At 71.2% G+C, this 115343-nt stretch carries 93 protein-coding genes, 2 tRNA genes, 1 pseudogene and 1 riboswitch (2 of these 97 cut by a window edge); of the genes and pseudogenes, 41 read left to right on the top strand and 55 right to left on the bottom strand.

Annotated elements, in window-relative coordinates:
- Nucleotides 1-44, bottom strand: partial view of an aromatic amino acid ammonia-lyase gene (locus AB0C62_RS17870; protein ID WP_362974111.1) — the beginning only. 1498 nt of this gene lie to the left of the window's left edge; 44 of the gene's 1542 nt are visible here — the first part of the coding sequence; its start codon is at nt 42-44; its stop codon lies beyond the left edge, outside the window.
- 213 nt (nt 45-257) lie between these two features.
- Here AB0C62_RS17870 and AB0C62_RS17865 point away from each other — a divergent pair, with 213 nt between their 5' ends.
- A complete protein-coding gene (locus tag AB0C62_RS17865; RefSeq protein ID WP_266614315.1) occupies nt 258-698 on the top strand; it encodes a hypothetical protein in 441 nt (146 codons plus the stop codon).
- A 468-nt stretch (nt 699-1166) separates the two neighbouring features.
- Here the strand turns inward: AB0C62_RS17865 and AB0C62_RS17860 are convergent, their stop codons facing one another.
- Entirely contained in the window at nt 1167-2561 is a 1395-nt protein-coding gene (locus tag AB0C62_RS17860) for a cystathionine beta-synthase (RefSeq protein ID WP_362974108.1), read from the bottom strand.
- Between the two features lie 144 nt (nt 2562-2705).
- Between AB0C62_RS17860 and AB0C62_RS17855 the strand changes: the two genes are divergently transcribed.
- The 3 genes from AB0C62_RS17855 to AB0C62_RS17845 all read left to right on the top strand — a co-directional run bounded on the left by AB0C62_RS17855 (nt 2706) and on the right by AB0C62_RS17845 (nt 6549).
- Nucleotides 2706-3734: an SGNH/GDSL hydrolase family protein gene (locus AB0C62_RS17855; RefSeq protein ID WP_362974106.1), complete on the top strand. Its 1029-nt coding sequence runs from the start codon at nt 2706-2708 to the stop codon at nt 3732-3734.
- Nucleotides 3735-4227: 493 nt separating this feature from the next.
- Complete coding sequence (locus AB0C62_RS17850) at nt 4228-5448, top strand: acetyl-CoA C-acetyltransferase (RefSeq protein ID WP_164370906.1); 1221 nt, start codon at nt 4228-4230, stop codon at nt 5446-5448.
- A 303-nt stretch (nt 5449-5751) separates the two neighbouring features.
- On the top strand, nt 5752-6549 hold the full coding sequence (locus tag AB0C62_RS17845) for a hypothetical protein (RefSeq protein WP_362974104.1): 798 nt from the start codon (nt 5752-5754) through the stop codon (nt 6547-6549).
- 60 nt (nt 6550-6609) lie between these two features.
- Here AB0C62_RS17845 and AB0C62_RS17840 read toward each other — a convergent pair whose 3' ends face one another.
- The gene (locus AB0C62_RS17840; RefSeq protein WP_355872286.1) at nt 6610-6921 is read right to left on the bottom strand and encodes a hypothetical protein; all 312 of its coding nucleotides are present in this window, start codon (nt 6919-6921) and stop codon (nt 6610-6612) included.
- Between the two features lie 104 nt (nt 6922-7025).
- Here AB0C62_RS17840 and AB0C62_RS17835 point away from each other — a divergent pair, with 104 nt between their 5' ends.
- Nucleotides 7026-7256 (top strand): DUF4287 domain-containing protein, encoded by a 231-nt coding sequence (locus tag AB0C62_RS17835; RefSeq protein ID WP_355872289.1) that lies wholly within the window; start codon nt 7026-7028, stop codon nt 7254-7256.
- A 107-nt stretch (nt 7257-7363) separates the two neighbouring features.
- On the opposite strand, the gene AB0C62_RS17830 is transcribed toward AB0C62_RS17835, so the two are convergent.
- Both AB0C62_RS17830 and AB0C62_RS17825 read right to left on the bottom strand, forming a co-directional pair.
- On the bottom strand, nt 7364-8245 hold the full coding sequence (locus AB0C62_RS17830; RefSeq protein ID WP_362974102.1) for a Bax inhibitor-1/YccA family protein: 882 nt from the start codon (nt 8243-8245) through the stop codon (nt 7364-7366).
- A 214-nt stretch (nt 8246-8459) separates the two neighbouring features.
- Entirely contained in the window at nt 8460-9665 is a 1206-nt protein-coding gene (locus tag AB0C62_RS17825; protein ID WP_362974100.1) for a 4-hydroxybenzoate 3-monooxygenase, read from the bottom strand.
- 635 nt (nt 9666-10300) lie between these two features.
- Between AB0C62_RS17825 and AB0C62_RS17820 the strand changes: the two are divergent.
- Nucleotides 10301-10835 (top strand): annotated as a pseudogene (locus AB0C62_RS17820) (transposase).
- 19 nt (nt 10836-10854) lie between these two features.
- Here the strand turns inward: AB0C62_RS17820 and AB0C62_RS17815 are convergent.
- Nucleotides 10855-11256: a hypothetical protein gene (locus tag AB0C62_RS17815; RefSeq protein ID WP_362974098.1), complete on the bottom strand. Its 402-nt coding sequence runs from the start codon at nt 11254-11256 to the stop codon at nt 10855-10857.
- Nucleotides 11257-12097: 841 nt separating this feature from the next.
- On the opposite strand from AB0C62_RS17815, the gene AB0C62_RS17810 reads away from it, so the two are divergent.
- Both AB0C62_RS17810 and AB0C62_RS17805 read left to right on the top strand, forming a co-directional pair.
- A complete protein-coding gene (locus AB0C62_RS17810; protein ID WP_362974096.1) occupies nt 12098-13045 on the top strand; it encodes a hypothetical protein in 948 nt (315 codons plus the stop codon).
- 98 nt (nt 13046-13143) lie between these two features.
- Nucleotides 13144-13779: a DUF6461 domain-containing protein gene (locus AB0C62_RS17805; RefSeq protein WP_362974094.1), complete on the top strand. Its 636-nt coding sequence runs from the start codon at nt 13144-13146 to the stop codon at nt 13777-13779.
- On the opposite strand, the gene AB0C62_RS17800 is transcribed toward AB0C62_RS17805, so the two are convergent.
- A complete protein-coding gene (locus AB0C62_RS17800; protein WP_362974092.1) occupies nt 13753-14082 on the bottom strand; it encodes a hypothetical protein in 330 nt (109 codons plus the stop codon). The genes AB0C62_RS17805 and AB0C62_RS17800 overlap by 27 nt on opposite strands.
- A gap of 263 nt (nt 14083-14345) precedes the next feature.
- Nucleotides 14346-14428 (bottom strand) — tRNA-Leu (locus AB0C62_RS17795).
- 415 nt (nt 14429-14843) lie between these two features.
- Here AB0C62_RS17795 and AB0C62_RS17790 point away from each other — a divergent pair.
- Entirely contained in the window at nt 14844-15614 is a 771-nt protein-coding gene (locus tag AB0C62_RS17790) for an ABC transporter ATP-binding protein (protein ID WP_164370910.1), read from the top strand.
- 157 nt (nt 15615-15771) lie between these two features.
- A complete protein-coding gene (locus AB0C62_RS17785) occupies nt 15772-18300 on the top strand; it encodes an FtsX-like permease family protein (protein ID WP_362974090.1) in 2529 nt (842 codons plus the stop codon).
- Between the two features lie 126 nt (nt 18301-18426).
- Here AB0C62_RS17785 and AB0C62_RS17780 read toward each other — a convergent pair whose 3' ends face one another.
- The 9 genes from AB0C62_RS17780 to AB0C62_RS17740 form a co-directional block, all read right to left on the bottom strand.
- Nucleotides 18427-19716, bottom strand: a complete 1290-nt coding sequence (locus AB0C62_RS17780; RefSeq protein WP_362974088.1) for a cyclopropane-fatty-acyl-phospholipid synthase family protein — start codon at nt 19714-19716, stop codon at nt 18427-18429.
- Between the two features lie 248 nt (nt 19717-19964).
- Nucleotides 19965-21359 carry an NAD(P)/FAD-dependent oxidoreductase gene (locus tag AB0C62_RS17775; protein WP_164370913.1) on the bottom strand — a complete coding sequence of 465 codons (1395 nt, stop codon included), beginning with the start codon at nt 21357-21359 and terminating at the stop codon, nt 19965-19967.
- A 468-nt stretch (nt 21360-21827) separates the two neighbouring features.
- Nucleotides 21828-22769: a Ppx/GppA phosphatase family protein gene (locus AB0C62_RS17770; protein ID WP_362974086.1), complete on the bottom strand. Its 942-nt coding sequence runs from the start codon at nt 22767-22769 to the stop codon at nt 21828-21830.
- Nucleotides 22766-23326: a DUF501 domain-containing protein gene (locus AB0C62_RS17765; RefSeq protein WP_362974084.1), complete on the bottom strand. Its 561-nt coding sequence runs from the start codon at nt 23324-23326 to the stop codon at nt 22766-22768. The genes AB0C62_RS17770 and AB0C62_RS17765 overlap by 4 nt, the downstream gene beginning before the upstream one ends.
- A gap of 40 nt (nt 23327-23366) precedes the next feature.
- Nucleotides 23367-23843: a septum formation initiator family protein gene (locus tag AB0C62_RS17760; RefSeq protein WP_362974082.1), complete on the bottom strand. Its 477-nt coding sequence runs from the start codon at nt 23841-23843 to the stop codon at nt 23367-23369.
- Nucleotides 23844-23964: 121 nt separating this feature from the next.
- Nucleotides 23965-25251 (bottom strand): phosphopyruvate hydratase, encoded by a 1287-nt coding sequence (eno, locus tag AB0C62_RS17755; RefSeq protein ID WP_362974080.1) that lies wholly within the window; start codon nt 25249-25251, stop codon nt 23965-23967.
- 362 nt (nt 25252-25613) lie between these two features.
- Nucleotides 25614-26315, bottom strand: a complete 702-nt coding sequence (locus AB0C62_RS17750; RefSeq protein ID WP_362974078.1) for a transglycosylase family protein — start codon at nt 26313-26315, stop codon at nt 25614-25616.
- Nucleotides 26316-26319: 4 nt separating this feature from the next.
- Nucleotides 26320-26510: riboswitch (cyclic di-AMP (ydaO/yuaA leader) on the bottom strand.
- 182 nt (nt 26511-26692) lie between these two features.
- The gene (locus tag AB0C62_RS17745; protein WP_362974076.1) at nt 26693-27664 is read right to left on the bottom strand and encodes a transglycosylase family protein; all 972 of its coding nucleotides are present in this window, start codon (nt 27662-27664) and stop codon (nt 26693-26695) included.
- A 260-nt stretch (nt 27665-27924) separates the two neighbouring features.
- Nucleotides 27925-29196, bottom strand: coding sequence for a cytochrome P450 (locus AB0C62_RS17740; protein ID WP_362974074.1), 1272 nt, complete (start codon nt 29194-29196; stop codon nt 27925-27927).
- Between the two features lie 157 nt (nt 29197-29353).
- Here AB0C62_RS17740 and AB0C62_RS17735 point away from each other — a divergent pair, with 157 nt between their 5' ends.
- Nucleotides 29354-30559 carry a globin domain-containing protein gene (locus AB0C62_RS17735; protein WP_362974072.1) on the top strand — a complete coding sequence of 402 codons (1206 nt, stop codon included), beginning with the start codon at nt 29354-29356 and terminating at the stop codon, nt 30557-30559.
- A gap of 13 nt (nt 30560-30572) precedes the next feature.
- Here AB0C62_RS17735 and AB0C62_RS17730 read toward each other — a convergent pair whose 3' ends face one another.
- From AB0C62_RS17730 to AB0C62_RS17705, 6 genes are all read right to left on the bottom strand, one after another.
- Complete coding sequence (locus AB0C62_RS17730) at nt 30573-31610, bottom strand: nucleoside triphosphate pyrophosphohydrolase (protein WP_362974070.1); 1038 nt, start codon at nt 31608-31610, stop codon at nt 30573-30575.
- Nucleotides 31611-31692: 82 nt separating this feature from the next.
- Nucleotides 31693-32352, bottom strand: a complete 660-nt coding sequence (locus AB0C62_RS17725; protein ID WP_362974068.1) for a SurA N-terminal domain-containing protein — start codon at nt 32350-32352, stop codon at nt 31693-31695.
- A gap of 137 nt (nt 32353-32489) precedes the next feature.
- On the bottom strand, nt 32490-33317 hold the full coding sequence (locus tag AB0C62_RS17720) for a glycoside hydrolase domain-containing protein (RefSeq protein ID WP_362974066.1): 828 nt from the start codon (nt 33315-33317) through the stop codon (nt 32490-32492).
- A 264-nt stretch (nt 33318-33581) separates the two neighbouring features.
- Nucleotides 33582-35063 carry a serine/threonine-protein kinase gene (locus tag AB0C62_RS17715; protein WP_362974149.1) on the bottom strand — a complete coding sequence of 494 codons (1482 nt, stop codon included), beginning with the start codon at nt 35061-35063 and terminating at the stop codon, nt 33582-33584.
- A 38-nt stretch (nt 35064-35101) separates the two neighbouring features.
- A complete protein-coding gene (locus AB0C62_RS17710; RefSeq protein WP_362974064.1) occupies nt 35102-35722 on the bottom strand; it encodes a hypothetical protein in 621 nt (206 codons plus the stop codon).
- A 198-nt stretch (nt 35723-35920) separates the two neighbouring features.
- Entirely contained in the window at nt 35921-37948 is a 2028-nt protein-coding gene (locus AB0C62_RS17705; protein WP_362974062.1) for an N-6 DNA methylase, read from the bottom strand.
- A gap of 297 nt (nt 37949-38245) precedes the next feature.
- Here AB0C62_RS17705 and AB0C62_RS17700 point away from each other — a divergent pair, with 297 nt between their 5' ends.
- Nucleotides 38246-38995: a hypothetical protein gene (locus tag AB0C62_RS17700; RefSeq protein WP_362974060.1), complete on the top strand. Its 750-nt coding sequence runs from the start codon at nt 38246-38248 to the stop codon at nt 38993-38995.
- A 96-nt stretch (nt 38996-39091) separates the two neighbouring features.
- On the opposite strand, the gene AB0C62_RS17695 is transcribed toward AB0C62_RS17700, so the two are convergent.
- Complete coding sequence (locus tag AB0C62_RS17695) at nt 39092-39826, bottom strand: HNH endonuclease family protein (protein ID WP_362974147.1); 735 nt, start codon at nt 39824-39826, stop codon at nt 39092-39094.
- Between the two features lie 170 nt (nt 39827-39996).
- On the opposite strand from AB0C62_RS17695, the gene AB0C62_RS17690 reads away from it, so the two are divergent.
- Nucleotides 39997-40179, top strand: a complete 183-nt coding sequence (locus AB0C62_RS17690; RefSeq protein ID WP_081217712.1) for an Rv0909 family putative TA system antitoxin — start codon at nt 39997-39999, stop codon at nt 40177-40179.
- A 263-nt stretch (nt 40180-40442) separates the two neighbouring features.
- Here the strand turns inward: AB0C62_RS17690 and AB0C62_RS17685 are convergent, their stop codons facing one another.
- Nucleotides 40443-41405 (bottom strand): hypothetical protein, encoded by a 963-nt coding sequence (locus AB0C62_RS17685; RefSeq protein ID WP_362974058.1) that lies wholly within the window; start codon nt 41403-41405, stop codon nt 40443-40445.
- 108 nt (nt 41406-41513) lie between these two features.
- Here AB0C62_RS17685 and AB0C62_RS17680 point away from each other — a divergent pair, with 108 nt between their 5' ends.
- A complete protein-coding gene (locus AB0C62_RS17680) occupies nt 41514-42104 on the top strand; it encodes a TetR/AcrR family transcriptional regulator (protein WP_362974056.1) in 591 nt (196 codons plus the stop codon).
- A gap of 157 nt (nt 42105-42261) precedes the next feature.
- Here the strand turns inward: AB0C62_RS17680 and mfd are convergent, their stop codons facing one another.
- The 3 genes from mfd to AB0C62_RS17665 form a co-directional block, all read right to left on the bottom strand.
- On the bottom strand, nt 42262-45813 hold the full coding sequence (gene mfd, locus AB0C62_RS17675) for a transcription-repair coupling factor (RefSeq protein WP_362974054.1): 3552 nt from the start codon (nt 45811-45813) through the stop codon (nt 42262-42264).
- A gap of 403 nt (nt 45814-46216) precedes the next feature.
- Nucleotides 46217-48781, bottom strand: a complete 2565-nt coding sequence (locus AB0C62_RS17670; protein ID WP_362974052.1) for an FtsX-like permease family protein — start codon at nt 48779-48781, stop codon at nt 46217-46219.
- Nucleotides 48778-49566: an ABC transporter ATP-binding protein gene (locus AB0C62_RS17665; RefSeq protein ID WP_362974050.1), complete on the bottom strand. Its 789-nt coding sequence runs from the start codon at nt 49564-49566 to the stop codon at nt 48778-48780. The genes AB0C62_RS17670 and AB0C62_RS17665 overlap by 4 nt, the downstream gene beginning before the upstream one ends.
- A 470-nt stretch (nt 49567-50036) precedes the next feature.
- Between AB0C62_RS17665 and AB0C62_RS17660 the strand changes: the two genes are divergently transcribed.
- The 3 genes from AB0C62_RS17660 (at nt 50037) to AB0C62_RS17650 (ending at nt 54044) form a co-directional block, all read left to right on the top strand.
- Nucleotides 50037-51539 (top strand): MFS transporter, encoded by a 1503-nt coding sequence (locus tag AB0C62_RS17660; protein ID WP_362974145.1) that lies wholly within the window; start codon nt 50037-50039, stop codon nt 51537-51539.
- A 496-nt stretch (nt 51540-52035) separates the two neighbouring features.
- A complete protein-coding gene (locus AB0C62_RS17655) occupies nt 52036-52410 on the top strand; it encodes a DUF485 domain-containing protein (protein WP_362974143.1) in 375 nt (124 codons plus the stop codon).
- A complete protein-coding gene (locus AB0C62_RS17650) occupies nt 52407-54044 on the top strand; it encodes a cation acetate symporter (protein ID WP_362974048.1) in 1638 nt (545 codons plus the stop codon). The genes AB0C62_RS17655 and AB0C62_RS17650 overlap by 4 nt, the downstream gene beginning before the upstream one ends.
- A 21-nt stretch (nt 54045-54065) precedes the next feature.
- Here AB0C62_RS17650 and AB0C62_RS17645 read toward each other — a convergent pair whose 3' ends face one another.
- The 3 genes from AB0C62_RS17645 to AB0C62_RS17635 form a co-directional block, all read right to left on the bottom strand.
- Nucleotides 54066-54953: a cellulose-binding protein gene (locus AB0C62_RS17645; RefSeq protein WP_362974046.1), complete on the bottom strand. Its 888-nt coding sequence runs from the start codon at nt 54951-54953 to the stop codon at nt 54066-54068.
- A 376-nt stretch (nt 54954-55329) separates the two neighbouring features.
- Nucleotides 55330-58191: an SUKH-4 family immunity protein gene (locus AB0C62_RS17640; protein ID WP_362974044.1), complete on the bottom strand. Its 2862-nt coding sequence runs from the start codon at nt 58189-58191 to the stop codon at nt 55330-55332.
- 7 nt (nt 58192-58198) lie between these two features.
- Nucleotides 58199-59260: an SMI1/KNR4 family protein gene (locus AB0C62_RS17635; RefSeq protein ID WP_362974042.1), complete on the bottom strand. Its 1062-nt coding sequence runs from the start codon at nt 59258-59260 to the stop codon at nt 58199-58201.
- Nucleotides 59261-59487: 227 nt separating this feature from the next.
- Between AB0C62_RS17635 and AB0C62_RS17630 the strand changes: the two genes are divergently transcribed.
- Both AB0C62_RS17630 and AB0C62_RS17625 read left to right on the top strand, forming a co-directional pair.
- Nucleotides 59488-59991: a YwqJ-related putative deaminase gene (locus AB0C62_RS17630; RefSeq protein WP_362974040.1), complete on the top strand. Its 504-nt coding sequence runs from the start codon at nt 59488-59490 to the stop codon at nt 59989-59991.
- Between the two features lie 80 nt (nt 59992-60071).
- The gene (locus tag AB0C62_RS17625) at nt 60072-60602 is read left to right on the top strand and encodes an SUKH-3 domain-containing protein (RefSeq protein WP_362974038.1); all 531 of its coding nucleotides are present in this window, start codon (nt 60072-60074) and stop codon (nt 60600-60602) included.
- Between the two features lie 427 nt (nt 60603-61029).
- Here AB0C62_RS17625 and AB0C62_RS17620 read toward each other — a convergent pair whose 3' ends face one another.
- Nucleotides 61030-62445 carry a histidine kinase gene (locus AB0C62_RS17620; RefSeq protein WP_362974036.1) on the bottom strand — a complete coding sequence of 472 codons (1416 nt, stop codon included), beginning with the start codon at nt 62443-62445 and terminating at the stop codon, nt 61030-61032.
- Between the two features lie 166 nt (nt 62446-62611).
- Between AB0C62_RS17620 and AB0C62_RS17615 the strand changes: the two genes are divergently transcribed.
- The 7 genes from AB0C62_RS17615 (at nt 62612) to AB0C62_RS17585 (ending at nt 68316) form a co-directional block, all read left to right on the top strand.
- A complete protein-coding gene (locus AB0C62_RS17615; RefSeq protein WP_362974034.1) occupies nt 62612-63487 on the top strand; it encodes a hypothetical protein in 876 nt (291 codons plus the stop codon).
- 11 nt (nt 63488-63498) lie between these two features.
- A tRNA-Gln gene (locus tag AB0C62_RS17610) sits at nt 63499-63569 on the top strand.
- A 117-nt stretch (nt 63570-63686) separates the two neighbouring features.
- The gene (glmU, locus tag AB0C62_RS17605; RefSeq protein WP_362974032.1) at nt 63687-65135 is read left to right on the top strand and encodes a bifunctional UDP-N-acetylglucosamine diphosphorylase/glucosamine-1-phosphate N-acetyltransferase GlmU; all 1449 of its coding nucleotides are present in this window, start codon (nt 63687-63689) and stop codon (nt 65133-65135) included.
- Nucleotides 65136-65260: 125 nt separating this feature from the next.
- Nucleotides 65261-66235, top strand: a complete 975-nt coding sequence (locus AB0C62_RS17600; RefSeq protein WP_362974030.1) for a ribose-phosphate diphosphokinase — start codon at nt 65261-65263, stop codon at nt 66233-66235.
- A gap of 202 nt (nt 66236-66437) precedes the next feature.
- Nucleotides 66438-67034, top strand: a complete 597-nt coding sequence (locus AB0C62_RS17595) for a 50S ribosomal protein L25/general stress protein Ctc (RefSeq protein ID WP_362974028.1) — start codon at nt 66438-66440, stop codon at nt 67032-67034.
- A 71-nt stretch (nt 67035-67105) separates the two neighbouring features.
- On the top strand, nt 67106-67717 hold the full coding sequence (gene pth / locus AB0C62_RS17590; RefSeq protein WP_362974026.1) for an aminoacyl-tRNA hydrolase: 612 nt from the start codon (nt 67106-67108) through the stop codon (nt 67715-67717).
- 113 nt (nt 67718-67830) lie between these two features.
- Nucleotides 67831-68316 carry a hypothetical protein gene (locus AB0C62_RS17585; RefSeq protein WP_362974024.1) on the top strand — a complete coding sequence of 162 codons (486 nt, stop codon included), beginning with the start codon at nt 67831-67833 and terminating at the stop codon, nt 68314-68316.
- A 135-nt stretch (nt 68317-68451) separates the two neighbouring features.
- Here the strand turns inward: AB0C62_RS17585 and ppc are convergent, their stop codons facing one another.
- Nucleotides 68452-71184: a phosphoenolpyruvate carboxylase gene (gene ppc / locus AB0C62_RS17580; protein WP_362974022.1), complete on the bottom strand. Its 2733-nt coding sequence runs from the start codon at nt 71182-71184 to the stop codon at nt 68452-68454.
- A 350-nt stretch (nt 71185-71534) separates the two neighbouring features.
- Between ppc and AB0C62_RS17575 the strand changes: the two genes are divergently transcribed.
- The gene (locus AB0C62_RS17575) at nt 71535-72548 is read left to right on the top strand and encodes a fatty acid desaturase (RefSeq protein WP_362974020.1); all 1014 of its coding nucleotides are present in this window, start codon (nt 71535-71537) and stop codon (nt 72546-72548) included.
- On the top strand, nt 72545-73225 hold the full coding sequence (locus tag AB0C62_RS17570) for a TetR/AcrR family transcriptional regulator (protein ID WP_164373993.1): 681 nt from the start codon (nt 72545-72547) through the stop codon (nt 73223-73225). Before AB0C62_RS17575 ends, AB0C62_RS17570 begins: the two co-directional genes overlap by 4 nt.
- Before the next feature lie 10 nt (nt 73226-73235).
- Here the strand turns inward: AB0C62_RS17570 and AB0C62_RS17565 are convergent, their stop codons facing one another.
- Both AB0C62_RS17565 and AB0C62_RS17560 read right to left on the bottom strand, forming a co-directional pair.
- Entirely contained in the window at nt 73236-73655 is a 420-nt protein-coding gene (locus tag AB0C62_RS17565; RefSeq protein WP_362974018.1) for a VOC family protein, read from the bottom strand.
- Nucleotides 73655-74467: a trans-aconitate 2-methyltransferase gene (locus AB0C62_RS17560; RefSeq protein ID WP_362974016.1), complete on the bottom strand. Its 813-nt coding sequence runs from the start codon at nt 74465-74467 to the stop codon at nt 73655-73657. The genes AB0C62_RS17565 and AB0C62_RS17560 overlap by 1 nt, the downstream gene beginning before the upstream one ends.
- Nucleotides 74468-74625: 158 nt before the next feature.
- On the opposite strand from AB0C62_RS17560, the gene tamR reads away from it, so the two are divergent.
- Nucleotides 74626-75123, top strand: a complete 498-nt coding sequence (gene tamR, locus AB0C62_RS17555) for a MarR family transcriptional regulator TamR (RefSeq protein ID WP_362974014.1) — start codon at nt 74626-74628, stop codon at nt 75121-75123.
- On the opposite strand, the gene AB0C62_RS17550 is transcribed toward tamR, so the two are convergent.
- Nucleotides 75082-75849, bottom strand: coding sequence for a response regulator transcription factor (locus tag AB0C62_RS17550; RefSeq protein WP_362974012.1), 768 nt, complete (start codon nt 75847-75849; stop codon nt 75082-75084). The two genes, tamR and AB0C62_RS17550, sit on opposite strands and share 42 nt — an antisense overlap.
- Before the next feature lie 255 nt (nt 75850-76104).
- Between AB0C62_RS17550 and AB0C62_RS17545 the strand changes: the two genes are divergently transcribed.
- Nucleotides 76105-76578 (top strand): N-acetyltransferase, encoded by a 474-nt coding sequence (locus AB0C62_RS17545; protein ID WP_362974010.1) that lies wholly within the window; start codon nt 76105-76107, stop codon nt 76576-76578.
- 111 nt (nt 76579-76689) lie between these two features.
- Here AB0C62_RS17545 and galK read toward each other — a convergent pair whose 3' ends face one another.
- From galK to galT, 3 genes are read right to left on the bottom strand one after another with little or no spacing between them, the layout of a single operon-like run.
- Nucleotides 76690-77832, bottom strand: coding sequence for a galactokinase (gene galK / locus AB0C62_RS17540; protein WP_362974008.1), 1143 nt, complete (start codon nt 77830-77832; stop codon nt 76690-76692).
- A gap of 12 nt (nt 77833-77844) precedes the next feature.
- Complete coding sequence (gene galE, locus AB0C62_RS17535) at nt 77845-78810, bottom strand: UDP-glucose 4-epimerase GalE (protein WP_362974006.1); 966 nt, start codon at nt 78808-78810, stop codon at nt 77845-77847.
- Nucleotides 78807-79895 carry a galactose-1-phosphate uridylyltransferase gene (galT, locus tag AB0C62_RS17530; RefSeq protein ID WP_362974004.1) on the bottom strand — a complete coding sequence of 363 codons (1089 nt, stop codon included), beginning with the start codon at nt 79893-79895 and terminating at the stop codon, nt 78807-78809. Before galT ends, galE begins: the two co-directional genes overlap by 4 nt.
- Before the next feature lie 179 nt (nt 79896-80074).
- Here galT and AB0C62_RS17525 point away from each other — a divergent pair, with 179 nt between their 5' ends.
- The 4 genes from AB0C62_RS17525 (at nt 80075) to AB0C62_RS17510 (ending at nt 84575) form a co-directional block, all read left to right on the top strand.
- Entirely contained in the window at nt 80075-81775 is a 1701-nt protein-coding gene (locus AB0C62_RS17525) for a sodium:solute symporter family protein (RefSeq protein ID WP_362974002.1), read from the top strand.
- Between the two features lie 40 nt (nt 81776-81815).
- Nucleotides 81816-82133 carry a hypothetical protein gene (locus tag AB0C62_RS17520; RefSeq protein WP_362974000.1) on the top strand — a complete coding sequence of 106 codons (318 nt, stop codon included), beginning with the start codon at nt 81816-81818 and terminating at the stop codon, nt 82131-82133.
- Nucleotides 82134-82337: 204 nt separating this feature from the next.
- Entirely contained in the window at nt 82338-83621 is a 1284-nt protein-coding gene (locus tag AB0C62_RS17515) for a M48 family metallopeptidase (protein ID WP_362973998.1), read from the top strand.
- 57 nt (nt 83622-83678) lie between these two features.
- Entirely contained in the window at nt 83679-84575 is an 897-nt protein-coding gene (locus AB0C62_RS17510; protein ID WP_362973996.1) for an NAD(P)-dependent oxidoreductase, read from the top strand.
- Between the two features lie 55 nt (nt 84576-84630).
- Here AB0C62_RS17510 and AB0C62_RS17505 read toward each other — a convergent pair whose 3' ends face one another.
- The 10 genes from AB0C62_RS17505 to rsmI all read right to left on the bottom strand — a co-directional run bounded on the left by AB0C62_RS17505 (nt 84631) and on the right by rsmI (nt 98545).
- On the bottom strand, nt 84631-85341 hold the full coding sequence (locus AB0C62_RS17505; protein ID WP_362973994.1) for a LuxR C-terminal-related transcriptional regulator: 711 nt from the start codon (nt 85339-85341) through the stop codon (nt 84631-84633).
- A 248-nt stretch (nt 85342-85589) separates the two neighbouring features.
- Complete coding sequence (locus AB0C62_RS17500) at nt 85590-87542, bottom strand: PQQ-binding-like beta-propeller repeat protein (RefSeq protein ID WP_362973992.1); 1953 nt, start codon at nt 87540-87542, stop codon at nt 85590-85592.
- Between the two features lie 79 nt (nt 87543-87621).
- Nucleotides 87622-89493 carry a PQQ-binding-like beta-propeller repeat protein gene (locus tag AB0C62_RS17495; RefSeq protein WP_362973990.1) on the bottom strand — a complete coding sequence of 624 codons (1872 nt, stop codon included), beginning with the start codon at nt 89491-89493 and terminating at the stop codon, nt 87622-87624.
- Nucleotides 89494-89849: 356 nt separating this feature from the next.
- Complete coding sequence (locus AB0C62_RS17490; protein ID WP_362973988.1) at nt 89850-91655, bottom strand: ABC-F family ATP-binding cassette domain-containing protein; 1806 nt, start codon at nt 91653-91655, stop codon at nt 89850-89852.
- A 124-nt stretch (nt 91656-91779) separates the two neighbouring features.
- Nucleotides 91780-92682, bottom strand: a complete 903-nt coding sequence (locus AB0C62_RS17485; protein WP_362973986.1) for a 4-(cytidine 5'-diphospho)-2-C-methyl-D-erythritol kinase — start codon at nt 92680-92682, stop codon at nt 91780-91782.
- Entirely contained in the window at nt 92679-93677 is a 999-nt protein-coding gene (rsmA, locus tag AB0C62_RS17480) for a 16S rRNA (adenine(1518)-N(6)/adenine(1519)-N(6))-dimethyltransferase RsmA (RefSeq protein ID WP_362973984.1), read from the bottom strand. The genes AB0C62_RS17485 and rsmA overlap by 4 nt, the downstream gene beginning before the upstream one ends.
- Before the next feature lie 361 nt (nt 93678-94038).
- Entirely contained in the window at nt 94039-95355 is a 1317-nt protein-coding gene (locus AB0C62_RS17475) for a ubiquitin-like domain-containing protein (RefSeq protein ID WP_362974141.1), read from the bottom strand.
- A gap of 661 nt (nt 95356-96016) precedes the next feature.
- Nucleotides 96017-96907, bottom strand: a complete 891-nt coding sequence (locus AB0C62_RS17470) for a TatD family hydrolase (protein WP_362973982.1) — start codon at nt 96905-96907, stop codon at nt 96017-96019.
- Between the two features lie 67 nt (nt 96908-96974).
- Nucleotides 96975-97448 (bottom strand): hypothetical protein, encoded by a 474-nt coding sequence (locus tag AB0C62_RS17465; RefSeq protein WP_362973980.1) that lies wholly within the window; start codon nt 97446-97448, stop codon nt 96975-96977.
- 239 nt (nt 97449-97687) lie between these two features.
- Nucleotides 97688-98545, bottom strand: coding sequence for a 16S rRNA (cytidine(1402)-2'-O)-methyltransferase (rsmI, locus tag AB0C62_RS17460; RefSeq protein WP_362973978.1), 858 nt, complete (start codon nt 98543-98545; stop codon nt 97688-97690).
- 95 nt (nt 98546-98640) lie between these two features.
- On the opposite strand from rsmI, the gene AB0C62_RS17455 reads away from it, so the two are divergent.
- The 5 genes from AB0C62_RS17455 (at nt 98641) to AB0C62_RS17435 (ending at nt 105497) form a co-directional block, all read left to right on the top strand.
- Entirely contained in the window at nt 98641-100380 is a 1740-nt protein-coding gene (locus tag AB0C62_RS17455) for a phospholipid carrier-dependent glycosyltransferase (RefSeq protein ID WP_362973976.1), read from the top strand.
- A gap of 241 nt (nt 100381-100621) precedes the next feature.
- Nucleotides 100622-102244, top strand: a complete 1623-nt coding sequence (locus tag AB0C62_RS17450; RefSeq protein WP_362973974.1) for a penicillin-binding transpeptidase domain-containing protein — start codon at nt 100622-100624, stop codon at nt 102242-102244.
- A gap of 104 nt (nt 102245-102348) precedes the next feature.
- The gene (locus tag AB0C62_RS17445) at nt 102349-104019 is read left to right on the top strand and encodes a penicillin-binding transpeptidase domain-containing protein (RefSeq protein WP_362973972.1); all 1671 of its coding nucleotides are present in this window, start codon (nt 102349-102351) and stop codon (nt 104017-104019) included.
- A gap of 105 nt (nt 104020-104124) precedes the next feature.
- Nucleotides 104125-104655 carry a YbaK/EbsC family protein gene (locus AB0C62_RS17440; RefSeq protein WP_362973970.1) on the top strand — a complete coding sequence of 177 codons (531 nt, stop codon included), beginning with the start codon at nt 104125-104127 and terminating at the stop codon, nt 104653-104655.
- A complete protein-coding gene (locus AB0C62_RS17435) occupies nt 104652-105497 on the top strand; it encodes a DMT family transporter (RefSeq protein WP_362973968.1) in 846 nt (281 codons plus the stop codon). The genes AB0C62_RS17440 and AB0C62_RS17435 overlap by 4 nt, the downstream gene beginning before the upstream one ends.
- Nucleotides 105498-105683: 186 nt before the next feature.
- Here AB0C62_RS17435 and AB0C62_RS17430 read toward each other — a convergent pair whose 3' ends face one another.
- From AB0C62_RS17430 to AB0C62_RS17415, 4 genes are all read right to left on the bottom strand, one after another.
- Nucleotides 105684-106844 (bottom strand): serine hydrolase domain-containing protein, encoded by a 1161-nt coding sequence (locus tag AB0C62_RS17430; protein WP_362974139.1) that lies wholly within the window; start codon nt 106842-106844, stop codon nt 105684-105686.
- Between the two features lie 74 nt (nt 106845-106918).
- Entirely contained in the window at nt 106919-107710 is a 792-nt protein-coding gene (locus AB0C62_RS17425) for an ABC transporter ATP-binding protein (protein WP_362973966.1), read from the bottom strand.
- Nucleotides 107710-108471: a cobalt ECF transporter T component CbiQ gene (gene cbiQ / locus AB0C62_RS17420; RefSeq protein WP_362973964.1), complete on the bottom strand. Its 762-nt coding sequence runs from the start codon at nt 108469-108471 to the stop codon at nt 107710-107712. The genes AB0C62_RS17425 and cbiQ overlap by 1 nt, the downstream gene beginning before the upstream one ends.
- 1 nt (nt 108472) lies before the next feature.
- Nucleotides 108473-109534 (bottom strand): energy-coupling factor ABC transporter permease, encoded by a 1062-nt coding sequence (locus AB0C62_RS17415; protein WP_362973962.1) that lies wholly within the window; start codon nt 109532-109534, stop codon nt 108473-108475.
- 305 nt (nt 109535-109839) lie between these two features.
- Here AB0C62_RS17415 and AB0C62_RS17410 point away from each other — a divergent pair, with 305 nt between their 5' ends.
- Nucleotides 109840-110196, top strand: a complete 357-nt coding sequence (locus AB0C62_RS17410) for an SsgA family sporulation/cell division regulator (RefSeq protein ID WP_164374020.1) — start codon at nt 109840-109842, stop codon at nt 110194-110196.
- 4 nt (nt 110197-110200) lie between these two features.
- On the opposite strand, the gene AB0C62_RS17405 is transcribed toward AB0C62_RS17410, so the two are convergent.
- Together AB0C62_RS17405 and AB0C62_RS17400 are read right to left on the bottom strand one after the other, a co-directional pair.
- The gene (locus AB0C62_RS17405) at nt 110201-112417 is read right to left on the bottom strand and encodes an MMPL family transporter (RefSeq protein WP_362973960.1); all 2217 of its coding nucleotides are present in this window, start codon (nt 112415-112417) and stop codon (nt 110201-110203) included.
- 159 nt (nt 112418-112576) lie between these two features.
- Nucleotides 112577-113167, bottom strand: a complete 591-nt coding sequence (locus AB0C62_RS17400; RefSeq protein ID WP_326842997.1) for a TetR/AcrR family transcriptional regulator — start codon at nt 113165-113167, stop codon at nt 112577-112579.
- A 219-nt stretch (nt 113168-113386) separates the two neighbouring features.
- Here AB0C62_RS17400 and AB0C62_RS17395 point away from each other — a divergent pair, with 219 nt between their 5' ends.
- Nucleotides 113387-115343 carry the 5' portion of a S41 family peptidase gene (locus AB0C62_RS17395; RefSeq protein WP_362973958.1) on the top strand. Its footprint extends 1316 nt past the window's final position, so 1957 of the gene's 3273 nt are visible here — the first part of the coding sequence; it begins with the start codon at nt 113387-113389; its stop codon lies beyond the right edge, outside the window.

Here is a 115343-nt window from a genome sequence, read left to right as displayed (position 1 = left end):
GGGCGGGCCACCGCACTCGACGTGTCCACAGTCTGCGACGACATCACGCGCACACCCTCCTCGGTCCGGACGTCGGATCCTGCCCGGCGGCCTTCGGCGGCCGACACTCGGCGCCGATCCGTTGCCAACCTATTCAGACAGGGAGAACTCTGCATGACGGTATGCAGGGCGGGCAAGGGACCCGGGGGGTCAGCCCCGCCGTAACAGGGGGGCTAACCCCAGTGCCACGGGGCCCGCGGCTGCCTAACGTGAAGGGCATGACCGGTATGGATGCCCGCCACGACGACGCCGAACTGAAGAAGGAACTCGACGCCACCCTGCACGCGCGCAGGGAGCTCGGCGACGAGTACGAGTCCGCCCTCGTCGACTCGTTCCTGGAGAAGGTCGAGCAGCGCCTCGACGGAGCGGTCGACCGCCGGGTGCGGCGCCAGCTCGCCGAGCAGCAGATGGTGGCGGCGCGCGGTGCGCGTTCGCCCCAGTCGTCCGACTCCTGGGGCGAGCGGTTCGGCTTCGGGATCGTCTCCCTCGTACTCGCCGTCCCGCTGTCCGGGATCGGCGGCGGGGTCGCGGGCCTGAAGGGACTGCTCGTCGCCTGGGTCGGGATCGTCGGGGTGAACGTGGTGCAGGCGGCGCGCCTGTCCCCGGACTTCTTCGGCCGCCGCAGGTCCGGCCGGGGCGGCTCGGACTGGGAGGACTAGGACCGCACGCCGCACGGGACTCTCTGGGGCTCTGGACGACGGACACACGTGAGGGCCCGGTACTCGGTCGATCCGGGTACCGGGCCCTCGTGACGTATAGCGCGGGGACCGCCGCACCCCCGTTACCGGGGGGCGGGACGACGGCGGTCCCCGCGAGGGACGCGTGCCGGGTCAGGGCCGGGCGTGCGCGTCCTTGGCGTCCATGGAGGTCCGGGAGCCGCTCCGGAGGTCCTTGGCGCCGTTTTGGCGTCGGCCGGGGCGGGGAGCCGCTCCCGCCCTGCCGACATCCACCAATGTGCCGGACGCGTGTTAAGCGGGTGCTGCGCGGACGTGACGTGCTCGTACCACTTCCGCGAAGTTCGCTCCGGACGGGACGGGAAGATCCATCCGGTGATCCACCAAGGGCCGGCCGATCGAACAGACGCACGGCACCGAGGCGGTGCCGTGCGTCTGAACAGCCGGTCCGGGTTACTGCCGGACGCCGCCCTTGGCCAGGAAGGACAGCAGGTCCTGGCGGCTGACGACGCCGGTGGGCTTGCCCTCGACCAGCACGATCGCGGCGTCGGCGGTGCCGAGCACGGTCATCAGGTCGCCGACCGGCTCACCGGACCCGACCTGCGGCAGCGGCGCCGACATGTGCTTCTCCAGCGGGTCGTTCAGCGAGGCCCGCTGGGTGAACAGCGCGTCGAGCAGCTCGCGCTCCACGACCGACCCGATGACCTCGGCGGCCATCACGTCCGGGTGGCCGGCGCCCGGCTTCACGATGGGCATCTGCGAGACGCCGTACTCGCGCAGCACCTCGATGGCCTCGCCGACGCTCTCCTCCGGGTGCATGTGGACGAGGGAGGGGATGGAGCCGTGCGCCTTGTCCTTCAGGACGTCGGCGACGCGCGCGTTCGGGCCGGTGTCCTCCAGGAAGCCGTAGTCGGCCATCCACTCGTCGTTGAAGATCTTGCTGAGGTAGCCGCGCCCGCTGTCGGGGAGCAGCACCACGACGACGTCGTCCGGGCCGAGGCGCTCGGCGACGCGCAGCGCGGCGACCACGGCCATGCCGCAGGAGCCGCCGACGAGCAGGCCCTCCTCCTTGGCGAGGCGGCGCGTCATCTGGAAGGAGTCCTTGTCGGACACGGCGACGATCTCGTCGGCGACCGTACGGTCGTACGCGGTCGGCCAGAAGTCCTCACCGACGCCCTCGACCAGGTACGGGCGGCCCGAGCCGCCGGAGTAGACGGACCCCTCGGGGTCGGCGCCGACGACCTGGACCCCGCCGTCGCTGGCGTCCTTCAGGTACCGGCCGGTGCCGGAGATGGTGCCGCCGGTGCCCACACCCGCGACGAAGTGGGTGATCTTCCCCTCCGTCTGCGCCCACAGCTCGGGGCCGGTCGAGTGATAGTGCGAGAGGGGGTTGTTCGGGTTGGAGTACTGGTCGGGCTTCCAGGCTCCGGGCGTCTCACGGACCAGCCGGTCGGAGACGTTGTAGTACGAGTCCGGGTGCTCCGGGTCGACGGCGGTGGGGCAGACCACGACCTCCGCCCCGTACGCGCGCAGCACGTTGATCTTGTCGGTGGAGACCTTGTCGGGGCACACGAAGATGCACTTGTACCCCTTCTGCTGCGCCACGATGGCGAGGCCGACACCGGTGTTCCCACTGGTCGGCTCGACGATCGTGCCGCCCGGCTTGAGGGCGCCGCTCTCCTCGGCGGCCTCGATCATGCGCAGGGCGATGCGGTCCTTCACGGAACCGCCGGGGTTGAAGTACTCGACCTTCGCCAGGACGGTCGCCTGGATGCCCGCGGTCACGTTGTTGAGCCTCAGCAGCGGGGTGTTGCCGACGAGGCTGATCATCGAGTCGTGGAATTGCACCGTTGTCTCCGGAGCTGCGTTTTTTACAGGAATGGTCCCGTCAGCCTACGGCCCTGGACAGTCGTTCACGCCCCGTTGAGATTGGCCGACCTCCTCTACGGGGCAAGCAGTGGTTGTACGGCTACAAGGAGGTGGCGGCGACGGATGTCGAGCTTGTCGAGGGCGAGGGTGGCCCGGCGGATCGCTGCGGGAGCGGCGTACGGCGGTGGCGGGGTCGGGCTGGTGGGCGCGGCGGCCGTCGGTCTGGTGCTGGCGGAGGTGCAGCTGGCGAAACGGCACGTGGGCAACGGACACGCTCCGTACGCCCCGCGCGCGGACGGTCTCTACGGGTACGACTACGCGGGCGCCTCCCCTGACGAGCCGCCGCTGCGTCTGATGATGCTCGGCGACTCGACGGCCGCGGGCCAAGGGGTGCGGCGGGCCCGCCAGACGCCGGGAGCGCTGCTGGCGTCGGGGCTCGCGGCGGTGGCGGAGCGGCCGGTGGAGCTGTGCAACGTGGCGCTGCCCGGGGCCCAGTCAGACGACCTGGACCGGCAGGTCGCGCTGGCCCTGACGGACAGCTCCCAGGTGCCGGACATCTGCGTGATCATGGTCGGCGCGAACGACGTGACACACCGGATGCCGCCGACGCGGTCCGTACGCCACCTCTCGGCCGCGGTACGGCGACTGCGCACAGCGGGTGCGGAGGTGGTCGTCGGGACGTGTCCCGACCTGGGCACGGTCGAGCAGGTCCAGCAGCCGCTGCGGTGGCTCGCCCGGCGGGCGTCCCGTCAGCTGGCCGCGGCGCAGACGATCGGCACGGTCGAGCAGGGCGGGCGGACGGTGTCGCTGGGCGACCTGCTGGGGCCCGAGTTCGAGGCGAACCCGCGGGAGCTGTTCGGCCCCGACCACTACCACCCCTCGGCCGAGGGGTACGCGACGGCGGCCATGGCGCTGCTGCCCACGGTGTGTGCGGCGCTGAACCTGTGGCCGGCCGACGAGGAGCGGCCGGACGTCTCGCGCAACGAGGGGTTCCTGCCGGTTGCCCGGGCCGCCGCGGAGGCGGCGTCCGAGCCCGGCACGGAGGTGGCTGCCGCCATGCCCACGGGGCCGCGCGGCCCCTGGGCCCTCCTCAAGCGCCGGCGCCGGCGCCGCCTCCCCGCCACGGACCCGACCCCGGCCCCGTCCACCTGACCCCGGCCGGGGTCAGGTGGCCGCCCTGCCGACTGGGGCCCACTCCCGACTGCGGGCGCGCGGGGGCTGATCGCGCAGTTCCCCGCGCCCCTAGGCATCTCACCCCGGCCGACGCCAAGAACCGAACCGGGAGACCCGCACCGTCCGCGCAGTTCCCCGCGCCCCTAGGCATCTCACCCCGGCCGACGCCAAGATCCGCGCCGGGGGGCCGCGGTCCTGGGTGTCTCACCGGGGAGGAGGATTCAGCCCCTCCGGCGTTTGAGGAGCGGGGTCTGGGGCGGAGCCCCAGGTGGAGGGGGGACACCAGCGCCGGGCGGCCGATGAAACCCGGCGGGAGAAACGGACCCCCTCCCCCAAGGCGCCCCCGCCAGAGAAAAGCAAGCGCTTGGAAAGTGCGGCCCGTGTCACACGTCGAGACCGGTGACCCGGGCGGTACGTGCGGGTAACTTCCCAAGCAGCCCTGCACACATCCCAGAGCGCCAATGGAGCCGTGATGCCCGAAGCCGTGATCGTCTCAGCCGCCCGCTCCCCGATCGGCCGCGCCTTCAAGGGCTCCCTGAAGGACGTGCGTCCCGACGACCTGACCGCCACGATCATCGAGGCCGCCCTGGCCAAGGTCCCCGGGCTCGACCCGAGGGACATCGACGACCTGATGCTCGGCTGCGGCCTCCCCGGCGGCGAGCAGGGCCACAACCTCGCCCGGATCGTGGCCGTGCAGATGGGGATGGACCACCTCCCCGGCTGCACGATCACCCGCTACTGTTCCTCCTCGCTCCAGACCTCCCGCATGGCCCTGCACGCCATCAAGGCCGGCGAGGGCGACGTCTTCATCTCGGCGGGCGTCGAGATGGTGTCGCGGTCGGTCAAGGGCACCTCCGACGGCATGCCGGACACCCACAACCCGCTCTTCGCCGACGCCGAGGCCCGCACGGTCGAGGTGGCGCAGTCGGAGGGCTCGTCCTGGCACGACCCGCGCGAGGACGGCCTGATCCCGGACGCGTACATCGCGATGGGCCAGACCGCCGAGAACCTGGCCCGCCTCAAGGGCGTCACCCGCCAGGACATGGACGAGTTCGGCGTTCGCTCGCAGAACCTCGCCGAGGAAGCCGTCAAGAACGGCTTCTGGGAGCGGGAGATCACCCCGATCACCACCCCGGACGGCACGGTCGTCAGCAAGGACGACGGTCCGCGCGCGGGGGTCACGCTGGAGGGCGTCCAGGGCCTCAAGCCCGTCTTCCGCCCCGACGGCATGGTCACCGCCGCCAACTGCTGCCCGCTGAACGACGGCGCCGCCGCCCTCGTGATCATGTCCGACACGAAGGCCCGCGAGCTCGGCCTGACCCCGCTCGCCCGCATCGTCTCGACCGGCGTCACCGGCCTCTCGCCCGAGATCATGGGCCTCGGCCCGGTGGAGGCGAGCAAGCAGGCGCTGCGCCGTGCCGGTCTCACCGTGGGCGACATCGACCTGTTCGAGATCAACGAGGCCTTCGCCGCCCAGGTGATCCCGAGCTACCGCGACCTGGAGATCCCGCTGGACAAGCTGAACGTGAACGGCGGCGCCATCGCCGTCGGCCACCCCTTCGGCATGACCGGCGCCCGCATCACCGGCACGCTCATCAACAGCCTCCAGTTCCACGACAAGCAGTTCGGGCTGGAGACCATGTGCGTCGGCGGCGGCCAGGGCATGGCGATGGTCATCGAGCGCCTCAGCTAGGACACCCGTGAACTCCCGTTGCCCTGTGGGTGACGGGAGTTGGACGCACGGTGACCGAATCGGCCCAGAACCCCGTAACCACCGGGGCTCTGGGCCGATTTGTGATCCAATCCCATCCAAGATGTGACCTACGTCCCTCCCGACCGGCGTTCGCGCAGGTCACAGTGGTTACGTGGCTAAACCCCGGCCCCAAAGTCCTGTCCCATTTGTGACGTTACGCACTGACAGTTTGATGGTTCGCCCTTCAAGCTGATGTAGGAAGTCGGGGGCCGACTTTGAACCGGGAGTACGTCAGTGAGCGCCATGCCGATTGCTTTGCTGCTCACCACCGCCGCCACCGCGGCCGTGGGCGTCGCCGCTCTGCGCACCCTGCGGGGTCTGCGCCGGCAGGTCGCGGCCCTGCACAACGAACTTGTCGAGAGCCGCGCCGGTGACGCGCGCGGCCTCGTGCCCGCGGCGCGTGGAGCGGCCGACGCGGACGAGATACGCACGGCCGTGGCCGAGGCGCTCGCCGAGGAGCGGGAGCGCGAGCTCGCCGAGGCGCGGGCCTTCTGGGCCGCCCAGGAGGCGCGGGACGCCTCCGACGCGCCCTCGCTGCTCGGACTGCCCGACAGCGAGCTGTTCCTGCCGCGTCACTCGGACTTCGCGGGCCTGGAGCCCCTGGAGCCGGTGACCGAGGCCGGTCCCGACGTCGAGGACTTCCTCCAGGGCGGCGCCTCCGGCGACTCGCCCGAACTGGCCGCGGCCCGCCGCCGGCATCCCTCGCACCCGGACTTCGTCCCGGTCCAGTCACCCGTGGTCAACGACCACGAACGCACGGTGGCCTGCCTGGAGGAGCTCGCCGAGTCCCGTACGGAGCTGGCGGACGTCCGTCCCGGCCCGCTCGGCACGCTCGACGTCTACGTCTTCGCCGACGGCACCACCCTGTGCATGACCCCGGGCCACCGCGAGACCGCCGAGCAGCTCGCCGCCGCGCTGGACGCCGGTGAGACCCCGGTCCTGCTGGGCGGCTCCGGCGTCTCGGGCGCGTACGCCCTGACCTTCGCCTTCGGCGAGGAGAACGTGTACATCCTGGCGGACCGCGTCATAGCGTCGTTGTGACGTCCGCGCCGGGAGCGCGCCACCGAGCGGCACACCGCGCGCCGGAGTCGATCCAGTGGATCAGACCCCGGCGCGTTTCTGTGCCTCCGCGACGAGCGTGACCGCTTCGGCCAGTTCGTCCTCGTCCTTCAGCACGAGCGCCAAGTCGTGCGCGGCGACGGTGATTTGGTCGGCGGCGGCGAACATCCCGGCGTCGGGCATCTCCCGCGGCTCCCCCGAGGGGTCCTCGACCCGCTGGGTGCGCAGCGCGAACTCCCTGGCCAGGCCCAGGGCCTCGGCCGCGGCGCCGCGTTGCAGGCGGCTCTGCGGCGCGGCGCGCAGCCGGTCGGCGAAGTGGTCCACGGCTCGGGTCAACGGCGTCGTATCCAGCACGCCGCGAGACTACGCGCAGCGACGGGACTGTTGCCAACGACCCAACGCTCAGGCACGGTGGCGTGAAGGACCGGCTCACATCCCCTTTGCGTCCGGAGGCGCCGATGTCCCACGTCTTCTCCGAGGAGACCCATCGCAATCTGCTCGCCCGCATTCCCCATTGCACCGGTCGTGAGATCTCCGACTGGATCCGCACCGTCGACGAAGGCCCCTCCCTCTTCCGCTTCGAGGAGAAGGTCAGCTGGCTCCGTGCCGAGCACGACCTCGCGTACGGCCACGCGAAGGCGATCATTCACGAGTACGACCTGAGGAGGGCCGCGCGCAAGCTCCTGTGAGCGCGCGCACCACCGAGACGACCGGCACCCACGACGAAGGGCCCGCGAACCGGTGAGGTCCGCGGGCCCTTCGTGTCGGTCGACGGCCGCCCGGGCCGCCGGCTCCGCTAGTCGTCGCCGCTGAAGATGGCGACCAGCCGCAGCATCTCGACGTAGATCCACACGAGCGTCAGCGTCAGGCCGAACGCGGCCAGCCATGCCTCGTCCTTCGGCGCGCCGTAGGCGATGCCGTCCTCGATCTGCTTGAAGTCGAGGGTGAGGAAGAAGGCGCCGATCAGGATCGCCAGGATGCCGACGATCGCGCCGAGCGGGCCGTTGCTGCGCAGACCGCCGTCCGGGGCGACACCGAAGGCGACCAGCAGCAGGTTCACCGCCAGGACGACGACGAACGCGATGGCGATGGTCATGCCGATGCGCGCGTACCGCGCGGTGACCCGGATCCAGCCCGCCTTGTAGACGAGGAGGGTGGCGCCGGTGACCGCCATGGTGCCGAGCACGGCCTGGAAGGGCGCGCCGGACCACTGCGAGTTGTACATCTCGCTGAGGACCCCGAGGAAGACACCCTCGAAGGCGGCGTAGCCGATGATCAGGGCCGGTGTGGCCTTGCGCTTGAAGGACTGCACCATCGCCAGCACGAACGCGACGAGCGCCGAGCCGATGGCCAGGCCGTAGCTGGTGCTGGAGACCGGCAGCAGCGCCCAGGCGAGGACGGCACCCACGACGACGGTGCCGAGGGTCATGGCCGAGCGCAGGACGACGTCGTCCATCGTCATACGGCCGGCGGAGACCGGGGCCTGCGGCGGAGCGCCGTACTGAAGGTCCTGCTGTGCGTACGGGTTCTGCGCGTAGGGGTTGCCGCCCTGCTGGGCGTACGGGTTCCCCTGCGTGCCGACAGCGGGTCCCCCGGCCTGCGGCGCCGCGTTGAAGCCCGCGTAGCCGTTGTCGCGGCTGAACCCCCGTCGCGAGAAGACCGGGTTGCTGCTCCTCATTTCACGCCTCCATGGCCACCCTGCGTGGCCTTGGCTCAAGAGTAATAGGTAGGCAAAGGACTGACCCTAGTGCTTGGGGAGGATCTTTCCCTTGTGGTGCCACCGTACGCGTGTGCCCCCACGCACGCCCGTACTGGTACGAAGCCGTGACCACCGGCTCCGCGAGCACTCGTGCCCTGTCAAGCGACCTTGATCCCTTCTTATTCCGCTTTGCCTACGACCTGGGCGTCCCGCCCGGTGCCGCGGCCTCGAAGGGGAAGCCCGTGTAGCCCTCCGCGAGGTCCGCCGCGGCCGACCGGGAGGTGGCGAACCGCTCCAGGCGGGCGAGCTGGAGGCGGTCCTCGAACGGGCTCGCGGCGGGGTCGCGGTGCAGCAGGCTCGTCATGTCGTACGAGAACCGCTCCGCCTGCCAGACCCGGCTCAGACAGGTCTCGGCGTAGGAGTCGAGCAGGGCGGCCGATCCGGTGTCCCGGAGGTGGACGAGGGCGCGGGCGAAGGTCACGACGTCGCCGACGGCGAGGTTGAGGCCCTTGGCACCGGTCGGCGGCACGATGTGGGCGGCGTCCCCGGCGAGGAAGAGCCGGCCGTGCCGCATCGGCTCGTGGACGTGGCTCCGCATGGGGGTGACGGACTTCGCCGTGATGGTCCCCCGGCGCAGCCGCCAGCCGTCGGTGGTCTCCAGGCGCCGCTCCAGCTCGTCCCAGATCTCCTCGTCGCCCCAGGCCGCGGGGTCGGTGCCCTCGGGCACCTGGAGGTAGAGCCGGGAGACGGTCGGCGAGCGCATACTGAGCAGGGCGAAGCCGCGGTCGTGGCGGGCGTAGACGAGTTCGTCGTGCGAGGGCGGCACGTCGGCGAGGATGCCGAGCCAGGCGAAGGGGTAGGCCCGCTCGAAGACGCGGGTCAGCTCGGCGGGCACGGCCTTGCGGGCGACGCCCCAGAAGCCGTCACAGCCGACGACGTAGTCGCAGTCCAGGACGTCCTCGCGTCCCTCGTACCGGAACCGCACGCGGGGCCGGTCGCCCTCGGCACCCTCCACGGCCAGCGCCTCGGCCCCGAAGAGCAGGGGACCGCCCTCCTTGAGCTGGAGGGCGATGAGGTCCTTGCACACCTCGGTCTGCGCGTACACCATCACGGACCGTCCGCCGGTGAGGGCCGGGAAGTCGACGCGGTGCCGCCGACCGGCGTACCGCAGCTCGATCCCGTCGTGGCGCAGCCCCTCCCGGTCCATCCGCTCCCCGGCGCCGGCGGCCCGGAGCACGTCGACCGTCCCCTGCTCCAGGATCCCGGCCCGCTGCCGCTGCTCCACATAGGTGCGGTCCCGGCTCTCCAGGACCACGGAGTCGATCCCGGCGCGGTGCAGCAACCGGGCGAGCAGCAGCCCGGCCGGACCGGCCCCGACGATCCCCACGGTGGTACGCATCGGCACGCCCCTTCGCTCCCTTTGTTCGCCTGGTGAAATTTCCTTCACCTTTCACCGAGGGGAGTCTCCGTCGCCGCACGACCGCTGTCAACGGTCGGCCGGCAGGCACGGGGAGGTACGGGTGGGAGCAGGGGGAAGATCGGAGGTGCCCGGAGCCGGACTTGAACCGGCTTTGCTTCGGCTCTCCGAAATGCCTTTGACCTGCTAAAACGTCCTGACCTGCGTGTACCCGGATCGTGGACGCTTCCAATTCCTGCCGATTCCCTCCCCTGAGCGTCGATCTCGACACCCCATTGCGTGCGCGGCCGTGAAGTGCGGCGTGCGCGGCCGAAAGTCGTCGGCCCCCGCCGGACGGCGGGGCCTGCGGCACTGGAGGCCGTAGTTCAAGTCGACGGAAGCAGCGACGTCGACGTCGTACCAGCGCGCTTCGTCGGTCGCCAGGTCGCTGTATGGCTCGTCGCCGAGCATTTCGGCGGTCAGCGCGGGGCAGACGGAGGCATCGGCGCTGTCGAGCGGGGAGTCGACCGAGCTTACGAACTCGTAACACGATCTTGTCGAAGTGCCCTGGTCCGGCGTGACCGATGTGACGATTCGGCCGTTCGGGATGATGTAAGTACCCCGCCGCGGATCGTGACTTGTGGGAGTTGATCGAACCGCTGCTGCCGCCCTGGCCAGAGAAGTCGCCGGGCCAGCAGCCGGTGGCGGACCGGCTGTGTCTGCAAGGCATCCTGTACGTCGTCCACAACGACATAGCCTGGCAACTCCTGCTGCTGGAGTTGCGGTTCGGCTCGGGACAGACCTGCTGGCGGCGTCTGGATCGCTGACGGCAGGCGGGCACCTTCGACCAGCTGCACCGCATTCTGTTTGGCGTCTCGGCCGGCCACGCCGCCGCCCCAATTCGCTGCTCGGCGACAAGGGCTACGACTCCAACCCCCACCGCGAGGAGCTCCGCAAGCGCCGGATCCTGCCGGTCATCTCGCGCAAGGGGCGCCCCGAACATCAAGGGCCTGGGCAAGCTCCGCTACGCCGTGGAGCAGACCTTCAGCCCTGCTCCATCAGTTCAAGCGTCTCGCCGTCCGCTGGGAACGCCGAACCGAACTCCACGACGCCTTCGCCTCATTGGCCTACGGCCTCATCTGCTGGAGGCGACTGAAGAAGCACCGATCATGATCGCCTCACGAGCTTTTGGCTACAACTCACACCACTCACCCAGAGGGCAGGTCGCCCGCGTCTGGGTGAAGTCATGCACTACGTGCCACGCCCGATCGGTATCCAGGACAAAGTCGCCCGTGAACGCGGCGAGGTCGTCCATGATCGGGACTTCGACCTCGGCACCCGAGGGCACGGTGCCGTCTCCTACGAGGAGAGACATCCGCTCGGTGCCACTCATCAGATGGACGACCGCGTGATCATCTCGGAAGGCCAGGATCAGCACCGGGAACTCACTGGTCGGCAACCGAACCTCGATGTACCCCTGACCCCGGGAACGCAGGTCGCTGAAGCGATCTGACAGATCCTTCACCGCTGAACGTCTCTCAACCGGATGGAACAGTCCCGATTCCGGCGACGTCGCCGCCCACACCACACTCATACAGCCCCACTTTCCCACCCAGGCCATCGCCCACGATCCAGGGCCACGCTCCCACGCTCCACCACGACACGACTACGGGGATTGGGTCGCATGGCCCTGTTACGAGCTCTAAGTGGGCGGCAAGCCGCTGGTGGTTGGCAATCGCCACGCCCCAGAGCGAGGTAATCCAGCAGAGCCACGACAACCGCCTCCGTGAAGGTATCGGTGGCCCGACCCGCAACCAGCAGCACACACACAAGTATAGGTCCGCTCAAGCCGATATTCTCGCCAGAATTACCCCCTGCTGCGCGAACGTCTAAAAGATGTCACTGCTGTCTCATTTTGGTCGTTGACGCAATGATCTTGCCGTGATTGCGTTACTGGGTCGCGCTGACCAACGACAATATGGGGGGGACCCTTGAGCGGCAAAATTCACAGAGTGCTTATAATAGTCGGCGCTCTAATCCTGGCATTATTTTCTCCGAGCATCGCTCAGGCCGAGAATTCACGAGCCGATCAAATAGCGAGTTTGACACAAACCGCCGAACGCTCGCACGAACCACGAGCACTCCAAAACAGGCCGAAACACTTCCAGGCCCTCTCCACAACCAGCGAAATACGAGCGAACAACGACTGCGCTGACATCAAGCGCAACCTCAAGTCACTCAGGGACGCAGGCCAGAAGCACGCAGTCTGTGTCGAGTGGCAGACACCCAGGGAGACGGCGAGGACTCAGGGTAAATCTCTGGCAGCCGCCGCAGGAACAGTCGTTTGGTGCAACATTCAGCTGCCGAACCAGGTGTACGTGTCCCGCTATTCGATCTGCTCCGTGCGTGGAGTTGTCGTTGTCCTTGTGGACACTGTGAGCGGCATCGTCCTGGGCAAGGCCTACGGCACTGTGGAACAAGAGATCGACACTCAGAATGCCATCCCAGAATACTTCGAGTACGTGAACTTCACGCTGACGTCAGCCGACGTAGCAACGGAGGGGATGACCGTCCAGATCGACTCGACATGCTCGCTCGACTCCAGCTGTAAGCAGACTTCCGGGCCCTGGACCTCTCCTCGTCCGATCACGGCCGGTGGGTCGATCGACGGCACCATCACGCGCCAATGGACAGGCGCTCAGACCAAGGGTGCCGAAAAAGCCTTCCTCATCAGCTACCAACTGACCGTCAACGTCGGTGGTCTGAGCGGTTCCACGCGATGGGGTGGCAACAACGAGCCTGGCGACGGGCAGTACTGGGTACGCTGCGACTTCAAGGTCAGCGCCCACGCCGGTTGCGTCGCATCTGCATTCACTCCCACATTCGAGGTTGACAAGAAGTATTTGGAGGCTCGCCAGTACATCGGCATGGTCCAGGCCAGCATGTCCACTCACCCTGGCTGGGAGGGGCGAGGACAGCCACTGCATCGGGAATCAAATGACGCGGAAGCGGCGAAGAACCGCGCCGTCGTCTGCGACAGCACGTTCAAAGCCAGTGCAAGCACCCCGGCGCCAGCACAGTGCGACGAGTGGCCGTTCGCCAAGTCGAAGGAGAGCGGACGCCAGCTCGGCGTCAAGTCCGGGGCGGACTGCCAGCAGTACTACGTCACATCTCTGACAATCGACGGCAAGGTTCACCTGTCTCTCGGGTGGGTTGGCCTGAGGGAAGGAAAGTCTCCTCCAGCAACAGCAAAGTGTGCGCGCGCCAGCATGCCGAAGAATCAGAACGAGGGCGTCGGAGGCGACCTCGGTCGCTTTACGACGGAGCAGCGACTTCTCGAAAAGGACCCCTACTGGGTTAACGCCGGGCAGCCCGTCTCTTAAGTCCTGACCCACCTTAGACGCAGTCGGTCATTGCGCGACTCGATCCGTCAGGGCGGATCGAGTCGCGCAATCCCCTATCACCCTGAGCGAGGTAAATGATGAGCGCAGAAATCTTTCCGAACTCCAACCTGTACGAGACGGGATATTGCGCCATTCTCGTTCGCGACATCTCCCCGGAGGAGGCGCTTTCCCGGATCCCTCACAGCAAGTCAGGGCCAATAGGGCTCGACAGAAGCGACTTCGACGCGATCAAGGCACTGGGGAGCGATGTCGACCAGGACGACGTACCCCAGGTGAATATCAACGATCTGGAAAGCAGCGGAATTCTAGATTCAAATGGACCACTGCTGCGCGCGGGCTCCTATGCATCCTGGGCCTTCATAATCGAACCTGAAGGCCCCTTTCTCGCAAAGGAAGAGGTTTTGAAGGCCGTTTCTCGCGAGACCACTGCACTCTCTGTTCAGCTGAGCGAGACTGCCGCAGCGTGGATTTCGTACGCAGAAGACGGTGAGATCCTCTCATCCTTCGATCCACTATTTCCGGACAGCGACTACGGAACACGGCCGACGGCGCTCGAAAACCTGACCGGATACCGGGCAGCTATCGACGCTGGCGAACGTGCCGACGCATACGAAAACGTGCTTCGCCAAATCCAGGAGTCGCTGCAGTGCGCCCTACCTGCAACCGTAGATGCCGGTCGGCTGCCGTCAGTTCGTGTCGATGACGAGTACTAGTTCTTTCGCCTTCGTAAACTCCCAGCCATTGCGAGCCGGTTGACGACTCGGTGCGCGGTCGCACCCGTCGCCCGCCTCGGTGATGTGGAAGGTGTTCTGTACGACCCGGCCCGCGCCCGCCTCTTCGCAGCCCGTCGACTTCTCGGCGAGGCTCTTGAGGGCGTCAGCCATGATCGACGACGACTCGGCGCCCTGCCGCCGGCCCTGAGCCCGGGTCAGCGGGATGACGTTGTCCCGGCTCCCGGACCTCCCCATCGAGCCCACCCCGCGCATCCTGGCGAACTCCGAGGACACGGAAGTCACGACACCCTTCGCTGCCCGCCGCTCGGCGTCCTGAAGGGCGCCGAGCTGGCCGAGGAGGCCGACGTGCAGCCCCGAGACGGTCAGGTGGCCAATCCGCTCTGCCGCCGTCGCACTCTGAAGCTGACGTCGGCGCCGTTCTCTACCCTGCCAACAGATGCCATACCGGGACACTAAGGACTTGTGTGCCAGCGGTGTGCCAGTGCCACGAAGTCCCTACCGTGACACTCGGTCGCTTCCGCAGGTCAGCGGGTCAGGGGGAAAGGTGCCCGGAGCCGGACTTGAACCGGCACGCCCGCGAGGGGCAGCGAGGTTTAAGCTCGCCGTGTCTGCATTCCACCATCCGGGCAGGCCATGAGCCCCGCATCGAGACTCCGAGCCTATCGGGGCCCGCCCCCCGAACAGCGGCCGGGCGAACCGATGTTGTCTTATTTTATTGACGTCTGAGGGTGCATCAGCACCGGGTACGGGCCATCAGCACTTGCCAACAGCGTTTCCGACGGCCGCGGCCCCCGTATACGGAATGACGGAATTTCACCGTCCGGGCGGAGCCCGCCCCGGCGGCCCGGCCGGTCCCCCGGAGGACCGCGACCCGGAGGACCCTCAGGGCAGACCCGTCATCCCCAGGTATGACACAACGGCTCCCGGTGCGACCGGAGTCTGCCCCCGGAACCGGAACAGCGGCTGACTCCGGGGCGCGGATCGGCACGGACGATGGAATCCGTCCCTCGCACATCTCGTCGTCCCGACAGGAGCACCCTCCCGTGACCACCACTCCCCTCGCCGGCACAAGCACCGCGGTCGCAGCCCGCGCCACGGAACTGTCGAAGGTCTACGGGCAGGGCGAGACCCAGGTGGTCGCCCTCGACCAGGTCTCCGTCAGCTTCCGCCAGGCCGAGTTCACCGCGATCATGGGCCCCTCCGGCTCGGGCAAGTCCACGCTGATGCACTGCGTGGCCGGCCTGGACACCTTCTCCTCGGGCTCGGTGCGCATCGGCGACACCGAACTGGGCTCCCTCAAGGACAAGCAGCTCACGAAGTTGCGCCGGGACAAGATCGGCTTCATCTTCCAGGCGTTCAACCTGCTGCCCACGCTGACCGCCCTGGAGAACATCACGCTCCCGATGGACATCGCGGGCCGCAAGCCCGACAAGCAGTGGCTGGACACGGTGATCCGGATGATCGGCCTCGCCGACCGGCTGGGCCACCGGCCCTCGCAGCTCTCCGGCGGCCAGCAGCAGCGCGTCGCGGTGGCCCGCGCCCTCGCCTCCCGGCCCGACATCATCTTCGGCGACGAGCCGACCGGAAACCTCGACTCGCGCTCCGGCGCCGAGGTCCTCGGCTTCCTGCGCAACTCCGTACGGGAGTTGGGGCAGACCGTGGTGATGGTGACGCACGACCCGGTGGCCGCCGCCTACGCGGACCGGGTCGTCTTCCTCGCCGACGGCCGGATCGTCGACGAGGTGTACGAGCCGACCGCCGACTCCGTCCTCGACCGTATGAAGCAGTTCGACGGCAAGGTCCGCACGAGCTGACCCCGGGCCGGGCCGCCCGACCCGGCACCCGACACCCGACACCCGACACCCGGACCCTCCCGCTCCCGGCACCCCGCTCCTCCCCGGCGGCCCGCACCCTTCCGCGCCCGCTCGCGGATTCCCGCGCCCTCCTGCGACTCCTGGACTGAGAAGACCCATGTTCCGTACCGCCTTGCGCACCGTGCTCGCGCACAAGGCCAGGCTCCTGATGACCGTGCTCGCCGTACTGCTCGGCGTGGCGTTCGTGTCCGGGACCCTGGTCTTCACCAACACCATCTCGGACGCCTACCAGAAGAGCTCCGCCAAGGGCTTCGACCAGGTCGACGTCGCCATCCGCCCGGAGAGCGCCGAGGACAAGGGCGACACCGTCGGCGCGACCCACAAGCTGACCCGGCCGCTGCTCGACAAGGTGGCCGCGGCACCGGGCGCCGCCTCCGCGATCGGCGTGGTCGACGGCTTCACCGCCATCGCCGACAAGGACGGCAAGCTCATCGGCGGCGGCTTCCAGTCGCAGGGCGGCAACTACTGGGGCGACAAGGACCCCCGCTACCCGCTGACGACCGGTCACGCGCCGCACGGCACCGGCGAGGTCGCGATCGACGCCGAGACCGCGAAGCGCGCCGGCTACCACGTCGGCGACACCGTCCGGCTGTCGGTCGACGGTCCCGTCCTCGAACCCGTCGTCACCGGCATCTTCACCACCGACGACGGCAACGTCGCCGCGGGCGGCAGCCTCGCCCTGTTCGACACGGAGACCGCCCAGAAACTGTTCCACTCCGTCGGCTCGTACGACGAGATCGACGTGAAGGCCGCCGCCGGCACCAGCCAGACGGCACTGCGCGACGCGCTCGACGAGGTCGTGCCCAAGGAGGTCGCGTCCACGACCACCGGTCGGCAACTCGCCGACGACCAGGCCGAGATGATCTCCTCGTCGATGAGCGGCATGAAGACGGGCCTGCTGGTCTTCGCCGGGATCGCGCTGTTCGTCGGCACGTTCATCATCGCGAACACGTTCACCATGCTGGTCGCGCAGCGCACCAAGGAGCTGGCCCTGCTGCGCGCGGTCGGCGCCTCCCGCCGCCAGGTCACCCGGTCCGTGCTGCTGGAGGCCTTCGTGGTCGGCGCGGTCGCCGCCGTCACCGGACTCGCCGCGGGCATCGGCATCGGCGCGGGCATGCGCTCCCTGATGGGCACCCTCGGCGCCACCGTCCCGGACGGCCCGCTCGTCGTGTCCCCCGGCACGGTCGCCACCGCGCTGCTCGTCGGCGTCCTCATCACGATGCTCGCCGCCTGGCTGCCCGGCCGCCGTGCCGCGAAGATCCCGCCCGTCGCCGCGATGAGCAGCGTGCACGCGAAGGCGACGACGAAGTCCCTGGTGCTGCGGAACACGATCGGCGCCCTGTTCGCGGCTGCCGGTGTCGCCGTCGTCCTCGCCGCGACGACGATGGACGGCTCGGACGGCCAGGCCCCGATGGGCCTCGGCGCGGTCCTGCTCATCATCGGCGTCTTCGTCCTCACCCCGCTGCTGTCCCGCCCGCTGATCGCCGCGGCGGCCCCCGTCCTGCGGATCTTCGGCATCTCGGGGAAGCTGGCCCGGCAGAACTCGGTGCGCAACCCGCGCCGTACGGCGGCCACCGCCTCGGCGCTGATGATCGGCCTCACCCTGATCACCGGCATGACGGTGATGGCGGGCAGCCTGCAGAAGTCGATCGACAAGATGGCCAGTTCGGCGATCAGCGCGGACTACGTCGTCTCGATGGCGAACGGCAACACGCTCTCCCCGGACGTCGAGAAGAAGCTCACCGGCGTCGACGGGGTCACCGGCGTCAGCCCGCTGCGCAACGCGCCCTCCCGCATCGACCGGCAGACCGAGTACCTGACCGGCGTCAACGGCGCGGCCATCGGCAAGCTCACCGACCTCACCGTCAAGGACGGTTCGTTCACGGTCGGCGGCCCGCGTGTGGTGGTCGACGCGGACACCGCCGCGTCGCACGGCTGGAAGGCCGGCTCCGCCTTCCGCGTCTCCTACGAGGACGGCAAGCGGCAGAACCTGACCGTCGCCGGGGTCTACGAGGGCAACGAGCTGATCCAGGGGATCATCCTGGACAACGCCACGCTCGCCCCGCACCAGAGCCGTGTCTCCGACATGCAGGTCATGGTGAAGACGGCGGGCGGCGCCTCGGACGCGGCCAAGAACCGGCTGGAGAAGGCCCTCGGCGACAACCCGGCGATCCAGGTCCAGAGCAAGAAGGACCTCTCCGACAGCATCGCCAAGATGTTCACGCTGATGCTCAACATGCTCTACGGGCTGCTCGCGATGGCGGTGATCGTCGCCGTCCTCGGGGTCATCAACACCCTCGCGATGTCGGTCTTCGAGCGCTCGCAGGAGATCGGGATGCTCCGCGCGATCGGCCTGGACCGCAAGGGCATCAAGCGGATGGTCCGCCTGGAGTCCCTGGTCATCTCGCTCTTCGGCGGTGTCCTCGGGATCGGTCTCGGCGTGTTCTTCGGCTGGGCGGCCGGGCAGTTGATCGGCAGCAAGATGCCGACGTACGAACTGGTGCTGCCCTGGGGCCGGATGGCGGTCTTCCTCCTCCTCGCGGCGGCGGTCGGCGTCCTCGCGGCGCTGTGGCCGGCCCGCCGTGCGGCCCGCCTGAACATGCTGACGGCCATCAAGTCGGAGTAGCGGCCCGGGGTGCCGCGGAAGAAGTGCGCCGCGCGGCCACCCCGGACACCACGAAGGGTGGGGGCCCCGTTCCTGACACGGAACGGGGCCCCCACCCTTAGGTGCCACCCGTTGGCTGCCCGGGGTTCAGTTCCAGGTTCTCGCCCGCAGCGGCATCCCGGACGCTCCCGATCCCTCCGGTGTCTTCACCGCCAGGACCTGGTTGACGCCGATGTTGTTGCTCTCGAAGGCCAGGGCGCTGGCCGCCATGTACAGCCGCCAGACCCGGGCCCGGCCGGGGCTCGTGAGCCGGACGGCGCGGGTCCAGTCCGCCTCCAGGTTGGCGACCCAGCGCCGCAGGGTGAGCGCGTAGTGCTCACGGATGGACTCCACGTCGCGCACCTCGAAACCGGCCCGCTCCAGCTGGGTCACGGTCGTCCCGACGGGCGCGAGTTCCCCGTCGGGGAAGACGTAGGCGTCGATGAACTCGTCGACGGCGTACGCCGACTCGTCGCGCCGGGGCCGCCGGCCGATCTGGTGGTTCAGGAGCCGCCCGCCGGGCCTGAGCAGCCGGTTCAGCACCTCGGCGTACTCCAGGTAGCGCTCGGCGCCCACGTGTTCGGCCATCCCGATGGAGGAGATCGCGTCGAAGGGCCCGTCGGTGACGTCCCGGTAGTCCTGCACCCGGATCTCCACCCTGTCGGTCAGGCCCTCCTCCGCGACCCGCTTGCGGGCGTAGGCGGCCTGCTCCTGCGACAGCGTCACCCCGACCACGGTCACGCCGTGCTCGCGGGCGGCGTGAATGGCCATCGAACCCCAGCCGCAGCCGACGTCGAGGAGCCGCTGACCGGGCTTCAGGTCGAGCTTGCGGGCGATGAGTTCGAGCTTGTCGTCCTGGGCGGCCTCCAGGGTGCCGCCGTCCTGCCAGTAGGCGCACGAGTAGACCATCGAGGGGCCGAGGACGATCTCGTAGAAGTCGTTGCCGACGTCGTAGTGGTGGCTGATGGCGCGTCTGTCGCTGCGCTTGGTGTGCAGGTGGCGGCGTCTGCGCATCTCCTCCGCGGGCGGTGCCGGCGGCAGTGGCGGCCCGGCCAGCTTCACCAGACCGCGCACCGCGGCGCGCACCTCCGGGTCGCGCAGGGCCTCGCCGAGCCCCCGTGCGTCCTCGCCACGCTCCCAGACCAGCCCGGACATGTGGCCGAGGGCGGTGTAGAGGTCGCCCTCCACCCCCAGGTCGCCGGAGACCCAGGCTCGCGCGAGGCCCAGTTCGCCCGGCTTCCACAGCAGCCGGCGCAGGGCCCGGCGGTTGCGCACGACGAGTGCCGGAGCGCCGGGCGGCCCGGCTTCGGAACCGTCCCAGGCACGAATGCGCAGCGGGAGCGGAGCTCCCATCAACTGTTCGACAAGGCTCTTCAGCCGCGGCGCGGCGTCCTGCATGACGTACACCTCCGAGACAACACTCCCGAACGCTCCAACACCACGTAAACACCTACCCGCCCCTCGCGCAGTCCCCTCCACGCGTCACGGGTTGGCAAAATACGTGTACCCACCATGCTTTCTGTGCCGGTTCGCCCCCGCTGTCCGCTCCGGCGCCCCTCCCGCGGGAACGCCGAAGGGGCCGCCCGCACCACGGATGGCGGGCGGCCCCTTCGGGGCGTTCGGTGACCGAGGTCAGCCGGCCTCGGTCAGGAGGCCTTGGCCTTCTCCTCGGACTTGGCGGCGGACGCCGGGGCCGCGGCGGCCGGAGCCGGCTTGGCAGCCTCGTAGAACTCCTCGCGCGGCGTCTCCATGGCGCCGAGGGAGACCACCTCGCGCTTGAGGAACATGGCGAGCGTCCAGTCCGCGAAGACGCGGATCTTGCGGTTCCAGGTCGGCATGGCCAGACCGTGGTAGCCACGGTGCATGTACCAGGCGAGACGGCCCTTGAGCTTGATCTTCATCTTGCCCATGACGATCATCGCGACGCCCTTGTGGAGGCCGAGACCGGCCACCGCACCCTTGTTGGAGTGCGCGTACTCCTTCTGCGGGAAGCCCCGCATGCCGGAGACCACGTTGTCGCCGAGCACCTTGGCCTGACGCAGCGCGTGCTGCGCGTTCGGCGGGCACCAGGCGTTCTCGACGCCGGCCTTGCGGGCGGCCATGTCCGGCACCTGGGCGTTGTCGCCCGCGGCCCAGATGTAGTCCGTGCCCTGCACCTGGAGCGTGGTCTGCGTGTCCACGTGGCCGCGCGGGCCCAGCGGCAGACCGAAGCGGGAGAGAACGGGGTTCGGCTTGACGCCGGCCGTCCACACGATGGTGTTGGAGTCGACCTCCAGGCCGTTCTTCAGCACCACGTGGCCGTCGACGCAGGAGTCCATGGAGGTGGAGAGGTAGATCTCCACACCGCGGCTCTCCAGGTGCTCCTTGCCGTACTGACCGAGCTTCGGACCGACCTCGGGAAGGATCTTGTCCGCGGCGTCGACGAGGATGAAGCGCATGTCCTCGCGGGACACGCTGCTGTAGTACTTGGCCGCGTCGCGGGCCATGTCCTCGACCTCGCCGATGGTCTCGGCGCCGGCGAAACCGCCACCCACGAAGACGAAGGTCAGCGCCTTGCGGCGGACGTCCTCATCCGTGGTGGAGTCGGCCTTGTCGAGCTGCTCGAGGACGTGGTTGCGCAGGCCGATGGCCTCCTCGATGCCCTTCATACCGATGCCCTGCTCGGCGAGGCCGGGGATCGGGAAGGTGCGGGAGACCGCGCCCATCGCGATGACGAGGTAGTCGAAAGGCAGCTCGTACGCCTCGCCCACGAGGGGGGCGATCGTGGCTACCTTGCGGTCCTGGTCGATGGTGGTGACCCGGCCGGTGAGGACCTCCGCCTTCGGCAGCACGCGTCGCAGCGGGACGACGACGTGCCGAGGGGAGATGCTGCCGGCGGCGGCTTCGGGGAGGAAGGGCTGGTAGGTCATGTACGACCGGGGGTCGACGACCGTGACGGTCGCCTCTCCGTAGCGCATCTTCTTGAGAATGCGCCGAGCTGCGTACAGGCCTACGTACCCACCGCCTACTACGAGGATCCTGGGACGCTCCGTGGTGCTCATGCCATCGAGTATCCACCCGGTCATGGGGGGTCGCTCGTGCGCCCCTTCACAAGCTTGGGCAGGTGCTCTGCTACACTGCGCGGCCCGCCTTGGCGAGGCCGTGGTCCGCGAGGGCGACCGGCGTACGGTTCGTACCCTTGTCAACACCGCGTGAGCTGCACTCCGACCCGTTCGGCCCAGTGGGCAACTCCCCTGTTTCACCGGCCGGAAACGCGCCCGCAACGCTCCGTTGAACCCGCTCAGGGGGCCACCGGACCCCGCTCGGAGGCCCAACCGGCCCCTTCCACGCCCGGCAGGGGTTTTTTCCTTGTGAAGAACTTCACGAACTTTCTCGGCGAGGTTCCTCCAAGGGGCTCCCCCGACCCCCTCGGACCCGCTCATACGCTAGCCGACCTGCTCAGTAGAGGCTACTGATCGGTAGTAGAGGAGACCCGGGCCACGGCCCCGGCCACCGCCCGGGCCACCGGCCTAGGCCACCGACCACGCGATGCCGTCGAGGATGTCGTGCTCGCTCACGACGACCTCCCGGGCGCCGGTGCGCTCCATGATCGACAGCAGCACGAGGGCGCCCGCGCCGATCACGTCGACGCGCCCCGGATGCATGGAGGGGACCGCCGCGCGCTCGGCGTGGGTGGAGCGCAGCAGCCACTCGGTGATCTCGCGGACCCGCTCGACGGGGATCCGCGAGTGGTGGATGGCCGCGGGGTCGTAGGCGGGCAGCTCCTGCGCGATCGCCGAGACCGTGGTGACCGAGCCCGCCAGGCCCACGAGCGTGCGCGCCTCGCGCAGCGGGACGGTCTCGGCGGCCAGGTCGAGGGCCGCCTCGATGTCGGCGCGCATGGCCGCGACCTGCTCGGCGGTGGGCGGGTCGGTGACGCCGCCGTCGTGCACGAGGTGCCGCTCGGTCATCCGTACGCAGCCGACGTCCACGGAGCGCGCCGCGCGCACCGCGTCGGCGCCGACCACGAACTCCGTCGAACCGCCGCCGATGTCCACGACGAGGTAGGGCTTGGCCAGGTCGTCGCTGCCCTTCAGCTCCAGGGTCGCGCCGGTGAAGGAGAACTCCGCCTCCTGGTCCCCGCTGATGACCTCGGGTTCGACGCCGAGGATGTCGAGGACGCCGCGCACGAAGTCGTCGCGGTTCTCGGCGTCCCGGGAGGCGGAGGTGGCCACGAAGCGGAGCCGCTCGGCGCCGTGCTCCTTGATGACCCCGGCGTACTCGCGGCACGCGGCGAACGTCCGCTCCAGCGCCTCGGGCGCGAGCCGTCCCGTCCGGTCGACGCCCTGGCCGAGCCGGACGATGGTCATCCGGCGGTCCAGGTCGACGAGTTCCCCGGTCTCCGGGTCCGCGTCGGCGACCAGCAGCCGGATCGAGTTCGTACCGCAGTCGATCGCGGCGACGCGGGTCACCGGCCGGCCTCGCCGACGGGCTCAGCGGGCTCCGCGGGCTCGCCGGGAATCGTCACGCACGCTCCCTTGCGCCACCACTCCGGCAGCATCGCGATGGTCTCGTCGCCGAGCGGGTTCACGCCCGGTCCCGCGGCCAGCGAGTGGGCGACGAGGACGTGCAGGCACTTCACCCGGTCCGGCATGCCGCCCGCGCTCGGGAAGCCCGCCAGGACCTCGATGGCGTCACGGCGCGCGATGTAGTCCTCGTGGGCGGCGCGGTAGGCGTCGGCCAGTTCCGGGTCCGTCGCGAGCCGGTCCGTCATCTCCTTCATGACCCCGTTGGCCTCCAGCGTCCCGATCGCGGACGCGGCCCGCGGGCACGTCAGGTAGTACGTGGTCGGGAAGGGGATGCCGTCGGGGAGGCGGGGGGCCGTCTCCACCACGTCGGGCTGACCGCAGGGGCAGCGGTGCGCGATCGCGCGCAGCCCGCGCGGCGGCCGGCCGAGCTGCTGCTTGAAGGCCTCGACGTCGGCGTCGGTGGGCTCGGTGCGCGGAGTGGTCGGCGGTGGCGTTTCCATGCCGTGAGTCACGTGTCTTTCTGGTCAGTTCAGGGGTTCGTCACTGGTCGGCGGCGTCGGACTTGTCCACGCCGTCCCAGACGTTGGTGTACCAGGGGCGGTCGGCGGCGCCCTGGCCGGCGCGGGCCTGCTTCGCCGCGTCCGGGTCGACCACGACGTAGCCGGTCTCGCCGGGCATCACGTAGTGCAGCCGCTGCCGGATCTGCTGCTCGGCGTACGCGTCGTCCTGCCAGCGTGCCTTCAGGTCGCGCAGTTGCTCGACCCGCCGGCGGGCCTGCTCCTGACGGTGCTCCAGGTCGGCGACCTCGGCACGCTGGGAGACGTACTGCCGCATGGGATAGGCGAGCGCGACGATCAGGGAGCACAGCACGAGAGCGAGGAGCGCGGCCCGGCCGGTGAGCCGGGAACGGCGGGCCTGCCGTTTGGTCTGGGAGCGGTAGACCCGGGCCGCCGTCTGCTCGCCGAGCAGCTTGAGCCTGGTCGAGGTGGAGAACCGGTCCCGGTCCTTCACGGCCATGAGTCCCGCCTCCCCAGTACCGGCCCGCCGTGGTGCGGGCCCGTCACGTGCGTACGTCCCCGCACACGGTACGGGACCGAGTACGGGGACGTACGTACGACGCTTCCCAAGCGGGTGGTGCTCAGCCCTTGAAGCGGGGGAACGCGCTGCGGCCGGCGTACACCGCGGCGTCGTCGAGGATCTCCTCGATGCGCAGCAGCTGGTTGTACTTGGCGACACGGTCCGAGCGGGCCGGGGCGCCGGTCTTGATCTGACCGCAGTTCACGGCGACCGCGAGGTCGGCGATGGTGACGTCCTCGGTCTCGCCGGAGCGGTGGGACATCATGCACTTGAAGCCGTTGCGCTGGGCCAGCTCGACGGCGTCCAGCGTCTCGGTCAGCGAACCGATCTGGTTGACCTTGACGAGCAGGGCGTTGGCGGAGCCCTCCTCGATGCCGCGGGCCAGACGCTCCGGGTTGGTGACGAAGAGGTCGTCGCCGACGATCTGGACCTTGTCGCCCAGCCGGTCGGTGATGACCTTCCAGCCGGCCCAGTCGTCCTCGTACAGCGGGTCCTCGATGGAGACGAGCGGGTACGCGGAGACGAGCTCCTCGTAGTACTCCGTCATCTCGGCGGCCGAGCGGGACTTGCCCTCGAACTCGTACTTGCCGTCCTTGTAGAACTCGGACGCGGCGACGTCGAGCGCGAGGCCGATCTGCTCACCGGGGATGTAACCGGCCTGCTTGATGGCCTCGACGATGAGATCGAGGGCGGCGCGGTTGGACTCCAGGTTCGGGGCGAAGCCGCCCTCGTCGCCGAGGCCGGTCGACAGGCCCTTGGTCTTCAGCACCTTCTTGAGCGTGTGGTAGACCTCGGCGCCCCAGCGCAGGGCCTCGGAGAAGGACTCCGCGCCGATCGGGGCGATCATGAACTCCTGGATGTCCACGTTCGAGTCGGCGTGCGACCCGCCGTTCAGGATGTTCATCATCGGAACGGGCAGCAGGTGCGCGTTCGGGCCGCCCAGGTAGCGGAAGAGCGGCAGGTCGGACGCCTCGGAGGCGGCGTGCGCGACGGCGAGCGAGACGCCGAGGATCGCGTTGGCGCCGAGCGAGCCCTTGTTGTCGGTGGCGTCCAGGTCGAACATGGCCTGGTCGATCAGGCGCTGCTCGGTGGCGTCGTAGCCGACGAGCTCCGGGCCGATCTGCTCGATGACGGCGAGGACGGCCTTCTCGACACCCTTGCCGTGGTAGCGGTTGGGGTCACCGTCGCGGAGCTCGATGGCCTCGAAGGCACCGGTGGAGGCGCCGGACGGAACGGCGGCACGACCCGTGCTGCCGTCGTCGAGGCCGACCTCGACCTCGACCGTGGGGTTGCCTCGGGAGTCCAGGATTTCCCGGGCTACGACGACGTCGATGGACGGCACGAGCATCTCCTTCTGGGATGTGACGCGAGTACGCAGGGCTTGGGTAGTCCTGCGGGACGAGCCTAACCGGCCCGAGGGGATCGGCCAGCCGATCGACCACGCCTTGGGCAGAACTCGGGGTACATATTGTTCCCGATCGGAACAAAAATGAAATGAAAAACCCCGCTCCGGCGCGTACGGGGGAACACGCGCCGGAACGGGGAGCCCGTGGGGACGGGGACCCTCGGTGGGGATCAGGACCCGGGAGCCGGGCCCGCGAGGGGACTGCCGTTCGCCCGGGTGTCGTTCAGCCGGGCGGAGCCGCCGGGGCCGGGGTCGTGGTCGCCGTCCGCCGAGGGCGACCACGTCCGGCCGGTGCGCGGCCTCGCTCAGCGAAGGTGCAGCTGCTGGCCCGGGAAGATGAAGTCGGCGTCGTCCACGATGTCGTGGTTCAGCTTGAACAGCTTCTGCCAGCCGCCCTTGACGTGGTGCTTCTCGGCGATCGAGCTGAGGGTGTCGCCCTTGACGACCTTGTACTCGCCGTCACCCTTCTTGACCTTCTTGCCGGTCGGGGTGGTGACGGTCTTCTTCGCGGCCGGGCGCTCCTGCGAACGGGAGGCGGGCTGCTCGGACGTGCGGTTGTCCTGCGAGCTGCCGGCCGACGAGGAGCCGGAGGAGGTCGAGGGCGCGGCGGGGGTGGAGCTGCCACCGCTGTACGCGGCGCCCGACAGGCCGGTGCCGCAGGTCGGCCAGGCACCCTTGCCCTGCGCGGCGAGGACCTTCTCGCCGACGGAGATCTGCTGCGACTTCGAGGCCTGGTCGGCAGTGGAGGCGTAGGCGGTGCCGCCGTACGCGGCCCAGGTGGAGGACGAGAACTGCAGGCCACCGTAGTAACCGTTGCCGGTGTTGATCGACCAGTTGCCGCCGGACTCGCACTGGGCGACGGCGTCCCACTCGGAGCCGGTCGCGGCGGACGCGTTGCCCGCGGCCATCAGCGGAGCGGCGATGGCGACACCGGTGACACCGGCGAGCGCGGCGACACGGGTGGCCTTGTTCGGGCGGCGGTGCTTGCCCTTGCTGGAAAACAGCATCGAGTGATCCCCTCACCGACGCCTGCGAGGTGAGCTGTCGGGTTCGGGCCGGTTGAGTTGCCCGGCCGCACGTCCCCGGTCCCTCTCGGAACCACGGCGCGCGGCTTTACCCCAAGCCGTCTCCGGGTGTCTCTCAACTCCCGGTCGCGGCACTTACCTTGGGTCCCCCGCTCCTGCCTACGGCGCTTGCGCGACGACTGTTCCCGTACGGCCGCTGGCAGGATTCGGCGTTGCGATCGTCGGGGCCCGCTGTGGCGAGCGGTCACGACCGTAAGCAGTCGATCGCCTGATTTTCAAAGACGATCAGGGCTTCTGAGACTCATGTCTCACTCGCACCAAACCGGACATTCCCCAGCGAACCATGACGTGAACTCCCGCTACTTTTCGACCGTTTCGCTATCAACAGCGAGGCTCTGACCGGGGAGGATGAGGTCCGGATCGATGCCCACGGTCTTCTCGTTCGCGGCGTACAGGTCGGCCCATCCGCCGGTGACGTCGAGGTCGTCGGCGATCGTCCAGAGACTGTCGCCGGCGCGCACGACGTAGGTGCCGTCGCCGGCGTCACGCGCGTCGTCGGAGCCGCGCGAGGCGTGCCGTCCGGACGCGCTGTCGGTGCGGCTGCCCGTGGCGGCGTCCGTCGAGTCCTCGTCGGCGTTGCCGCCGCGGTGCCGTCCGGGCGTGGTGGACGCGTCGTCGGAGGGCTCCGAAGAGGTGCCGCTCCGGCCGGACTTGTCCGATGTGCCCGACTCGGACGCGTCGGCCGTCGCCTTGTCCGAGCTGTCCGCGCCCCGTGAGTCACCGGACTTCGCGGTGCTCCCGCTCGCCTTCGGCGAGGCGGTGTCACTCGAAGCGGACGAATCCGACGATCTGGACGATTTGACGGAAGGGGAGGAACTGGGCGACGTGGACAGGCCGCTCGAACCGGAGTCGCTCGCGTCGTCACCCATGCCCGTGTCGACGTCGACCTCGGCCGAGCTCTTGCTGAGCCCGGAGAGCGGTCCGCAAGTGGGCCAGGCGGCGAGACCCTGGCCGTCGAGCACCTTCTCGGCGACGGCTATCTGCTGCGAGCGGCTGGCCTGGTCGGGGCTCTGCGCGTACTCGAGACCGCCGTACCTCTCCCAGTTGTCCTGGGTCAGCTGGAGCCCGCCGTAGTACCCGTTGCCGTTGTCGGCGCTCCACGCGCCGCCGCTCTCGCACTCGGCCACCCGGTCCCAGGTGGTCCCGTCGGCCGCGCTCGCGCTCGATGCGCCGAGGAGCGGGATCGCGATGGCGGACCCGGTCACCCCTGCGGCGACGATGAGGGCCGGAGCCTGACGGGGGCGCCGGTGACGGCCGTTCCCGGAGAGCATGCGGAAGCCTTTCGCGTGACAACGGGGTGACTACGGCACCTACGGCGAAGTGACGATCGCCGGGGCCGCATTGATGGGTGAACGTATATGGACTCGAACGCTTGTCACAAGTCGATGCAGCGCAGATCACGTGAAGATCACAGTTATGACGGCGCGTCAGTTGACGGCTGCCTTCGAGGCGGTCTGCCGGACGCCCTCCCGGCACCCGCGGGCGCCCCGTCGACCTGGTGGGCACGGGTACCGGATGAACCGGTTCCGGACTATCCGACCGGGGTGAACTCCACAGGAAGCGTGCGCAATCCGCGCATAATGAGCCCGCCACGCCACCGCAAATCGGCTGAATCTCCGGCGAGTTGGAGGTCGGGCAGCCGGGTGAGGAGGGTGGCGAGCGCGGTCTGCCCCTCCAGGCGGGCGAGCGGCGCACCCAGGCAGTAGTGGATGCCGTGGCCGTAGCCGAGGTGCTGATTGTCACGCCGGGCGAGATCGAGGGTGTCCGGCTGCCCGAAACGTTCGGGGTCGCGGTCAGCGGCGGCGAGGACGACGAGCACGGGGTCGCCGGCGGCGATGTCCTGGCCGCCGATCCGCACGTCCTCGGTGGCGAACCGCCAGGTGGCCAGCTCCACGGGCCCGTCGTAGCGCAGGAGTTCCTCCACTCCCGTCTCCAGCAGGTCGCTCTCCCCGGCCGCGAGGGAGGCCTGGAGGCGGGCCCGCTGCTCGGGGTGGGTCAGCAGGGCGTACAGCCCGTTCCCGATCAGGTTGACCGTGGTCTCGAACCCCGCGAACAGCAGGATGAAGGCCATGGCGGCGGCCTCGTTCTCCGTGAGGTGCTCGCCGTGGTCGGAGGCGCGGATGAGGCCGGAGATGAGGTCCTCGCCGGGCGCGGCCTCGGCGGGCATCGCCTCGCGCTTGCGGTGGATCAGCTCGGCGAGATACCCGCGCATCTTCTTGACGGACCGTGCGACCCCGCCCCGCGGCCCGCCGCCGTGCCGGATCATCATTCCCGCCCAGTCCCGGAAGTCGTCCTGGTCCTCGCGGGGGACACCGAGCATGTCGCAGATGGCGTAGATGGGGAGCGGGAACGCGAACTCGTGGATGAGGTCCGCCGACCCCTTCTCCGCGAACCCGTCGATGAGGTCGTCCGTCAACTCCTGCACCCGCGAGGAGAACTCGGCGACGCGCCGCGGGGTGAACGCCTTGCTGACGAGCCGGCGCAGCCGGGTGTGGTCCGGCGGGTCGATGTTCAGCAGATGCGTCATCAGCTCCGCCTTGCGCTCCCCCGGGATCCCCGTCCTGCCCTTCGCGTGCGCGGGCTCGTCGTGGTGCGCGGGGTTCTTGGAGAGCCGCTGGTCGGCGAGGGTCTGCCGGGCGTCCGCGTACCGTGTGACGAGCCAGGCCTCCACCCCGCTGGGCAGCCGCGTCCGGTGCACGGGCGCGTGCTCCCTGAGCCAGGCGTACGCCGGGTAGGGATCGGTGGCGAACTCCCAGGTGAAGAGTTCGGGGGCGGGGCTCGCGGGGGTCTCGTGCTCGGTCACTCCCCGACGGTATCCGCCGGGGGCCGGAACGCGGGGGCGGGCCCGTGCGTGGGGGCCGCGTGCGGGGGGCGGGGAGACACTCGTCCGGTTCGCCCGGGGCTGTCCGTACATCGGAGGCTGTTTGACTCGGCCGCTCGACAGCTCCCACATTCACGCAGTGGACCCCGAAATACTCAAGTCCAGCTTCGCGGTCGTGGAGCGGCGGGCCGAGTTCGCCGTCAAGTACTTCTACGCGCACCTGTTCCGGCACCACCCGGAACTCCGCGAGCTGTTTCCGACGGACTTCCCGGAGGACATGGAGCGGCAGCGGGACCGACTGTTCGCGGCGCTCACCTTCGTCATGGACCGGCTCGAAGACCCCGAACTCCCCACCTACTTACGGGATCTCGGGCGGGACCACCGCAAGTACCTGGCCCAGCCGGACCACTACGCGGCGGTGGGGGCGAGCCTGATCGCGGCGTTCGCGGCCGTCGCCGGATCGGCCTGGAGCGGCGAGGCCGAGAAGGCCTGGTCGGAGGCGTACGGGGCGATCGCGAACATCATGCTCCAGGGCGCCTGGGAGGCCCAGCACCAGGGCGAACCCGGCTGGTGGGACGCGGAGGTCGTCGCCCGCACCCGGCACGGGGACGACCTCGTGGTCCTCACCCTGCGGCCTCGGCAGCGCCTGACCTACGTCGCCGGCCAGTACGTCAGCGTCAACATGCCGCATCTGCCGGGCATCTGGCGCCCGTACTCCCTCGCCAACGCGCCCCGGCCCGACCGCACCGTCGACCTGCACGTCAGCCGGGTCGAGGGCGGGTTGCTCTCCACCGCTCTCGTGCGCCAGACCCGCGTGGGCGACGTCCTGCGGCTCGGCGCACCCGGCGGCGGCCTCACCCTGCGGACCCCGGCGGACCGGCCGTTGACCCTCATCGCGGCCGGCACCGGCTGGGCACCGGTGAAGGCCCTGCTGGAACAGCTCGAACCCGCCCACGAGGCCCGCCTGTTCCTCGTCGCCCGCGACATCGCGTACCTCTACGACCAGCTCTCCGTGGACCGCCTGCGGGCCCGGCTCCCCCGGCTCTCCGTCACCCACATCACCCCCGCGCCCGGCCGCCCCAAGGCCCAGGCGACCGAACGGCTGCTGACCGCGCTGGGCAACCGGGCGGGCTGGACCCGGCACGACGTCTACCTCGCGGGGCCGCCCGACCTCGTCGAGGAGGTCGCCGACACGCTGCCCTCCCTCGGCACACCGGACGGCCGGCTCTTCCACGACCTGCTGCCGCCTGCCGGCGGAAGCCGGCCGCTGGGCGCGGCGGAGTGGCTCCTCGACCGCCCGCGGCCGAGCTGGCACAACCCGGCCGGCCGCACCCCTGGAGCCTGAACCCCCGCCCCCGTCAGGCGTCTTCCTGCTCCTCCTGCTCCTGCTCCTCCGCCGCCGGAGTCCCTGCCCGCTCCTCCGCGAGGATCGCGTCCCGGTACGCACGGGCGGCCGCCCGCAGCGCCGCCTCCGGGTCCACGCCCCCGGCCTCGGCGCGCGCCGCCAGGGCCAGCAGCTCGTACCCCACGCCCTCGCCCACGGGGAGCGGCACGCCGAGGCCCGCCGTGCGCACCCGGGACGACAGCTTCGCGGCCAGGGCCAGGCCCGGCTGGCCGAGCGGGACGCCCTCGGTGACGGAGGTGCGCCGCTTCTCCTCGGCCTTGGTGCGCAGCCAGTGCTCCTTGACCTCCTCGGGGGTCGTCGCCGTCGCGTCGCCGAAGACGTGGGGGTGGCGGTGGATCAGCTTGGCGACGATGCCGCCCGCGACGTCGTCGATCGAGAAGGGCGCGTCCTCGTCCTCCTCGGCGATGCGGGCGTGGAAGACGACCTGGAGCAGCACGTCGCCCAGCTCCTCGCGCAGCTCGTCCCGGTCGCCGTCCTCGATGGCCTCGACGAGTTCGTACGCCTCCTCGATGCCGTACTTCGCCAGGCCCTTGTGGGTCTGGCGGGACGACCAGGGGCACTCGACGCGGATGCGGTCCATCACCTGGACCAGGTCGAGGAGCCGGGCGCCCGGCAGGTCGTACGAGGCGGGGAGCAGCTCCAGGTCCGGCATCCGCACCCGGCCCGAGCCGGCCAGCCGGGCCAGGCCGTCGGTCAGCCGGGGCTCGCCCTCTCCGGTGGCGACGACGACCAGGGACCGGCCGCCCGCGCAGGCGTCGACCAGGTCCTCGGCGGTCGGGGACACCTCGTCCACGCCGATGCCCGCCTCGCGCAGATACGGAACCTGGGGATGCGCGCCGTCGGCGCACAGCACCCGGTCCGCGGCGTGCAGCACCTGCCAGGCGGGCCAGGACAGCAGTCCGGGAGCGACCCGGTGGCTGGTGGTGAGCAGGACGATACGGCCGGGGTCGGTGGCGGTGGGGCCGCCCTCGGAGCTGCTGGTTGCGTTCACCCCTCGAACGTAACCCACGCCGCCGACGGCCCCGGAGGTTGTCCACAGGCCCACCGGGGGCCGGTGACGGCCCCCGCGCGGATCACGTCGGCTGCTGGGTCCCGGCCGACGTGACCTCGCGCAGCCACGGCGTCTTCGCGTCGACCCGGCTGCTCTTCTGGACGTCCCAGGCGCCGTAGCGCGGGTTCAGGTCGACATGGAGCTGCTTCGAGGCGGTGGACATCGCCTTCCAGAAGACGGCCTTGCCGTCGGTGGTGTTCATGTCGGCGCCGAGCGCGGCGGCGAGCTTCTGCGCCTCGATCTCGGTGCGCAGGCTGTCGTCGAGACGCCTGGGCGCGACCCCGTAGTTCTGCAGCCAGGCCGTCTCCAGGGCCTTCGAGCCGCCCGCCTGCTGTTCGAGGGCCGACCGCATCTGCTGGGAGTCCTTGCGGGTCACCGTCACCCCCTCGTTCTTCGCCGCCCGGTCGAGGACCTGGTCCAGGACCATGCCGTGCAGGGTGTCGCGGGTGAGCGTGCCGGTCTTGGCGATGGCCTGCTCGTACTGCGCCTCGTCCTTGGTGGCGGCGCGCTGCGCCGAGCGCACCTCGTTCACCCGGCTCTCCAACTGCGCGACGGTGATCCGCTGGCCTCCGACGACCGCGGCCGCGCCCGGATGGGCGTCACTGCCGCAACCGGTGAGCAGGGGGGCCGCGGCGACGATCGCGGCGGAGAGGACGAGCGCGGTGCGACGGCGGCGGTGCAAGGAAGCCTCCCGAGGAGATTGTGCGGCGGTGCACAAAGTCTTGCGGTGATCGATGGTAGGCAGTGGCTCGCCTCCCGGCCAGCCATTCGACCAACGATTCACGACGACTTCGGGCACCGCCGCACGTCACATCGCGATCAGCCCGTGATCGCGACGGGTGCGTCCCACGCGTCCCGGTCCACGGTGATCGTGTAGGCGCCGCGCTTCTCCTTGCTGTTGACCATGTACTGGTGCGCGCGGCTGTGGTTGGTGAACCGGGTCGAACTCCACGGCCAGTCGGTCGTCGTGGTGTTCTTCTTGTCCCACAGCGCGTACCAGAGGTTGCCCGGCAGGTCCGTCGTGTCGCTCGCGGTCGCGATCGCCTTGGCGCTGGAGCTGGTGAAGCCGTAGTAGCCGGTGCGGTACGTCTTGGCGTGCAGGGTCTTGTCGAAGGCCCGGACATACGTCAGCACGGCGTCGTTGCACGCCTTGTTCGTGACGTCGTACGACTCCATGTCGAGGTAGATCGGGCTGCCGGTCTTCATGCCGAGGGCCGAGGCCTTGGCGACCGCGTCCGCGCCGTCGCTCGCGCCGAGGGAGGCGGCCGTCGAGGCGGTCATCCTCTCGGGGCTGCTCCCGGTCTGGCAGGACGGCTGCGCGCCGACGTACAGGGGGATCAGCTTCCAGCCGAGCGCGCTGACCGACTTCACCCAGGAGGCGGTCAGGTTCGGCTGTGCGCAGCCGCGGTTCCTGCCGCCCACGTAGACGGCGGCGGCCCCGTAGAAGCCGGTGTGCCATGCCTTCATCGCGGACAGCGAGGGCGCGGCACAGGCGTCGAAGGCGCGGCCGGTGAAGGTGCGCTGCGCGGGCCAGGTGGTCGCGGCCATCGAGGTCTGCGCGGCGATGCCCGCTCCGGCCACGACCGCGGCACCGGCCGCGGCCCAGGCCACGTATCTGCGCTTCTTGGAATGCCGATGGCTGGACATGAAACTCCCACCCCATGGTTCAACTGGTTCGACGGGCATGACGGTTCGAGCGGCACGACGGGTACGGCCGTGGGGCCGGTGCGGTGCTCCTGGTACGTGGGTCGCACGGCCGCGCGGCGCGTCCGGACGGCGGTCGCGCACGCGCGCGTGGCGCACGGGAGATCGCAACCTACCCGGCGCGCCCCCTCCGTCCGGGAAACCCCGTATCCGGATCCTCACAAGCTTCGGCCAAGGTGGCGCAAAGCCTTCGGTGTCCGGGCGGACTCAGCCCCGCACCTGCCCGAGCCACTGGAGCGTGCGGCGGATCTCCCCCGCCATGGGGTGCCCGGGCCCCCGCAGCCGGTCCACGTCGTGCAGGAGCCGGGCCAGCGTGTCGTGGGCGGCGGCCCGGTCCCCGAGGGCGAGCAGCAAGTGGCCCATCCTGCGGCGCACTTCGAGGGAGATCTCCGGGTCCCCGGCGACGTACTGGTTCTCGTAGTACGGCAGCAGCGCGCGGTACTCCGCCAGGGCCGCGGCGGGTTCGCCGAGCTGTTCCAGGCACTGGGCGGCGTCGTAGCGGAAGCGCAGCGACTGGGGGTCGGCGTGACCCGCCTCGGAGGCGCGCTCGTCGGCGAGCCGGCGCAGTTCGGGCAGCGCGCGGCGGTACTGGCCGTCGTCCATGAGCGTGGCCGCGTACTGCTTGCGCAGGGTACGCACGACCGGAGAGTGCTCCCCGTGCTCGGCGGCGGCCGCCGGGAGGATCGAGCCGAGGATGTCCACGGCCTGCGTGATGCGGCCCTCGCCGAGCAGCCGCTTCACCTCGTCCACGGCACCCGCCACGTCGGGCTTCTCCACCGCGGGCGCGGCCTGCGGCTGGGTCGCGGGCGTCCGTGCCCGGTCCGGCCACGGGGCGTGCGGGCGCAGGAACGGCCGCGTGGGGTCCAGCGGGGCGCCGGTGGGCATGCCGCGCGCCGGCAGCAGCGGGAGGAGCTGCTCGTACGTCTCCTGCGCGGAACCCGGGCGGTGCTGGGGATCCTTGGACAGCAGGCGCAGCACCAGGTCCTCCAGCGCGGGCGGCACCTCCGGGCGCAGCCGGCGCACCGGCAGCGGCGGCTCGTACAGGTGCCGGTGCAGCACGCCGAGCGCGGTCGAGCCGGAGAACGGCACGTCCCCGCTGAGCAGTTCGTGCAGCAGCACACCGAGCGCGTACAGATCGGTGTACGGGCCGACCGCGCCGCCCATCGCCTGCTCGGGAGCCATGTAGGCGGGGCTGCCGATGGGCGAGCCGGTGTGCGTCAGACGCGTGGTGTCGGTGTCCATGACGGAGGCGACGCCCAGGTCGAGGACGGTGACCGTGCCGTCCTGCTTGACCATCACGTTCCGCGGCTTGAGGTCGCGGTGCACGATCGGGACGGCGTGCACCGCGCTCAGCACCGCGCACAGCTGGGCGGCGACCGCGACGGCCCACTGCCACGGGTAGGGGTCGTGCTCGGCGAGGTGGTCGGAGAGGTCCGCCCCGTCGACGTACTGCATGACGAGGAACAGCTCCTCGCCCGCGTTGCCCGCGTCGTGGACCGTGACCAGCCCCGGGTGGTCGACCTGTGCGGTCACCCGGCACTCGCGCACGAAGCGGCGCCGCAGCTCGTCGGCCTCCTGGCCCGCCACCTTGTCCGGGCGCAGCAGCTTGACCGCGACCCGCCGGTCCAGGCGCTGGTCGTAGGCCGTCCAGACCTGGCCCATGCCGCCCTGACCGATGAGCGTGGACAGTTCGTAGCGGTCGGCGATCACCCGGCCCGTCGCCACGCTCACCTGCCGTCCCCGCTGTCGGTCCGGCCGTCGCGCTTGCGGAGGTAGTCACTGAGTTCGTCGAGTTCGGCGCGCACCTGGTCGATCCGCACGGGCGCGGGCCGCTGCGGCGGTGGTGGCACGACGGGCGGCTGCGGCACGGGCGGTTGCGGCACGGGGGCCTGCTGGTGCGGGACCGGCGTCCCGTACGGCGATCCCGTACCGGCCGTCTGCGGGTAGCCGTAGTGCGGGCCGGGTGGCGGGGTCTGGTGGAGCGGCGCCGGGTAGCCGGGCGGGGCGAGCCGGCTGTAGTGACGGATGTCCGCGAACAGGAAGTACCCGGTGCAGGCCGCCGCGTTGAGCAGCAGGATGATCATGCCGACGTTGCCGTTCGGGCTGCTGAAGTCGTCGGTGTGGTCGGTGCTGAGGTAGGCGAAGCTGATCCCCATCGCGAGGAGCGAACCGAGGAAGATCCACCAGTCCACGGCCCGGCGGGTCACCAGCGCGACGCGCAGCGTGGACCCCCACGCCAGGAAGCCGATGCTCAGGAGCGGCAGTGCTCCGAAGATCACGCGCAGCACGACCAGCAGCCCGGTCGGGGGGCGCTTCGGCGGAGGCGGCGCGTAGCCGTGGCCGTGCATGGCTGCTCCTGGAGGCCTGATGGGGACGGACGTACGAGTTGGAAGTCCGAGCGTATAGGCCGACGAGGACAACCGGTCCCGGGTTGTACCGAACCGTTGTCGCGCTGATCACTTCACGTGTCGCGGCGTCCTCGGGAAGCCCGTGGGGGAAGCCGCCGTTCCGCCCCTCCGGTGCGGCCGCGCCGTCGCCGGCCCGGGTCAGTCGGGGGCGACCGTCCCGTCCGTCAGCCCGTCGTACATGCCGCGTACGAGCTGCTCCCCGAGGCGGCCCGCGCGCCGCAGCGCGTCCTCGAACTCGGCGAGGGCGCGGAAGCGTTCGCCGTAGCGGCGCTGCTCCTCGAGCGGCAGCCGCGGCAGGTGCAGTCGCCGTACGTCGAGCCGGGTGGCGGTGGACGCGTAGCTGCTGGCCTGCCGGTTGTTGGCGGTGCCGCGCAGGAAGCCCGCGAGGAACCACGGGTCCAGGGCGGCCCGGTCGGGACGCAGGAGTGTGAGGTTGCGCCCGAGCACCGCGCCCGCCGTGTCCGCGTCGACCACGCGCGCGACGGAGCCGCCCCCGAGCACGGGGACCACGACGTCGCCCGCCTCGACCGGCACGGTCTCCTCGTCGCCCTCGGGGAGACTCCCGGAGGGGGCGGTCCCGGCGAGCACGTCGTGGTCGGTGAGCACCCTCGCGCGCGCGGGGGCACTGTTTCCGCCCGTGCGCAGCAGGAGGGCTCCCCCGCGCGCGAGTTCGCCGACGGTGATGAGCGGCCAGCGCACGGCGGGGGTGTGCAGCGCCTCGGGGGGCGTGAGACCTTCGGCGAGCCGCAGGGTCTCACCGAGGTCCTCGCGTACGCTCGCGAGCCGCTCGGAGCCGCCTCCCGCGGCGGCCGGCGGCAGATGGCGGGCGGGCGCCAGATCCACGTCGTCGTCGAGGAGTTCGATGACCGGCACCGAACGGCTGAACCCCGGCTCCTCCCGCGCGCTGCCCGCGCGTTCGAAGGGCCGCCACGCGTCGAGCACCGCGCCGCGCACGGCGGCCCAGTCGAAGGCACGGCCCTCGCCGGCCGACGCCCCGGTGTCCACGAGCAGCAGCTCGGGCTGCGCGGGCGCCTTCTCGGGACGGCGCAGCACCCAGACGTGCAGCGGGATGTTGTACGGCGGTGCCGCACCGATCGGCAGCGCGATCACGGCCCGCAGCGCGCCCCGGCGCAGCAGGTCGGCGCGGATACGGCGGCCGGAGCGACGCGAGGCGGCGGCGGGCGGCATGAGGACGACGGCGGTGCCGCCGTCCTTGAGGTGCGCCAACGCGTGCTGCACCCAGGCCAGTTCGGACTCGGTGCGGGCCGGGAAGCCGTACTCCCAGCGGGCGTCGTAGGCGAGTTCGTCGTGTCCCCAGTTGCGCTCGTTGAACGGCGGGTGGCACAGCACGACGTCGGCGCGGAGCGCGGGCCGGGCGTCCGCGCGGAGGCTGTCCCCGGCGGCGGTCCGCACGGCGGCCTTGCCCTGGAGCGCCAGCCGCAGCGCGGAGAGCGCCGCGAGGTCGGGCGCGCTGTCCTGTCCGAACAGCTCCTGCCCGGGGCGGGCGGCCACGGCACGCAGCAGGGCGCCGGTGCCGCACGCCGGGTCGAGTGCGGTGTGCGCCGGTCCCGCGAGCTCCGCCATCAGCGTGGCGAGGCCGGCGGGGGTGAGCGTGTACTGACGGGGGTTGGCGTCGAGGTGGCGTCCCAGCAGGAACTCGTACGTCTGGCGTGCGCCCAGCTCGGCGGCCAGTTCGGCGGCGCCGCGCAGCAGGGGGGCGGAGGTGAGCAGCTCCGGGCCGGCCGGGGTGTTCACAGCGCGTTCGCGCGGGGGGCCGAACCTCGGGGTGATCACCTGGTCGAGGGCGGCGGGCAGCAGCGCGGCCAGCCGTTCGTCGGAACCGGCGCTCAGCTCCAGCCAGTCGGTGGGCCGGTCGTGGATGAGCAGGAGCACGCAGCCCGCGTGGACGAGGGCGGTGACGGGGCCTTCGGGGTGACCGGCGAGCTGCTGCCAGACGCGTTCACGGAGCGGGACCTCGGCGAGTTTTCCCTGATCGCGCAGCCAGGCCTCGACCTCGGTGAGGGCGAAGGAGGGGCTGGTCTCGGTGCCGCCGACCGGTTTGGGGAAGTCGGCGTGACGGCGGCGCCAGTTGCTGACGGCCGCGCGGCCGACGCCGGCGAGCCGTGCGATTCCGGCGGCCGTCACCTCTGTCGCGTTGTGCTGCACCCGCCCGGCTCCCCTCGTCCTGGTCGGCGACCCCCGTGACCCTGGCGGCCCGTCGTCGCCCCCGCACCGCAGCCCTGTTGTTCCGGTGTTCCGGTGTTCCGGTGTGTGACGCCGAGCATACCGGCGCATGCAAGATCTACCCCTTCACAGGCGTGTACACAACCTTCTCCGTGAATCGTGTTGACTCGGTTCACAGGCTCTGCTGTTATTGACCCATCGAACGGGCAGGCCGCCGGAGCGATCCGGTCGCCCCTGACTCTGCCGACACCGCCACCCACACCACGCCAAGGAACTCTCATGCGTCGCACCGCACTTGCCGCTCTCTGCCTCGTCGCCGCGGCCACCGCCGGTCTCACCGGTTGCCTGCCGGGCGAGACCAAGGCGGACAGCAAGCCGAAGGGTCCGTTCGCCGGTCTGTCCGGGGGCGAGATCGCCGACCGGGCCGTGAAGGCCACCAACGGAGCCGACTCGCTCCGGATGAAGGGCGACGTGCCCGACGACGAGGACGGCGGCACCATCCGTATCGACATGGCCCTCAGCAAGAAGGGCGACTGTGCCGGCACGCTGGGCATGGGAGGCCAGGGCAAGGCCGATCTCATCAAGACCGGCGACACCGTCTACATGAAGTACGACGAGGCGTTCCTGCGCGCCCAGGGCAAGGGCGACTCCAAGGCCGACACGGACGCGGTCGTGAACATGCTGGCCGGCAAGTGGACCAAGATGTCCGCGACCGGTTCCGACGCCAAGGACATCGCGGGGTTCTGCGACCTCGACTCGGTGCTCGCCGGCGCGGAGGACGTGAACTCCAATGCCACGCGCGGCAGGACGACCACCGTCGACGGGACCGAGGCGATCATCCTGCACGAGAAGGACGGCAAGGACCGGTACACCCTGTACGTCGCCACGAAGGGCAAGCCCTACCTGCTGCGGGTCGACAGCACCTCCGCCAAGGACCCGGGCACGATCACCTTCGGTGACTACGACAAGCCGGTCCCCGCCGCCAAGCCCACGGGCAACGTCCTCGACATCGACAAGCTCGGCAGCTGACCGGCGCGGGCGCGGGGGTGCGGCATCCGTCCGGCGCCCGGCCCGCAACCGGGCGCGGTGCCGGGCACGTTCCGGGCGCGGGGCCGGGCGCGATCGCTAGTTCGCGGTGAACCGCTTCGGGGCGTCGGTCGGGTTGCCGCCCGAGGGGAGCTTCTGGCCGGGGCAGCCGGACAGGACCTTCTTCATCGCGGCCTTCTCGGAGCCGGTGACCCACAGCCCGTACTTCTTCTTCACGGCCACCTGCCCCGCGACGTACGTGCAGCGGTACTTCTTGTTGGGCGGGAGCCAGGTCGCCGTGTCGCCGTCGCCCTTGCTGCGGTTGGCGCTGGCGCCGACGGCGGCGAGGTTGAGCGGGTCGTTGGCCAGCGCTATCCGCTTGCTCGCGTCCCAGTACTTGGCGCCCTTCTGCCAGGCGTCCGAGAGGGCGACGAGGTGGTCGATGTCGACCAGGCTGCGCCCGCGGGTGAAGGTGACGTCCTTGCCGCCGTAGGGGTCCGGTTCGAGGACTCCGTGCGACACCTTGCACGTGCCGTCACTGAACTTCACGTCCTCGAGGTCCCGCTTGAGGATGTCGTCGCGGGTGTCGCAGTGGTTCGCGTCGGTGTCGGCCCAGGCCGTGCCGAACCGCTCCCTGCTGTAACCGGTCTTGGGAGCGCGCCCCTTGACGGTCAGCGAGTCCACCGCGGAGAGCGCGGCCCCGCCACCACCGCCGCCGCCACCGCCCGCCGTCTCCTCGGGTCCCGCGGAACCTATGGCGTCGTCCTTGCAGCCGCTGACCCCGGCACCGAGCACGATCAGTACCGCCGCGGCAGCAGCGGCCCCACCCCTCATACGCACGACAAACGCCCTCCCCTTCGCCTCCCCGGGTCCGCCCGGCCCGGGCGTGCTTCCCCTCTGCCCAACCTATCGGGGCGTACTCCCGGGTCATACCCGACCCAACGGGCAATTGGCGCACGCCCGGCGTATCGTCGGTGGTGAGTCACCCCGGGAAGGAGCTCTGGATGGGCATCTTCGACAGGTTCAAGAGCAACCGCGCGGCGCAGGACAAGGCGAAGGACATGTCCGACGCCGCGGAGAAGCAGGTCAACAAGAAGACCGGCGACAAGTACACGGACAAGGTCGACGACGCGCAGGGCAGGGCCGAAGGCGCGATGGGTATGGACCGTGACCGCGACCGGCCTTGACTGGTCTTGACCGGCCCGGACAGCCATATCCGGAGCGGTGCCCGATCGGGCACCGACCGACCCCCGTGGTCCCCGCGCACCGAGGTGACGGTGCCTCGGACAACCCCGAGAGGTCAGCGATCCCACGGCCGGTGTGAACGGACCGGTGGCCCTGGCCCACTTGGTGCTCCCTGTACGTCCCGCCCCACCACGGTGTCCCACCGGGTGGGGCCGGCGTCGTAGGGTCCTCGGGCGCGGCTCGGACCCGGGGCGGCCCGCACGTCTCACACCTTCCCGATGCCGAGCGTCGTCTCCGAGGGCAGCAGCCCCGAGCCGATGACGGCCACCCAGAACTCGCCCAGCAGATCGGCGAGTCGGCCGACGTCGTCCGGACCGAGCGACTGCCAGGGCCCGGTGGCCAGTTGGTCGGTCCGCTCCTCGACCCGGCGGCGCAGCGCACGGCCTGTGTCCGTCGCGACACCTCTCGCGTCCACCAGACCGCGGGCGGCGAGCCGCTCCCGACCGGCCGCCCATTCCCGCGAGCTCCAGCCGCGACTCTCGAAGCGCTCCACGGAGGCCGCGCCTATCGCCGCGAACGAGACGAGGGACTCGACGGGATCGAGACCGGCGACGAGCAGGGCCGCGAGGTGGCCGTCGCCCCGGTGTTCGCGCAGGATCGTCGCCGCGTGCCACAGCTGGAGGTGCGGCGGCTCGGGCCAGTCCAGCGCGGCGTTGGCCGCGGCGAGCGGGCGTCCCGCCGTGTTCGCCGCCTCGGCCGCGCGCCGGGCGAGAGCCGCCGCCTCGACCATTCCGGGCCCGGCGATTCCGTCACCCAGCAGCGCCCGGTAGGCCCGGTCGACGGATCGCTCCCGCGCGGCGAGCACCTCCTGCGGACTCGCCGTCCGCCAGGCCGACCTGACGTGTTCGTCGACCATGCGGGGGCTGAAGCTGTAGAAGGCGGAGGCCACCCGCTCCGGACCGACGGGGCCCAACGGGGCCGCGCGGTAGGGGAAGTAGCTGGGCCAGCGCTCCTCGGTCCCGAACCCGAGCGCGGCCGCCTCCTCGAAGCTCTCCGGCGCGTAGTACAGCACGGCATGCAGGGGCTCCAGCAGATGCCACAGCCGGCGCACCTGGCCCAGCTCGACCCCGCCTCCGCCGGCCACCCCCTCCACCGCGGTCACCCCGCCGCCCCCGGCACTCCCCTCGGACCGATCCGTCCCGCTGATCCCGCTGACGCTCCCCGACATGACCGCACCCCTTGTCACGTGACGACGCACTCCACAACTTGACACTGACAAGATTGCCCGAACCCGCGGCAACTTGTCAATGACTAGATTCCGCGTACGCTGCTGCCCATGAATCCCGCCCCGCCCAGCGAATCCGCGCGCCCGTATCACCACGGGGACCTGCGGCGCGCCATCCTCGGCGCCGCGCTCGACGTCATCGCCACCGAGGGGCCCGCCGCGCTGAGTCTGCGCGACCTGGCCCGCCGCGCGGGCGTCTCGCACGCCGCCCCGGCGCACCACTTCAAGGACCGCACCGGGCTGCTCACGGCGATCGCGGCGGAGGGCTACGCGCTGCTGGCGGCGGCGCTCGACGCGGCCGACGACCTGCGGGACGCGGGTGTGCGCTACGTCCGCTTCGCGCGCGAGCATCCCGCCCACTTCCAGGTCATGTTCTCCCCGGAGCTGCTGCGCGGGAACGACCTGGAGCTGACGGCGGCCAGGACCCTCGCGGGCGAGCGGCTGCGCGCCGCCGTCTCCGCGGTCCCCGCCGAGGGCCGGGGGGACGACGCCCGGCTCGCCGGCGTCGCGGCCTGGTCACTCGCCCACGGCTTCGCCACGCTCCTGCTCAGCCACAACCTGGACGGCCCGGTGGGCGACCAGGACCCCGACGAGGTGTTCCACGCCCTGACCGGCATGCTGTTCCGCCCCCGGCAGCCCTGAACCGCGCACGCGCGGATCCTGACGGAGTACCGCGGGCCCTGATGGAGTACCGCGGATCCTGACGGAGTACCGCGGGTCCGCACGGAGTCACGCCTTCCGGCGGCGGGAGCCCGGCCGTCGGAGACGACCGGCCGCGCGCTCCCGCCGCCGGGCCGGGCTACGACCCGAGGATCGTGGCGAGGAACTCGCCGGTCCAGCCGAGGAGTTCGCGGCCGACCAACGGCTTCCCGCCCACCTTCGCCGTCTTCGGGCGGGGGACCAGGAGCTGGTGGGCGGCCGGCTTGATGACCGTCCCCGGGTAGAGCCGCTGGAGACGCAGCTCCTGGGACTCCCTCAACTCCACCGGCGCGAACCGGATGTTGTTGCCCTGGAGGACGATCTCGCCGACCTCGCAACCGCGCGCCAGCATCCGCAGCCCCGCGACGAGGAGCAGGTTCTCGACCGGCTCGGGCAACTTGCCGTAGCGGTCGACGAGTTCCTCGCGTACGGCCTTGACGTCCTCCTCGGTGTTCGCGGAGGCGATGGACCGGTACGCCTGGAGGCGCAGCCGCTCGCCCGGCGCGTAGTCGTGCGGGACGTGCGCGTCGACCGGCAGCTCGATCTTGACCTCCAGCGGCGGCTCCTCCTGCACCCCGCCGTCCAGCTCGGCGCGGTAGTCCGCGACGGCCTCGCCGACCATGCGGACGTAGAGGTCGAAGCCCACGCCGGCGATGTGTCCGGACTGCTCGCCGCCGAGCAGGTTGCCCGCGCCGCGGATCTCCAGGTCCTTCATCGCCACGTACATGCCCGCGCCCATCTCGGTGTGCTGGGCGATCGTCGCGAGCCGCTCGTGCGCCGTCTCCGTCAGCGGCTTCTCCGGCGGGTAAAGGAAGTAGGCGTAGCCGCGCTCGCGGCCACGGCCGACGCGGCCGCGCAGCTGGTGCAGCTGCGAGAGACCGAAGTTGTCGCCGCGCTCCACGATCAGCGTGTTCGCGTTCGAGATGTCGATGCCCGACTCGACGATCGTCGTGGAGACGAGCACGTCGAACTTCTTCTCCCAGAAGTCGACGACCACCTGCTCCAGGGCCTGTTCCGACATCTGACCGTGGGCCGTCGCGATCCGCGCCTCCGGCACGATCTCGCGCAGCCGGGCCGCCGCGCGGTCGATGGACTCGACGCGGTTGTGGATGTAGAAGACCTGTCCCTCGCGCAGCAGTTCGCGGCGGACCGCCGCGCCGATCTGCTTCTCCTCGTACGGGCCGACGAAGGTCAGCACCGGGTGCCGCTCCTCCGGCGGGGTGGTGATCGTCGACATCTCGCGGATGCCGGTGACCGCCATCTCCAGGGTGCGCGGGATCGGGGTCGCGGACATCGTCAGGACGTCGACGTTCGCGCGGAGCTTCTTCAGCTGCTCCTTGTGCTCGACGCCGAAGCGCTGCTCCTCGTCGACGATGACCAGGCCCAGGTCCTTGAACTTGGTCTCCGAGGAGAACAGGCGGTGGGTACCGATGACGACGTCCACCGAGCCGTCGCGCAGCCCTTCCAGGGTCGCCTTCGCCTCGGTGTCGCTCTGGAAGCGGGACAGCGCGCGGACGTTGACCGGGAACTGCGAGTAGCGCTCGGAGAAGGTGCCGAAGTGCTGCTGCACCAGCAGGGTGGTGGGCACCAGGACCGCCACCTGCTTGCCGTCCTGGACCGCCTTGAACGCGGCGCGGACCGCGATCTCCGTCTTGCCGTAGCCGACGTCTCCGCAGATCAGGCGGTCCATCGGGACCGTCTTCTCCATGTCGTCCTTGACCTCGGCGATCGTGGTGAGCTGGTCGGGCGTCTCCACGTACGGGAAGGCGTCCTCCAGCTCGCGCTGCCAGGGGGTGTCGGTGCCGAACGCGTGCCCGGGGGCGGCCATCCGCGCCGAGTACAGCTTGATCAGGTCGGCGGCGATCTCCTTGACGGCCTTCTTGGCGCGCGCCTTGGTCTTGGTCCAGTCGGCGCCGCCGAGGCGGTGCAGGGTCGGGGCCTCGCCGCCGACGTACTTGGTGATCTGCTCCAGCTGGTCGGTGGGGATGTAGAGGCGGTCGCCGGGCTGGCCGCGCTTGGCGGGGGCGTACTCCACGACCAGGTACTCGCGGGTGGCGCTCTGGACGGTGCGCTGGACCATCTCGATGTAGCGGCCGACACCGTGCTGCTCGTGGACGATGTAGTCGCCGGCCTCCAGGGTCAGCGGGTCGATCGTCTTGCGGCGGCGGGCCGGCATCCGGGCGCCGTCCTTGCCGGCCGCCTTCTGGCCGGAGAGGTCGGTCTCCGTCAGGACGGCGAGCCGGAGCGCCGGGTCGACGAACCCGTAGTCGATGGAGCCGCACGCCACGTGCACGACGGAGGGGCCGATCTCGGTGAGATCGATGTCCAGGCGGGCGGCGATGCCCTCGCCGCCGAGGACCTCGGCGGTGCGGGCGGCCGGTCCCTGCGCCTCGGTGACGTAGACGGCGCGCCAGCCCTCGGCCAGCCAGCCCTTGGTGTCGGCGAGCGCGCGGGCGGTGTCGCCGCGGTAGGTCTCGGGGGCGTGCATGCCCAGCTTGAGGGTGTCCCCCGCCGCGCCCGGGGCGAAGTCGGCGAGTTCCCCGTCGGCGGCGAACGGCGACACCGACCACCACATCATGTCCAGCGCGCGCGCCCGCTCCCGTACGTCCGCGATGGACCACAGGGAGGCGGCGCCGACGTCGATGGGTGCCTCGCCGCCGCCGGCGGTGGCCGCCCAGGACGCCTGGAGGAACTCCTGCGAGGTGGCCACGAGGTCCGCGGCGCGGGTGCGTACCCGCTCGGGGTCGCAGACGACGGCCATCGAGCCCTTGGGCAGGACGTCGAGCAGCAGTTCCATGTCGTCGACGAGGACGGGGGCGAGGGACTCCATGCCCTCCACGGCGATGCCCTCGGCGATCTTGCCGAGGAGTTCGCCCAGCTCCGGGTGGGCCTCGGCGAGTTCCGCCGCCCTGCGCCGCACGTCCTCGGTGAGCAGCAGTTCGCGGCAGGGCGGCGCCCACAGGCCGTGTTCGGCGACTTCCAGGGACCGCTGGTCGGCGATCTTGAAGTAGCGGATCTCCTCGATGTCGTCGCCCCAGAACTCCACCCGCAGGGGGTGTTCCTCGGTGGGCGGGAAGACGTCCAGGATGCCGCCGCGGACGGCGAACTCGCCGCGCTTCTCGACGAGTTCGACACGGGAGTACGCGGCTGCCGCGAGCGCCTCGACGGTCTCACCGAGGTCGGCGCTGTGGCCGGTGCGCAGGATGACGGGCTCCAGGTCGCCGAGGCCCTGCACCTGCGGCTGGAGCACGGAGCGGACGGGCGCGACGACGACGGACACCGGGCCGGTCTCCGGGTCGTCGGGGCGCGGGTGGGCGAGTCGGCGCAGCACGGCGAGGCGGCGGCCGACGGTGTCCGACCGGGGCGAGAGCCGCTCGTGCGGCAGCGTCTCCCACGAGGGGTAGTCGACGACGCCCTCCGGGGGGAGGAGGGAGCGCAGGGCGGCGGCCAGGTCCTCGGCCTCGCGGCCCGTCGCGGTCACGGCGAGGACGGTGCGGCCGGCCTCCCGGGCCAGTGCGGCGATGGCGAAGGGGCGCGCGGCGGGCGGGCCGACCAGGTCGACGTGCATGCGGTTGCCGTCGCCGGCGGCCTTGACCGCTTCCGTGAGGGCGGCGTCCTTGACGACGGCGTCGAGCAGACCGTGCAGGCTCATGAAGGGCTTCCATCCCGGGGAGTGGGCAACGCGAGGCGCCCGACACGTGGGACGGGCCGGGGGTCTCCAGCCTACGACTCCGCGCCGACTCGCGCGTGGCCGTTCCCCGTGGGGCCCGTCACCCAGCGTGACGGACCCCCGGTGTGGGCGGGCCCGTCCCGGCGTTCTCGGCCGGCGTTCGCGGGGTGACCGGGGCCTCCTCGGTCGGGTCGGGTCGGGCCGAGGACCCAGCCGGTCGGGTCCTCGGCCCTGTCGGCGAGCTGGGTCCCTGACACTCCGGGCGGTCCCGGGACGCGCCGAGGGCCCGGTCCGAGGAGCGTGGTGCTGCTCCTCGGACCGGGCCCGTCCGCCGCGACCCCCGTGCGCGGTGGTTCCTGCGGCCGTCTCAGGCCGTGATCGCCGGCTACTCGGTGGCGATGGCGTTCAGGACGTTCATCCGGCCCGCCCGGAACGCCGGGATCAGGGCGGCGAACAGGCCCACGAAGGCCGAGCCGATGAAGACCCCGATGATCGTCGGCCACGGGATGTCCAGGACCTTCAGCCCCTCCAGGGCGAGGAGCCTCTGGGCGGTGGCGCCCCAGCTCATGCCGAGCCCCAGTCCGAGGAGGGCGCCGAAGAGGGCGATGACGACCGACTCCAGGCGGATCATGCGGCGCAGCTGGCGGCGGGAGAGACCGATGGCGCGCATCAGGCCGATCTCGCGGGTCCGCTCGACGACCGACAAGGCCAGGGTGTTGACCACTCCGAGGATCGCCACCACGATCGCGAGGCCCAGCAGGCCGTAGACCATGTTCAGCAGCTGGCCGACCTGGTCCTTGAGCTCCTGCTTGTAGTCGGTCTGGTCGCGCACCTGGTACTGCGGGTACGGCTCCATGGCCTTCTTCAGCGCCGCGTAGGCCTGCTTCTGCTGGCCCTCCTTGGCCTTGGCGAACATGATCTCGTTCGGCGGGATCCTGTTCGCCGGCACGTACTTCTTCATCGTCTCGATGCTGGTGTAGCGGGCGCCCTGGTCGATGGCGACGTCGTCGTCCGTGATGGCCGCGACCTTGAGCTTCGCCGTGGAGCCGCCCTTGAAGGCGACGCTCAGGGTGTCGCCGACCTTGACGTGGTGCTTCTTGGCGTAGTCCGAGCCGACCGACATGGCGTTCGTGCCGTACGCCGCCGACAGGTCACCGGCGGTCGTCTTGCGCCGCAGGTCCTGGGCGTACGAGGGGTCCGCCGCGGTGATCTCGTAGTCGTCGACCTTGCCGTCGGGCGAGGTCATCTTGGCCGCGAGGTCCTTGTAGCGGGTGACGTGGTCGAGGCCCGGGGTGTCCTGCATGGCCTTCTCGGCCTGCGGGACGATCCGCTGCTGCCCCTGGACGATGAAGTCCGCGCCGACGGACTTGTCGAGTTCGTCGGTCGCCGAGGCCACCATGGACGAGCCGACCACCGAGAGGCAGGCGACCAGGGCCAGGCCGATCATGAGGGCCGCGCCGGTTGCGCCGGTGCGGCGCGGGTTGCGCAGTGCGTTGCGCTCGGCGAGCCGGCCGACCGGGCCGAACATCCGCAGCAGGACGGCGCTGATCACCCGGACCACGCCGCCGGCCAGCAGCGGGCCGACGATCACGAAGCCGATCAGGGTGAGCACGACGCCCGCGCCGAGCACGAGCGAACCGTCGCTCGCCTTGTCCGCGGTGGCGGCGAGGTACAGGGCGAACGCTCCGCCGCCGGTCAGCGCGAGGCCGATCAGTCCGCGGACGAGACCGGCCCTGCCGTCGGCCGGGGTGCCGGCGTCGCGCAGCGCGGCCATCGGGGAGACCTTCCCGGCGCGCCGGGCCGGGAGGTAGGCGGCGAGGACGGTGACGACGACGCCGAGGATCATGCCGATGACCGGGGTGGCCGTCTTGACGGTCAGGTCACGGGTGGAGAGGTCCATGCCCATGGAGGACATGAGCTTCATCAGGCCGACCGCGAGGCCGACGCCCGCGGCGACGCCGAGGACGGAGCCGATGAAGCCGAGCAGCAGCGCCTCGACCAGTACGGAGCGGTTGACCTGCTTGCGGGAGGAGCCGATGGCGCGCATCAGGCCGATCTCGCGGGTGCGCTGGGCGACCAGCATCGAGAAGGTGTTGATGATCAGGAAGATGCCGACCAGGAACGCGATCCCGGCGAAGCCGAGCATGGCGTACTTGATGACGTTCATGAACTCGCCGACGCCCTTGCGGTTCTCGTCGGCGTTCTCCTTCTGCGTCTGGATCTTGTAGGACCCGTCGAGCGCGGTGGAGACGTTCTGCTTGAGGCGCGCGTCCGAGACGCCCGACGCGGCGGTGACGTTGATCTGTGTGAACCGGCCGGTGGAGCCGAGGAGTTCGCGCTGGGCGGTCGTGGTGTCGAAGTAGACGACGGCAGCACCGGGGTTGGTCACCTTGAAGGTGGCGATGCCGACGATCCTGGCCTTGAAGTCGCCGGTGACGGCGATGGTGCGCAGTTCGTCGCCCATCTTCAGGTGGTGCTTGTCGACGGTGTCGGCGTCGACCATCACCTCGGTCGGTCCGCGCGGGGCGTGGCCGGAGGTGATCTCCATGGACCGCAGGTCGTTGTGCGTCCAGTTGCCGGCGATGGTCGGGGCGCCGGTGGTGGAGCCCATGTTCTTGTTGTCGCCGTTCACGACGGTCACGTTCATCGAACTGACCGCGCCCTCGGCCGACTTGACGCCGTCCGCCTGCCTGGCCTGCGCCAGCGTGGAGTCCGGCACCGACTCGGGCTTGCCGTTCTGCGGGGTGTCGTCGCTCTTCGCCGCCTTCGGCAGCACGGTCACGTCGGAGGAGGTGACCGCGAAGAGCTTGTCGAACGTCGTGTTCATGGTGTCGGTGAACACCAGCGTGCCGCAGACGAAGGCCACCGACAGCAGGACGGCCACGGCGGACAGCGCCATGCGTCCCTTGTGCGCGAAGAAGTTGCGCATCGAGGTCCGAAGGACGGTCATGACGTCCGCCCGCGGGAGTCGAAGTCCTTCATGCGGTCGAGGACCTGGTCGGCCGTCGGCTGGTGCATCTCGTCGACGATCCGGCCGTCGGCGAGGTACAGCACGCGGTCCGCGTACGAGGCGGCCACCGGGTCGTGCGTGACCATCACGATGGTCTGGCCCAGGTCGTCCACCGAGCGGCGCAGGAAGCCCAGCACCTCGGAGCCGGCCCGGGAGTCGAGGTTTCCGGTGGGCTCGTCACCGAAGATGATCTCGGGGCGGGCGGCCAGCGCCCGGGCCACCGCGACGCGCTGCTGCTGGCCGCCGGAGAGCTGGTTCGGCCGGTGCTTGAGCCGGTCCGCGAGTCCGACGGTCTCGACGACCTGGGCGAGCCACGCCTTGTCGGGCTTGCGGCCCGCGATGTCCATCGGGAGCGTGATGTTCTCCAGGGCGTTCAGCGTCGGCAGCAGGTTGAACGCCTGGAAGATGAACCCGATGCGGTCCCGGCGCAGCTGCGTCAGCTTCTTGTCCTTGAGGCCGGTGATCTCGGTCTCGTCGAGGAGGATCTGGCCGGAGGTGACGGTGTCGAGGCCGGCGAGGCAGTGCATCAGCGTGGACTTGCCGGACCCCGAGGGACCCATGATCGCGGTGAAGCGGCCCCGCTCGATGTCCACGTCGACATGGTCGAGCGCGACGACACGGGTCTCCCCCGACCCGTACGCCTTGACGACCTGCCGCGCTCGCGCGGCGACGGCCGTACGCCCTCCAGTGCCCCCGTGCCTGGGAATGGTTACAGCCGATGTCACGGTATGTCTCCTATGTCGGCCAGCAGGGCGAGCTGCTGGGCTGCGAAGGTCTCGAACGGTCGGGAAGGACGGCGGTGTTCGCGCTGCCCCGGTGTGGTGCGCTGCCTACGTCCGTAAGTCTGGTGCCGGCGGAGGGTCGGGCGCGCTGGTGCACGGCCCCGTCTTCTGCTGGGGAAAACCCCACCCCCCAAGGTGTGGTCCGTACGAGGCGAACCCGCCCTCCGACGACGTAAAGCCAGGTTAAGGAAGCACCCCGGCCCGTCTCGTCCTCCGCCGGGACGAACCCGCCCCGACCCGTAGTAAGGAGGTCCCCCTAGGGGACCTCCACCCTTCGGTGGACAACTCCTCGGGGTCGCGTCCACCCGCGGGCCCACGGCGGACGCCCTCCCCCGACCCGATCCCCAAGTGGCAAGCTGGTCCCGGCAGACGGACGAGGGGGAAGGAATCCCGTGGGCGAGGGGGACACCGGGATACCGGTCGTACGGGAGAAGCCGCCCGTCACGGACCGTGCGGGCGACCGGCGCCGGCGTGCCGTCGTCGCCGCGCTCATGCTGGCGATGGGGCTGGCCGCACTCGACTCCACCATCGTGTCGACGGCCGTACCGCAGATCGTCGGCGACCTCGGCGGGTTCTCCGTCTTCTCCTGGCTGTTCTCGGGCTATCTGCTGGCCGTCACGGTCACGCTCCCCGTCTACGGCAAGCTGTCCGACACCTTCGGCCGCAAACCGGTCCTCGTCGCGGGCGCCGCCGTCTTCCTCCTCGGCTCGCTGCTCTGCGCCACCGCCTGGAACATGGCGGCGCTCATCGCCTTCCGGGTCCTGCAGGGACTGGGCGGCGGCGCCCTCCAGGGCACCGTGCAGACCCTCGCCGCCGACCTGTATCCCTTGAAGGAACGCCCCAGGATCCAGGCCAAGTTGTCCACGGTGTGGGCGACCTCGGCGATCGCGGGCCCCGCCCTGGGCGGCGTCCTCGCCGCCTACGCCGACTGGCGGTGGATCTTCCTCATCAACCTGCCGATCGGCGCCGTCGCCCTGTGGCTGATCGTCCGCCACCTGCACGAACCGCAGCGGGCCCCGCTCACCCGCCGGCCCCGCGTCGACTGGGCGGGCGCCCTCGCCGTGTTCGCCTGCGGCGGCGTCCTGCTGACCGCCCTCGTGCAGGGAGGTGTCGCCTGGAGCTGGCTGTCGGCGCCCTCCCTCGCCCTGTTCGGCACCGGACTCGCCCTGGTCGGCGTCGTCGTGGCCGTCGAACGGCGCGCCGCCGAACCGATCATCCCCGGATGGGTGTGGCGCCGCCGGACCATCGCCGCGGTCAACCTGGCCCTCGGCGCGCTCGGCCTGCTCATGGTCGCGCCGACGGTCTTCCTGCCCACCTACGCGCAGGCCGTCCTCGGACTCGCCCCGGTCGCCGCCGGATTCGTGCTCTCCGTATGGACGTTGAGCTGGCCGGTGTCCGCGGCGCTCAGCCAGCACGTCTACCGCCGGATCGGCTTCCGCAACACCGCCATGCTCGGCATCGGCACCGCCACCCTGCTGCTGCTCGCCTTCCCCTTCCTCCCGTATCCCGGTGAGCCGTGGCAGCCCGCGCTGCTGATGCTGCTGCTCGGCGGCGCGCTCGGGCTCTTCCAGCTCCCCCTGCTCATCGGCGTCCAGTCCACCGTCGGCTGGGCCGAACGCGGCACGACCACCGCCTCCGTCCTCTTCTGCCGCCAGACCGGACAGACCCTGGGCGCCGCCCTGTTCGGCGCCGTCGCCAACGGCGTGCTGGCCGCGCGGCTCGGCGGCGCCGGAGACCTCGACGCGGTGACCCGGGCCCTCGACTCGGGCGCGCCGGCCGGACATCTGCGGCACGCGGTCGCCGACGCCGTCCACGCCGTCTACCTCGGCGCCGCGGGGGCCGCCGCCCTCGCCTTCCTCGTCCTGCTGCTCGTCGCCCCGCGCCGCTTCCCCGTCCTCAAGGACGCCACGGACTGACCGCGGGCCGTCACCGGCCGCACGGGAGAAAGCGCGTGCGCGTCTCCTCCGTCACTCGGTGCACTCCGATCCCACACGTGACATCCGGCGAAACCCCTCCGGAACTCCGGCGGAACTCCACAGGTGAACGCGGGTAACACCCCAGCTCACCGAAGCAAGCGCATACCGACCGACCAGTTCGGCGAAACCGCTACGCACGCGAGCTACCTACGAGTAGCGTGCGCTGCTCACCCCCCAGCTCCCTGCGGTCCCCGCACCGGACCCGAGCCACGCAAGGAGAACCGGGATGCCCGACGCATTCTCGTCCCCCGAGCACCCAAGGCCACGTCAACAGCACCCGCATCAGCCGTACCGGCAGAACCGGCCGTACGACCGGAATCCGCAGACCCCGCCTCCCCCGCCGCCGCAGGGAGACCCCTCCTACCCCGTGTATCCCCCGTACCAGCCGCCTCGGGCACGGCCCCCGCAGCAGCCGTACCAACCCGACCAGCCGCACCTGACCTATCCCTGGCAGCCCCGGCCGAAGCCGCCCGAGCCGGCCCCGCGGCGCAGGCCGCGCCATCGCGCGCTCGGACAGCACAGCGACATCAGAGTGCTGCGCGGCGCCTACCGCCGGCAGCGCCGCGTCGCGACCCTCACCGCGCTCGGCTACTTCACCCTCTTCCTCGTCCTGTCGGCGTTCGCCCCGTCGCTGATGACGAGCACGGTGTCCGGCGGGCTGTCGACCGGACTCCTCCTCGGCCTGCTCCAGGTCCCCGTGACCTGCCTGGCGATCGGGCTGTACGAGCACACCGCGCGCCGGAGCGTCGACCCGATCGCCGACCGGATCCGCAAACAGGCCGAACTGGACGCACGGCGGGAGGCGGCATGATGACGGGGTTCAGCAGTTCCGCGCAGACGATGTCGCTGGTGGCGTTCACCGCCGTGGCCACGATCACGCTCCTGCTGTGTGTGATGACCGGCCCGGACCGCGACGACCTCGACGAGTTCTACACCGGGTACGGATCGCTCTCCCCGATGCGCAACGGCCTCGCGATCGCGGGGGACTACATCTCCGCGGCGACCGTGCTCGGCACCGGCGGCGTCATCGCCCTGGCCGGCTACGACGGAGTCGTCCTCGCCCTGAGCACCGCCCTGTCCCTGATGCTGCTGATGTTCCTGCTGGCCGAACCCCTGCGCAACGCGGGCCGGTTCACCATGGGCGACGCCCTCGCCCGCCGCACCCCCGGCCGCGCCGTCCGCAACACGGCCTGCGCGGTGACCATCGTCGCGCTGCTGCCCCTGATGCTCGTCCAGCTCGCGGGCGCCGGTGACCTGCTGGCCTTCATCCTCGGCTTCTCCAGCGGCTCCCTGAAGACCGGCTGCGTCATCGGCCTCGGCGCGCTGATGATCAGCTACGCGGCGATCGGCGGCATGAAGGGCACCGCCCTCATCCAGATCCTGAAGATCGTGATGCTGCTCGGCTCGGGCGCCGTGGTCGCCGCCCTCGTCCTGAACCGCTTCGACTGGAACCCCGGCGCGCTCCTCGACAGCGCCGCCGGGAACAGCGGCGTCGGCGCGGCCTACCTCCACTCCGGTCTCCAGTTCGCGGGCGGCTCCAACCCCCGCCTGGACATGATCACTTCGGAGCTGACGGTCGTCCTCGGCGGCGCCTGCCTCCCGCACGTCACCATGCGCATGTACACGGCCGGCAGCGCCCGGCAGGTGCGCCGCTCGCTGTCCTGGGCGGTGCCGTGCGTGGCCCTGTTCGTCCTGGTCATCAGTGTGATCGGGTTCGGGGCCACCGCCCTGGTCGGCCGTGACGCGATCGTCGCGGGCGACCCGCAGGGCAACACGGCCTATTTGCTGGGGTCCCGGGCCGTCTTCGGCGCGTCCGTCTCCACCGCGGAGACCCTGCTCTTCACCACCGTCACGACGGCGATCTTCCTGACCCTGCTCGCCTCCGTCGCCGGGATGATCCTGGCCTGCGCCAACTCCCTGGCCCACGACGTGTTCGCGCACAGCCGCCTCTTCCGGGGCCGCCGCCGCGGCGACGAACTCTCCCCGCGCCGCGAGATGCTCCTCGCCCGCCTCTCCGCGCTGGCGGTGGGCGGGCCGGCCATCCTGCTCGCCACCCTCGCCCAGCACCGCAGCCTGCAACCGCTGATCACGCTGTCGTTCTGCCTCGGCGCCTCCGCGATCGCGCCCGCGCTCGTCTACAGCCTCTTCTGGCGCCGCTACACCCAGACCGGCCTGCTCGCCACCCTCATCGGCGGCACGCTCACGGTCCTCCTCCTCATGCCCGGCACCAACCTCGTGTCCGGCTCCCCCACCGCGGCCTTCCCGAACGCCGACTTCAACTGGTTCCCGTTCACCACCACGGGCATCGTCTCGATCCCGCTGGGCTTCGCCTACGGCTGGCTCGGCACGGTGGTCTCGGGCCGCCGCAAGGCGGAGGAACAGCGCCGGCAGTACGAGGCGGTGGAGGGCTGGATCCTGGCGGGGGCGGTGCGGAGGGGGAGATGACGGCGCCGCCGCGGAGCGGGGCTACTCGGCGGGGGCGCGCCCCGTCAGGGACATGAGGCTGCTGCGCACGTGGTCCATGTGGGCGCGCACGTCGTCCCAGCGCTCCCCGTGCTCACGCAGCACGCGCTCGGTCTCCCGGGCGATCCGGTCCTCCCGGACCCGCGCCTCGGCGAGCACCTCGGCCGCCCGCACCTCCGCCTCGTCCTGCCGGCGCCGGTCCGACTCCTCCGCCTCGGCCAGGGCCCCGCCGGCCTCGGCGAGCGCGGCCTCGGCACGGGCCACCCGGTCCTCGTGGTGCGCCTCGAACGCGGCCTCCCGTTCGACGGCGGCCCGCTCGGCCTCCGCCCAGCGCAGCGCCTGCTCCTTCTCCTGCTCGACGAGGAGCCCCTCGGTCCGCCGGCGCACCTCGCGCAGCGCGGCCAGCGCCTCGCCCCGGTTCTCCTTGACCTCGCGGCGCGCGGAGATCCGTACGTCGTCGGCCTCGGCCCGTGCGGCGAGCAGCCGTTGGCGGGCGCGCTCCTCGGCCTCGCCGCACACCTCGTCGGCGTACGCCTGTGCCGCCTCCCGTACCGCCCGCTCCGCCGCCTCGGTCTCCTCCACCGCCGACCGGGCGCCCTGCCGTGCCGCTTCGCGCAGCGCCTCGGCCTCCTCCTCGCCGAGCCGGAAGATCCGCCGGGCCCGCTCGCCGAGTTCGTCGTACGTCTGCGGGACGAGCCCGGCCACGGTCTCCCGCATCCGCTCCGCCTCGGCCTCCATCTCCCTCTCCAGCACGGTCAGCCGGGCGGCCCGCTCCCAGGCGGCGTCGCGGTCCGCGGAAAGCGCCGCGGCGTACGCGTCGACCTGTTCGGGACGGTAACCGCGTCCTCGTACGGCCATGAAGCCGTGCGGCGACACCGATGTGCTGCTCATCCTTTGACCCCTCTCCGCCGACCCACACAAAATGACGATTTGGCGCACATCTTGATGGATCACACGGAAGTGTTCATAACGCGACACTCCGCCCGCAGGTTCGGACGCGAAGGGGTCGTTCACGCGTCATTTGAGGTCAGGAGCCCACGGCAGGGCGGCGCGCCGGGCGCGGAAAGAGAGCACCCGACCCTTCGTACGGACCCCCGCACCGGCGCGTCCCGTCACGCCGCGCCCCCCCCGAGGCCAGCACCGGCACCGCCGGCCGGAACGCCCGCACACGCGACGAGGCGCCCGCCCCGTCACCGGGCAGGCGCCTCGTCCGTTCTCCGCAGCGGTCCCGCCGCCGCTCCGCTGTTCCGCTACCGCCGCACCACGGCTAGAGGAGTCCGTCCCACATCTGCTCCAGCAGGACCGACCACCAGCTCTCGGGCGAACCGAGCGCCGCCGGGTCGAGCGCGGCGAGCTGGGCCTGGAAGTCGACGGTCCAGCGGCCCGCCTGCTCCTGGTTCAGCCCGAACCGCAGCCGCCACATCCGGCCGAGCAGCGCGAGACAGCGCGCGAACTCGGGCAGTCCCGTGTTCACGAACTGCGGCGGCACCGGAGCACCGCCCGGACCGGCCTCCACCGGCACCGCGACGATGTTCGCCGTGCCGTACTGCACACAGATCGCCTTGCCGAAGTCGCTGCCCATGACCAGGTACGAGCCCGCGTCGGGACCGGCCGCCACCCCGCGCTCCTGCGCCAGTTCGGCGAGCGTCGGCACGGGCCGGCCCGGCTGGGCCTGCGCCCAGAAGAACGGCCCCATGTCGAGCGGCAGCCCGGCCACGACCAGGGTGTGCGCCACGATGTCGGGCACCCCCTGCCGCGACACGGCGCCCTGGTCGAACCGGAACACCCCGGGCCCGAACGCCGCCGCCAGCTCCTGCCCGATCGCCTCCGGCGGGACCGGCGGCACGGGGTGCACCGGCGGGATCGGCGCCCGGACCGGCGCGGGACGCGCGGGTCCGTCCGCCACCTGATGCAACTCGCCCTGGTGTGACAGGAGTTGATGCATCCCCTGCTGCCGGCTCGCGTGGTCGGTGCCGTACGGCGCGATGCTCGTGATCCGTGCCTGCGGCCAGGTCTCCCGGATCATCCGCGCGCAGTACGCACCCGGCAGTTCACAGGACTCCAGCTCCGTGTGCAGCTCCAGCACCTGCTGCGGCGGCACGTTCATCGCCCGCAGTTCGTGCAGGATCTGCCACTCCGGGTGCGGGGTGCCCGGCGCGGACCGACGGATCAGCTGCTGCTCCGAACCGTCCTGCGCGCGGTAGCGCAACACGGCCTGGTAGCCGGGTCCGACGGTCGGCTGCGCCGCCTGCGGATAGCCGTACGCGGGCGGCTGCTGACCGGGCAACGGCCCGGGCACGCCCGGCGGCGTGCCGGGAGCCTGCGGCGGGAGCGGCGCCCCGCGCCCTCCGACCGGGGGACCCCCGAACACCGTCGCCGCGTGGTGCGCCCCACCCGGAGGCATGCCCCCAGGGGGCTGCGGCGCACCGGGGGCACCCGGCGGCTGCGGAGCGCCCGGGCCGCCGACGGGCGGTCCGGCGAGCATCGTCGCGGCGTGGTGCACACCGTCACCAGGAGGCGTACCGCCCGGCGTGTTCGGCGCACCGGGACCGTTCTGCTGCTGCCAGGGAGCGCCCGGCGCACCGGGTGCGCCCGGGGTGCCCGGCGGCTGCGGGCCGCCCACCGCGGGCCCCGCCAGCATGGTCGCGGCGTGGTGCACACCGTCACCCGCAGGCGTGGCAGCCGGAGGCTGGGGTGCGCCCGGCGCGCCCTCGGGTCCGTCGGGGCCCAGTTGCGGCACGAGACTCGTCGGCACGTACCCGCCCGCCGGGGCACCGGGAGCACCCGGCCCGGGCGGCGGAACGCTGCCCGGCCGTGCACCCGGCACACCCGGAGCGCTCGGCGGATGCGGCGCCCCCGACCCGGCGGGGCGCCCCCCGCGCGGCGGCTGGGCCTTGCTGGTCGCGGCGTCGGCGATGTCACCGGCGTGCGGCGGCAGCGGCCGCGCCGGCGCCGCGGGCGGCGTGCCGGGAGCACCCGGAGCCTGCGGAGCGGCGGGCGGCGGCGTGCCGGGCCCGTGCGGGAACCCGTACGCGGGCGGCGTCCCCTGCGGACCGCCGGGAACGGACGCACCGGGCGGCGGCGTGCCCGGACCCACGCCCGGACCTTGCGGATAGCCGTACGAAGATGCAGCGGGCGGCGGGACCACGGGCTCGCCGTGTCCCTGCGAGGAACCGGAGGGCGCACCGGGACCGGGCTGCTCGACCTTCGGGGCCATGGCGGTACGCGGAAGCTGACTGCCCCCGGACATCAGGGCCGTCTTGGCCTCCGGCAGCGAGGCGGGCGGCGTGGTCCCGGAATCGTCGGAGCCGGTCAGCGGCGGCGCGAACACGGTCGCCGGCAGCGGTACGGAACGGTCGTCCCCCGCGTCCGCGTTCGTGTCCGTCCCGGCCCACGGCGTCGCGTCGGCGGGCACTCCCGGCGTCGTGTCCCGCAGACCCGGATCCGCGTCGTCGGCGCTCGCGGCGGCCGGCCACGGAGTGGCACCACCGGGAGCGGACGGCACACCCGGCGCCGGAGTGGCCGGCGAGGGAACGGGCGGCGGAACCGGCGCCGACGGCGAGGAAACAGCGTGCGCCCCCGGCGCGGAGGGGACACCATGCGCCCCCGAATGTCCCGATGCACCCGGAAGCGAACTCCCGTCCCCCGAAGCACCGTTCAACGACCCGTCGCCCGAAGAGGCGGCAGCGGCGGCAGCCGGCCGGGAACCCGCCCCGTCCGACGCCGACGACCCCGCCCCGGCACGCCGGTCCGGAATACCCATCCGGTCAGCGGCCTCCTGCAACCACTCCGGAGGACTCAACAGGAACGACGTCTGATTCAGATCCACCCGCGCCGCGGGCTCCGGCGCCGGTTCGGGAGCACCGTCCGGCCCCCCGTACTCCTCCTCGTACCGGCGGATGACCTCACCCACCGGCAGCGCGGGCCACAACGTGGCCTCCCCGCTGTCCCGGGCGATCACCAGGCGCTGCGCGCCCCCGTCGGAACGCGGCCCCTCGGCCCGGTCCTCCGCCCACACCACGAAACCGAGTTCGAACTCCCGCACCCGCACCTCACGGTGCTGATACCCGGGCACGTCCCCGTTGATCCACTCCTCGGCGCGCTCCTGCGCCTGCGCGAACGTCACCATCGCAAGCTCACTCCCCCACCGAAGACACGGAGGACACCGAAGCCGCAGCCGGCCCCTCGGCGTCCGACGCGACGGACACCGCGTACGCGAACCCGCCGTCCACCATCAGATTCGCCACCGTCTCCAGCTCCGGCGGATTGCCCGCGAGCCGGGACAGGAACGCGTCGAAGTCCTCACCGCACGGCAGCAGCAACCGCTGCACCCGCTCGGCAGGCGGCCACGCGTCCTGGTCACGGGCGTCGTCGAACGCGCAGAACCACACCGAACCGATCCGGTCGCCCTTCACCTTCACCGCCAGCAGACCACCCTGCACGAACCCCACACCCAGGTAGTCCTTGGTCAGATGGTCGCGCAGACACTTGTTGACATAGACCAGGTCGTTCACCGCGGCCTCGTCCCGCACCGTGAAGAACGGCTGGTCCACCAGCAGCCCCAACTCCGCGTCGAGCGCGGCACCCACCGGCGCACACCCGCCCGCCGCCTTCAGGAACGACCGATAGGCACCCGGCAGCCGGTAACCGAGATCCTCCTCGACCCCCTGCACCTGCTCCTCCGTCACCGCGACCGACGACTTCGGCAGCCCGAAGTGCGCGGGCCGCGTCTCCTGCAACGGCCGCGTCCCCCGCTTGTCCTGGTCCACAGCCGTCGTCGCCACACCACCGTGATGCCGCAGCAGCGCCTTGACCTCGACCGGCACCAGCTCCAGCCGCCTGGTCCCCGCCACGTGATGCCACGTCCAACCGTGCGGCGTCGCCACCGCCGGGATCGTGTCCCACAGATCGTGCCCGGCCGCGGCCAGAGCCGCGTTCGCCGAGACGTAGTCCGTCAGCCGCAACTCGTCGACACCGAACCCCTCCGGGGGCTCGGCGATCTCCGCGGCAGCACGCGCGTAGAGCGAGAAGTCGGGATAACCGTGCTCGTCGATCCGCACACCCCTGGGATGACGGGCCGCCCGGACAGGGTCCGGAAAATGCACGACCTGCCCGGCATAGGCCGCGTTCGGCGGCACGGCTTGCCCCCCGGCCTGGCGGCTGGGAGGTGCCCCCAGCCCGAGCCGACCTGTCGTCATGGCTGTTGCCCCCTGCGGCGTTCTCAGTAGCTGGATGGAGCCCGGATGTCGACAGCCTATGCGGTTGTACGACACCGGTCACCGGGCCTCCGGTTCCGTGACCAGCCGTCACCCCGCCGTGACCCACAGCCGAAGACCGGGCGTGTCGCGACGCCCCAGCTTCCGCACACGCCACGGCATTTGGCAGTCTGTCTCCGCACCGGGGGATGCACGGGAGGGAAAAGATCATGAGCGCGACGCATACGGGCACGTCCGGGGACCCCCGGGTCGGCTGGAGCAGCGACGAGGCACCGCACACCCCCGTCCTCCTGCACCGACGCGACGGCATACTCCCCACCGTGGCCGCCGCCCTCTCCGTCCGCGGCGCCACCCTCACCGGCACCGCCGCCCGCGGCGACCAGCCACCCGCCCTTCACCCGCTGGTCCAGGACTTCCTCGACACCCTCACAGGCGCCCAGCGCGACCGCTTCACCGGCCGCTGCGCCGAGGCCATCCTCATCTCCCGTCACATCGCCTCCGCCGACGCCGAGCGCAGCAAGCGCGCCGCCCGCAAGCCGATGACCAACGGCGAAGCCCGCAAAGCCCTCAAGCAGGCCAAACTCACCGCCCGCCGCATCCGCGAGGACGGCGACCCCCTGCACGGCAGCTTCGCCGCACCCTGCCGCTCCTGCACCGCCCTCAGCGACCACTTCGGCGTCCGCATCGTCGACCCGTCGGCACAGGACGCCTGAACATCCCCCACCCCCGCACACGTATCCAGAACCGGCGTCCCGCGACGCCACCGTCCCATCCCCCGACGAACGAACGGCAGATGCAAGCAGAACGCTCCTCCTCCAAGCTCACCGCTCCCCCCGGGCCCGGGGGACCCACGTCGACCCGCTTCCCCGAACCCGTGGACTCCGCGCTGCGCTCCGCTGGATGGCAGCCCGGACGCTGGGACATAAAGCAGGCCGAGTACTGGGCGGACGCCCTACGAGGTCACGCGTCGCCCGCCGGACACCGGCACGCCGTGTTCCCGGCGGCGGTCGAGGCCTGGGCGGAGTTCGGAGGACTGCACGTCACCGCCACGGGCCCCGGACGACAGGTCGCCCCCGCCGCCCTCGACCTCGACCCGCTGCACGGACTCCACCTCGCCCGCACCCTCGCCGATCTCGGCCGCGCCCTCGACACCGAGGTCTGCCCCCTCGGCGAGGAGTCCGACTCCCGCGCCCTCCTCGCCATCGACGCCGAGGGCCGCGTCTACGCCCTCGACCACACCGGCGACTGGTACGTGGGCGCGCACATCGACGCGGCCCTCACCACCCTCCTCACCGGCACACCCCCCACCCGCCTCACGGCGTAGCCCCCAACGCTCTTTCGCCCCCTCCGCCCCTACCCGTCCCACCCCGGGGCGCCGCCCCAGCCCCCGCTCCTCAAGCGCCGGAGGGGCTGAACTTTTCCCGCCGGAGGGGCTGAAAGCTGCGGCCGGACGGACTGCGCCCTGCACCCCCGCCATGCAACGGCCCGCAGTCGTCCGGCGGAAGGGGCCGTGCCGGTACATCAGATGCCCGTCGCTCACGCCCGGATCGAGCAGCTCCCACTTGCTCGACCCACGTCTGATCCAACGGCGACGGGCGGATGGACCGGCACGGCCCCGACCCCCCACCGAACCGCACCCGCAAGCGCAAGCACCCACCCGGAGGCCTACGCCGGGGCAACTGGCGGATCTACCGGCACGGCCCCGCCCCGCCCACCGGACCGGCACCGCGAACCGCGACCACCCCGGAGGGCTACGCCGGGATGACCGCCGACACCCGGAATCCCCCCGCGTCCGTGGGCCCCGACACGAACACGCCCCCCAGCGCCGCCACCCGCTCCTTCATCCCCAACAACCCGTTCCCCCCACTGGGCAACCGCACCGACGACCCCGCCCCCACCTCCGGCGGACACTCGTTCTCCACCTGCATCGCGATCTCGGACACCCGATGCGCCAGCCGCACATACGTCTTCGCACCCGCCGCGTGCTTGTGGACGTTCGTCAACGCCTCCTGCACCACCCGGTACGCGGTCTGCTCGATCTCCCGCGCGTACGCCCGCACGTCGCCCTCGACCGACAGCGCCACGACCATCCCGGCCGCCGCCGACTGCCCGACCAACTCGTCGAGCTCCGAGAGACACGGCCCCTCCACGACCCCGCCGGCACCCGCACCCGGACCCGCGCCCACCCCGGCCCGGGACCCCGACCCGTCCGCCGCCCGCGAGGCCGCCACGGCCGCCGCCGCACCCACCGCCGCCAACGGCACCGACGCGACCGCCGACACCGAGGACACAGAGACCCCGGACGAGGACGAGGACGAGGACACAGCCGACACCCGCGCGTCCGGCCCGTTCCCCGACCGGAGGACACCCAGCATCTCCCGCAACTCCGTCAGCGCCTGCCGCCCCATGTCCCCCACCAGGGCGGCGTTCTTCACCGCCTTCTCGGGATCCTTGCGCGCGATCGCCTGCAGCGCCGCCGCGTGCACGACCATCAGGGACACACGATGCGCGACCACGTCGTGCATCTCCCGCGCGATCCGCGTGCGCTCCTCGTTACGGGCCCACTCCGCCCGCTCCTCCGCCCGCTCGGCGAGCAACTGCAGCTCACGCTCCAGCGAGTCCGCCCGCTCCCGCAGGCTCTCCATCAGCCGGCGCCGCGCCCCCATGTAGAGGCCGAGAAGCACGGGCGGCGCGGTCATGCCGATCGCGGTCGTGATCGACGCGAAGGGGACGAACCAGTCCCCCATCGTCACGTCGCCGCTCATCACACCCTGATGGGTCCGCACGAACGTCACGATCAGCATGCCGGCGAAGGACATCGTCGCCAGCGCGGCGGTGATACGGCGGGGCAGCTCGGACGCGGCGAGCGTGTACAGCCCGACGAGGCCCATCAGGAACCCCATCTGGGCGGGCGTGATCGCGATGGACACCAGCACGACCGCGATCGGCCACTTCCGCCGCACCAGCAGCACGGACCCGGCGATCACCCCGAAGACGACACCGATCGGGACGGGCAGCCCCGCGTCGTGCGCGAACCTGACCCCCTCGCCCCCGCACTCGGCCGCGGACGCCAGCGCGAGCCCCGCGTCCAGCACGGCACTGCGCCACCTGACCCACCACCACGGGCCGGTCCCGGCCGCGGTGTGCTCTTCCCCCGTCGTGGTCATGACTCCAGCCTACGGGCGGGCCCCGCCCCTTTTCCGGTGAGTTTCACCTACTGGCCTACACCACCCACCCCCTCGAACAGAAGCGAAATCAACAGTTATCCCTCGAACTGTTGACTGACTCACCCTTCAACCCCGGAAGACCCGATTCCGCCCGGACGATATGCCCATGGCACATGCACGACGCGGCTACGACGACTTCGAGGCACTCCGGGAGCAGGCACTGTCGCTCCGCGAGGCCGGCCTCAGCCGTCGCCGGATCCGGGACCGCATCCAGGTCCACAACAACGACATCCTCAACCGCCTCCTGGAAGGCGAGCCCCCTCCCGACCGCCCACGTCACCCGAGGGCGAAGGACGACCTCCGCGCGAGGGCCCGCGAGCTACGCCTCCAGGGCTGGACCTACGACCGCATCCAGCTCGAACTGGGCTGCTCGAAAAGCTCGATCTCCCTATGGGTACGCGATCTGCCGACGCCGGAGCGGAGGAAACGCACCCGGGAAGAGGCCTCGGCCATCGCCAAGCGCGGCTGGGAGGTCACGATGCGGCTGCGCGAAGAGGAGCGCCGCCGGACGAAGCAGGCCGCCACGGCCGAGATCGGCGCCCTTTCCGACCGTGAACTCTTCCTGTTGGGCGTCGGCCTCTACTGGGCCGAGGGCTCCAAGACCAAGCCGCACCTCACTCAGGAGCGGGTCACGTTCATCAACAGCGATCCCCACATGATCGAGGTCTACCTCGCCTGGCTGCGCCTGCTGGGCGTGACCTCCGATCGCCTGCGACTCCACGTCCACATCCACGAGTCGGGCGACGTGGAAGGCGCCGAACGGTTCTGGGCGGAACTCGTGGGCACCGACGCCACGGCGCTCGGCAAGACCTATCTCAAGCGGCACAACCCGAAGACCAACCGGAAGAACCTCGGCCAGGACTACCGAGGTTGTCTGGTGATCCGGGTCCTCGGCAGCGCCGAGCTGTACCGTCGCATCGAAGGCTGGTGGTACGGCATAGTGTTGTCCGCACGCGAAGCCGGTCCATTGAATCGGATATAACGGACGAACCATCCCGGGTCGTCTAATGGCAGGACAAATGGTTTTGGTCCATTGAATGAGGGTTCGATTCCTTCCCCGGGAGCTTGACCTGATCGGGCCCTGACACCTCTGTCAGGGCCCGCTCTCATATCCCTCCTGATACGCCCCGGTATCCTGCGGATGTCCACACCCCAAGCATCCGAAGCCGAAGGGCATTCCCGTGAGCGCCAATCGCCCGGCAGCCGTCGTCGTTCTCGCAGCGGGTGAGGGCACCCGTATGAAATCGGCCACACCCAAGGTCCTGCACGACATCTGTGGCCGTTCCCTCGTCGGTCATGTGCTCGCCGCGGCGGGCGAGTTGGACCCCGAGCACCTGGTCGTCGTCGTGGGTCACGCCCGCGAGAAGGTCGTCGCCCACCTCACCGAGATCGACCCCGCCGTGCGGACCGCGGTGCAGGCCGAGCAGAACGGCACCGGGCACGCCGTGCGGATGGGCCTGGAGGAGCTGGGCGGCGGCGTGGACGGCACGGTCGTCGTGGTCTGCGGCGACACCCCCCTGCTCAGCGGCGGGACGCTGCGCGCGCTCGCCGAGACGCACGCCGCCGACGGCAACGCCGTGACGGTGCTGACCGCCGAGGTCCCCGACGCGACCGGCTACGGCCGCATCGTGCGGGACGGCGCGAGCGGCGCGGTCACCGCGATCGTGGAGCACAAGGACGCGAGTGACTCGCAGCGGGCGATCCGTGAGATCAACTCCGGCGTCTTCGCCTTCGACGGGCAGCTCCTCGCGGACGCGCTGGGCAAGGTGCGGACGGACAACAGCCAGGGTGAGGAGTACCTGACGGACGTCCTCGGGATCCTGCGCGAGGCCGGGCACCGCGTGGGCGCGGCCGTGGCGGGCGACCACCGGGAGATCGCCGGCATCAACAACCGGGTGCAGCTCGCGGAGGCGCGGCGCATCCTGAACGACCGGCTGCTGACCGAGGCGATGCTGGCGGGTGTGAGTGTCGTGGATCCGGCGACGACGTGGGTGGATGTGACGGTCACGTTCGAGCAGGACGCGATCGTGCACCCGGGGACGCAGTTGCAGGGTGCGACGCATCTGGCGGAGGGTGCGGAGGTGGGTCCCAACTGCCGCTTGAGGGACACCAGGGTGGGTGCGGGTGCCCGGGTGGACAACACGGTGGCGGACGGTGCCGAGGTGGGTCCGCAGGCGACGGTGGGGCCGTTCGCGTATCTGCGTCCGGGGACGCGGCTGGGCCTGAAGGCGAAGGTCGGCACGTACGTGGAGACGAAGAACGCGACGATCGGTGAGGGGACGAAGGTTCCGCATCTGTCGTATGTCGGGGACGCGACGATCGGCGAGTACTCGAACATCGGTGCCGCCAGTGTGTTCGTGAACTATGACGGACAGGACAAACACCACACGACGATCGGCTCGCACTGCCGTACGGGTTCGGACAACATGTTTGTGGCTCCTGTCACGGTCGGGGACGGCGCGTACACCGCGGCGGGGTCGGTCATCACGAAGGACGTGCCGCCCGGTTCGCTGGCCGTGGCCCGTGGCCAGCAAAGGAATATCGAGGGTTGGGTGGCCCGTAAGCGTCCCGGGAGCGCGGCGGCGAAGGCCGCGGAGACGGCTGCCCGGGGGACGGAAAGCGAAGGCTGACCGGAAAGCGGTGCGTCTGGGACGGCGTACCGTGATAAGCGCACACCCCAGCTGAGACGGCCTCTCGCAACCCAGCTGAGACGACCTCTCACGCCCACTGAGTAGACCTCTGAGGAGACAGTGCTGTGACCGGGATCAAGACGACCGGCGAGAAGAAGATGATGTTCTTCTCCGGCCGCGCCCACCCCGAGCTTGCCGAGGAGGTCGCCCACAAGCTGGGTGTCGGGGTTGTCCCGACGAAGGCCTTCGACTTCGCGAACGGCGAGATCTACATCCGCTACCAGGAGTCGGCGCGCGGTGCGGACTGCTTCCTGATGCAGAGCCACACGGCTCCGATCAACAAGTGGATCATGGAGCAGTTGATCATGATCGACGCTCTGAAGCGGGCGTCCGCGCGGAGCATCACGGTGATCGTGCCGTTCTACGGTTACGCGCGCCAGGACAAGAAGCACCGTGGGCGTGAACCGATCTCGGCGCGTCTGATCGCGGACCTGATGAAGACGGCGGGTGCGGACCGCATTCTGACGGTGGATCTGCACACGGATCAGATCCAGGGCTTCTTCGACGGTCCGGTGGACCACCTCTTCGCGCTGCCGATCCTGGCGGACTACGTGGGCGCCAAGGTGGACCGGTCGAAGCTGACGGTGGTCTCGCCGGACGCCGGCCGGGTGCGGGTGGCGGACCGTTGGTGCGACCGTCTGGACGCGCCGCTGGCGATCGTGCACAAGCGCCGTGACAAGGACGTCGCGAACAAGGTCACCGTGCACGAGGTGGTCGGTGACGTGGAGGGCCGGGTCTGCATCCTGGTCGACGACATGATCGACACGGGCGGCACGATCTGTGCCGCGGCGGACGCGCTGTTCGCGCACGGCGCGGAGGACGTCATCGTGACGGCGACGCACGGTGTGCTGTCGGGTCCCGCGGCGGACCGTCTGAAGAACTCGAAGGTCAGTGAGTTCGTGTTCACGGACACCCTGCCGACGCCGGGTGAGCTGGAGCTCGACAAGATCACGGTGCTGTCGATCGCGCCGACGATCGCGAACGCGGTGCGTGAGGTCTTCGAGGACGGTTCGGTGACGAGCCTGTTCGAGGAGCAGTAGGCCTCGGTTCCGCCGGTCCTCTAGATCGATTTCTTGTACGGCCTCCCCGCCCCGTAAGCTGTCACAGTTGCTCGGCGAGGGAGGCCGTTCCGCTGTCTGAGGCGGGTACGGCGGTCCGTTATCGACGCGCTCTTCGTAGCAGGCCGATGGTTTGGCCGGGTGACCTTTTTCGCCAGGTTTCCCAGTTCTACGAGGAGTGAACATGTCCGAGGTCAAGCTCGCCGCCGGCACCCGCACCGAGTTCGGCAAGGGTGCCGCCCGTCGCATCCGCCGTGAGAGCAAGGTTCCCGCGGTTGTCTACGGTCACGGCACGGAGCCGGTCCACATCACGCTGCCGGGCCACGAGCTGCTGCTCGCCCTGCGTACCCCGAACGTCCTGCTGACGCTGGACATCGAGGGCAAGACCGAGCTGGCGATCCCGAAGGCCGTCCAGCGTGACGCCATCAAGGGCTTCATCGAGCACGTCGACCTGCTGCTCGTGAAGCGCGGCGAGAAGGTCACCGTCGAGGTCTTCGTGCAGACCGAGGGCGAGCTGGCCCCGGGCAGCTTCCTGCTGGAGCACGTCCTGAACACGCTGACCGTCGAGGCCGAGGCCACGCACATCCCGGAGTCGGTCACCGTCTCCATCGAGGGCCTGGAGGCCGGTGCCTCCATCCACGCCAAGGACATCACGCTCCCCAAGGGCACCACGCTGGCGATCGACGAGGACGCGGTCGTCCTCCAGGTCCTCTCCGCGCAGGCCGAGGAGCCGGCGTCCGAGGACGAGTCCGCCTCGGCGGACGCGCCCGCCGAGGCCTGATCCTCGCCGCATCTTCAGCTGTGCCGCCGCCGCTCCTGTCAGGGGCGGCGGCTGCCGCGTATCAAGGACAGATGGGAGAGACGGACGTGACGACCGACGCCACCGCGCCCTGGCTGATCGTGGGCCTGGGGAATCCGGGCCCGGAGTACGCGATGAACCGGCACAACGTGGGCTTCATGGTGGCCGATCTGCTGGCGGGACGGATCGGCGGGAAGTTCAAGCGGGCGGGCAAGGCGCAGGCGCAGGTGATCGAGGGGCGGATCGGGCCGCCGGGTCCGGCGAACCGGCGGGTGATCCTGGCGAAGCCGATGTCGTACATGAACCTGTCGGGTGGTCCGGTGCCGGCGCTGCGGGACTTCTACAAGGTGCCGACGGGGAACATCGTGGCGGTCCATGACGAGTTGGACATCGACTACGGGGTGCTGCGGCTGAAGCTGGGTGGCGGGGACAACGGTCACAACGGGCTGAAGTCGATGACGAAGGCGATGGGCGCGGACTATCACCGGGTGCGGTTCGGGATCGGGCGTCCGCCGGGGCGGATGCAGGTGGCGGATTTCGTGCTGAAGGATTTCGCGTCGGCGGAGCGCAAGGAGCTGGACTACTTCGTGGACCGGGCCGCTGACGCGGTGGAGGCTCTGGTGATCGAGGGCCTGGAGCGGGCGCAGAGCACGTACAACTCCTGAGGTCGGGCCGGGGGCGCCCGAAGGCTCGTACGGCGGTCGATGTGCGGGTACAACGGTGGACTTGTCCCCGCCGGAGTTGACCAAGCGCTCAGCCATGGCCAATGATCCCCGCCATGCCTGCTGTCACCTCCCGTCAGAGCGCGTACGCGGCGCTGCGTTTCGGGCGGCTCGCGACGATGGGCGCGGTCACGCTGCTCATTCTGGTCGCGGGTGTCTGGGCCTCCTGGGGCACCGCTCAGCACGTGATGCTGGGCAAGGGGCGGGAGCGGGGCACGCTGGCGGTGGTGTCGTGTGCGGACGGGGCGTGCTGGGGGCGGTTCACGCCGCTGTCGCCGGGTTACCGGGCGCGGGACCGGGTGAGTATCGACCAGGAGCCCGCGGTGCGGAAGGGCCGGACGTACACGGTGACGGTGAAGCCGGACAGTGACGAGGTGGTCCGCAGCGGTCCGGCCGGTCTGCTGTACGCGTGGTCGCCGCTGGCCGGTGCGCTGTTGCTGGCGTCGGTGGTGGTCGCGGGCGGGCTGCGGCTGACGCGGGCGGCCTGGGTGATGGCGGGTGCGGGTCTTGCCCTGCTGACGGCCGCGTTCCTGGCGCTGTAGGCCCCCGGGGCGCTCCGCCGCCCCCTCTCTTGCCTCCCGGTTCACACGAAGGCGCCCTCCCCGTCCGTTCGGATACGACGGACGGGGAGGGCGCCTTCGTGTTCCGCCGGGCTGTGCCGCCCGGCGGAGGGGGGCTCAGCCGGTGTTGCGCAGGCCCGCGGCGACGCCGTTGACCGTCAGGAGCAGGGCCCTCGAGAGCAGCGGGTCGGGTTCCTGGCCGGCGGCGGCCTCCTCGCGCTGGCGCTTGAGGAGGGCGACCTGGAGGTAGGAGATCGGGTCCAGGTAGGCGTCGCGGATGGAGAAGGTCTGCTGGAGCACCGGGTTGGTGTCGAGCAGCTTCTCTCCGCCGGTGACGCGCAGCACCTCGCGGACGGTGAGCTCGTGTTCGGCCCGGATGGCCTCGAAGACGTGCTTGAGGTCGTCGGGTACGAGGGTGTCGACGTAGTGGCCGGCGATGCGCAGGTCGGTCTTCGCGAGGGTCATCTCGACGTTGGAGAGGAAGTTCCGGAAGAAGTGCCACTGCTCGTGCATCTCGTCGAGCATGGTGTCCAGGCCGGCTTCGCGCAGGGCCTTGAGGCCCGAGCCGACGCCGAACCAGCCGGGCACGATCTGCCGGGACTGGGTCCAGCCGAAGACCCACGGGATGGCGCGCAGTCCGTCGAGCGAGACGCCCGAGCCGGGCCGGCGGGAGGGCCGTGAGCCCAGGTGCAGGTCGGCGAGCTGGTCGACCGGCGTGGAGGCGAGGAAGTACGTCGGCAGGTCGGGGTCCTCGACGAGCTTGCGGTAGGCGGAGTGGGCGGCGTCGGAGACGACGTCCATCGCCGCGTCCCAGCGGGCGAGGGCCTCGTCGGACTGGCGCGGCGCGGTGTGCAGGGCGGATGCCTGCAGGGTGGCGGCGACGGTCAGTTCGAGGTTCTCGCGGGCGAGGGAGGGGATGAGGTACTTGTCGGAGATGACCTCGCCCTGCTCGGTGACCTTGATCTCGCCCTCCAGGGTGCCCCAGGGCTGGGCGAGGATGGCGTCGTGCGAGGGGCCGCCGCCGCGGCCGACGGTGCCGCCGCGGCCGTGGAAGAGGCGCAGGCGGACGCCGTAGCGGTGGGCGACGTCGCGGAGCCGGCGCTGGGCGCGGTGGATCTCCCACTGGGAGGTGGTGATGCCGCCGAACTTGGAGGAGTCGGAGTAGCCGAGCATGACCTCCTGGACGTCCCCGCGCAGCGCCACGAGGCGGCGGTACGAGGGGTCGGAGAGCATGTCCTCCAGGATGGTGTCCGCGGCCTTGAGCTCGTCGGTGGTCTCCAGGAGCGGCACGATGCCGATCTTCGCCCAGCCGGCGTGCAGGTCGAGCAGTCCGGCCTCGCGGGCGAGGACGGCGGCGGCGAAGACGTCGTCGGCGCCCTGGCACATGGAGATGATGTACGACTCGATGACCTCGGGCCCGAAGGTCTTCAGGGCCCTCTTGACGGTCTCGAAGACGCCGAGGGTCTTGTTGCCCGCGGCGTCCAGCGGCGCGGGGGTCGGGGCGAGCGGCCGGCGGGAGCGCAGTTCCTTGGCGAGGAGCTTGGCGCGGTAGTCGCGCGGCATGTCCACGTAGCGCCAGGACTCCTCGCCGAGGCGGTCGAAGAGCTGGCCGAGGGCGTGGTGGTGGGCGTCCGCGTGTTCGCGTACGTCCATGGTGGCGAGCTGGAGGCCGAAGGCGGCGAGGGTGCGGATGGTGCGGTTCATCCGGCCGTCGGCGATCAGGCCGCCGCGGTGTTCGCGCAGCGAGGTCTGGATGAGGATGAGGTCGCGGAGGAGTTCGGCGGTGCCGAGGTAGTCGCGGCCGTCCTCGTGGGTGGTGCCCTTGGCGAGGCGGAGCTTGGTGTTCTCCAGCTTCTGCCGGATGCAGGTGGCCTTGAGCCGGTAGGGCTCCTCGGCGTTGAGGCGCTTGTAGCGGGGGCTGATCTCCGGGAGGCGTTCGAGGTCGGTCTGGAGGGATTCCAGGAGGTCCTCGGTGGCGCCTGTGTAGCGGATGGAGTTCGACAGGAAGCCGCGGAGTTCGTCGATGAGTTCCAGGGCGTCGTTGATGCCGTGTTCGTGCTGGAGGATCAGGACGTCCCAGGTGACGTCGGGGGTGACGTTCGGGTTGCCGTCGCGGTCGCCGCCGATCCAGGTGCCGAAGGTGAGCGGCCTGGTCTCGTCGGGGAGGACGACGCCGACGCGTTCGAGTTCGGCGGTGAGGTCCTCGAGGACGTCGCCGACGGCGCCGACGTGCAGTTCGTCCAGGTAGTAGATGGCGTTGCGGGCCTCGTCGGCGGGTTCGGGGCGGACGACCCGGAGCTCGTCGGTCTGCCAGACGAGGTCGATGTTCTCGGCGAGGCGGGTGTCGTAGCGGCGGCGGTCGGCCTCGATGACCGGGGTCTCCAGCAGGGCCGCGATGCGGCGCAGCTTGTTGAGGACCGAGCGGCGGGCCGCTTCGGTGGGGTGGGCGGTGAAGACCGGGCGGACGTTGAGGTTCTTGACCGTCTGGCGCAGGTGCTCGGGGTCGGCGTCCTTGAGGCGGTCCGCGGTGCGGGCGAGGAGGCTGCCGTCGGCGGCGCGCCGGGCGCGCAGTTCGCGGCCTCGGTGGACCTGCTCGGTGACGTTGGCGAGGTGGAAGTAGGTCGAGAAGGCGCGGACCAGCTTGGCGGCGGTCTCCAGTTCGGTGCCGCGCAGCAGGTCGGCGGCGGCCTCGCCGTCCTCGCGGGTCAGGCGGCGGACCTTCTCGACCAGTTCCAGGAGCTCGGGGCCCTCCTGCCGTACGAGGGTCTCACCGAGCAGATCGCCCAGGCGGCGGATGTCGGCGCGCAGCTCGCTGCTGGTCGTCGTGGTCTGGTCGTCGGCACTGCTCACAGGTGCGGCTCCTTGCAGTGTTGAAGCTCGTCTGAAGAGTGGGGAATCTCGTCTGAAGCTCGGCTGGGAGGGAACCCGGGTGTTCGACCGCGCGGCGGGTGCCGCTTGGCGAGGAGGCATCCGGGAAGAAATCAGAGCGGACCGCGCTGTCCGACCGACTCCAAGGATAGGTGTCCATGCGGACGCGCAGGCTGTCGGGCTCTTGCCGCCGGGCTGCGCGCTGACATACTTACGTCGCCGTAGGTTACGGACCCGTAGGGTCTCCCGTTCGTCGACGGGTGAACCATGGGGGCCGCACCCGGACTCTCTTCCCCGCCCTTCATGACCTTCGAACCCCACAGGGGACGCCCATGACCACGAGTTCCGATGTGATCGACGACGCCCCGCAGGCGGACGACGATGGCAACCGGCTTCCCGCCGCCACGCTGGGCGGCGAGAGGAAGGGGTCGCTCGAACAGCTCACGCTGCTCCTCTTCATCGCGGTTCCGTTCGTCGCGCTGCTCGCGGCGGTGCCGCTGACCTGGGGGTGGGGGGTGAGCTGGCTGGATCTCGGCCTGCTGGTCTTCTTCTACTACCTGGGATGCCACGGCGTCACGATCGGCTACCACCGCTACTTCACGCATGGCTCCTTCAAGGCGAAGCAGCCGCTGCGGATCGCGATCGCGATCGCGGGTTCGATGGCGGTCGAGGGGCCGGTGGTGCGCTGGGTCGCCGACCATCGCAAGCACCACAGGTTCTCGGACGCGGAGGGTGACCCGCATTCGCCGTGGAAGTACGGGGAGACGGTCCCGGCGCTGCTGAAGGGCCTGTGGTGGGCGCACATCGGCTGGATGTTCGACGAGGAGCGCACGCCGCAGGAGAAGTACGCGCCGGATCTGGTGAAGGACCCGGTGATCCGGGCGATCTCGCGTCAGTTCCTCTTCTGGACGCTGTTGTCGCTGGCGCTGCCGGCGCTGATCGGCGGTCTGGTGACGATGTCCTGGTGGGGCGCGTTCACCGGGTTCTTCTGGGGGTCTCTGGTGCGGGTGGCGCTGCTGCACCATGTGACGTGGTCGATCAACTCGATCTGTCACGCGGTGGGCAAGCGGCCGTTCAAGTCGCGTGACCGTTCGGGCAACGTGTGGTGGCTGGCCGTGCTGTCGTGCGGTGAGTCCTGGCACAACCTGCATCACGCGGACCCGACGTCGGCGCGGCACGGTGTGGACCGCGGTCAGATCGACTCCTCGGCGCGGATCATCCGCTGGTGCGAGCAGCTCGGCTGGGCGTACGACGTGCGGTGGCCGTCACGGTCGCGGCTCGATTCCCGCCGGAACGAAGACGGGAACGGCTCCCGGCGCAAGACGGAATCCGCTGAAGCGGCATGATTGACGGCGTGGCGACCGACTCCAGCAGCACCTCAGGCAGCAACGAGAAGCCGCGGCGCGCGCGCCGTACCCGCATGACCGGCGCGGAGCGTCGTCAGCAGCTGCTGGAGATCGGCCGCACCCTGTTCGCGGCGAAGGGGTTCGAGGGCACGTCGGTGGAGGAGATCGCGGCGAAGGCCGGGGTGTCCAAGCCGGTGGTGTACGAGCACTTCGGCGGCAAGGAGGGCCTGTACGCGGTCGTGGTGGACCGGGAGATGCGCCGGCTGCTGGACATGGTGACGAGTTCGCTGACGGCGGGCCATCCGCGGGAGCTGTGCGAGCAGGCGGCTTTCGCTCTGCTGGACTACATCGAGGAGTACACGGACGGGTTCCGGATCCTGGTCCGTGACTCCCCGATCCCGCAGTCGACGGGTTCGTTCGCGTCGCTGATCTCGGACATCGCCACCCAGGTGGAGGACATCCTGGGCCGCGAGTTCAAGAGCCGCGGTTTCGACTCGAAGCTGGCTCCCCTGTACGCGCAGGCCCTGGTGGGCATGGTGGCGTTGACGGGCCAGTGGTGGCTGGACGTCCGTAAGCCCCGCAAGGCGGAGGTGGCGGCGCATCTGGTGAACCTGGCCTGGCACGGTCTGGACGGTCTGGAGCCGAAGCCCCGGCTGATAGGGCACCGCAAGGCTTAGGGCCCAGGGCCTAAAAGTGTTCTTCCGGGCGGGACCGCTCCCCTGTGGCGGTCCCGCCCGGAAGGGTTTTCGGGCGGGGTTCGAGGAATTCGAGGCGGTTGCCGACGGGGTCCTCGGAGTAGAAGCGGCGGTGGCCGGGCAGCTCGTCGTCCCAGGTGACGGGGGCGCCGGTGGCGGCGATCCGTGCGGCGTAGGCGTCGATGCCGGTGACGCGGAGTCCGGGGTGTGCCTTCTTCGCGGGCCGGAAGCCGGCTTCGACGCCGAGGTGGAGCTGGACGGCTCCGGCTGTGAACCAGCAGCCGCCGCGGGCCGCGAGGGCGGGCGGCTTGGGTGTCTCGGTCATCCCGAGGGCGTGGACGTAGTAGGCGCGCAGCCGGTCCTCGGAGCCGGGTGGGGCGGCCAGCTGGACGTGGTCGACGGCGGTGAGCATCAGCCCTTCTTCCGGGCGACGACGAAGAGCCGGCGGAAGGGCAGGACGGTGCCGTAGGACTGCTCGGGGTAGGCGTCGCGCAGCAGGTCGCGGTAGGCGGTGAGGAAGCTGTCGCGGGCCTCGGGGTCGTCGGCGAGGGTGGTGAGGACGGGCCGCAGCCCGGTGCCCTTGGCCCAGTCGAGGACGGCGTCGGGTCCGTTCAGGAGTTGCATGTACGTGGTCTGCCAGATGTCCGTGGTGCAGCCGAGGGCTTCGAGGCGGTCCAGGTAGACGAGCGGGTCGTGGACGGAGTCGGTGGCGCGCAGGACGCCCGCGAGGCGGGTGTTCCAGCGGGCGGAGCCGGCGAGGTCGCGCATGAGGACGTGCAGGGGCGCGTCGATGTTGTCGGGCATCTGGACGGCGAGGGTGCCGCCGGGTGCGAGGGCGTCGAGCCAGCCGGGGAGGGCCTGGAGGTGTCCTGGCACCCACTGGAGGGCGGCGTTGGAGGCGATGAGGTCGTACGTCTCGGTGGGCGCCCAGTCGGTGAGGTCGGCGTGGGCGAAGTCGAGGCGGCCGCCGCCGGCGGTGGGGCCGGCGTACTCCTCGGCCTCGGTGAGCATCTCGGCGGAGTTGTCGTAGCCGGTGATGTGGGCGGTGGGCCAGCGTTCGGCGAGCTGGACGGTGACGTTGCCGGGGCCGCAGCCGAGGTCGGCGATGCGGGCGGGATCGCCGGGCAGGTCCGTGACCTGGGTGAGCAGGTCGGCGAAGGGGCGGGCACGGTGCGCGGCGTGGCGCAGGTACTGGTGGGGGTCCCAGGTGGGGGTGGCTGCCATGGGCGGGTCTCCTCGCGGGTCGGCGGAGCGGTGGGGGCCGCCGGACGGGATGCCGGGGTCGGCCGTTCCGGTGTCCAGCCTCACCCACAAAGTCTCTTGACGTCAAGAGACTCCACATCAAGAGACTTCATGTCGACACAACCACTACACTGATCGTCATGGAGGACGAGGTCGATCGGCTGGTCGCTGCGTGGCGCCGGGAGCGCCCGGACCTCGACGTGGAACCGCTGGAGGTACTGAGCCGGGTGAGCAGGCTCGCCCGGCATCTGGACCGCGCGCGCCGACTGGCGTTCTCCGAGCACAGCCTGGAGCCCTGGGAGTTCGACGTCCTGACGGCGCTGCGGCGCGCGGGATCCCCGTATCAGCTCTCCCCCGGACAGCTCCTCACCCAGACGCTGGTCACGTCGGGCACGATGACGAACCGCATCGACCGCCTGACGAAGAAGGGCCTGGTGGAGCGCCTCCCGGACCCGAGCGACCGCAGAGGTGTGCTCGTCCGGCTCACCGAGGAGGGTCGCGACCGCGCCGACCAGGCGCTGGCCGGGCTGCTCGAACAGGAGCGGGCGATCCTCGCGGAGCTGAGCCGGGCGCAGCGCGGTGAACTGGCCGGGCTGCTACGCCAGTTGACCGCCCCGTTCGACAACATCCCCGGTTAGGTCGACGGGTCCGACCCCGGCGCGCCGGGCGAGGGCCACGGCGGCGAGGGTCGAGTGCACGCCGAGTTTCCCCAGCACGTTCTGCATATGGGTGCGGACGGTGTGCGGGGAGAGGAACAGCCGCTCCGCCACGGCCTTGCGGCCCAGTCCGGCCACCATGCAGCGCAGCACCTCGCGCTCACGGGGCGTCAGCGACTCCACGAGCCGCTCGCTCTCGGTGCGGTGCTTGCGCGCGGCGGTCAGCTCCCGCAGCACCCCGGTGAGCAGGGCGGGCGGCAGATGCGTCTCGTCGCGCAGGACACCCCGTATGACGGTGAGCAGTCGCGACAGCGAACAGTCCTTGGCGACCCAGCCGGAGGCGCCGGCCTGCAGGGCGAGCGCGGCCCGGCGCGGATCGTCCTTCTCCGCCAGGACGACGATGCGGACGCCCGGCTGCCCGGTGCGCACGCCGGCGACCAGCGAGATGCCGTCCACCAGGCCGTCCTCGTTGCTCTCCTGGACGGGCACCGCCGGGCGCATGCCGGGCAGATTGCCGCCCAGGTCGGCGTCGACGAGCAGCACGTCGAACCGGCGGCCCTCGGCCGCGGCGCGTTCCAGGCAGCGCAGCGCGGCGGGCCCGCTGCCTGCCGCGGACACGTCGACATCGGGCTCGGCCGCGAGAGCTGCGGCGAGCGACTCGGCGAAGATGCGGTGGTCGTCGACGACCAGTACTCGGATGCGAACCACTGAAACCCCCACTGTCGGGGGACGGTCGGTACGGGTACGGCGCCCGAAGTGATCCCGAGCCAGCTTGCGACCCGGAAGCGGGGTGCCGCAGCCGCACGGCCGCCGCCGTGCTGGAAGTGCTACCCCCACTTCGGGCGTCGTACCCGACTGTCTCGCCCCCTGATCAGCACCGGCCCCCACCGGTACTGCTCATCAGGGTACGGGCGGGGGCGTGGAGCGGAAGGCAATTTGCAGAACTGGTTGGCCAGCGCGTTTATGGTGAGCCCTATGTTTCGTATCGAGACAGGAGACGACAAAGACCGTCGGGATCTGCTCCGTCGGCGACTGCTGGAGACCAACACGGCGGCGTCCCCGGTGCTGCGCGCGCTGCGCGGGACCCCGGGCGAGCGTCAGCGTCCGCTCCAGCTGTGGGCCCTGGACGAGGCGGGTGACCTGGCCGGCGGGCTGGTGGGGCACACGTGGACGACCTGGCTCCACGTCACCTACCTGTGGGTCGACGGCCGTCATCGCGGCAGCGGTCTCGGCAGCCGGCTCCTCGCCGACGCCGAACGGGCGGCCACGGAGCGCGGCTGCGACGCGGCCCGCCTGGAGACCTGGGACTTCCAGGCCCCCGACTTCTACCGCAAACAGGGCTACGAGGTGGTCTCCGTGATCCCCGACTACCCCCCGGGAATCACGGAGTACACCCTGACGAAGCGCTGGAAGGGTCTCGGCCCCTCCGGCGTTTGAGGAGCGGCGGTCCGGGGGCGGAGCCCCCGGGGACGACGGGGGTCCCCCCTGGTCGAGCGAAGCCGAGACCTTGGGGGAGGGTAGGGGCCAAGGGGCGAAAAGAGCCCGGGTTCAGCCGACCCGCCGGGCCCCCGCCGAGGGAACGGCCGGGAAGATGCGGGGGGCGGTGAAGCCCGCCGACAGGAACGCCTCGGCGATCGCCTTGCCGACCGCGTCCACGTCGGTGGATTCCAGCAGCACGATCGCGGAGCCCCCGAACCCGCCACCGGTCATCCGCGCCCCGAGCGCCCCCGCCGCGTTCGCCGCCGAGACGGCGAGATCCAGCTCGGGACAGGAGATCCGCAGGTCGTCCCGGAGCGAGGCGTGACCGTCCGTCAGGACGGGCCCGATGGCGCGGACGTCACCCGCGTCCAGCAGGGCGATGACCCGCTCCACCCGGTGGTCGTCGGAGACGACGTGCCGGACATAGCGGCGCACCCGCTCGTCGGACAGCCGCGCGAGCGCCGCGTCGAGCCCCTCGTGGGCGACGTCCCGCAGGTGGGAGACGCCCAGCTGACGAGCCCCCTCCTCGCACCCCTCCCGCCGCTCGGCGTACGCCCCGTCCCCCAGCGCGTGCTTGACGCGGGTGTCGACGACGAGGAGTTCGAGCCCCTGGGAGGCGAGGTCGAAGGGGACCTGGCGGATCGACAGGTCCCGGCAGTCGAGGTGCAGGGCGTTGCCCTCGGTGCAGCAGGCGGAGGCGGTCTGGTCCATGATCCCGCACGGCACGCCGACGAAGTCGTTCTCGGCGCGCTGCGCGACGCGGGCCAGCTCGGGGCGGGTGAGACCGAGGCCGTACAGCTCGTCGAGGGCGACGGCCGTGACGACCTCCAGGGCGGCGGAGGAGGACAGGCCGGCGCCGGTGGGGACCGTGGAGGCGAGGTGGATGTCCGCGCCGCCGACCGCGTGGCCGGCCTCGCGCAGCGCCCACACGACACCCGCCGGGTACGCGGCCCAGCCGGTGTCCGAGCGCGGCACGAGTTCGTCGACCCGCAGCTCGACGACGGGCCCTTCGATGTCCGCCGAGTTGAGCCGCAGCACCCCGTCGGACCGGCGGGAGACCGCCGCGACCGCCGTGTGCGGCAGCGCGAGCGGCATCACGAACCCCTCGTTGAAGTCCGTGTACTCGCCGATCAGGTTGACGCGGCCCGGTGCCGCCCAGACGCCCTCGGGCGCGGCCCCGTACAGCTCCTCGAAGCCCTCACGTACCCCCACCTGCTCCACCTGCTATCCCTTCGCTACGTTCTGTGCGAACTCCCACGCGTCCGCGACGATGCCCGCGAGATCCGCGCGGGACGGGTTCCAGCCGAGCCGCTCCCGGGCGGTGTCCGCCGAGGCGACGAGGATCGCCGGGTCGCCGCCGCGGCGCGGTGTCACGACCTCGGGGATCGGGTGTCCGGTCACCTGGCGCACGGTCTCGATGACCTCGCGGACGGAGAAGCCGTTGCCGTTGCCGAGGTTGCAGATCAGGTGCTCACCGGGCGAGGCGGCGGCGACCGCCAGCAGGTGCGCCTCGGCGAGGTCCGCGACGTGGATGTAGTCGCGGACGCAGGTGCCGTCCGGGGTCGGGTAGTCGTCTCCGTAGACGGAGATGGCGTCGCGGCGGCCCTGGGCGACCTGGAGGACCAGCGGGATGAGGTGCGACTCGGGGTCGTGCCGCTCGCCGCTGTCGCCGTAGGCGCCGGCCACGTTGAAGTACCGCAGCGAGACCGCGGCCAGTCCGTGGGCGGCGGCCTCGCCGGTGATCATGTGGTCGACGGCGAGCTTGGAGGCGCCGTAGGGGTTGGTGGGGCGGGTCGGCGCGGACTCGACGATCGGGGTGGTCTCCGGCTCGCCGTAGGTCGCGGCGGTGGAGGAGAACACGAGCCTGCGCACACCGGCGTCGCGCATCGCGGCGAGCAGCGCCATGGTGCCGCCGACGTTGTTGTCCCAGTACTTCTCGGGCTTCACCACGGACTCGCCGACCTGGGAGAAGGCGGCGAAGTGCAGGACGGCGTCGTACGAGGAGTCCAGCCACTTGGCGGCGTCGCGGATGTCGCCCTCGACGAAGGAGGCCCCGGCGGGGACGCCCTCGCGGAATCCCGTCGAGAGGTTGTCGAGGACGGTGACCTCGTGGCCCGCCTCGACCAGGTGGCGGGCGACCACGCTGCCCACATAGCCGGCTCCACCGGTGACCAGGTACTTCCCACTCATGAACTCGCTACCTCTCGCAGTCGCTGAGCCGCGGTCTCCGGCGGCACGTCGTTGATGAACACGCTCATGCCGGACTCGGAACCCGCGAGGAACTTCAGCTTGCCGGAAGTGCGGCGAATGGTGAAAAGCTCGAGGTGGAGCGCGAAGTCGTCCCGGTTGACGCCGTCGAACTCGTCGAGCGGGCCGAACGGGGCCTGGTGCCAGGCCGCGATGTACGGCGTCGGGGACCCGCTCGCCCCGTCCTTCGCACCGTCCGGGCCGTCGAAGATCCGGTCGAAGCGCCTCAAGAGTTCCAGATAGACCTGGGGGAACTCTGTGCGTGCCTCCTCGTCGAGGCCGAGCAGGTCGGGGACGCGGCGGCGCGGATAGAGGTGGACCTCGTAGGGCCAGTGCGCGGCGTAGGGCACGAAGGCGACCCAGTGGTCACTCGACAGGACGACCCGTGAACCGTCCGCCAGCTCCTTCGCGACGACCTCGTCGAACAGGTTCTCGCCGCCGGTCGCCTCCTTGTGGGCCGCGAGGGACCGCAACATCAGGGCGGTACGCGGCGTGGTGAAGGGGTAGCCGTAGATCTGCCCGTGAGGGTGACCGAGTGTCACGCCGATCTCGGCGCCGCGGTTCTCGAAGCAGAAGACCTGTTCCACGGAGGGCAGATGCGACAGTTCGGCCGTGCGGTCCGTCCACGCCTCCAGCACGAGTGCCGCCTGCCGCTCCGTCAGGTCGGCGAAGGACGCGTCGTGGTCGGAGGTGAAGCAGACGACCTCGCAGCGGCCCGCGTCTCCGGCGAGCGAGGGGAAACGGTTCTCGAAGACCACGACGTCGTACGAGGAGTCGGGGATCTCGCTGAGCCGGTCGCCGGAGGACGGGCACAGCGGGCACTCGTCGGCCGGCGGGTGGTAGGTGCGGCCCTGCCGGTGCGAGGCGATCGCGACCGCGTCGCCGAGCAGCGGGTCGCGGCGCACCTCGGAGGTGGTGACGGTCGGGTCGAGCGGGCGCCGGTCCACCGCGTCGCGGACCTGGTCGTCCCGTGCGTCGTAGTAGATGAGCTCACGACCGTCGGCGAGCCGGGTCGAGGTCTTCTTCACTGTCGGACTCCCCATCCACACCCGATCAAACCTTCAAACATAACCGAACATAACAAACCACAAGGCACCAGCGCCGTCAACATCACAATCAAACAAAGGACACCATCGGAAGTGTTCATTTATTAGAAGCGGCGGCGTAGGTTCCGGTCCGATACGTTCACGCGACGAAGCGAGTTCTGATGCAGTCCCCCACATATCTCCCACCATCGGGCAGCGTGCTGGCCGCCGAGCTGCGGCTCCCCACGAACGCACTCGACTACACGATCCTCGGCATCTACTTCGTGGTCGTCCTCGGCATCGGCTTCGCGGCCCGTAGCTCGGTCAAGACGAGCCTCGACTTCTTCCTCTCCGGGCGTTCGCTCCCGGCCTGGATCACCGGCCTCGCCTTCATCTCGGCCAACCTCGGCGCCACCGAGATCCTCGGCATGGCGGCCAACAGCGCCCAGTACGGCGTCTACACCGTGCACTGGTACTGGATCGGCGCCATCCCGGCGATGGTCTTCCTGGGCCTCGTGATGATGCCGTTCTACTACGGCTCCAAGGTCCGCTCGGTGCCCGAGTTCCTCTTCCTGCGCTTCGACAAGTACGCGCACCTGCTGAGTTCGATCCTGTTCGCCTTCGCCGCCATCCTCATCGCCGGCGTCAACCTGTACTCGCTGGCGATCGTCGTCGAGGCGCTGCTCGGCTGGCCGCAGTGGGTGGCGATCGTCGTCGCCGGCTTCTTCGTCCTCGCGTACATCACCCTCGGCGGGCTGTCCTCGGCGATCTACAACGAGGTCCTCCAGTTCTTCGTGATCCTGGCGGCGCTGATCCCGATCGCCGCGCTCGGCCTGAAGCGGGTCGGCGGCTGGGACGGTCTGACGGACTCGCTCGACGCCTCGCACGGCCACGACTTCACGACGGCCTGGGGCGGCACCGGCATCGGCAGCGCCAACCCGCTCGGCGCCAACTGGCTGACCATCGTGCTCGGTCTCGGCTTCGTGCTGTCCTTCGGCTACTGGACGACGAACTTCGCCGAGGTGCAGCGCGCGCTGTCCGCGAAGAACCTCTCGGCGGCCAAGCGCACCCCGCTCATCGCGGCCTACCCGAAGATCTTCATCGTCTTCCTGGTGATGATCCCGGGCCTGGTGGCCGCCGTCCTCGTCCCGAAGATCGGCATGAAGGGATCGGACCTCCAGTACAACGACGCGATCCCCTACCTGATGCAGGAGTTGCTGCCGAACGGTGTCCTCGGCATCGCCGTGACCGGTCTGCTGGCCGCGTTCATGGCGGGCATGGCGGCCAACGTCTCGTCCTTCAACACCGTGTTCACGACCGACATCTGGGCGCGGTACGTGGTCAAGGACCGCGAGGACGCCTACTACGTGCGCTTCGGCCGCGGGATCACCGTGATCGGTGTCCTGGCGTCGATGGGGACGGCCTTCCTGGCGTCGTCGTTCTCCAACATCATGAGCTACCTCCAGACGCTCTTCTCCTTCTTCAACGTGCCGATGTTCGTGGTCTTCATCGTCGGCATGTTCTGGAAGCGCGCGTCGGTGAAGTCCGGCTTCTGGGGTCTGCTGGCCGGTACGACGGCCGCGATGGTGAACTACTTCGTCTTCTACAAGCAGGGCATCATCGGTTTCCCGTCCGACCAGGGCGCCAACTTCGTCTCCGCGATCGCCGGTTTCGTCGCCGGTGCCGTGGTCATGGTCGCGGTGTCGCTGTTCACCGCCCCGAAGCCGGCCGAGGAGTTGGAGGGCCTGGTCTACGGCACCCGCTCCCCGGGCATGGCCGAGCCGCCGGCCGCCGGCGACGACGCCTGGTACCGCAGGCCGGCACTGCTGGGCTGGGGCGCCGTGATCCTGGCGGCCGCCTGCTACATCCCGTTCTCGCTCTGACGAGTTCCGACGGGTCCTGACGAGGGAGAATCAAGAAACCATGTCCGACAACTCGGAACGTGACCTCCAGCGCGAGGTCACGGAACTTCAGCAGAAGTCCACGACCGCCGCCCGGCTGTTCGACATCCGCCTGATCATCGGCGGCCTGTTCGTGGTCTACGGCATCATCGTCACGATCGCCGGGATCACGGCCTCCGACGCCGAGATCGACAAGGCGGTCGGCGTCAACATCAACCTGTGGACCGGCCTCGGCATGCTGATCCTCGGCCTGTTCTTCCTGGCCTGGATCTGGCTCCGCCCGCTGGCCGCCCCGGTTCCGGACACCCCGGCCGACGGCGCCACACCGCCGAAGGAGTAGCTCCACCGGCTCGACCCCGCTGCCCGGGGCCGGTGTTCCCACGGGAACCCGGCCCCGAGGCATGTCCGGGCGGGCGTCGGACCGAGAGCGCCGGCTCCGCCCGGACCAGTCGCTTTACGCGGCGTCACCGGTGTGATCAGCTTCACCATGTCATGTACAGACGGTCTCTGGGGAGGGGCCGTGGGGGCAGGGGGAGAGTTCACGATGCACACCGCCGCTGAGGAGTCGGTCCAGGCGTGCCCGGACTGCGGGACCGAGATCCGCGTCCACGGCAGGTTCAGCGCGTGGTGCGCCGCCTGCGACTGGAACGTCGACCCGGCGCCGCCGGAGGAGAGACCGGGCCGCCTCGCCCGGGCCCAGCGCGCCCAGGCGCGGCGCTACGGCGAGAGGCTGCTGGCCGAACTGACCGCGGGCGGAACCCTGCGGCCCCGGCGCGACGCCTCCTCGGTCCTCGCCTACGCCCTCGCCCTCGCCGTCCACGCGGTCACCGTGGCCGTGACCGGAGCCGGGATCGGCTTCCTGATCCGGGGCTGGGGCGGGTTCGGCATGGTGCCGGGCGCGCTGTTCCTCACCCTCGCGTGGTCGCTCCGGCCCCGGCTGACGCGTCTGCCGACGGACGTGCCCGTCCTGCGCCGCGCCGACGCACCGGAACTGTTCACGCTCGTCGACCAGGTGGCCGTCGTCGTCGGCACCCGCGGAGTCGACGCGATCGCCGTCGACAGCTCGATCAACGCGAGCGTCGTGACCTACGGCATCGGCGACCGCCGCCTGCTCACCCTGGGGCTGCCGCTGTGGGAGATCCTGACCCCGCAGCAGCGCATCGCCCTGCTCGGTCACGAGCTCGGCCACTACAGCAACGGCGACACCCGGCACAGACGGGTCGTCGCGACGGCGTACCGCTCGCTGTTCACCTGGGAGTACTTCTTCCACCCCTACCCGGACGTCACCCTGCTCACGGTGACCATCAACGTGTTCTACGCCCTGCCCCGTTGGATCCTCCTCGGGCTGCTGCTCCTGCTGGACCGGCTGACGCTGCGCGGCGCCCAGCGGAGCGAGTACCTCGCCGACCGGCTGGCCGCCCGTGCAGGGTCCACCGAGGCGGCGGTGGAGCTCTTCGACCGGCTGCTCGTCTCCCGATCGGCCGAGGTCACGCTGATGCGCGAGGCCAACGCGTCCTCCGTAAGGGGACCGCGCACCCGCGGCGACGACGACCGGGCCGACGGGCTGTGGGAACGTCTCGCCGCCGACCTGAGATCCGTCCCGGACCACGAACGCGAGCGGCAGCGCCGGGCCAGCATCCGGCGGGGGCACAGTGTCGACTCCACCCACCCGCCGACCTGGCTGCGCCAGACGGCGCTGCGGATCGGACCGCCCGTACCGCCCGCGGTCGTCTCCGACGCCGGACGTGAGCTGCGTATCGGCGCGGAACTCACCACCGTGCGCAGGACGGTGGCCCGGCGGATCCTCCGTGACGGCTACGGGGACTGACGGGTCGAAGGGCCGCGCCGCCGCGCATGAACCCCGTCCAGCGGGAAGGCTGACCCCATGAACGAGACACTCACCGTCAGCGTCCTGGGTACCGGGATCATGGGGGCCGCGATGGCCCGCAACATCGCTCGGGCCGGGCACACCGTCCGGGTCTGGAACCGCACCGCCGCCAAGGCCGAGCCGCTGGCCGCCGACGGGGCGTACGTCGCGGCGTCGCCCGAGGAGGCCGTGCGGGGCGCCGACGTCGTCCTGACCATGCTCTACGACGGGCCCGCCACCCTCGACACGATGCGGCAGGCGGCGCCCGGACTGCGGGACGGGGTTGTCTGGGCGCAGTCGACGACCGCCGGGATCGAAGGCGTCGCGGAGTTGGCCGGCTTCGCCGACGAGCACGGACTCGCCTTCTTCGACGCGCCGGTCCTCGGGACGCGCGCCCCCGCCGAGGCCGGACAGCTGACCGTGCTGGCCGCGGGCCCGGTGGCGGCCCGGGACGCGGTGACGCCGGTCTTCGACGCCGTCGGCTCGCGGACCGTGTGGACCGGGGAGGACGGCGCCGCGGGCAGCGCCACCCGGCTCAAGCTCGTCGCCAACAGCTGGGTCCTGGCGGCCACCGCCGCGACCGGCGAGGCCCTCGCGCTGGCGAAGGCGCTCGGTGTTGACCCGCAGGACTTCTTCGGCCTCATCGCCGGCGGCCCGCTCGACATGGGCTATCTGCACGCCAAGGCCGCTCTCGTCCTGGAGGAACGGCTGTCCCCCGCCGCCTTCGCGGTCACCACCGCGGAGAAGGACGCCCGGCTGATCGTCGCGGCCGGGCGGGAGAACGGCGTCCGGCTCGATGTCGCCGAGGCCGCCGCCGAACGCTTCGCCCGCGCCGCTGCCCACGGCCACGGGGACGAGGACATGGCCGCCGCGTACTTCGCCAGCTTCGACGAGGGCAAGCCCCCGGCCCCGTAGGACCGGTGGCCCGGGGACGGACATCGGGGCGCGGACCTCAGGGCCCGCGGCGCTCTCAGAAGGGGTCGTTCTCCGACGGGTGCGGTGCCGCCGGTGCGGGGATCGGGCCCGCGCGGTCGAGCAGTCCCGTGCGGGCGGCGAGCGCCGCCGCCTCGAGACGGGAGCCGACGCCCAGCTTCATCAGCACCCGCTGGACGTGGGTGCGGGCCGTGGAGGGCGCGATGCCCATGCCGGCCGCGATGAGCCGGGTGTCCTCCCCGTCCGCGACGCGCACGAGGACCTCCACCTCGCGGGGCGTGAGCATCTGGAGCAGGCGCTGCCCCTCGTCGTCGGGCTGGGCCGCGGGGTTGAGCAGTTCGCTGAAGGCGCCCTGGAGCAGTTGCGGCGCGACGGCCGCCTCGCCCGCCCGCGCCTTCATGATGGCGCGCTCGACCCCCTCGATGCGCTCGTCATGACGTACGTAGCCGGAGGCGCCCGCGGCGAACGCGGCGGCGATACCGCGCGGGTTCGGGACCGGACCGAGCACCAGGACCGCCACCTGCGGGCGCTCCCGCTTGATCCGCACCACCGGGTCGAAGATCCCCGGCTCGGCCGGTGTCGCGGTGCCGATCAGGCACACCTCCGGCGCCCGGGTGATCACCAGCTCCGCCGCCCCCGCGGCGGGCGCCGCCGCGGCGAGCACCCGGTGCCCGCGCAGCTTCAGTGCCGAGGCCAACGCCTCGGCCAGCAGTCGGTGGTCATCGACCACCATGAGCCGCACTCCCATCAGGCAACCCCCCAGTCCCCCCAAGCATCCCCACTGGTTCCCCGTGGATGAGAAGCCCCCCGGCTCTCCATCCCCCGGAAGCTACACGCTTGTTCGACGTTGCGCTTCCCCTACTGGAGAGAAGTGCCCCGGAATATCGAATTCTCTCCCAATAGGGAGTGATGCGGGGTACGCGTACGGCCCCGCCCCTGAACAGGGACGGGGCCGCATGCGCGACAGCAACCGAACGAAACAGTCCGCTTCGTGGGCTACTTGGTTCCGAAGGCGATCGCCAGGTACTCCTTGTCGCCCGTCGTCGAGGGCTTGTCCGCGAAGACCTGGGACATGTACAGATGCCCGTCGTGGAAGAGGATCTCGGCGTACTCCGGGAGCATGCTGGACTCCGCGTCGCGCACCGACTGGTCCCCCGGGTTCTCCAGGAGCTTGGTCTCCTTGAACGAGGTCCCGTCGATCGTGACGACCTGCCCGCCCTTGTCGTACGGCGGCCGCTTGTACGCGAGGAGATTGGTGCCGTCCATCCGCAGCGGGGTGATGGTGTAGCCGTCGCCGGCGTCCGCGCGCTGGCCGGTCTGCTTCCCGGTGGCCAGGTCGAAGGCGACGATCTCGTTGGTCCGGCTGTACTCGCCGGAGCCGTCGTGCTCCTCGGTCGGGATGTACAGCCTGTCGTTGCCGACGGCGAGCGAGGAGCAGTACTCGATCCTGGTGATGCCGTCGCAGCGGGCCGCGTACGTCTTGCCCGGCGCGGAGATCTTCGTGCGCAGCGTGCCGGTCTTGTTGTCGATGGAGAAGAAGTCCGAGATGCCGCTGCCGTCCCCGGCGGAGTCGCCGACGTCGGCGGCGACGACCAGCGGATCGGTGGAGACGACGCTCGCGTACTCGATGCCGGGAGACATCTTGTACTCGGAGATCACCTTCCCGGTCTTCGGGTCGATGGTCTGGATGTGCAGCTGGCGCGAGCTGCCGTACTCGCCGCACTTGCGGACCGCGACGAGCTTCGGACCGCCGCCGTAGCCGGAGTCGTAGCAGCTGTCGGTGGTCTTCGGGGCCCACAGCGGCTTGGCGGTGGAGATGTCGAACGCGCCGCCGCCGCTGGTGCTGCCCGCGGCGACCGTGTTGCCGCTGACCGTCACGTTGTCGAGGTTGATCGGCTGGTCACCGGACTTGATCGTCCGCGTCCAGAGCTTCTTGCCGGCGTCGAGGTCGATGGCGGCGAGCTGGCTGCAACCGTGCGACGGGTCCGCCTTGGTCGGCATGGCGGGCTCGTAGATGATCGCCGTGCGGTCGGAGTCGGTGGTGTGCCGGCTGGCCTGGCAGACCGGGCCGGGGAGCTTGATCGTCCAGGTCTTGGCGCCGGAGTCCGGGTCGTAGCCGTTGATCTCGGCGACACCGCTCTTGGCGTACACCTTGTCGGTGAGCCAGGAGCCGACCGTGGTCACGCTGGTGTCGCCCTTGGGCACGGCAGGCGCGGGGATCTGGAACAACGGGCTGGAGGCGGTGCTGGCAGGCACCTTCTCCTGTCCGTTGGACGAGGTGCCGCCGGTTCCCTTGCCGTCGCCGCCCTTGCCACCGGTGCCGCCGCCCGAGTCGGCGGAGTTCTTCTTGTCGTCGTTCTTGCCGGAGGAGGTCATGTACAGGACGCCACCACCGATGATCAGCGCGATGACCACGACGGCCGCCACGATGATGACGATCTGGGCGTTGAACTTCCCGCCGCCGGAGCCCCCTTGGGGAGCCTGCGGCTGCATCGGCATGGTCTGCTGCTGCGGGTAGCCGTAGGGGCCGGGCTGGCCGGGCGCGCCGTACGGGTTCTGCGGCTGGCCGGGCGCGCCGTACGGGTTCTGCGGCTGGCCGGGCGCGCCGTAGGGGCTCTGCGGCTGGCCCGGGTAGCCGTAGCCCGGCTGGGCCGGGGGCGGAGTCTGCGGGTAGCCGTAGGGCTGCTGCGGCGGGGCCGCGGGCGGTGCCGTCTGCGGGGGCGGGGGCGTCTGCGGGTAGCCGTAGCCGGGCCCCTGCGCGGGCGGCGGAGGCGGCGTGGGTGCGCCGAAGCCACCGGGCGGCGGGCTCTGTGGGGCCCCGAAACCGCCGGGGGGCGGGTCCTGGGGCGCGCCGAAGCCGCCCTTCTGCGGCTCCTTCGGCTCGGGCTGGTCCGACGGGGGCTGATCCGACGGCGGTTGGTTCGGGGGCGGCGGGGGCGGCTGGCTCATGGCGTGGGTACCTCTGGGGACGAAGGGGCGGCGGGCCGGTGCGCGCGGGGATCGCGCGGGAACGGGAGGCGGGCTGCGGTCACTTGCCGTAAGCCAGCATCAGCTTCTCCTTCGCCTCGTCGTTGCCCGTCAGCCGGGTGGTGGAGATGTAGAAGCGCCCGTCCACGTAGTCGACGGCCTTCGAGAAGAAGCTGCTCTCGATGTTCGCCGTGCCCTGCGGGTTCTGCAGGAGCGTGCTGGGCTTGTGGCTGCCGGTCGTCGGGACGGACACGACGCGTCCGCCGCCGTCGTACGACGCCTCGACGTAGGCGACGAGCGTGCCGCCCTCCGTCCGCATCGGCATCATCGTGGCGTCCGCGGGGGACTTGACCCGCCACTTCTCCTTGCCGGTCGCCAGGTCGAACGCGACGACCTCGTTGGCCCCGGTCTTCTCGTCGGTCGGGAGGTACAGGGTGTTCGCGTCGGCGACGGCGCCGAAGCAGCCCGTCAGGTCGCGGCTGAGGATCGCGAAGCCGCACTCGGGCGCGAAGCCGTCGTCACTCTTGAGCTGCGCGCGGATGGCGCCGTCGCTGTCGCTCAGGACACTGACGTTGACCGTCTTCTTCGCGTCGTTGGTCAGGTAGAGGACGACCGGGTCCACGGAGTAGGCGCGCTGGACCTTCCACCCCTTGGCGATCTTCGTGGTCCACTTCACCTTGCCGGTGGAGGGGTCCAGTTCCTGCACCTCGTCGTGCTCGGTGTCGCTGCCGGCGCCGCAGGAGGAGACGGAGAGCAGCTTGCTGCCGCCGGCGAACCCGGCCGGGTAGCAACTGGCGCCGTACTTCTCCTTGTCCCACAGCTTCTTGCCGCTGGAGACGTCGTACGCCGTGCCGGACATCGAGCGGCCGACGGTCAGGGTGTCGCCGGTGATGGACAGTTCGATCGAGAGCGCGCTGTCGAACAGCCCGCCGTCGGCGACCTTGCCGCTCCAGCCCTTGGCCCCGGTGTTCAGGTCGATCTGCTGGAGCTGGTTGCACTTGGCGCTGCTGCTGGAGCCGCTCATGTACGCGATGACGACCTTGTCGTCGGACGTCTTCTGCGGGGTGACGGCGCAGATCTTCTGCGGGAACGTCAGCGCGTCCCAGGCCGGCTTTCCGTTGCCGACGTCGAACGCGAAGACCTGCTTGTACGCGGCCTTGACCGCCGCCTTGCCGGTGATCCACAGGCCGGGCGCGTCGGCGCCCGAACCGGGCGCGTCCGGGGCGGACTTGTACCAGAGCACCTTCGCCTCGCCCGGCTTGCGGCCGGCGTTCAGGTTCTCGTCGTCCTCGCCGCCGTCGCCGCTGCCGTCGCCGGGGTTGACCGGGTCGTCCGACGCGGACGCCTTCGGGCTCTGGCTGGGGCTCTCCTTCGCGACGGGCTTCTTCCCGCCGTCACCCTCGCTGGTGACGGCCCATACGGTGCCGCCGACGACGAGGAGTCCGGCCACGGCCGCCGCGACGACGAGCGCGGGCCTGCCCTTGAACGGGTTCTTCGAGCCGCCGGGCGGCGGGGTGCCGGGGCCGCCCGGGTACGTGGGCTGCTGCGGGTAGCCGTAGCCCGGCTGCTGCTGCGGGTAGCCGTAGGGGCCGGGCTGACCGTAGGGCCCCGGCTGGGCGTACGGTCCCGGCTGCTGCGGCTGGCCGTACGGACCGGGCTGTTGCGGCTGGCCGTACGGTCCTGGCTGCTGCGGGTATCCGTAGCCGGGCTGCGGGGGCGGCGGTGCGCCCTGCGGCGGCGGGGGCGTGTTGGGGGGCGTGGCCGGCGGCGGACCGGCGGGCGGATTCTGCGGCGGCTGCTGGGGCGGAGGCTGCGGCGCGCCGAAGCCGCCCTGCGAGCGCGGGTCCTGCGGTGTGCCCGAACCGCCCGTCGGCGGCTGGTCCTGCGGTGCTCCGAACCCGCCCTGCGGCGGCTGACTCGGCGGCTGACTCATCAGCGCTTCCCCCTCTTCACTGATGTGGCGCCCCATCGGCGGCACTGGATCTCCGCCACACCCGGTGGTTCTCAGACTGTTCTCAGACGGCTCTTTCTATCACTGCGGGGGGCGCGGGCAGGGGGCCGGTGCGCGCCCTGTACCCAAGGGAGAACCGGGCTGTGATGCCGTTGTTACGCGTCTTCACGGGGCCTTCACGCCGGACACGCAAGGGAAGTTCATCAGCGGGGGCGGTGGGTCCTCCCCGCTCCGGCGAGGGGCGCGTCCCCGAACGCAGGGGCGCCCGCCGGGAGGCGCACGCCGTCCCGACGGGCCGTGCGCGCCCGACGATCACGCCGGGCGGGCGCCCCCGGAGGTCACGCGTCCTCGGCCAGCTCCAGCCAGCGCATCTCCAGCTCCTCGCGCTCGCCGGTCAACTCGCGCAGTTCGGCGTCGAGTTGGGCGACCTTCCCGAAGTCCGTGGCGTTGTCGGCGATCTGCGCGTGCAGCTTGGTCTCCTTCTCGGACATCTTGTCCAGCTGCCGCTCGATCTTCTGGAGTTCCTTCTTGGCGGCCCGGGCGTCGGCGGCGGAGGCCGACTTGACGGGGGCGGGGGCGGCGGCGAGAACGGCGGCCGCGGCCACCTCCTCCATCTTCCTGCGCCGCTCCAGGTACTCGTCGATCCCGCGCGGCAGCATGCGCAGTGTGCCGTCGCCGAGGAGCGCGAACACGTTGTCGGTGGTGCGCTCGACGAAGAAGCGGTCGTGGGAGATCACGATCATGGAGCCGGGCCAGCCGTCGAGGAGGTCCTCCAGCTGCGTGAGGGTCTCGATGTCGAGGTCGTTCGTGGGCTCGTCGAGGAAGAGGACGTTCGGCTCGTCCATCAGCAGGCGCAGCAGCTGGAGCCGCCGGCGCTCACCACCGCTGAGGTCGCCGACCGGCGTCCACTGCTTCTCCTTGTTGAAGCCGAACGTCTCGCACAGCTGCCCGGCGGTCAGCTCACGCCCGGTGCCGAGGTCGACGCGGTCGCGCACCGACTGGACGGCCTGGAGGACCCGCCAGGTGGGGTCGAGTTCGGCGACCTCCTGGGAGAGGTACGCGAGTTTCACCGTCTTGCCGGTGACGATCCGGCCGGCGGCGGGCTGCTGTTCGCCACCGCTGCGGGCGGCGTCGGCCAGGGCGCGCAGCAGGGACGTCTTGCCCGCGCCGTTCACGCCGACGAGGCCGACCCGGTCACCCGGGCCGAGCTGCCAGGTCAGGTGCTTGAGCAGCACCTTGGGCCCGGCCTGCACGGTGACGTCCTCCAGCTCGAAGACGGTCTTGCCGAGGCGCGTCCCGGCGAAGCGCATCAGCTCGCTCTTGTCGCGGGGCGGCGGCACGTCGGCGATCAGTTCGTTGGCGGCCTCGACGCGGAAGCGGGGCTTGGACGTGCGCGCGGGCGCTCCGCGCCGCAGCCACGCCAGCTCCTTGCGGACCAGGTTCTGCCGCTTGACCTCCTCGGTCGCGGCGATGCGCTCCCGCTCGGCACGGGCGAACACGTAGTCCGAGTAGCCGCCCTCGTACTCGTAGACCGAGCCCTTCTGCACGTCCCACATGCGGGTGCAGACCTGGTCGAGGAACCACCGGTCGTGGGTCACGCAGACGAGCGCGGAGCGGCGCTCGCGCAGGTGCTGGGCGAGCCAGGCGATGCCCTCGACGTCCAGGTGGTTGGTGGGCTCGTCGAGGATGATCAGGTCCTGCTCCTCGATGAGCAGCTTGGCGAGCGCGATACGGCGCCGCTCGCCGCCGGAGAGCGGACCGATCACGGTGTCGAGGCCCTGCGGGAAGCCGGGCAGGTCGAGGCCGCCGAAGAGACCCGTCAGCACGTCCCTGATCTTGGCGTTGCCCGCCCACTCGTGGTCCGCCATGTCGCGGATGACCTCGTGGCGGACGGTGGCCGTGGGGTCGAGGGAGTCGTGCTGGGTGAGGACGCCGGTGTGCAGGCCGCCGGAGTGCGTGACCCGCCCGGTGTCCGCCTCCTCCAGCTTGGCGATCATGCGGATCAGGGTGGTCTTGCCGTCGCCGTTCCGGCCGACCACGCCGATGCGGTCCCCCTCGCTGACGCCGAGGGAGACCCCGTCGAGCAGTGCACGGGTGCCGTACACCTTGCTGACGGACTCGACATTGACCAGGTTGACGGCCATTTCTCTCCTGAACAAGGGGGACGATCGACCCTCAAGGGTAGTCCGCGAGCCGGGCGTCGCCTCCCGCGCGCTCCCCCTCGCCCCTCCCTGCCCGCTCCCGGCCCGTCGCGGGGCGGTCCGCCGGTCAGCCGAGGACGTGCGCGCCGGGTGCCGGGGACCGGGTGACGCGGACCGATCGGCAGGTGCCAGACGCGCTCAGCGCCTCGGCGACCGTGCGCGCGGCCACCGCGTCCGGGGCGAGGAACGCCGTGGTCGGCCCCGAGCCGGAGACGAGCGCGGCGAGCGCGCCGGCCGAGCGGCCCGCGACGAGGGTGTCGGCGAGGGCCGGGAACAGGGAGAGGGCCGCGGGCTGGAGGTCGTTGGAGACGGTGCTCGCGAGGGCCGCGGCGTCCCCCTTCGCCAGCGCGTCCAGCAGCTCCTGCGAGGCGACCGGCTCCGGGACGGTGACGCCCTCGTGCATCCGGTCGAACTCCCGGAAGACCGCCGGGGTCGACAGTCCGTGCTCGGCCATCGCGAACACCCAGTGGAAGGTCCCGCCGACCTCCAGGGTGCGCAGCTGCTCACCCCGGCCGGTGCCGAGCGCCGCCCCGCCCACCAGGCTGAACGGCACGTCGCTGCCCAACTCGGCGCAGACGTCGAGGAGTTCGTCGCGCGAGGCGTTCGTGCCCCACAGCGTGTCGCAGGCGAGCAGCGCGCCCGCCCCGTCCGCGCTGCCGCCCGCCATGCCGCCGGCGACGGGGATGTCCTTGGCGATGTGGAGGTGGACGGCGGGGTCGACGCCGTACCGGCGGGCGAGTTCGAGGGCGGCACGGGCCGCGAGGTTCGTACGGTCCAGGGGCACCTGGCCGGCGTCCGGGCCCGCGCAGGTGACGCGCAGCTCGTCGGCCGGGGTGACCGTGATCTCGTCGTAGAGGCCGACCGCGAGAAACACGTTGGCCAGGTCGTGGAAGCCGTCGGGGCGTACGCCGCCGACCGCGAGCTGGACGTTGACCTTGGCAGGGACGCGTACCGTCACCGTCTCCGTCACGGCTGGGTCGACTCCTCGTTCTCGGCGTGCTCGGCGTGCTCGGCTTGCTCTGCGTTCTCGGCGTGCTCGGCGTGCTCGGCGCTGCCGGTCTCGGGGCGGTAGCGGCGGGCGTTCCTGGTGTCGGCGCCCTTCGCCTCGCCGCGGTTCTCCGCGATCCGGGCGAACTCCTCGACCGTCAGGGACTCGCCGCGGGCCTGCGGGGAGACACCCGCGGCGACCAGCGCGGCCTCGGCCGCGGGGGCCGAACCGGCCCAACCGGCGAGGGCGGCGCGCAGGGTCTTGCGGCGTTGCGCGAAGGCCGCGTCCACCGCCGCGAACACGTCGTTCTTCGGGGCGGTCGTGGAGATCGGCTCGGCACGCCGGGTGAGCGACACGAGCCCGCTGTCGACGTTGGGGGCAGGCCAGAAGACGTTGCGCCCGATGGAACCGGCGCGCTTGACCTCCGCGTACCAGTTCGCCTTCACGGACGGCACGCCGTACACCTTCGAACCGGGCGCCGCGGCGAGCCGGTCGGCGACCTCCGCCTGGACCATCACGAGGGTGCGCTCGATGGTCGGGAAGGTGTCGAGCATGTGCAGCAGGACGGGCACGGCGACGTTGTACGGGAGGTTCGCGACCAGCGCGGTCGGCGGCGGGCCCGGCAGTTCCCGGACCTGCATGGCGTCCGAGTGGACCAGCGTGAACCGGTCGGCCCGCTCCGGCATGCGCGCCGCCACCGTCGCGGGCAGGGCGCTCGCGAGGACGTCGTCGATCTCGACGGCGACGACCCGGTCGGCGGTCTCCAGCAGGCCCAGCGTCAGCGAGCCGAGGCCGGGTCCCACCTCCACGACCACGTCGTCCGGCCGCACTTCCGCGGTCCGCACGATGCGGCGCACCGTGTTCGCGTCGATCACAAAGTTCTGGCCGCGCTGCTTGGTGGGCCGTACGCCGAGGGCTGCCGCGAGTTCGCGGACGTCGGCGGGGCCCAGGAGGGCGTCGGGGGTGGGGCTGGTCACGCCCCAAGGGTACGGGTGCGAACCGACCCACCGGGCTCACGCCCCTCACCGGGCGCGGGGCGCGCCGCCTGGGACGGGGCCTCCGGCCGACTCCCCCGCCCTCGAACGGAGTCGGAGGCCGGAGTGCCCGGACGCCACACCGGGCGCACACCCCCGACGCGGGAGCGGTCCGGCCCCGTGCGCCGGAAACCGGCCTGCCGCCGTTCAACGCCCGCTGAGGGGCATGGCCCGCTGCCGCTTCCGGCCGCGGAGGGTTCGCCGGAGAACGGCGTGCTCGCCGGGGAAGGTGTTCCCCTGCGCGAGGCGGCGCCCGTGGCGTGGGACCCCGTCCGGGGAGAGCGGGCCGGACCGCCGGGTGGGCTCAGCCGTGGAGGCGGGCGCCGCAGTGGGGCCAGGGGCTCGCGCCCCGGCGCACGTACAGCTTCTTCGCGCGCAGCGTCTGTTCGGCGGCGGATGCGTCCTGGGGGCGTCCGCTGCCGCCCAGGGTCTGCCAGGTGTGGGTGTCGAACTGGTAGAGGCCGCCGTACGTGCCGGACGGGTCCACCGCGCTGGGACGGCCGCCGGACTCGCACGCGGCGAGACCGGACCAGTTCAGGTGGTCGGCGCCGTCGACGGAGGCCGGGTGCGGCTTCGTACCGACCCTGACCAGCTGGACCTGCGGCTCCCGCACCACCTCGGCGCGGATACGGCGCGGCTTCTCGTGGACGCCGTTGACGGTCCGCAGCGCGTACGTCACGCGCCGCGCGCCGAACCGGCCGGGCCGTTCGACGACCTCGGTGCCCTTGAACAGCGAGGCGTCCTCGGTGCGCCGGACCTCGAACGGGATCCGTTCCTCGCGGACCTCCCGGGTCCCGGTGACCCGCAGGACGGTGACCGTCTGCCCGTCGCGCGGGAAGCTCCCCGCCGGGACGGACGTGGTGTCCTGCCCGTGCAGGGCGATGCCGGCCGCCTCGACGGCCTCCCCGACGCTCGCCGCGTTGGTGCGGATGGTCCGGGCCCGGCCGTCGGCCATGATCGTGACGGTGCGTTCGGTCCGCACGTCGAGCTCCAGTCCCGCCCGCCCGATCGGCTGGGAGCGCGAGGCGGACAGGTAGGCGCCCTCGGCACGGACCCCCAGCTGTCTGAGCGCCCCCTCGACGGTGTGCGCGGTGGTCCACACCCGGCGCTGGGTGCCGTCGATGGTGAGGCTCACCGGACGTCCGTAGTGCACCGCGACCTCGTCACCGTTCGCCAGAGGTGTGCCGGGAGCGGGCGCGACGACGTCGTGGGCGCCCACCTTCACACCCTCGTCGGCGAGCAGCTCGGTCACGTCGTCGGCGAAGGTGTGCAGCGTGCGCGGTCTGCCGTCGACACTGAGCTCGATCGCCTTGTCGCTGGCGACGAACGCGGAGGTGCCGCCGGCCAGGAAGGCGACGACCAGGGCCTGCGGGAGCAGCCGGCGCAGCGCGTCGGGCCGGTCGGTGACGCGCTTGCGCCGGGCCGCGCGGCGCGCGTCGGCCCGCCCGCCGGCCGGACGGACCCCGTCGCCCCCGTCGGGCCGGACCGCCTCCCGGTCGGGCACGGTGACGACCACGGTGTCCGCGAACGCCATCGCGTCGGTGAGGACAACCGTGTCCGCCCGCGCGAACCCGCTTCCGTCGACGACGGTGTCCGCCTGCGCGAACCCGCTCCCGGGCACGGCAGCGCCGGCCTGGGCGGGCGCGTCCGTGTACTGGCGCGGGAGACGCGGCTCGGCGGGGGCGGCCGGGCCGGCGGGCTCGGGAAAGTCCCGGTGAGCCCCGGGCGCGGGCGCTCCGGGCGTGTCCGGCGTCCCGTGTCCTGGCGTGCGCGCCTCGTACGCGGGGCGGTAGGTGTCGGCGTACCCGTGGCCGTACGGCTCCCAGCGCACGTACTCCACGTAGCCGGAGCCCGAACCCGCCCCGGAGCCGGAGCCCGAGTAGTCGCCGTACGCCTCGTGTGCCGCGTGGACCTCTCCGGATCCCGGTGGCGGGACTGCCCCGCCCGGCCCACCGGGCCCGCCCGCCGCGTCCCGCGCGGGGACCGGGCCGCGCGCGTGGCGTCCACCGGGCACGGCGGCCTCGGAGGGCGTGCCTGCGGTCACGGCGGCGCCGGCGGCGTCGACGACCGTGGTGGCGTCGGCGCCACCGGTGGGTCCGTACGTCTCGTACTGCTCGTACCGCGAGCTGCTCACGACGACACGCTCCAGGGGTCCGGATCGGGCGACCAGAACCTAGCGGAGCGGTCGTCACTCTCCCAAGCAACGCGGCTACGCTGTGTCGCGATACTCCCCCACCGGAGACCGGCGTCCGACCAGGGAAAACCCCCGGAGCCGTTATCGCTCAGTAATCGAATGCGCGCGCGGTGTTGGCGGAGAGCGAGGTCGCGAGGGTGTCCTCGTCGATCCCGCGCACCGCGGCCATGGCACGCACCGTGACCGGAACGAGATACGGCGCGTTGGGCCGTCCGCGGTACGGCGCGGGGGTCAGGAAGGGCGCGTCCGTCTCGACGAGGACGAGGTCGAGCGGGGCCACGGCGAGCGCGTCGCGCAGCGGCTGGGCGTTCTTGAAGGTCATGTTCCCGGCGAAGGACATGAAGTAGCCGGCGCGGGCGCAGACCTCGGCCATCGCGGCGTCACCGGAGTAGCAGTGGAAGACGGTCCGCTCGGGGGCGCCCTCCTCCTTGAGGATGCGCAGCACGTCGGCGTGGGCGTCGCGGTCGTGGATGACCAGGGCCTTGCCGTGCCGCTTGGCGATCTCGATGTGGGCGCGGAAGGAGCGCTCCTGGGCCGCCTTGCCCTCGGGGCCGGTGCGGAAGTTGTCGAGGCCGGTCTCGCCGACGCCCTTGACCTGCGGGAGGGCGGCGAGGCGGTCGATCTCCCCGAGCGCCTCGTCCAGCGCGGTGTCACCGCCCGGCCGCCGGGCGCCCTGCCGCGACCAACCGTCGGGATCGCCGTGCACGATCCGGGGCGCCTCGTTGGGGTGCAGGGCGACGGTGGCGTGCACGGCGTCGTACGCGGCCGCCGTCTCGGCCGCCCAGCGGGAGCCGTTCAGGTCGCAGCCGACCTGGACGACGGTGGTGACGCCGACGGACGCGGCCTTGGCGAGGCCCTCCTCGACCGTGCCGGACTGCATGTCGAGGTGGGTGTGCGAGTCGGCGACCGGGACGCGCAGGGGCTCGGGGAGCGGAGGCGCGGCGTTCTTGCCGGAGGCGTCGGATACGGAGGAAGGCATGCCCCGATCCTACGAAGGGGGCATGCCTTCCTTCACGTCGCGGCCGTCGCCGCTCCGGCCTGCGGGATCAGCCGGCCCTGCGGTGCTGGAACGGGTGCAGCAGGTCCGACAGGTGCCAGTGGTGCGGTTCGTTCGGCGTCGCGGAGGAGTCGCCGGAAGCGGCCCCTTCCGCTCCCTCGTCACCCTCCTGGGGTTGCCGCGGTACCGGCCGGGGCTTGGTCACGGAGTGCAGGGAAGCGCGGACGGAGGACACCTGACCGGCGCGCATGATGCGCACCACGTGGCTGTCGCAGTACAGGCAGGAAGGACGACTGAGCGGCGACGGCACGACCTGGCCGTCCGCCACGTAGGTCACGAACTCGGCGCCCTCCGCGTCGCGGTGGTGCTCGATCGCGTAGGACTGCTCCCAGCCGTGCCCGCAGCGCATGCAGGCGAAGGAATACGATTCGTGGACAACGGCCGTCGCCGCACTGCGATGCCCGGTCTGTTCGGTGACCTGACCCGCGGCGACGCCGCCGGTCCGTCCTGTGGTCTCACTCATTCCGACTGCTCCTCTTGTCCGCTGGACAAGCACCTCCGGCACCTCCATCGACGGGTTTCCCCTGGAGTCCGCCGATGCGCCGGAGGCGAGGGACGGGTGCGTCCCTTCATCCAGTGGACGCTTCTCCCGGCACGAACGCATCCGCCCTGTCGACTGTTGGAGCCGTTTTGGCCGTTCCTTGTCGGAACGGCCCCGCTACGCGGCCTGAGCTTTGCTTTTGGAGCCGGCCCTTTGCCCTTCTATGGGGCGGTTCGGGCGGCGTTCTTTGCCGCGACGACGGCATCAAAGACGTCCCGTTTGGGAATTCCGGCCTCCGCGGCGACGGCGGCGATCGCCTCCTTGCGGCGCTCCCCCGCCTCTTCGCGCACCTGCACCCTGCGCACCAGCTCGGTGGCGTCGAGTTCTTCCGCGCCCTTGTCCGGGGCACCCTCGACGACCACGGTGATCTCGCCGCGGACCCCCTCGGCGGCCCAGGCGGCGAGCTCGCCCAGCGGGCCGCGCTTGATCTCCTCGTACGTCTTGGTCAGCTCGCGGCAGACGGCGGCGCGGCGCTGGGGGCCGAGGACCTCGGCCATCGCGGCGAGGGTGTCGTCGAGACGGTGCGGGGCCTCGAAGTAGACCAGCGTCCTGCGTTCCTCGGCGACCTCCCGTAGCCGGGAGAGACGCTCACCGGCCTTCCTCGGCAGGAAGCCCTCGAAGCAGAACCGGTCGACGGGCAGCCCGGACAGGGCGAGCGCGGTGAGCACGGCGGAGGGGCCCGGTACGGCGGTGACCTTGATGTCCTTCTCCACCGCGGCCGCGACGAGCCGGTAGCCGGGGTCCGACACGGACGGCATCCCGGCGTCGGTCACCAGCAGCACCCGCGCCCCGCCGACGAGCGCCTCGACCAGCTCCGGGGTCCGGGCGGCCTCGTTCCCCTCGAAGTAGGACACGACACGGCCGGACGTCTGGACGCCGAGGGCCTGGGTGAGCCGGCGCAGCCTGCGGGTGTCCTCGGCGGCGACGACATCGGCTCCGGCCAGTTCCGCGGCGAGCCGCGGCGGCGCGTCCGAGATGTCGCCGATGGGGGTGCCTGCCAACACAAGGATTCCTGTCACGCTCCCATCCTCGCAGGGGTACCGTCCGACAAGCTCATCCGGCCGGAAGGGCCCAGGCGCGGGACTCCCACAGACGCGTTCCCTACGATGGCGCGGTGACCAGTACCGCGTCCTCCACGGACACCCGGCAGGGCCAGGCCGCCGACGATCAGCGGCCGTCGTGGCAGCGGCGGCTGCGCCGATTCGGCTACACGGCGCCGCCCCGAAGCGATGTGCGCGACCGGCTCGTACCGCCGTACCCCGAGCCACGGTCGCGGATCTGGGCCGCCCTCGGTCTGCGCCAGGAGGTCGCCGACCGCTTCCACCGCTGGTCGGGGTGGGGTGGCCCGCTTCTGGTGACCCTGTTCGCCGGGCTGCTGCGGTTCTGGCATCTGGGCAGCCCGAAGGCGGTGATATTCGACGAGACGTACTACGCCAAGGACGCCTGGGCCCTCATCCACCGCGGGTACGAGGTCAACTGGGCGAAGGACGCCAACGACCTGATCCTCCAGGGCAACGGCAACGTCCGGATCCCCAGCGACGCCGCCTATGTCGTGCACCCGCCGGTCGGCAAGTACGTCATCGGGCTCGGCGAGTGGATGTTCGGGTTCAACCCCTTCGGCTGGCGCTTCATGACGGCGCTGCTCGGCACGCTGTCGGTGCTGCTGCTGTGCCGGATCGGGCGGCGGCTGTTCCGGTCGACTTTCCTCGGCTGTCTCGCGGGAACGCTCATGGCGGTGGACGGCCTGCACTTCGTGATGAGCCGCACCTCGCTGCTCGACGGTGTGCTGATGTTCTTCGTCCTCGCGGCCTTCGGCTGCCTGGTCATCGACCGGGACAAGGCGAGGGCCCGGCTGGCCGCCGCGCTGCCCGTCGACGAGGACGGCGCGGTCCGCCCCGACGCGGACACCGCCGAGAGCACCCGCCTCGGCTGGCGGCCCTGGCGCTGGACGGCCGGCCTGATGCTGGGCCTCGCGATCGGCACGAAGTGGAACGGCCTGTACGTCCTCGCCGCGTTCTGTGTGATGGCGGTCCTGTGGGACGTGGGGTCCCGCCGGGTCGCCGGCGCCCGCCACCCGTACACGGCGGCCCTCAGGCACGACACCGGCATCACCTTCCTCGCGACGGTCCCGGTCGCGGTGGCCGTGTACCTGATCTCCTGGACCGGCTGGATCCTGTCGCCGACCGACGGCAGCGGCGGCTACTTCCGGAACTGGGCGGCGACGGACGGCAAGGGCGGCACCTGGACGCTCCTGCCCGACTGGGTCCGCAGCCTGTGGCACTACGAGCACGAGGTCTACAAGTTCCACGTCGGCCTCTCCTCGCCGCACACCTACCAGTCCAACCCGTGGAGCTGGCTCGTCCTCGGCCGCCCGGTCTCGTACTTCTACGAGTCCCCGCTGCCCGGCAAGGACGGCTGCCCCTCCGACGCGGGCGACAAGTGCGCCCGCGAGGTGCTGGCCCTCGGCACGCCCCTGCTGTGGTGGGCGGCCTGCTTCGCGATCCTCTACGTGCTGTGGCGCTGGGCGTTCCGCCTCGACTGGCGGGCGGGCGCGATCGCCTGCGGCGTCGCCGCCGGCTACCTCCCCTGGTTCATGTACCAGGAGCGCACGATCTTCTTCTTCTACGCCGTCGTCTTTGTGCCGTTCCTCTGCCTGGCCGTCACGATGATGATCGGCGCGATCCTCGGCCCCCCGGGCGCGACGGAACGCCGCCGCACGGCAGGAGCGGCGGCAGCAGGCGTCCTGGTCCTCCTGATCGCCTGGAACTTCATCTACTTCTGGCCCCTGTACACCGGCACCGCGATCCCCATCGATCAATGGAGATCGCGGATGTGGCTGGATACGTGGGTCTAGTCGGGCAACAGACCAGGAGGGCGCGGCCGGTGGCCGTGCCCTCCTGGCGTTGGCGTGGCCGGAACCAGTGCCCCGATCCCGCCGATGGATGGCGTTCACACACATAACCGCGCGCCCCGGGCTAACGATTCGGAGAAACCGCTGTCATGGCGGCCCCACCCGCATCTACAGTTCGGGGAGAGCGGCTTTTCTGAACGCGTTCAGAAGTTCGGGGAAGGGTTCACGGGGAGGGAATCGCGCGATGCGCAAGGGGGCCAAGGCTGCCGTCATCGGCAGTGTGTTCGCCGTCGTCCTGGGGGGCGCCGGGTACGGCGCGTACAACTTCGTCACCGCGGTCAGCGGGGGCACCGGGGCCGCCGGTCCCGCACCGGTGAGGACCGGGCCGCCGAGCGGATCCGAGGTCAAGGAGACCAGCCGGGCGTTCTTCACGGCCTGGGAGAAGGGCGACGCGGCGAAGGCGGCGGACTACACGAACTACGAGGCCGGCGCCGAGAGCCTGCTCGCCGGGTACAGCGGCGCCGCGCACCTGACCCACGTGCGGATCACGCCGGGCGCGACGGCCGGGGCGACCGTGCCGTTCTCCGTGAAGGCGACGGTGTCGTACGACGGGAAGAGCAAGCCTCTCGCGTACGAGTCCCGGCTGACCGTGGTGCGCGGGGAGACGACCGGCAAGGCACTGGTGGACTGGAAGCCGTCCGTCGTCCACCCGCAGCTGAAGGACGGGGACACCCTGGTCACGGGCGAGTCGGCCAGCCCGGCGATCGAGGCCGTGGACCGGAACAACGTTGTCCTGACGAAGGACAAGTACCCCTCGCTCGGGCCGATCCTGGACGCGCTGCGGGACAAGTACGGCGACAAGGCGGGCGGCACGCCCGGCATCGAGCTGGCGATCCACCACGGGACCAGCGAGACCCCCGACACCACGCTGGCCACCCTCGCCGAGGGACGTCCCGGCAAGGTCCGTACGACGCTCAGCGCGAGCGCACAGGCCGCCGCCGAGAAGGCGGTCGAGCGGTACGCGGAGTCGTCCGTGGTGGCGGTGAAGCCGAGCACCGGCGAGGTGCTGGCCGTCGCCAACCACCGCCAGGACGGCTTCAACGCGGCGTTCCTCGGCAAGCTCGCCCCCGGCTCCACGATGAAGATCATCAGCGCGGCGACCCTCATCGACAACGGCATCACCACATCGACCGGACCCGCGCCCTGCCCGCCCACGGCGACCTGGCAGAGCCAGACCTTCCACAACCTCAAGGGCATGCAGCCGCAGGAGAGCGCGACCCTGTCCGACAGCTTCTCCCGCTCGTGCAACACGGCGTTCGTGAAGTACGCGGACGAGGTGAAGGTCGACTCGCTGACGAACGAGGCCGAGCAGCGGTTCGGGCTCGGCAGGAACAACTGGAAGACCGGCATCGAGTCCTTCGACGGCTCGGTTCCCGCCTCCGGCGGCCCGGACACCGCGGCCAACATGATCGGCCAGGGCCAGGTCCAGATGAGCCCGCTCAACATGGCCTCGGTGACCGCGACCGCCATGACGGGGGCCTTCCGCCAGCCGGTCATCGTGGCCCGCTCCCTCGACGGCCGCGAACTGGCCACCGCCAAGGGCCTGTCCGGCGGTACGGTCGCGCAGCTGCGCACGATGATGAACCGCACGGCGGTCAGCGGCACCGCGGCCCAGGTGATGGCCGGACTCGGCGGCAGCGTCGGCGCCAAGACCGGCTCCGCCGAGGTCGACGGACAGACCGTCTCCAACAGCTGGTTCACCGGCTACCGGAACGACATCGCGGCCGCCGCCATGACCCAGGAGGGCGGACACGGCGGCGACGCGGCCGGTCCGATCGTCGCAGCAGTGCTACGAACGGGTGGCTGAGGTCACTTCGCACAGGGCGGGACCCTAGGGTGGGGCATCTCGTTGAGGAGCGAGAGGCGCGGGGGCGCCACAGGGCACCAGGGGACAGCGGAGGACGATCGGCCGTGGGCAAGAGAAGACGGGTCGCCGAGCGACCGAGGACGAGACAGCCCGCCGTGATCGGCGGGGTGATCGCGGTGGTCGTCGCCGGCGGAGCGTTCGGCGCCTACAGCCTGTACGGGGGCAGCGCGGCCGGGGACGACACGTCCACCGGCACCGCGCACACGACGGTGCGGACGGGTCCGCTGACGGCGACCGAGGTCCACACCGCGTCCACCGCCTTCCTCACCGCCTGGCAGAAGGGCGACGTCGCCGGGGCCGCCGCCGCCACCGACGACTCGGCCTCCGCCACGACCGCCCTGACCGGCTACGGCAAGGACGCCCACATCACCGGCGTCACCCTGACCGGCGGCAAGCGGTCGGGCGCCGACGTCCCGTTCACCGTCAAGGCCACCGTCAGCTACAAGGGCACGTCCAAGCCCCTGACGTACTCCTCGAAGCTGACCGTCGTACGGCGGGCCAAGGACGGTGCCGCTCTGGTCGGCTGGAAGCCGTCCGTCGTCCACCCGGACCTCCAGGACGGCGACCGGCTCGTCACCGGCGCGTCGGGGACGCCTCCCGTCACCGCCCTCGACCGCGACGGCGGGGAACTGACCACCGCCAAGTTCCCGTCCCTGGGCACCGTCCTCGACGGGCTGCGCGAGAAGTTCGGCAAGACGGCCGGCGGCAAGGCCGGCATCGAGCTGCGCGTGGTCCGCAAGGCCGCGAAGAAGGGCGCCCAGAAGACGCCCGACAAGACGCTCGTGACGCTCAGCGAGGGCACGCCCGGCAAGGTGACGACGACCCTCGACCCGGCCCTCCAGGCGGAGGCCGAACGCCGGGTCGCCGCCAAGGAGAAGGCGTCGGTGGTCCTGCTGCGCCCCTCGACCGGCGAGATCCTCGCCGTCGCCAACACCTCCCATGGCTTCAACACCGCCTTCCAGGGCTCCCTCGCGCCCGGCTCCACCATGAAGGTCATCACCGCCTCGCTGCTCTTCGACAAGGGCCTGGCCTCCGCGGACAAGCCGCACCCCTGCCCCAAGACGGCGACGTACGGCGGCTGGAAGTTCCACAACGACGACGACTTCGAGATCAAGGACGGCACGTTCAAGGCGAGCTTCGCGCGGTCCTGCAACACCGCCTTCATCACCCAGGCGAAGAAGCTCGAGAACGACGACCTGACGAAGCAGGCCCAGCAGGTCTTCGGGCTGAGCATGAACAACTGGGCCGTCGGCGTCCCGTCGTTCGACGGTTCGGTGCCGGTGCAGAGCGCGGCGCAGATGGCGGCGTCCCTGATGGGCCAGGGCGGTGTCCGGATGAACCCGCTGAACATGGCGTCCATCGCCGCCACGGTCAGGACGGGCACCTTCCACCAGCCGTACCTGGTCTCCCCTACGGTCGACCACCGCACCCTGGCCAAGGCCTCCCGCACCCTGTCGGCGTCCACGCTCTCCCAGCTCCGCGAGGTCATGCAGTACACCGCCGCCGCGGGCACCGCCGCCGAGGCCATGTCCGGCCTCGGCCCCGACTACGGCGCCAAGACCGGCTCCGCCGAGGTCGACAACCAGAAGCAGCCGAACGGCTGGTTCACCGCGTGGAAGGGCGACCTCGCGGGCGCGGGCGTCGTCCAGCAGGGCGGCCACGGCGGCGACACGGCCGGCCCGATCGTCGCGGCACTGCTGAAGGCGGGCAGCTAGGTCACGCAGCTGAGGGGCGCCCTTGCCGAGGGCGCCCCTCAGGCGTTCCCGGCCCGACGGGAACCCGGTCGCGTGCCGCGTACACCGACCGCTAGCGTGCTGCGCATGACCGCCACCGATGAGAACGCCGCGGGATCCGCATCCCGTGGTGAGGACACCGTCCACCCCCGGTTCGCCGAAGCGCTGCGGGAGTTGGGGCTCGACGAGCTGACCGGACAGGTCCGGCGCTTCCCGGACGCCACCCGTACCGCCGCCGAGGCCGCCGCCGCGATCGGCTGCGACCTGAGCCAGATCTGCAAGTCCCTGATCTTCGCGGCGGACGGCGTCCCCGTGCTCGTGCTGATGGACGGCGCCTCCCGGGTCGACATGGAGCGCGTGCGGGAGGCGCTGGGCGCCGAGAAGGTCACCCGGGCCCGCGCGGACCTCGTACGGGAGACGACGGGGTACGCGATCGGCGGGGTGCCGCCCTTCGGGCACCGGACGAAGACCCGTGTCCTCGCGGACCGTTCACTGCTCGACCACGCCACCGTGTGGGCCGCCGCGGGCACCCCGTACACCGTCTTCCCGATGGACCCCGAGAGCCTGGTCGCGCACGCGGGCGGCACGCTGGTGGACGTGCGCGAGCGCACCGAATGACACCGCTCGTCACCGCGGCGGTGCTGCTCGCCGCCGTCACGCACGCGTGCTGGAACGCGATCGCGCACCGCATCACCGACAAGCTCGTCGGCTTCACGCTGATCGCCGGCGGGGGCATGCTGATCGGCCTGGTCATGGTGCCGTTCGTGGCGTTCCCGGCGTCCGGGGCCTGGCCGTACCTGATCGCCTCCGCCGTCATCCACGTCGCGTACTACGTCCTGCTGATGCGCTCCTTCCGCCTCGGGGACTTCGGGCAGGCGTATCCGATCGCGCGCGGCACCGCGCCCCTGATCGTCACCGTGCTCGCGGCGGTCTTCGCGCACGAGGTGCCCGACGGGTGGGCGGCCTCCGGCGTCGCCCTGTCCTGCGCGGGGCTGACCGGCGTCGCGCTGTGGGGGCTGCGCGGCCGGCGCCCCGACTGGGCGGCGATCGGCGCGGCCCTCGCGACGGGCGTGTCGATCGCCGCGTACACGGTCGTCGACGGTCTGGGCGTCCGGGCCTCCGGCAGTTCCCTCGGGTACATCGCCTGGCTGATGGCGGTCGAGGGGGTCGTGATCCCGGCGTTCGCGATCCACCGCTGGCGCGGCGACACCGTGGCGGTGCTGAAGCCGGTCGCCGCGGTCGGGTTCCTCGGCGCGGCCCTTTCGGTCGCGGCGTACGGGCTGGTCCTGTGGGCCCAGACACGCGCCGAACTGGCGCCGATCGCGGCCCTGCGGGAGTCGTCGATCATCGTCGGCGCGGCCATCGGCGCGGTGTTCTTCAAGGAGCGGTTCGGGGCACCCCGGATCGCCGCGGCCGGCCTCCTGGTCGTCGGCATCGGCCTGATGCTGCACACCGGATAGCGGTCGCGGGAACGCCGGTTGTCGGTGGCCGCGGCCAGGGTTCGGCACCGAGGCCGGACGGAGACGCCCCCGCGCGGGGCCCGCGGCTCAGGGGGGTGGGTACCGGTGACGCCCCGGAAGCCACCTCGGGCGTGAAGGAGGTCCAGCCGCCCCCCACCCCCCGCCTCCGGCCGCCGCTCACCGGGTCTACGCGTCGACGGCCGCCCGCACCGCCCGTACCAGCGCCTGTGCCCGTGCGTCCGCCGTCACGCTCGTGCGGAAGCCGTTGGTGACGTAGCCGAAGGCGATGCCCGACTCCGGGTCGGCGAAGCCGAGGGCCCCGCCGCGGCCGGGGTGGCCGAACGAGTCCGGGGAGAGCAGCGGCGAGGCGGGGCCGTGGAGCATGTAGCCGAGGCCGAAGCGGGTGTTGACCACGAGGACCCGGTCGGGTCCGGCCGAGTGCTCGGCCCGCGCGTCCGCCGCCGTCTCCGGTGAGAACAGGCGGACGCCGTCCACCTCGCCGATCAGCGCGGCGTAGAAGCGGGCCAGGCCGTCGGCGGTGGCGATGCCGTTCGAGGCGGGCAGGACGGCGGCGCGGTAGGCGGGGTCGTTCTCGTCGGGCATCGGGGTGATCGCGGCGAAGGCGCGGCGGGTGACGCTGTCCGGGTCGGCGTAGGCCTCCACGACCGCGCGCTTGGGACGGGTCCGCAGGCCGCCGGGGGCGGGCGGTGCCTCGACCTGGGCGACCCGGCCCACCCGGCCGGCCTGCTCCGGCGGAAGCCCGACCCACAGGTCCAGGTCCAGCGGCCGGGCGATCTCCTCGGCGATCCACGCGCCGATCGTGCGCCCGGTGATCCGCCGGACCAGCTCGCCCGTCAGCCAGCTGTACGTCTGCGCGTGGTACCCGTGGTCGGTGCCCGGTTGCCAGACCGGTGTCTGCGCGGCCACGGCCGCCGCCGCGATGTCGGGGTCGGCGGCCTCGGCGGGGGTGAGCGGCCGGTCGAGGACCGGTACGCCGGCGCGGTGCGCGAGGAGGTGCCGGACCCGGGTGTGCTCCTTGCCGCGCGCCTTGTACGCGGGCCAGTAGGAGGCGACGGGTGCGTCGAGGTCGAGGAGGCCGCGCTGGGCGAGCAGCAGGACGACGGCGGCGGCGACCCCCTTCGTCGCGGAGCGCACGATCTGCGCGGTGCCGTGCTGCCAGGGCTCGGTGCCGTCGACGTCCCGGGTGCCGCCCCACAGGTCGACGACCTTGCGCCCGTCGCGGTACACGGTGACGGCGGCGCCCCGGTCCCCGAGGGCCGCGAAGTTGCGGGCGAACGCCTCCCTGACCGGTTCGAATCCCGCGGCCACGGTGCCGTTCACGTCCACGGGCCCGTCCGCGCCGGCCGTCGCCGGGGTCGCGGTGTACGGCCCGGCCGGCGGTCCGGCGTCCTCTTGTCTCGTCACGCTCCCATTGTCACGGAGCGCGGATCGAAGCCGAAGGGCAGCTCCAGGCGGTGCGTGCGCATCAGCGCGTCGTCGGAGAGCAGCTCGCCGGTCCGGCCGTCGGCGACGATCACGCCGTCGCTGAGGACGAGGGCGCGCGGGCACAGTTCGAGGGCGTACGGCAGGTCGTGGGTGACCATGAGGACGGTGACGTCCAACGAGCGGAGGATGTCGGCGAGTTCGCGCCGGGACGCGGGGTCGAGGTTGGAGGAGGGCTCGTCGAGGACGAGGATCTCCGGTTCCATCGCGAGCACCGTCGCGACGGCGACCCGGCGGCGCTGTCCGAAGGACAGATGGTGCGGCGGGCGGTCGGCGAAAGCCTCCATGCCGACGCGCTCCAGGGCGGTGCGGACGCGTTCCTCCAGCTCGGCGCCCTTCACTCCCGCGGCGGCCGGTCCGAAGGCGACGTCCTCGCGGACGGTCGGCATGAACAGCTGGTCGTCCGGGTCCTGGAAGACGATGCCGACCCGGCGCCGGATCTCCGCCATGTGCCGTTTGCCGACCGGGAGTCCGGCGACGTGCACCGTTCCGGCGCCACCGGTCAGGATGCCGTTGAGGTGCAGGACGAGGGTGGTCTTTCCCGCGCCGTTGGGACCGAGCAGCGCGACGCGCTCGCCGCGCCCCACGGTGAAGTCCACGCCGAAGAGGGCCTGGTGCCCGTCGGGGTAGGCGAAGGCGAGGCCGGAGACCTCCAGGGAGGCGGGCACGGCGTCGCCGGCGGGGGGCGGCGCGGGGGTTTCGGCAGACATCACAGCGTCCATCCCAGCACACAGACGACGAGGGCGGCGCACGGGAGGGCGAGGGCGTACGACCACTGCGCCCGGGACGCGGTCACCTCGTCGATGACGGGCATGGTTCCGGCGTAACCGCGGCTCACCATGGCGAGGTGGACGCGCTCTCCGCGTTCGTAGGAGCGGATGAACAGCGCGCCCGCCGACTTGGCGAGGACGCCCCAGTGCCGGATCCCGCTCGCCTCGAAGCCGCGGGACTGCCGCGCGATGCGCATGCGCCGCATCTCGTCGGTGATGACGTCGCCGTAGCGGATCATGAAGGAGGCGATCTGCACGAGGAGCGGCGGGAGCTTCAGGCGCTGCAGGCCGAGGAGCAGTTCGCGCAGTTCGGTGGTGGAGGCGAGGAGTACGGAGGCGGCGACGCCGAGGGTGCCCTTGGCGAGGACGTTCCAGGCGCCCCAGAGCCCGTTGACGCTCAGGGACAGGCCGAGGACGTGCACCCGCTCGCCCTCGGCGACGAACGGCATGAGCACGGCGAAGGCCACGAACGGGATCTCGATCAGCAGTCGCTTCAGCAGCACGCCGGCCGGTACGCGGGCCCGCTGGGCGACCGCGGCGAGCAGCAGGGCGTACAGCGCGAACGCCCACATCGCCTCGCGGGGCGTGGAGACGACCACGATCACGAAGGCGAGGGTGGCCGCGAGTTTGGTGTGCGGCGGCAGGCCGTGCACGGGCGAGTGCCCGTGCCGGTAGAGCTTGTGAGTGTGACCCGCCCCCACGTCAGACGCCTTCCGGCACGGACGTGGGCGAGCTGTCGGTCGTACGGCGCCTGCGGATCGCCCAGAAGACGCCGGTCCCGGCGACGACCGTGACGCCGACGCCGATCACTCCGGCCAGGCCGCCGGAGACGCGGGCGTCGGAGACGTCCTTGACGCCGTATCCGGCGAGCGGCGAGGAGTCCTCCGTGGCGTGCTTCTCGGTCTTCGCGTCGATGCCCTTGTCCTTGGCGACCTTCTCCAGGCCGTCGGGGCTGGCGGAGGCGTAGAAGCTGACGAACCCGGCGAGGACGAGGGAGGTGACCAGCCCGGTGATCCAGACCTTGCGGTGCGAGGAGCGGGCGGCGACGGGGACCCGGGCGGGAGTGGCGGCGGGCGTGTCGACGAGTTCGCCGTTGACCCGCAGCTTGAGCCGCTGCTGGAGGCCGCGGGCGCCGTACACGAGGTCGGGGCGTACGGCGATGACGGCGCCGACGGTGAGCGCGGTGATGACGGCCTCGCCGATGCCGATGAGGACGTGGACGCCGATCATCGCGGTGGCGACCTTGGTGATCGCGATGTCGGTGGTGCCGCCGACGGCGTAGATGAGGGTGAACGCGACGGCGGCGGCCGGGACGGACAGCAGCGCGGCGACGAAGGACGCGACGGTGATCGAGCGCCGCGTGCGGGGCAGCACCTTCACCAGGCCGCGGAAGAGGGCGTAGGAGACGACGGTGGTGACGATCGCCATGTCGGTGATGTTCACGCCGAGGGCGGTCAGGCCGCCGTCGGCGAAGAGGATGCCCTGCATGAGCAGGACGACGGAGACGCACAGGACCCCTGTGTAGGGGCCGACGAGGATCGCGGCGAGCGCACCGCCGAGCAGATGTCCGCTGGTCCCGGCGGCTACGGGGAAGTTCAGCATCTGTACGGCGAAGATGAAGGCGGCGACCAGGCCGGCGAGCGGCGCGGTCCGCTCGTCGAGTTCGCGTCGGGCGCCTCGCAGGCTGACGGCGATGGCGCCGGCGGCGACCACTCCCGTGACAGCGGAGACAGGGACGTTGATGAATCCGTCAGGCACATGCACCGTTCGATGATAGTGCCCACTTGCGAACTACTTGCAAGAGCGAGGAACCCTCGAATAGTCGCCGGCTGCCCGGCTCCGCCCTCCTCACCGCCCGGCTCCGCCCTCCTCACCGGCGGGCGTGACCAGTGCCTCACGGTGTTCCGTACATGCGCTCGCCGTGACCGGGAAGACGGAGGGGAACGACACGACGCACATGAAGGAGGGGTCGCGGGCAGCCGGAGAGCGGTTTCCGTGAGATGTGCGACATTGGAATGGTGACGGATTCACACATTCCGCACAGGTTACGCAGCGTGAGGAGTCGGTTCATGTACGCCGTCGAACAGTACGCACGCGCTCACATCGTCACCGACACGGCCGACTCCGCCGAGGACGAACACCGGGCCGTCCCGGTGGCCCTCCGCTACGACCCGGAGAGCGACCCCCCGCAGGTGCACATCACCCTGCCGGGCCCCAAGGAATGGGTCTTCGCCCGTGAACTCCTGGAGCAGGGCCTGCGGGTCCCCGCCAGCAGCGGCGACGTCCGCGTCTGGCCGTGCGGTCGGGTGCAGGCGGTCCTGGAGTTCCACTCGCCGAAAGGGGTGGCGGTCGTGCAGCTCGACGCGAAAGCCCTGATCCGCTTCCTTCGTCGCACGTACACGGCCGCCACCCCGGTGGCTCACTGACGGATCAGACGCGGGCCAGTTCCCGGTCCTCGTCGCCGTCGCGGCGCTTCTCGTCGAGGGCGCGCAGGCCCTCGCCCTCCACGTCCACGTTCGGCAGCGCGCGGTCCAGCCACTTCGGCAGCCACCAGGCGCGCTTGCCGAGCAGGGCGAGCACCGCCGGGACGATGGCCATGCGGACCACGAACGCGTCGAAGAAGACGGCGATCGCGAGGCCGAAGCCGATCATCTTGATCATCGACTCGCTGGAGCCGATGAACCCGGAGAACACGGCGATCATGATGACCGCGGCCGCCGTGACGACCCGCGCGCCGTGCTTGAACCCGGTCACGATCGCCTGGCTCGGCTTCTCGCCGTGCACGTACGCCTCGCGCATGCGGGTCACGAGGAACACCTCGTAGTCCATGGCCAGACCGAAGACGACACCCACCATGAAGATCGGCATCATCGACATGATCGGGCCGGTCTCCTCGACGCCCATCAGGTTGGCCAGCCAGCCCCACTGGAAGACCGCGACGACCGCGCCGAGGGCCGCCATCACGCTGAGCAGGAAGCCGAGGGCCGCCTTCAGCGGGACGAGGATCGAGCGGAACACCACGATCAGCAGCAGGAACGCGAGACCGACGACGAGCGCGAGATACGGGATCAGCGCGTCGTTGAGCTTCTGCGAGAAGTCGATGTTCATGGCCGTGGAGCCGGTGACGAGCACCGTGGCGTCCGTGTCGGCCTTGATCTCACCGCCGGCGCCGCGGATGGCGTGCACCAGGTCCTCGGTCTTGACGGAGGACGGCTTCGAGTCGGGGACCACCGTGATCATCGCGGTGTCGCCGGACTTGTTGGGCACCGCGGGCGACACGCTGACGACGCCCTTGAGGCCCTTGATCTCGTCGGTGACCTCGGTGAACGCGGCCTTGGGGGCGTCGCTCGCCTTGGCGTCGACGACGACCATCAGCGGGCCGTTGAAGCCGGGCCCGAAGCCGTCCGACAGCAGGTCGTAGGCACGGCGCTGTGTGGTGGACGTCGGCTGCGAACCGTCGTCGGGCAGGCCCAGTTCGAGGGAGGTCGCCGGGAGGGCCGCCGCGCCGAGGCCGATCACGCCGAGCAGCAGCACGGCGAGCGGGCGACGGACGACGAAACTCGCCCAGCGGGTGCCCATGTTGGGCTTGCCCTCCTTCTTGGCGGCGCGCCCGCCGCCGAGGAGCCTGCTCTTCTTGCCGGCCGGCTGGACCCTGCGGCCCGCGTAGCCGAGCAGCGCGGGGATCATGGTCAGCGCGATGAGGACGGCGATGGCGACGGTGCCCGCGGCGGCGACGCCCATCTTCGTGAGCATCGGGATGTTGACGACCGACAGGCCCACCAGGGCGATGACGACGGTCAGGCCCGCGAAGACCACGGCGGAGCCCGCGGTGCCGACGGCCCGTCCGGCCGCCTCCTCGCGTTCTCGGCCCTCGGCCAGTTCCGCCCGGTAGCGGGAGACGATGAACAGGGCGTAGTCGATGCCGACCGCGAGGCCGATCATCATCGCGAGGGTGGAGGTGGTGGAGCCGAGGTCGAGGGCGCTGGCGAGGGCCGTGATCGTCGAGACGCCGATGCCGACACCGATCAGCGCGGTGAGCAGCGGCAGTCCGGCCGCGATCAGTGAGCCGAAGGTGATGACGAGGACGACCGCGGCGATCGCGATGCCGATGACCTCGGTGGACCCGGTCTCGGGTGTCGCCTGGAGCGCGTCACCGCCGACCTCGACGGTCAGCCCGGCGTCCCGCGCGTCCTGCGCCGCCGACTCGAGGGCGTCCTTCGAGGCGTCCTCCAGCTCCATGCCGGAGACCTTGTACTTCACCGAGGCATAGGCGATCGACCCGTCCTTGCTGACGGTGTGCGCCTTGAACGGGTCGTCGACGGAGGTGACCTCGGAGCCGGTGCCGAGCACCTTGACGGCCTTCTCGACGGTCGCCTTGTTGTCGTGGTCCGCGACCTTCTCGCCGTCGGGGGCCTTGAAGACGACGCGGGCGGTCGCTCCGTCGGCGCTCATCCCGGGGAAGCGGTTCTCCAGCAGGTCGAAGGCCTTCTGCGCCTCGGTGCCGGGGATCGAGAAGGAGGATGCCCCGGCGACGGGCGCGGAGGCCGCGCCGACACCGGCGAGGGTCAGCAGCGCCACCCACATCAGGGCGACGAAGTGCCGTCGCCGGAAGGCGAATCGGCCGAGTTTGTAGAGGAACGTGGCCACGAGGGCGAACTCCCGGTCAGGTCGTGGGATGGCAGGGGCTGGTGTGACCACCCGAGTGGGGGCAGGGGTGATCAGCCCGACGACGTGAGCGGCGCGTCAGGTGCAACTACAGGGGCTTGGAGAGGGTGAGGAAGGTGAAGGGGGTGGAGGGCCGAGGGATCAGGCGCCGAGAGCGGGGAGGACCACGGCGTCGATGTACGAATGCAGGAAGGCCTGCGTCGGCGGGAGTTCGTCGATCATGGTGCGAGCCGCGAAGCCGCCGATCAGCATGTGCATCACGAACTGCATCGCGGGGTTGTCCGCACGGATCTCACCTCGGTCGACGCCGCGCTGGAGCACCAGGCGCAGCTCTTCCATCTCCGGCTCGACCAGCCATTCCCGGAACGCCTTCAGCAGATCCGGGTTCCCGTGCGCCGCCATGGCCAGCCCCCGCATCAGCGCGGAGTCCTGCTCCATCTGGCAGTCGTCCTGCCGGGCGGCGAGTGCCAGGAAGTCGCCCCGCAGGCTTCCCGTGTCCATGTCGGAGAACTTCAGCGGCTTGTGGTGCCGCAGCGCTTTCACGACGAGCTCGGCCTTGCCGCCCCACTGGCGGTAGAGGGTGGCCTTGCTGGCACGGGTACGGGCGGCGACGGCGTCCATCGTGAGGGCGTCGTAGCCGACTTCCCGAAGCAGGTCGAGCACGGCCGTGTACAGCTCGGCCTCGCGCTCGGGCGTGATCCGACTGCGACGCACCGTTGCGGCCTCAGTCATCCCGGTCACCTCTGCTTCGTACGACACGGATTCGTATGTCTCCGAAGATACCCCCGACGTCAACGAAACGAAACCGTTTCGTACGTGGGCTGAGTCACGCCCGCACCGGGAACCGGACGGCCGAAGCGAGGAAACGGCCGGCCTGCGGGGAGTGGAACGGCGCCGGATTCCCCCGTTCCACAAGTTGCCGGGGCCTCTCCGGCGGAAAAGCATGGGGAGGTGAGCGACGAGCACGAGAACGCGACCACGGACGAGCACTCCCCCGGCTACCTGCGCTTCCCGCACCTGAGCGGGGACCGGCTCTGCTTCGTCACCGAGGACGACCTGTGGGTCGCCCCGCTCGACGGCCGCGGGCGCGCCTGGCGGCTCACCGTCGACCGCACCAAGGTCGGCCACCCCCGCTTCTCGCCGGACCGCCGGACCATCGCCTACACGAGCTGGCGCAGCCTCGTCCCGGAGATCCACCTGGCACCGGTCGACGGCGGTCCCGGCCGCCGGCTCACCTACTGGGGCAGCGCGGACACCCAGGTCTGCGGCTGGTCCCCCGACGGCGACATCCTCGCCGTCGCCTCGCACGGACAGCCCTTCTCGTACTTCACCTGGGCCCACAGCGTCCCCACCGACGGCGACCCCGGCGGCAAGCTGCCCTGGGGGCCCGTCTCGGACATCGCCGTCGCCGACATCGACGGCGAGCGCAGGACGCTGCTGCTCACCGGTACGCCCCCGCACGAACCCGCCGTCTGGAAGCGCTACCGGGGCGGCGCCATGGGCCGCATCTGGCTGCACGGCCGGCAGCTCGTCGCCGACATCGGGGGCCACCTCGACTGCCCGATGTTCGTCGGCGGACGGATCGCGTTCCTCTCCGACCACGAGGGCGTCGGCAACCTCTACTCCTGCGCCCACGACGGCTCCGACCTGCGCCGGCACACCGACCACGACGCCTTCTACGCCCGGCACGCCGCGTCGGACGGCACCCGCGTCGTCTACCAGTGCGCGGGCGACCTGTGGATCGTCGACGACCTCTCCCCCACGTCGGTCCCGCGCCGCCTCGACGTCCGGCTCGGCGGCCCGCGCGCGGGACGGCGCCCCTACCAGGTGCCGGCCGCCCAGCACGTGGACGGCATCTCCGTCGACGAGACGGGCCGGGCCAGCGCCGTCGTCGTCCGCGGCAGCCTGTACTGGCTCACCCACCGCGACGGCCCCGCGCGCACCATCGCGGACACCCCCGGCGTCCGCGTCCGGCTCCCGGAGATGCTCGGCTCGGGCGGCCAGGTCGCCTACGTCACCGACGCGGAGGGCGAGGACGCCGTCGAGATCGCCTACCTGCCGCGCGCGACCGGCGACCGCGCACCGCGCCGCCTCGCCTCCGGGGAACTCGGCCGAGTCCTGGAACTGGTCTCGGACCCGCAGGGCGAGCGCCTCGCCGTCGCCTCGAACGACGGACGGCTGCTCCTGCTGGACGCGACGGAGGAGTCCACCGGCGAGGTGACCGAGCTGATCCGGTCCATCAACGGCCCGGTCACCGACCTCGCGTTCTCCCCGGACGGCGCCTGGCTGACCTGGTCGCATCCCGGGATCGGCCGCTCCCTGCGGCAGATCAAGATGGCCCGCATCAAGGACCGCCTGGTCGTCGACGTCACCAACGGCCGCTTCGAGGACGAGAACCCCGTGTTCACCCGGGACGGCCGCTACCTCGCCTTCCTGTCCTGGCGCGGCTTCGACCCCGTCTACGACGTGCACACCGGCGACCTGTCCTTCCCGCTCGGCTGCCGCCCCTACCTCGTCCCCCTGTCCTCCGCCACCCCCTCCCCGTTCGCCCTGAACCCGGACGGGCGGCCGGTCGCCGGGGGCCTCGACCCCGTCGAGGAGGAGTCGGACGACGGCACGGCGGCGACCGTCGAACTCGAAGGCCTGGAGAGCCGGGTGACCCCCTTCCCGGTCACCGCCTCCAAGTACTCGGCGCTGTACCCGGTCGCGGGCGGCGGTCTGGTCTGGCTGCGCTGGCCGATCTCCGGCGCGCTCGGCGAGACCTTCGCCAACCCGGACGACACGACCGGCCGTCCCACCCTGGAGTTCTTCAACATCACCAAGGCCAAGAAGTCCGAACTCGTCGACCACCTCGACTGGTTCGCCGTCAGTGGCGACGGCTCCCGGCTCGTCGTCGTCGACGAGGGCG

The sequence above is a fragment of the Streptomyces sp. NPDC048643 genome, assembly GCF_040650615.1.
Lineage (GTDB): Bacteria > Actinomycetota > Actinomycetes > Streptomycetales > Streptomycetaceae > Streptomyces.
The sequence above is the reverse complement of the archived record's forward strand: the minus strand, read 5'-3'. Positions and strand labels throughout refer to the sequence as shown.

Bases quoted from the DNA above. Each gene is read 5' to 3' on its own strand.
- AB0C62_RS17865 (WP_266614315.1), top strand. From the start codon at position 258: ATGACCGGTATGGATGCCCGCCACGACGACGCCGAACTGAAGAAGGAA.
- AB0C62_RS17855 (WP_362974106.1), top strand. From the start codon at position 2,706: ATGTCGAGCTTGTCGAGGGCGAGGGTGGCCCGGCGGATCGCTGCGGGA.
- AB0C62_RS17850 (WP_164370906.1), top strand. From the start codon at position 4,228: ATGCCCGAAGCCGTGATCGTCTCAGCCGCCCGCTCCCCGATCGGCCGC.
- AB0C62_RS17845 (WP_362974104.1), top strand. From the start codon at position 5,752: ATGCCGATTGCTTTGCTGCTCACCACCGCCGCCACCGCGGCCGTGGGC.
- AB0C62_RS17835 (WP_355872289.1), top strand. From the start codon at position 7,026: ATGTCCCACGTCTTCTCCGAGGAGACCCATCGCAATCTGCTCGCCCGC.
- AB0C62_RS17830 (WP_362974102.1), bottom strand. From the start codon at position 8,245: ATGAGGAGCAGCAACCCGGTCTTCTCGCGACGGGGGTTCAGCCGCGAC.
- AB0C62_RS17825 (WP_362974100.1), bottom strand. From the start codon at position 9,665: ATGCGTACCACCGTGGGGATCGTCGGGGCCGGTCCGGCCGGGCTGCTG.
- AB0C62_RS17815 (WP_362974098.1), bottom strand. From the start codon at position 11,256: ATGAGTGTGGTGTGGGCGGCGACGTCGCCGGAATCGGGACTGTTCCAT.
- AB0C62_RS17805 (WP_362974094.1), top strand. From the start codon at position 13,144: ATGAGCGCAGAAATCTTTCCGAACTCCAACCTGTACGAGACGGGATAT.
- AB0C62_RS17785 (WP_362974090.1), top strand. From the start codon at position 15,772: ATGTTCCGTACCGCCTTGCGCACCGTGCTCGCGCACAAGGCCAGGCTC.
- AB0C62_RS17780 (WP_362974088.1), bottom strand. From the start codon at position 19,716: ATGCAGGACGCCGCGCCGCGGCTGAAGAGCCTTGTCGAACAGTTGATG.
- AB0C62_RS17775 (WP_164370913.1), bottom strand. From the start codon at position 21,359: ATGAGCACCACGGAGCGTCCCAGGATCCTCGTAGTAGGCGGTGGGTAC.
- AB0C62_RS17765 (WP_362974084.1), bottom strand. From the start codon at position 23,326: ATGGAAACGCCACCGCCGACCACTCCGCGCACCGAGCCCACCGACGCC.
- AB0C62_RS17760 (WP_362974082.1), bottom strand. From the start codon at position 23,843: ATGGCCGTGAAGGACCGGGACCGGTTCTCCACCTCGACCAGGCTCAAG.
- eno (WP_362974080.1), bottom strand. From the start codon at position 25,251: ATGCTCGTGCCGTCCATCGACGTCGTCGTAGCCCGGGAAATCCTGGAC.
- AB0C62_RS17750 (WP_362974078.1), bottom strand. From the start codon at position 26,315: ATGCTGTTTTCCAGCAAGGGCAAGCACCGCCGCCCGAACAAGGCCACC.
- AB0C62_RS17745 (WP_362974076.1), bottom strand. From the start codon at position 27,664: ATGCTCTCCGGGAACGGCCGTCACCGGCGCCCCCGTCAGGCTCCGGCC.
- AB0C62_RS17720 (WP_362974066.1), bottom strand. From the start codon at position 33,317: ATGTCCAGCCATCGGCATTCCAAGAAGCGCAGATACGTGGCCTGGGCC.
- AB0C62_RS17710 (WP_362974064.1), bottom strand. From the start codon at position 35,722: ATGCACGGCCACGGCTACGCGCCGCCTCCGCCGAAGCGCCCCCCGACC.
- AB0C62_RS17700 (WP_362974060.1), top strand. From the start codon at position 38,246: ATGCGTCGCACCGCACTTGCCGCTCTCTGCCTCGTCGCCGCGGCCACC.
- AB0C62_RS17695 (WP_362974147.1), bottom strand. From the start codon at position 39,826: ATGAGGGGTGGGGCCGCTGCTGCCGCGGCGGTACTGATCGTGCTCGGT.
- AB0C62_RS17690 (WP_081217712.1), top strand. From the start codon at position 39,997: ATGGGCATCTTCGACAGGTTCAAGAGCAACCGCGCGGCGCAGGACAAG.
- AB0C62_RS17685 (WP_362974058.1), bottom strand. From the start codon at position 41,405: ATGTCGGGGAGCGTCAGCGGGATCAGCGGGACGGATCGGTCCGAGGGG.
- AB0C62_RS17680 (WP_362974056.1), top strand. From the start codon at position 41,514: ATGAATCCCGCCCCGCCCAGCGAATCCGCGCGCCCGTATCACCACGGG.
- mfd (WP_362974054.1), bottom strand. From the start codon at position 45,813: ATGAGCCTGCACGGTCTGCTCGACGCCGTCGTCAAGGACGCCGCCCTC.
- AB0C62_RS17670 (WP_362974052.1), bottom strand. From the start codon at position 48,781: ATGACCGTCCTTCGGACCTCGATGCGCAACTTCTTCGCGCACAAGGGA.
- AB0C62_RS17650 (WP_362974048.1), top strand. From the start codon at position 52,407: ATGATGACGGGGTTCAGCAGTTCCGCGCAGACGATGTCGCTGGTGGCG.
- AB0C62_RS17645 (WP_362974046.1), bottom strand. From the start codon at position 54,953: ATGAGCAGCACATCGGTGTCGCCGCACGGCTTCATGGCCGTACGAGGA.
- AB0C62_RS17640 (WP_362974044.1), bottom strand. From the start codon at position 58,191: ATGGTGACGTTCGCGCAGGCGCAGGAGCGCGCCGAGGAGTGGATCAAC.
- AB0C62_RS17635 (WP_362974042.1), bottom strand. From the start codon at position 59,260: ATGACGACAGGTCGGCTCGGGCTGGGGGCACCTCCCAGCCGCCAGGCC.
- AB0C62_RS17630 (WP_362974040.1), top strand. From the start codon at position 59,488: ATGAGCGCGACGCATACGGGCACGTCCGGGGACCCCCGGGTCGGCTGG.
- AB0C62_RS17625 (WP_362974038.1), top strand. From the start codon at position 60,072: ATGCAAGCAGAACGCTCCTCCTCCAAGCTCACCGCTCCCCCCGGGCCC.
- AB0C62_RS17620 (WP_362974036.1), bottom strand. From the start codon at position 62,445: ATGACCACGACGGGGGAAGAGCACACCGCGGCCGGGACCGGCCCGTGG.
- AB0C62_RS17615 (WP_362974034.1), top strand. From the start codon at position 62,612: ATGGCACATGCACGACGCGGCTACGACGACTTCGAGGCACTCCGGGAG.
- AB0C62_RS17595 (WP_362974028.1), top strand. From the start codon at position 66,438: ATGTCCGAGGTCAAGCTCGCCGCCGGCACCCGCACCGAGTTCGGCAAG.
- pth (WP_362974026.1), top strand. From the start codon at position 67,106: ATGGGAGAGACGGACGTGACGACCGACGCCACCGCGCCCTGGCTGATC.
- AB0C62_RS17585 (WP_362974024.1), top strand. From the start codon at position 67,831: ATGCCTGCTGTCACCTCCCGTCAGAGCGCGTACGCGGCGCTGCGTTTC.
- AB0C62_RS17575 (WP_362974020.1), top strand. From the start codon at position 71,535: ATGACCACGAGTTCCGATGTGATCGACGACGCCCCGCAGGCGGACGAC.
- AB0C62_RS17570 (WP_164373993.1), top strand. From the start codon at position 72,545: ATGATTGACGGCGTGGCGACCGACTCCAGCAGCACCTCAGGCAGCAAC.
- AB0C62_RS17565 (WP_362974018.1), bottom strand. From the start codon at position 73,655: ATGCTCACCGCCGTCGACCACGTCCAGCTGGCCGCCCCACCCGGCTCC.
- AB0C62_RS17560 (WP_362974016.1), bottom strand. From the start codon at position 74,467: ATGGCAGCCACCCCCACCTGGGACCCCCACCAGTACCTGCGCCACGCC.
- tamR (WP_362974014.1), top strand. From the start codon at position 74,626: ATGGAGGACGAGGTCGATCGGCTGGTCGCTGCGTGGCGCCGGGAGCGC.
- AB0C62_RS17545 (WP_362974010.1), top strand. From the start codon at position 76,105: ATGGTGAGCCCTATGTTTCGTATCGAGACAGGAGACGACAAAGACCGT.
- galE (WP_362974006.1), bottom strand. From the start codon at position 78,810: ATGAGTGGGAAGTACCTGGTCACCGGTGGAGCCGGCTATGTGGGCAGC.
- AB0C62_RS17525 (WP_362974002.1), top strand. From the start codon at position 80,075: ATGCAGTCCCCCACATATCTCCCACCATCGGGCAGCGTGCTGGCCGCC.
- AB0C62_RS17520 (WP_362974000.1), top strand. From the start codon at position 81,816: ATGTCCGACAACTCGGAACGTGACCTCCAGCGCGAGGTCACGGAACTT.
- AB0C62_RS17515 (WP_362973998.1), top strand. From the start codon at position 82,338: ATGCACACCGCCGCTGAGGAGTCGGTCCAGGCGTGCCCGGACTGCGGG.
- AB0C62_RS17510 (WP_362973996.1), top strand. From the start codon at position 83,679: ATGAACGAGACACTCACCGTCAGCGTCCTGGGTACCGGGATCATGGGG.
- AB0C62_RS17505 (WP_362973994.1), bottom strand. From the start codon at position 85,341: ATGGGAGTGCGGCTCATGGTGGTCGATGACCACCGACTGCTGGCCGAG.
- AB0C62_RS17500 (WP_362973992.1), bottom strand. From the start codon at position 87,542: ATGAGCCAGCCGCCCCCGCCGCCCCCGAACCAACCGCCGTCGGATCAG.
- AB0C62_RS17495 (WP_362973990.1), bottom strand. From the start codon at position 89,493: ATGAGTCAGCCGCCGAGTCAGCCGCCGCAGGGCGGGTTCGGAGCACCG.
- AB0C62_RS17490 (WP_362973988.1), bottom strand. From the start codon at position 91,655: ATGGCCGTCAACCTGGTCAATGTCGAGTCCGTCAGCAAGGTGTACGGC.
- AB0C62_RS17470 (WP_362973982.1), bottom strand. From the start codon at position 96,907: ATGCCTTCCTCCGTATCCGACGCCTCCGGCAAGAACGCCGCGCCTCCG.
- AB0C62_RS17465 (WP_362973980.1), bottom strand. From the start codon at position 97,448: ATGAGTGAGACCACAGGACGGACCGGCGGCGTCGCCGCGGGTCAGGTC.
- AB0C62_RS17450 (WP_362973974.1), top strand. From the start codon at position 100,622: ATGCGCAAGGGGGCCAAGGCTGCCGTCATCGGCAGTGTGTTCGCCGTC.
- AB0C62_RS17440 (WP_362973970.1), top strand. From the start codon at position 104,125: ATGACCGCCACCGATGAGAACGCCGCGGGATCCGCATCCCGTGGTGAG.
- AB0C62_RS17435 (WP_362973968.1), top strand. From the start codon at position 104,652: ATGACACCGCTCGTCACCGCGGCGGTGCTGCTCGCCGCCGTCACGCAC.
- AB0C62_RS17425 (WP_362973966.1), bottom strand. From the start codon at position 107,710: ATGTCTGCCGAAACCCCCGCGCCGCCCCCCGCCGGCGACGCCGTGCCC.
- AB0C62_RS17410 (WP_164374020.1), top strand. From the start codon at position 109,840: ATGTACGCCGTCGAACAGTACGCACGCGCTCACATCGTCACCGACACG.
- AB0C62_RS17400 (WP_326842997.1), bottom strand. From the start codon at position 113,167: ATGACTGAGGCCGCAACGGTGCGTCGCAGTCGGATCACGCCCGAGCGC.